The following is a 111,827-nucleotide window of genomic DNA, read 5'->3' on the forward strand; positions in this document are numbered from 1 at the left end:
CCGCAAGGTTCTGGTTGAACTCGATGCCCTTTTGCAGTTCCTCCGCCGTCCAGGCGACGGTGTTGGTCGCGGGATCGACCAGGTCCTTGCCCGTCATCTGCGTTGTCACCAGCGAGACGTTCAGGATGGCGCCCAGACCGTCATTCCCGCCTTGCGCGTCGAAGGGATAGTAGTCCGGCCCCAGCTTCTCCTTGAAGACGGCGGCGGCCTCTATCAGTTCATCCCACGTGGCGGGCAGCGGAAGACCCGCCTCTTCAAAGGTGGCTTTGTTAAAGAAGAACACGCGGCCCGTCGTGGAGACCGGCAGGCCGTTCAGCTTTCCGTTCACGGTGGCGCTATCAAGCTGAGCCTGCGACCACTGGCTGAGGTCGATGGTGTCGGAATACTCGTTCAGGTCCGCGAAGCCGTCGCCTTCGAGCGAGAAGAGCGGCAGCCAGGGCCAGTTGATCTGCATGATGTCGGCTTCGGTGCCGCCGGCAAGCTGCGTTGCCACCTTCTCCTGATGGCCGGTCCAGCCGGTGAATTCGGGCTTGATCGTGTGGCCGTGCTTCTCGCCGCAGGCTTTCAGGGCCTCCTGCGTCGCCACATGGCGGCTATCGCCGCCCCACCAGGACATGCGCAGGTCCGCCGCCGAAGCGGAACCGGCGCCGACGGCCATGATCACGGCCAATGCTGTCGTTGTCTTTCTCATTTCATCCTCCCAGGTTTCTTGCGGGTTCAGGCATTCGCCGAGAGACTGACGTTCCTCCCCGTCTCTCGGTCGAAGATGTGGACAGCCGTCTTGCGAGGGATAAGCCGGATACGGTCGTCGCGGATATCTTCGGGGTGGTACTGCTCGGAGGGCACAACGACGACGAGACGGATGTCGGCGATGTCGACGTAGAGATAGACCTCGTGGCCCATGAACTCGACATGCGAGACGTGGCCCTCCAAAGCATTCTCCTCGTCGCTTGCCGCAATGCGCAGATGCTGCGGCCTGACGCCGAGAAGCACTTCGCCTCCGGTCACATCAAGGCGGCCGCCGACATCTTCGCCGAAGGTGAGCACCTGATCGGCCAGACGCACCCTAATGCCGCCGTTCACGGCGAGCGTACCCTCCATCAGGTTCATTTCCGGGCTGCCGATGAAGCCGGCCACGAAGGCGTTCTCAGGCCGGTTGTAGAGCGTGACGGGGTCCGCCACCTGCATGATGCAGCCGTCCTTCATCACGCAGATACGGTCACCCATGGTCATGGCCTCGGTCTGGTCGTGGGTGACGTAGACGACCGTCGAGGACTGCCCCTCGCGCTTCAGGCGCTTGTGCAGATCGGTGATGCGCACGCGCATGGAGGCGCGCAGCTTGGCGTCGAGGTTGGACAGAGGCTCGTCGAACAGGAAGACGTCGGGCTTCTTGATAAGCGCCCTTCCCACGGCCACCCGCTGCGCCTGGCCGCCCGAAAGCTGCTTCGGCAACCGGTCGAGCAGCGGATCGATCTCGAGGGTGTTCGCCACCGCCTTGGTGGCATCCTCGATCTCCGGCTTCGGCCGGCGCTTTAATTTCAGGCCGAAGGCCAGATTGCTGCGCACCTTCATGTGCGGGTAGAGCGCGTAGTTCTGGAACACCATTGACACGCCGCGCTGGCCCGGCGCCAGATTGTTGACGATCCTGTCGCCGATGCGGATCTCGCCGCCGGTGATGGTCTCCAGCCCGGCGATCATCCTGAGCGTCGTCGACTTGGCGCAACCGGACGGACCGACCAGCACCATGAACTCGCCGTCATCGACGTCGAGGCTGATGCCGTGTACGGCCTTGAAGGAATTGGCGTAGACCTTTTCGAGGTTCCTGATCTGCAGGCGGGCCATGACTTAACCTTTCACTCCACCGGTGGAGATCCCTTCGATGAAGTACTTCTGGGCCAGGAAGAACACGGTCAGCGCGGGCACCAGCGCCAGCACGGACATCGCCAGGATGCGGTTCCACTGGAACGCTTCGGTGGTGTCGATCGACAGCTTCAGAGCCAGCGAGACGGGATATTTGTCGACCGAGGAGAGATAGATGAGCGGCCCCAGGAAATCGTTCATCGTCCACATGAACTGGAACAGGCACACCGAGATCAGCGCCGGCGCCAGCATGGGCACAACGATATAGATCAGCGTCTGCAGCGTGTTGGCGCCGTCGACGCGGGCCGCCTCCTCCATGTCGCGCGGGATGGCGCGCAGGAACTGGATCAGCATAAAGACGAAGAAGGCATCGCCCGCAAAAGCCGAAGGCACCCACAGCGGCAGGAACGTGTCGAGCCAGCCGAGGTCGCGGAAGAGCAGATATTGCGGAATGCGGGTGACCACGTTGGGCAGGAGCAGCGTGGCGATCAGCGTGGCGAAGAGGATGCGCTTACCCGGAAACTCGAAGCGCGCGAAACCGTAGGCCACCGCCGCGCAGGAGATGGCGGTGCCGATGGTCTTCGGCAGGATGATGAGGAAAGTGTTCCAGAAGAAGGTGGCGAAGGTGTAGGGCGTGGAGGTCTTCCAGCCCTGGATATAGCCGTTCAGCGTCGGCTCCGACGGGATGAAGCCGGGATTGGCGAATATCTCCGTGTTGGTCTTGAAGGAAGCGCCGATCAGCCAGACGAGCGGATAGAGCATGAGGAAGCCCACCCCCGCCAGCAGCGCATAGCGGACAGCCGACGAGATGGCGTGCATGCGGCGGCCTTCGGCCAATGTACGCGCGGATTCGAGCTCGGGGGTGGTGCGGACGGTGATCTGCTCTGCCATCGTCAGCTCCGCTTGTCGCCGGCGTAATAGACCCAGTGCCGCGACGACCAGAAGGCGATCAGCGTCAGCACCATGATGATGGCGAACAGCACCCAGGCAATCGCCGAGGCATAGCCCATGTCGAACTTCTTGAAGGCTTCTTCATAGATGTAGAGGGGCAGAAGGTAGGTCGATTTCAGCGGCCCGCCCTCGGTGATGACATAGGGGCCGTTGAACTCCTGGAAGGCCTGGACCATCTGCATGATGAGGTTGAAGAAGATGACCGGCGTGATCAGCGGCAGGGTGATGTAGACGAAGGTGTGCCACTTGCCGGCGCCGTCGATCGCGGCGGCCTCGTAGAGCGTCTTATCGATGCTCTGGAGGGCCGCCAGGAAGATCACCATCGCCGAACCGAACTGCCACAGGCGCAAAAGCGTGATGGTGAAGAGGGCATTGCTCGGATCGCCGAACCAGTTCACCGGCTCGCCGCCGAAGGCGGTGATCGCCATGTTCACCAGCCCGGAATCGGCGAAGATGTAGCGCCACAGCACCGCCACCGCGATCGATCCGCCGAGGATCGACGGCACATAATAGGCGGTACGGAAGAAGTTGATGAATTTCAGACGGTAGTTCAGGATGTAGGCGATGAAGAGCGCGAAGACGAGCTTCAGCGGCACCGTCATGAACACGTAGAGAAGTGTCACCGAGAGCGACTTGCGGAAGGTCCTGTCGCGGGTGAAGAGCTGGGTATAGTTATCCAGCCCCGACCACTGCGGCGACCGCATCAGGTTATAGTCGGTGAAGCTCAGATAGAAGGACGCGACGAAGGGGATTGCCGTGAAGATCAGGAGCCCGGCGACATAAGGAGCGACGTAGGCCAGGCCGAGATACCTGCTGTCGCCGCCCATCAGCGCATCCCGCCAATCGGGGTCCGACCGGAATGGGTCGCGGCGACGCTTCTTCTATCTGCGAAATCATGCATGTCGATAGCACGCGACGATGCCGTCATCCGGGGTCGGTAGGCCGAACCCCGTCCTCGACGCCGTCGATTCCTCCCAGAATGACGTATTTTTCGCGCTTGCCGCGATGATTGAAGCCAGTATCCTGCTGTGGAAGCCGGTTTGAAATTGACAAATCTGGAAAAAAGGATGGACAAAATCGAAGGCGGTGTGCTGGCGGGCATCCCGGAGAACGCTCTTAAGCTCACCCTGACCCGCTCGGCCATCAAGATGCAGCACTCGCGCACCTGGCGCGTGGACAAGTCGAACAGCGTCCACGACCTTGTCATCTGCCTCACCGGCAGCGGCAGCTACATGGTCGACGACAGCGCCTATACGCTGACGCCCGGCGATGCGATGCTGATCCCGGCAGGCAGCCGCTTCGTCGGCTGGCACGCTTCAGGCGAAGCCTATACGGGCGTCGCCCAGCACTTCACGCTCGACCTCTTCGGCAAGCACGACCTCATCGCACAGATGCGCATCGACCGGGCAGTGCGTTTCTCGCGCTGGCCGCTGCTCGAACCGGTGGTGCGCTACTACCACGACATCGCGCCGGCATCCTCGACGACGCTTCTCCAGCATCACCTCTTCATGTTCATCCTCATCGAGTTCCTGGAGGATGCCTTCATCGCCTGGAACGCGCAGCCCGTCAGCGCCGTGGGAAACGCCGATGGCATCTCGCTCGGCATCATGCTGGCGGCAACGCGCATCACAGCCGATCCGCTGGACGAGGACATCGCCGAGCGGGTGGTTGCCGAGGCCCCCTACAATCCGGACTATTTCAAGCGCGAGTTCCGCCGGCAGATCGGCTGGACACCGCGGAAATTCCAGGAGTTCAAGCGCATGGAGCGGGCAATGAACCTGCTTGCCAGCGGCAACACGGTGAGTGAGACGGCCGCCCTCGTCGGCTATTCCGACGTCTACTACTTCTCACGTATGTTCAAACGCCACATCGGCACCAGCCCCGCCGGTTACAAGCTCGCCGTGAAGGAGGGCCAGGACGGCAAGTTCCCTCGCGGGGAGGAGGACGGACAGGTCATCTATCCGCTGGTGGAGAGGGTGGAGGCGTAGAGCGCGCTACCTATAGCGAAGCGTATTCATGACCGCCCGTCACCTCGGACAGCTTCCGCTACCGCTCCGGCTTCCGGAATGACGCGGGTGCCGCTCTTCATCTCACCGCGCCAGCCACCCTCCATCCACCGGCAGCACAGCGCCATGCACATAGGCCGCCGCGTCCGATGCCAAGAACACCGCCGCGCCGCCGATGTCTGAGGGCTCGCCCCAGCGCCCGGCCGGTATGCGTTCCACGATCGCCTCGTATCGTTCCTTGTCTTCGCGCAGGGCCTTGGTGTTGGAGGTTGCGATGTAGCCTGGCGCGATGGCGTTGACGTTGATCCCCTTGGCCGCCCATTCACAGGCGAGAAGCCGCGTGAGGCCGACGATGCCGTGCTTGGAGGCGGTGTAGGAGGCGACGCGGATGCCGCCCTGGAAAGAGAGCACCGAGGCAACGTTGACGATGCGCCCGCCCGTCCCGTGCGCGAGGGCGGCCCGCCCGAAGGCCTGCGACAGGAGGAAGGCGGACTTGAGGTTGACGTCGATCACCTCGTCCCAGTCGGCTTCCGCGAAATCCACCGCATCGGCACGGCGGATGATGCCGGCATTGTTGACGAGGATGTCGAGCCCCTGCCCTGCCACCTCCTCGACGGTCCGTGCGGCCGCCTTCGGATCGGCAAGATCGAGCGCCAACGGTTCGGCGCTGCCGCCGGCCGAATGAATGCGCTCTACGGTTTCGTCCATGGCGGACCGGCCGGCGCAGACCACGTGTGCGCCCGCCCAGGCGAGCGCCTCGGCGATCCCCTGGCCGATGCCCGTATTGGCGCCTGTCACCAGGGCGCGGCGGCCCGAAAGGTCGAACGGCTTCATCGCATGCCTCCGATCTCCACGTCCTTGTAGTCGACATTATCGCCGGCCATGCCCCGTATGAAGGTGTAGGAGGCCGTGCCGGCGCCGGAATGGACCCTCGGCGATCCGCTACTCTTCGCGGATTGGCTCCACCACGAAGAGGCCGCCTTGATAATAGGCCTCCGGCGCGTCCTTGGCCGGCGGCGGCGCCTTGGCGTAGACCTCGTCGCGGTAGACGGCCGAGTTGTCCTTCGGCCGCCAGCCGAGATAGCTGACATGGCTGTTGTCCCACCAGCAATCGTCATTGTCTGAGACGCCGTAGATGACCGGACACCCGAGCCGCGGCACGGCGAAGACCCGCTCGACCAGGGAGACGAAGTCGTCGGGGCTCAGCCACGTGGCCAGCATGCGCCGGTCGACAGGCTTCGGGAAGCACGAGCCGATGCGCACGAGCGCCGTCTCGATGCCGAAGCGATGGTGGTACATCTGCGCCAGCCCCTCGGCGAAGTGCTTGGAAACGCCGTAGAGCGTATCAGGCCGCGGCGGCGCCGTATGGTCGAGGTGCTGGTCCTGGGTGTAAAGCCCGATCACATGGTTGGAACTGGCAAAGAAGATGCGCTTGCAGCCCTTCTTGCGGGCGGCCTCGTAGAGGTGGAAGACGCCGTGGATGTTGGCGTTGGCGATGACCGAGAACTTGTCCTCAACCGACTGGCCGCCCAGATGCACAATGCCGTCGCATCCCTCCACCAGGAGTTCCACGGCCCTGGCATCGCCAAGGTCGCACTGGACGCATTCCTCGTTCGGCCCGGCGGGGCCGATGTCGGCGATGTCGGAAACGCGCAGCGTCTCGGCGAGATGGCCAAGCCTCTGGCGGGCCATCTTGCCCAGCCCGCCGCCGGCACCGGTGAGGAGAAGTCGTTTCAGCATGGGAACTCTCATTGGAACAGATTGGCCTATTGGAGAAGATTGGGCAGTGTCATCGATATGGCCGGAATATACGTCGTCAAAAGCAGCGCGACGAGGATGGCCAGATAGAACGGCCAAATCGTCTTCACCGCGTCCTGTATCTTCACCCCACCGACGACGCAGCCGACGAACAGGCACGCCCCGACCGGCGGGGTGCACAGCCCCAGCCCAAGGTTCATCAGCATGATGATGCCGAACTGCACCGGGTCAACCCCGATGGAGGCAGCCACCGGCAAGAAGATCGGCGTGCAAATGAGTATCAGCGCCGCCATGTCCATGATCATGCCCAGCGCCAAAAGGATGAGGTTGAGCATGAGCAGGATGACGAGCGGGTTATCGGAGACGACGGTAACCGCGCCGGCAAGCAGGTCCGGCACGCGGTAGAGCGCCAGGAGATAGGCGAAAGCGGAGGCACAGCCGACCAGGATCATCACCAGCGAGGTGGTGACAACCGACCTGAGCACCGCCACCTTGAAGTTCTCCCACGTCAGCTCGCGGTAGACCAGCGTCGTCACCGCAATCGCGTAGATGGCGCCGAAAGCGCCTGACTCCGTCACCGTCATGATGCCGGAGAGCACGCCGCCGACGATGATGACGGCGGTGAAGAGGCCGGGAAGCGCGACGACGAAGCTCGTCGCCAGCACCGCCCAGCCCGGGAACGCCTCCCCTCCGTAGCCACGTTTGACGGCCACCAGATAAGCGGCAAGGCCAAGGCACACACACATCAAGATGCCGGGAATGATACCGGCGATGAAGAGCTTGGAGACAGAGACACCGCCTGCCGCCACGGCGAACAGGATCATGTTGTGGCTGGGCGGAATGACGATACCTGCAATGGAGGAAGTGACCGTCACATTCACATTATAATCAGGATCATAGCCCTTTTCCTTCATAACCGGAATCAGGATAGAGCCAAGTGCCGAGGTGTCGGCCACAGCCGAGCCGGAAATGCCCCCGAAGAGCATCGAGGAGGCCACGTTGACGACGCCCAGCCCGCCGCGCACCGAGCCAACGGCCGCCGCGGCGAGACGCACGAGCCTTGTCGCGATGCCCCCCTGCATCATCAGCTCACCGGCAAAGATAAAGAAAGGGATCGCGAGAAGCGAGAAGACCGAGATACCGGAGAGAATGCGCTGGAAGGCCACGAAAAGCGGCAGGCCCTCATAGAGGAAGCCGGCGACGGTGGCGATGCCAAGTGCGAAGGCCACCGGCACGCCGGCGATCATCAGGCCGAAGAAGAGGCCGAAGAGTAGTGCCAGACCCATAGGGGCAGACCTTTTGCTAACGGCCCAATGCGCGAAGGCGGCGGTAGAGGCCAGTGGAGACGAAGAGAACCATCAGAACGCCGCAGACGACGAGCGGCGCGGCACGCCAGCTTTCCGAGAGGCCCAGAAGCGGTATCTTTCGGTTGAGATTCGTGGCGACGAGATGCCATCCCTGCCACGCCATGAAGGCGCCGAAGGCGATGAGCGCCACATCGGAAATTACCTCCATCACCCTGCGCGGCAGCTCCGGCATCGCTTCACGCACGAAGTCGATACTGAGATGCGTGTTGCGGCGGATACCGACCGCCGCCCCGAGAAAGGTCACATAGGCGACGATCACAAGCGCCGCCTGCTCAACCCAGGTGGGAGTATTGTTGAGGATGTAGCGGCCGTAGACCAGCCAGCCGAAGATCACGATGAGGATGACCAGAAGCACGCCGGCCACGCGGAGGCAGAGTTCGGAAGTCGCGTCCAGAAATCGCTCGACCGCATCCGCCTCGCCCGCCGCGTGGCCGGGCTGCCCCTGATCATCCTGCATCACCTGTCTCCGCTGGAGGCCGAAATGTCGGCGCCTGCGGCGCCGACAGCGCTTCTCGACCTATTCGGTTTCCTTGATCGCCTTGATCATCGGCTCAAGGTCGGGGTTCTCCTCGATGAACGCGGCATAGATCGGCTCCATCGCCTTCTGGAAAGCCGCCTTGTCCTCGACCTCGTTGATGGTCACGCCGGCTTCCTCGACCTCACTCCGGCTGGCCATGACCTGCTCGGTGAACAGCTTGCGCTGCGTTTCGGCCGACCTGATTGCCGCCTGGCGGACGATCTCTTGATCCTCCGGCGACAAGGCATCCCAGCTCGACTTGGCGATGCAGACGCATTCGGGAATGATCAAGTGATCGGTGATGGAGTAGTAACGCGCCACCTCGTAGTGACCCGTCGAATCGAACGAGGCGTAATTGTTCTCCGCGCCGTCGATCACCCCCGTCTTCAACGACTGGTAGACCTCACCGAAGGCCATGGGCGTGGCGTTACCGCCAAGCTCACCAACCATTCCGACGTAGAGATCGTTGTTCATGACCCGGATTTTGAGCCCTTTCACGTCCTCCGGATTCGCGATGGGACGCTTGGCATTGTAGAAGCTGCGCGAGCCTGAATCGTACCAGGCCAGCGACACCAAGCCATACTCTTCCATGCCCTCGGAAAACTGGGCTCCGATCTCGCCGTCCATCACGCGGTACATGTGCTGAACGTCCTTGAACAGGAAGGGCAGCGAGACGACGTTGGTGACGGGGATGATCGGCCCCATCGGGCCCAAGTTGAAGTTGCCGAAATCGAGCGCGCCGTTGCGCGTCTGCTCGATCGCATCTGGCTGGTCGCCCAGCACCGCGCTGTCATAGACGGTTGCGGTGACACGGCCGTCCGTCTTCTCCGTCACCTCATCGGCGAACTGCTTCATCGCGACGGTGTTGGGATAGCCTTCCGGATGGATGTTCCAGCCGCGCCAGTCCACCGCGGCGGCGGTGCCGGCGAAAGCTAGTAGAGCGGTGCCGGCCAACGCGGCGGCACGGATTGCAGTCTTGGCGTTCATTGTTTTTCCTCCCAAAAAGGATAGTTGTCATATATCCTTCGATTTTTATAATATGTCTTTCGCCGCCACGTCAACATGGATCAGACAAGCCTCGGCGGCGCGTTGACATGAGCGTGGCCGCATGTGCAATCATGCTGCGGTATGGAAGGGAGCTTGGGATGGCCGATGACGCCCTTAGACATCCGCGCGGGGCGCGGCCGGGGGAGAAGCGCGAGGGCCGCGTCAGCCTTGTCGGCATGGTCAGCGACGACCTGCGCCGCCGCATCGTCGAGGGCGAGCTTGCGATCGGCGACAAGCTGCCGAGCGAAGCGGAGTTGACACAGCAATACTCGGTGAGCCGCACGGTGGTGCGCGAGGCGATCGCCGCACTGCGCTATGACAATATGGTGGAGGCGCGGCAGGGTGCGGGCGTGTTCGTGCGCAACAACCGGCCGGCCGGTGGCTCGCCTTTCCCGCAGCCGGACATGGCGCGGATTTCCTCCATCATCGAGATCCTGGAACTGCGCGCGGCAGTGGAGATGGAAGCGGCCGCCCTTGCCGCCGCCCGTCGCTCGCCGGCACAGGAAGAGGCGATTATGGAGCGCTACGACGATATCGACGCGCTGATTGCCGAGGGCCAGCCGACGCGCAACGCCGACATGGCCTTCCACTTGGCAATTGCCGATGCCACCAACAATCCACGTTTCCGCGAGTTCCTGGAACTGCTGGGCATCAGCGCTATCCCCCGCGCAATGCTGCAGCCGGATGCCGACGCGGCAACGCCGAAGGACTATCTCCTGAAGATTCAGGAAGAGCACAAGCGCATCGCCGAGGCGATCTCCCTGCGCGACGAGGAGGCGGCGCGCCAGGCTGTGCGCGTCCACCTGATCGGGAGCCAGCAGCGCTACCGGGCGCGGCTCAGGCCGGAGGGGTGAAGGCGGCTGGAGGGTGCGCTCTTCGCGCCCGCGCGCCCGTGGAGAAAATTGGCAGCCTCTCCTCCTTCCTTTCCACAATACATCATACATGCATTGACAGATGTATGATAACTCCTATGATCCGGCACTATAGCCTGCAAGAATAGGAAGTCTCAGGATCATGGACCCCCTTCAACTGAAGTCGGCGCTCGGGGCCGGCCTTTTGTCATTTCCCGTCACCGCCTTCGACGCAAACGGCAATTTCAACAAACGGCCCTATCAGGAGCACATTTCGTGGCTCTCCGGCTTCAAGGCGAGCGTGCTGTTCGCCGCCGGCGGCACGGGCGAGTTCTTCTCGCTGGCGCCCGATGAGGTGCCGGCCATCGTCGAGGCGGCCAAGGCGGCTGCGGGCGACACGCCCATCGTTTCAGGCTGCGGCTACGGCACACGCGTGGCCGTTGAGATCGCCAAGGCCGCCGAGGCGGCGGGCGCCGACGGCATCCTGCTTCTGCCGCAGTATCTGACCGAGGCCAGCCAGGAAGGGCTTTACCACCACGTGAAGGCGGTTTGCGAGGCTGTCTCCATCGGCGTCATCGTCTATAACCGCAACAACGCCATCCTCAAGCCCGATGCGCTGGCGCGGCTTTGCGAGGAGTGCCCCAACCTCGTCGGCTTCAAGGACGGCTCGGGCGACATCGGCCTGGTGCGGCAGATCACAGCGAAGATGGGCAACCGGCTGATCTATCTCGGCGGCATGCCGACGGCCGAACTTTTTGCCGAAGCCTATCTCGGCGCCGGCTTCTCCACCTATTCGTCCGCCGTCTTCAACTTCGTGCCGGCGCTGGCGCAGGAGTTCTACGCGGCGTTGCGCGCCGGCAGGCAGGACGTGACGCTGCGCATCCTCAACGAATTCTTCTATCCCTTCATGAAGATCCGCGACCGTGCGCCGGGATATGCCGTCTCGGCCATCAAGGCCGGCGTGCGCATTGTCGGCTTCGACGCAGGCTCCGTACGCCCGCCGCTCACGGACCTGACGGAGGAGGAGGTTGCCATGCTCGAGAAGCTGGTGGCGCCGTATAAATCATGAAGATAACGCAGGTCCACACCCACGTCCTCGAGCATAAGCTCGACCGCGTCTTCGAAAGCGCCTCCATGCGCTTCGACCGGCGGCAGCACTGCCTCGTCGAGATCGTCTGCGACGACGGCACCGTGGGCTGGGGCGAGTGCCTTGGCCCAGCACTCCCCAACGCCTCGGTGGTGAACGCCTATACGGCAGCACTCATCGGCCGCGATCCTCTGGAGACGGAAAAGATCTGGCTGGAACTCTACAACCTCCTGCGCGATCAGGGGCAAAGAGGTCTCACCGTCACCGCGCTTTCGGGCATCGACATCGCGCTCTGGGACATCAAGGGCAAGCATTTCGGCGTGCCCGTTTCCACGCTCCTCGGCGGCCGCTTCCGCGAGAGCGTACGCGCTTACGCCACCGGCTCCTTCCGCACAGAGGGCATGGACCGCGTGGAAAGCGTTGCCGCGGAAGTAGCGGGCTACCGCAAGGAAGGCTTCCACGCCGTCAAGATCAAGATCGGTTTCGGCGTGGAGGAGGACCTTCGCGTCATCCGCGCCGTGCGTGAGGCCATCGGGCCGGACCTGCGGCTGATGATCGACGCCAACCACGGCTACGACGCCCTTGAGGCGGTTCAGCTTGGTAAGCGGGCCGACCAGTATGGCATCGACTGGTTCGAGGAACCGGTGCTGCCCGAACAGCTCAGCGCCTACCGCGCCGTCAGGGCCGGCCAGCCCATCCCCGTCGCCGGCGGCGAGACGTGGCATGGCCGCTATGGCATGCTGGAGCCCATCGAAAGCCGTTGCGTCGACATCATCCAGCCCGACATCTGCGGCACCGGCGGCTTCACGGAGGTGCGCCGCATCGCCGATCTCGCGGCAATCCATGGCGTGCGGCTGGTGCCTCATGTGTGGGGCACGGCGGTGCAGATCGCCGCCAGCCTGCAGTTCATGGCCGCCCTTCCGCCAAACCCGCCGCGGCCTGAACCCATCCAGCCGATCCTGGAGTTCGACCGCACGGAAAACCCGTTCCGCCAGGCGGTGGTGAAGACACCGCTGGAGCACGAAAACGGCGTCGTCCGCATACCCGATGGCCCCGGCCTCGGCATTGAGATCGAGCGCGCCACGCTCAAGGAATTCGCGTTGAAAGAGGGCTGAGGTGATCGAACGTAAGCTTTCGGGCGAAAAGCCCAGAACGCCGATGCCGGCAGGCGCCACCGACACGCAGATGCACATGTATCTGCCGGGCTTCCCCGCGCTTCCCGGCGGGCCGGACCTGCCCGAAGGCCTCCCCGGGCCTGATGACTACCGCAAGGTGATGGAATGGCTTGGCATCGAGCGCGTGGTCATCACCCAGGGCAACGCCCACCAAGCCGACAATTCATGCCTCGTCGCCTGCCTCAAGGAGATGGGCCCGGCCGCGCGTGGCGTTGCCGTCATCACCGGCGAGACGTCGGACGCGGAGATGCAGGCGCTGCATGCGGCCGGCGTGCGCGGGGCGCGCATCATGGATTTGCCGGGCGGCGCGGTCGGCCTGGAGGCGCTGGAAGCCGTCGACAGGCGGGCCAAGACCTTCGGCTGGTGCCTTGCCGTGCAGTTCGACGGCACCCACCTTCTCGAGCATCTGCCGAGGCTCGAACGCCTCGAAAGCCGCTACATCATCGACCATCATGGCAAGTTCTTCTCCGGCGTATCGCCACAGTCGCCCGAGATCGATGCCCTGAAACACCTCGTTGACCGCGGCAATTGCTGGTTCAAGTTCGCCGGCTGCTACGAATCCTCCCGCTCCGGCCCGCCGGACTTCGAGGATATCGCCGCCGTCGCCCGGGAAATGGCGGCATATGCGGTCGAGCGCATCGTCTGGGGCACCAACTGGCCGCACAACCTCGTCAAACGGACGGAGGACTATCCGGACGACGCCGCGCTGCTCGACACGGTGCTCGGCTGGGTGCCGGCAGAGCATCATCGGAAGGTGCTTGTCGACAGCCCGGCGGCGCTGTTTGGGTTCTAAGCGCCCTCCCTCCCCCTTGCGGGGAGGGTGGGCAGCCGCCGTTGGGCGGCTGGTCGGGTGGGGGTCGTGCGGCCGCGTGCCAGCGTCTCCCAGACAGTCATCCATCGCAATTCTTCAAACGCCGGCAGGCGTCACGACCACCCGCCTCGTTTCGCTCGGTACCCTCCCCGCAAGGGGAGGGAAAAGAGCTATGCCCGCGCCAACTCCCGAGCCTCGCCGCCCCTCAAAAATTCCAGCACCATCGCTGCCGTCCAGGTGAACCGGTCACCGCCACAGGGCTCGCCCGTCAACGGGTCGTAATATTCGGCGAAACCGCCTTTTTCGATCAGTTGCAGGCTGGAAGCGCGGATCGTTTCCGCCACCGCGTCCATGCCGGCAGCCGCCAGGCCGTCGGAGATCAGATAGTTGACGATCAGCCACGCAGGGCCCCGCCAGTAACGCTTGGCGTCGAAGCGTGGATCGGCGGGGTCGTGGCTCGGCACGACATAGCAGCAGCGCTCGGCCATCTCCGTGATACGCGCGCCTATGGCGCCGGCGCGTGCCTCGGAAACAGCGGCGAAGACGGCAATCAGCCCACCCACCGATGGGCTGTCGATAAGGCTTTCGGTCGTCCGGTCCAGGCACAGATACTGGCCATGCCTCTCGCTCCACAGCCTCTCCAGTGCCTTGAGCCCTTTCTTGGCGCGCGCACGGTTGGCGCTGGCGACCTTCTTTGCCCCCAGTTCTTCCGCAAGTGCGGCGAGATCGGCGCAGGAGCGGATGAGGATGGCATTGAAGCCCGGATCGACGACGCGGAACGGCGACAGGTCGTGCAGCACCTCGTTGTCCCATTCATGGCGGCGGAAGTGCTCAAGCAGCCAGAGGTAGCGGTCATACTGCTCCTTGGTCGGCCGGTGGGCGGGGTCGGCATGGTCGACGTCGCGCCGCCGGTAGGGGGCGATGCCTTCGCTCGGCACCCGCTGAAACGGCTCATCCCAGTCGATCGCATTGTCGCGGCCCGACTCCCAGGGGTGGATAATCGCCACCAGCCCCTCCCCTCGCGGGTCGCGCGCGGAATACAGGAATGCATGCCAGCGGTCGATCTTCTGCACCAGTGAGCGGACGCGCGCCGCGCTCGCCGCCTTGTCCTTCGACCGCTCGAAGATGCGCCGCGCGGCGAAGCCCGCCACCGCCGGTTGGGTGATGCCGGAGGTGGGCACCGAGCGGCCCGTCTGCCAGACATCGGGGCCGGGAAAATAGCCGTCATCGTCTTGGTGGAAGATGATATGCGGCACCATGCCGTCCGGCCATTGATGGGCAAACAGTGTCTCCATCTCGCGCCAGGCACGGTCCTCGTCAAATGCGGCGAAGCCGAGCGCGGTCAGGCAGGAGTCCCAGTTCCACTGGAAAGGATAAAGGCCCTTGGTGGGCACCGTATAGGCGCCGCGGTCGTTCTCACGCAGGATCTGTGATGCCCGCCGGGCGAGGCTGGCACGATCTTCTCGGTTCATGGAAATCTTCTACTGGTGGTGTTGCAGGGATTTTTCCGTTTCTGGGTCGAACCAGCGGATGCGGTCCGGCGTCGGCGCCAGCTTCACAGTGTCGCCGCGTGACAGCACGATATCGCTGTCGAGCACGGCACGGAAAAGATGGCCCTCCACGTCACAGGTCACCAGCACATGCGGTCCCAGCGGCTCGACCACGCGCACCTCGGCGGGCAAGCCGCCCTCCGATGGGGAAAGGTCCTCCGGCCGGATGGCGAAAGCGATTTCCTCGCGCTCGGCCCTTGGACCTTCGAAAGTGACCCCCGCCACGCGCCACGAGCCGTTGGCTCCCTTTTTTGCTGGGAGGAAATTCATCGGCGGGTTGCCGATGAAGGAGCCGACGAAGCGCGCGGCGGGGTTTCTGTAGACCTCGATGGGGCGCTCGGCCTGGACGATCCGGCCCTTGTCCATAACCGCGATGCGGTCGGCAAGGCTCATCGCCTCCACCTGGTCGTGGGTGACGTAGATGGTCGTCGTCTTGCTCTCGGCAAGCACGCCCTTGAGCTCGGCACGCATTTCCAGCCTCAGAAGCGCGTCGAGGTTGGAGAGAGGCTCATCCATCAGGATAACATCCGGCTCCATGGCGAGCGCGCGGGCGACCGCCACGCGCTGACGCTGGCCGCCCGACAGCTGGCCGGAATAGCGTTTGAGCAACTGCCCGATATGCATGAGTTCAGCCGTGCGGGTGACGCGGCGGTCGACCTCCGCCCGCGGCAGCTTCTGCATCCTCAAGCCGAAGGCGATGTTCTCGAACACGGTGAGATGCGGGAAGACAGCGTAGTTCTGGAACACCATGGCTATGCCGCGCTGGCGCGGCGGCAGGTGGTCGACCCGCTTTCCGCCGATCCACACTTCGCCTCGCGATGGTGTCTCCAGCCCTGCGATGATGCGTAGCAGCGTGGTCTTGCCGCAGCCGGACGCCCCCAGGAGCACCATGAATTCCTGATCAGCCACGGTGAGGTCCACCGAGTGAAGCGCGGTGAAGTCGCCAAACTGCTTGGCCACGTTTCTGATGGAGATTTCGGCCATGGTCTGTCTCCTTAACGATTGGCGATGCCCCACATCGCGAAGAGATATTTGCGCACCGCGAAGATGAAGATCAGCGCTGGCACGACGAGCACCGCTCCGCCGGCGAATTTGAGGTGCATCGGCGAAACGTTGATGTTCTGCAGGAGGAACGCCGTCAGCGTGCGGTTCTCGATAGTCAGCACCGCCGCGGCAAAGACCTCGTTCCAGGAAATCACGAAGGCGAAGACCGCCGAAGCGGCAATCCCCGGCAGGACAAGCGGCAAGACCACCTTGTAGAAGGCCTGGAGGCGCGTGCAGCCGAGCGTCCATGCCGCCTCCTCGAGTTCCACCGGAATGCCGGCAAAGAGCGAGAAGGTGATGAGCACCGCGAAGGGCAGCGCAAGCGTCGTGTGGACGAGCGCAAGCCCCAGTGCGGTATCATCGAGCCCCGTTCGGATGAACATCACCGCGAGCGGCAGGGCGAGCAGCGGTAGAGGGAAGGCACGCGTCATCAGCACCATGATCCGAAAGGCGTCCTTGCCGCGGAAGTCGAAGCGCGACAGTGCATAGCCCGCCGGCGCGCCGAGGCCGATGGAAAGCGCCATGGTGATGCCGGCCACGAGGACGGAATTGAAAAGCGCCCTCGCCACGCCGGCAAAGCCCATGAAGAAGGCGATGCTATCGGTCTCGAAGCCGGGCACGAAGCTCTTCGGGAAGGCATTCACCTGCTCGGGCGAGGAGAGCGCGTTAATGGCCAGCAGATAGATGGGGGCCAGCACCCACGCACACAGAATGATGATCGTCGCGACAAAGACCAGCCGCCCGCGCTTACGGATATCGGCCGAGGTCACGGCGGTCTCGCGTGCGGTCACGGCAGTCATGGCTGCGCCTCCCTCGGCACCCTGAGCGTGCGCAGGAAAACGAGCGTGAAGGCGATGGAGATAGCCAGGATCACCAGCGCATAGGCCGCCGCCACGTGCCTGTCCTGCAGGTTGAACTGCCAGTGATAGGTTTCACCCATGAGCACCGGGAAATTCGTTCCGGCGAGCGCGATCACCACGGCGAAGACTTCAAAGGCGAGGATCGTGCGCAGGATGAGCGCCGTTTGGATGCTGGGCCGCAGGAGCGGCAGGGTAATGCGCGTAAAGCGCTTCCAGGGGCTGGCGCCGAAAACCTCCGCCGCCTCGTAATATTCCTTCGGGATCAGCCCCATGCCGGCCACGAGGATGACGAGCACGATCGCCGTGGCGCGCCAGATCTCGGCCAGCACGACGGCGAGGAAGATCGTGCCCTTGTTCTGGTAGCCGAGCCAGGCGACGGGCTGCTCGACGACGCCGAGGCCCGAAAGCATGCTGTTCAGGAATCCCGTCTGCTCGAAGATGGCGAGCCAGATGATGCCGGCGGCGAGATCCGAAATACCGAGCGGGATGGTCCAGATGTAGAGGATGACGTCGCGCCCTTTGCCCATGCGCGTCACCAGCGTCGCCATGAACAGCGCCAGCGCGAGCTGCACCGGCACCACTGCCAGCGCCAGCAGCATGGTGTTCCAGAAGGCGGTGGGAAACTTCCAGTGCCCGGCCATCGTGCGGAAGTGATCGAGCGTCAGCGCGCCATCCTGCGAGACGGCCTGCCAAGCGACCAGCAGGAAGGGATAGATGAAGAAGACGCACAGGAAGAGCGTGGCCGGCAGAAGCAGCAGGTATGGGAGTGTGCGCTGTTGCATGGCTTGGTCCTTCCTCTGGGACGGAGTGAGTCAGGCAGGCTCAACCGGATTGGAGAGGTTATGCCCCGCCCGAACCAGGACGGGCGGAGCGTCTCTCACCTCACTCCACCGGACAGGCACCCTCGGACGGCTCGTCCGGCGCCCAGCAGGGTGCGCCTGAGTCCTGCATGACGGAGCGCAGCGTCTCGCCCTGCTCGTCGAGCACCTGCCGCACGTCCTGGCCGGCTAGCACGATGCGCTCGAAGGCATCGACGAAGACCTGGTTGAACTTGCCGTTGTATTCACCGAGGCCAACGGGAAGCAGGCTCGGATTGGCGTCGTCGGCGTTCGCCATGCGGGCAATCGCCTGGCCCGACAGGCGCACGGAGGCGGGCATGTCGTCTGGCAGGTCCACTTCCACGACGGGGAAGAAATTTGTGGCCCTGAGCGTAGCAACCTGCGTCTCGGGCTTCAGCATGTAGGCGGCGAGCGCCTTTGCTGCTTCCGTATCGGGCGCGGTCCTGGGAATGGCCACGCCGGCGATCACCGGCATGAAGCCGCGGCCGGTAGGCCCGGCGGGTGCGGGAAAGGCCACGAAGTCGTCCGGCCGCTGGTTGAACGCGTCGGCGAGCCTGGCCGTATGGTCCCAGGCGACCCACACCTCCTCCGTCAGAAGCGGCTCCTGCATGAAGCCATAGCTGGTGGAACTGGGGCTGGTGTACTGCCACAGCTCCTTGAACTTGTTCCAGGCTTCCTCGGCTTCCGGCGAACGGAACTCCGTCACCGCCGAATCCGTGTAGGAGGGATAGAGATAGCCCTGGAAGAAGCGGTGCTTGAGCCCCTGCGGGCCGGCGGGGAAGCCGAATTTCGGCCCTCCGGTCTCCTCGGCCAGCACCCGCGCCCACTCGATGAGCTCATCATAGGTCAGCGCGTTGATGTCGGCGCCCTCCGGCAGATAGTCGAGCGCCTGCCGGTTGGCGGCCATGATGTAGGTCGCTTGCATCCACGGAAGGTATTTCTGCTCCCCCGTGCCGAGCATGCCGAGCTGCTGGAAGGTGGCGTTCACCGTCACATCACCCAGCTCGATATCCGAGAGGTCGACGAGGTCGTCGGAAAGCGAGACGAACTCGCCATGCAGTGCACCGAGCAGGCCAATCGTGCCGGAACCGGCCTGAAGCTCCGCCTCGATGCGCGTCAGCCAAGGCCCGCGATCGTCCGTCGCCTGGTAATCGACGGCCTCCTCGAAGCCGGAAAGCACCTGCCCCCGCATGGCCTGGGTCTCCTCCACGGGAGCCGCCTGCGTGGACCAGAACAGAATATCGGCCTGGGCGCTTCCTCCCGTGGCGGCAAAGGCGCCGCCGGCGAGCAGCGCGGCTGCCAGCGTAGTCGTTGTGGTTTTCCTCATTTTCTCTCTCCCTTTCTAGATTTGCCGGATGCGCGGGCGACCGCTTTGCGGCGCCGGGCCATGGCTGCCGCGCTCGATGAAGCGCGGCACCTTGAGGCTGGAAAGCGGCCCGTCCTTCCCGTCCTCGATAAGGGCGGTCAGCATGCCGGCGATCTCGCGCCCGCTCTCGCGCGTCGCCTGGTCGAAGGTGGTGAGTCCCGGCGGGGAAAAGCCCGCCGCCGGGACATTGTCGAAGCCGGTCACCGACAGGTCCTGCGGCACCGCCAGACCCATGCTTTGAGCCTCGTGCAAGACCAACAGCGCCAGCTCGTCGAACAGACCGATAACCGCCGTGGGCCGGTCCTCGCCGGACAGCATCTCGCGGATGGCGGCGCGATGGCTGTCGTCGTCGAAGCGTGGGGAGCGGGCGACCCAGAGCTCCACCTGAGGATCCGCCGCCTCGGCGATGGCCGCTTCCAGCCCGGCCTCACGATGGCGGCGGAAGGTCATGCGGTCGCTGATGGTCACCAGCCCGAAATGCCGGTGGCCGAGCCCGTAAAGACATTCGAAGGCCTGGCGAAAGGCCGCCTCACCACTGGTGTCGAGCCAGCTATAAGGCGCCTCCTCGTCGGAAAGCCGCCCGTGCACGACGAAGGGAAAGCGGCGCTCCATCAGGAACCGCACGCGCTCGTCCTCTTCGGCGATACGCGTGAGCACCACGCCGTCGGCGCGGCCGGAGTGGACGAGATGCTTCAAGACGTCGAGCTCCGACTGGCCGGCCGAGGCGGTGGCGATCATGAGATCCACACCCTTGGCCACCAGCCCCTCGCCGAGACCCGTGACGAACTGGCCGAGGAAGGAATCGACGAAGTTCGGTCCGCGGATGGGCAGCACCAGCCCGACAAAGCCACTTCTGCCGGAAACCAGCATACGGCCGGCCATGTTCGGCACATAGCCAAGCTCACGCGCCTTCTCCGCCACGCGCCGGCGTGTCTCGACGGCAATGTCCTCATAGCCGCCCAGCGCACGCGACACCGTCGCGACCGACAAATCGAGCGCGGCCGCCACTTCCTTCAGGGTGCTCCTCCGGCGCAAATGCTTCCTCCCTGACGTGGCCTTGTTCCTGGCCAAAACGTTTTAGGCTTCGCGCAGAGGCTTCTAAAACGTTTTAGAATTGTGACGCAAAGGCGTGCCGGCGTCAATCCCCGCGGGCGAAGCGGGACTTGGCGCTCCCTGCCTTGAGGGCAAAGCGATGGCTTTCAGACGATTTGCCGGACTTCGCCGGTGCCCACTCACTAGAGTTGGCTACCGCATACAGAGATCGGGGCTCTTCGGCTTCTTCGGACCTCAATCCACAGGGAGCTACCCGCCAAACACCGCATCGTAAGCGGCCACCGCCGCACGCGCCTTCTCCGCCACCTCACCGGCGCTCGCGCCCGGGCGGTAAAGGCTGGAGCCAAGGCCGAAGGTGCGCACGCCGGCTGCCGCATAGGCAGCGAAATCGCCTTCCGACACGCCTCCCACCGCACCCACCGGCACGTCTTTGGGCAGCACGGCCATGACGGCCTTGATGCCAGCTGGGCCAAGCACGGAGGCGGGGAAAAACTTAAGCGCCGAGGCGCCGGCCGCGACCGCCGCGAGTGCCTCCGTGGGCGAAAAGACACCGGGCATCGTCGCCATGCCGTGCTGGCCAGCGCGGGCGATGACGGCAGGCTCGACATTGGGGCTGACGAGCAGGTTGCCGCCGGCCTCGTGCAGGCGGTCGACATCCTCCACAGTCAGCACCGTCCCGGCACCGATCAGCACGCTTTCCGGCGCCAAGCGGCGGGCCAGTTCGATGGAACGGAAGGGTTCCGGCGAGTTGAGCGGCACCTCGATGGCCTCGAACCCCGCCTCCAGAAGCGCCTCGACGACGGCCGACGCCTCCTCGGGCTTCAGTCCGCGCAGTATGGCCACGAGATCGCGACGAAGCTTCGGCCAGATGATGCGGTTCATATAGCTTTCCCTTCCGGCCATAGCGCCGTTGCGGTCCCGAAGAGGCCCTGGCGCACGAGGTCCGAGCCGTCCAGCGTGCGGTAAGCGATGTCGGCAGCGGCAAGTGCGGCCTCATAGGCCTGTCCCTGCGCGCCGCCGGCGATGAGCGTGACCGTCGCTCCATTGTCGAGCATCTGGCGCGCCGCAGCGATCTCCGCGCCGATCAGCAGGCCGGACAGGCGTGCCTTCGCATCGGGGGCTGCATCGTCGGCAAGAAGCCCGGCGGCGCGGATCGAGAAGAGCTTTCCCGTGAGCCCCGCGCCATCGGCCAACATTTCGTCCACCGCGTCGCGGAACGCCGGAGAGGCCGCATCTCCCGCCCCTTCGCCGAGCGTGTCGCGGAGGATGGAATGCTGATTGAGAAGCGCGAAGAGCTCGCCTGTCATGAAAGTGGTGAAGCTGACCAGTCGCCCCTCTTCCAGCTTCGCCCATTTGGAATGGGTGCCGGGCAGGCAGAAGAGCCCCGAGCGCAGCCCACCAGCCACGGCGCCAGCAAGCTGTGTCTCCTCGCCGCGCATCACGTCCTTGCGTCCCCTTTCGCGCTGGCAGACGCCGGGCAGGATGCGCACGTCGCGCGCCGCTCCGTCGACGCAGACGGCGTTGAGATGCAGCGCATCGAGCCTTGCCGGGGTTTCCAGATAGGCGGCTTCGCGCCAGCCGCCGCGAGCCCCGGCCATCCCGGCTACCACCACCGGCAGGTCCGGGGCGGCGCCGAGTCCGGCCAGATGCGCCTCCATCACGCTTTCGAAGCGGTCGGGCATGCAGGCGCGCATGCCCTCCCCGCTCGAACGCTCCGCCAGCACCCCGCCCTCGCCGTCCAACAGCCAGAGCCGCATATTGGTGGTGCCCCAGTCGATGGCGGCGGCGAAGGCTTGGGTGTCAGCCATGACGGCTTAGGCCTGGGCGAGGTCCACCGGCAGCAGCGCCGCCGGCATGTCCTGATAGGCCACCGGACGCAGGAAGCGGCGGATGGCGAGCGTGCCCACGGACGTGGTGGAGGCGTTGGTGCTGGCCGGATAGGGCCCGCCATGCATCATCGCGTCGCTCACCTCGACCCCGGTCGGGAAGCCGTTGGCGATCAGCCGCCCGGCCTTGCGCTGCAGGATCGGCATCAGCGAGGCGGCAAGTTCGGTGTCGGCGTCGTCCATCTGCAGTGTGCAGGTGAGTTGGCCTTCGACGCCGCGGGCGACCTCGCGCATCTGCTCCTCGTCCTTCACGCGCACGATCAGCCCGAACGGGCCGAACACCTCATGGTGAAGGTCGGGATTGGCGAGCCATTCGTCACCGGTGGTCTCAAGCAGGTCCGGACCGGCGTTGCGGCCCTCGGCCTTCGAGGCGAGCCGCGCCTTAGCGCAGCCGAGGCCGGAAAGCTGATCGCGTCCCCGCCGATAGGCGTCGGCGATTCCGGCCGTCAGCATGGGCTGCTCCAGTACCTTTTCGAGGGCGGCCTGGGCTGCACCGGCGAACGTGTCGACGTCGGCGCCATCGAGCGCGATCGCCACACCAGGATTGGTGCAGAACTGACCGACGCCCATGGTGAGCGACCCGGCCCAGCCTTCACCGATCTTGGCGCCGCGCGCCGAAAGGGCTGCCGGCAGAAGGAAGACCGGATTAACGGAGCCAAGCTCGCCATAGAAGGGGATGGGCTCCGGCCGGTTTGCCGCCAGGTTGAAGAGCGCGCGCCCGCCGCCCACTGAGCCGGTGAAGCCGACGGCCTTGATCAACGGATGGGTCACCAGCGCCTCGCCCGCCTCGCGGACATTGCTCTGGATGAGCGAGAAGACGCCGGGATGCTGGCCGGTCTTCTTGATCGCCGCATCGATCGCTCCCGCCACCACTTCGCCGGTGCCGGGGTGAGCCTGATGCCCCTTGACGATGACCGGACAGCCGGCCGCGAGAGCCGAGGCCGTGTCGCCGCCGGCTGTGGAAAAGGCGAGCGGGAAGTTCGAGGCGCCGAACACGCCCACCGGCCCCACTGGAAGCTGCATCAGTTTCAGATCCGGCTTGGGCATCGGCTGGCGCTCGGGGTTCGCCGTGTCATGGCGGCGGTCGAGATAGTCACCCTTCTCGATGTGCTTGGCGAAGAGACGAAGCTGGCCGGTGGTGCGGCCGCGCTCGGTGTTGATGCGCGCCTCGGGCAAGCCGGTCTCCTGGCTGGCGATGACAGCGATCGTCTCGGCCCGCGCCTCGATCTCGTCGGCGATGGCGTTCAGGAAGGCGGCGCGCTCAGTGCGGCTCGAATAGCCGTAGGTCCAGAAGGCCTCTTCCGCTGCCTTGGCCGCGCGGTCCACGTCCGCCGCCATGCCGACGGAGAATTGGTGGGACGGCCCGCTGACGGGATCGGAGGAAAAGGCTTTTTCGCCTCCAACCCACTCGCCGGCGATCAGATGTTTTCCGTGTGGCTCGAAGTTCTGCGACATGTCCCGTTCCTTGTTTTGAAAGAGTACTGGCGAGAGCCCCTATCTATTCGTGAAAGGGCTCCACGTCGACCTGCCGGCCGACAAGAAATGCATCCGCGACGAGTTTCAAGGGCGCGATGTCGACATCGCTCTTTCCCGCCTTCATGAGCGCAGCGAAACGCTCGTAGATGCCGTCATATTCGGCCTCCAGCCCATCCGGGCGGGCCTCTCCGTCGACCGACATCCGGCTGCCGCCATCGGCAAGCACCAGCGCGCCCGCGTCGGTGTCGATCCGGATCTCCCAGGTCTGCGGCCCCTCCTGGCGCCAGTCGAAGACTGCATCGACATCGAAGCCTGCCAGGCTCTTCATGGAGAGTTCGACGCCGATGGGCATCTTGCGGTTCTCCGGCACCTCGAGCGAAGCACCGGTGACGAAGACCGACGGCACGATCGCCGTCAGGATGGAAAGCGCATTGATGCCCGGATCGAAAACGCCGAAGCCGCCGGCCTCCCAGATCCACGCCTGGCCCGGATGCCAGCGCCGCACGTCCTCCTTCCAGACGATCTCGACGTGGCGGATCGTCTTGCCGAAAAGCCATTGCCGGGCCGGCTCGACGGCAGGCGCGAAGCGCGAGTGCCAGGTGGCGAAGAGGGATACGCCGTGCTCCCGCGCCAGCTCTGTCAGCGCCTCGACCTCACCCACCGTCGTACCGGGCGGCTTTTCCAGGAGCACGTGGCGTCCTGCCTTCAGGGCGGAGACCGCCATGTCATAGCGCGGCATGGGCGGTGCGCAGAGCGCAACGGCCGGCACGTCCCGACGCTCCTTGAGGAAGGTTTCGATATCCGTGAAGTTATCGACGCCGTCCACGCTGCCATGCCGGCTCACGGCCGCGGCAAGCTCGAAGGCGGAGGAGCGGGCGATCGAGGGCAGATGCTGGTCGCGCGCAATTTTGCCGACACCGACGACGGCGATCCTGGTGGGGGTCATATTCTATCTCCCTGTTCGTTCAGAACATGGCTTTGAATGAAACAGAGTACGGCATCCCGCCCTCGTGGTTCGACAGGCTCACCATGAGGGCTGGTGTCAGCGCCAAGCTCCCAGCTTCGCAGCTTGCGTATCGGCCGCCTTGCCTTCACCCTAATCTTGAACCTGTCGAAGGACGAGGGTGAAGGCATGCACATCCACTGCCGCGATCTTTAATGCGAATCCTTCGGCACCTGATGCCCCCGGCACCCCTTCAGGAAGTCGAAATCCGCCCCCGTATCGGCACCCTGCACGCGGTCGTGGAAGAGCTGTGCATAGCCGCTCTCCGGCCGCTCCACCGCCGGTTTCCAGTCGGCCAGCCGCCGCTCCAGCTCCTCCTCGGAGATGTCAAGATGGAGGCGGCGACCGGCCACGTCGAGCTCGATCATGTCGCCGTCCCGCACCACCGCGAGCGGTCCGCCGGCGGCGGCTTCGGGCGAAGTGTGGAGCACCACGGTGCCGTAGGCGGTTCCCGACATGCGGGCATCGGAGATGCGCACCATGTCGTTTATGCCCTTCCTCAAGACCTTGGGTGGCAGCCCCATATTGCCAACCTCGGCCATGCCGGGATAGCCCCTCGGGCCGCAGTTCTTCAGCACCAGGATGCAGGTCTCGTCGACGTCCAGCGCCTCGTCGTTGATCTTCGCCTTGTAGTCTTCGATGTCCTCGAAGACGACGGCACGGCCCCGATGCTGCATGAGATGCGGCGTGGCGGCGGAAGGCTTCAGAACGGCGCCCCTAGGGGCCAGGTTTCCGCGCAGGACGGCGATGCCACCTTGCGGCGTCAGGGCACGTTCGACTGGGCGGATGACGTCATCGTTCCAGTTCTGGACGTCCTTCACCTCGTCCCACATGGAGCCGCCGGAGACGGTGAGCGCATCACGGTTCAGCTTGCCGCCCTCCCCCAGCATCTTGATCACCACCGGCAGCCCACCGGCGTAGAAGAACTCTTCCATCAGATATTTGCCCGACGGCATCAGGTTGACGATGGTGGGGATATCGCGGCCGAGCCTGTCCCAGTCATCCAGCGTCAGGTTGACGCCGACACGGCCGGCAAGTGCCAGGAGGTGGATGACCGCATTGGTCGAGCCGCCGATGGCGCCGTTGACGCGGATGGCGTTCTCGAAAGCTTCGCGGGTGAGGATGTCCGACGGCTTCAGCTCGTCCTTGACCATCTCGACGATGCGCCGACCCGACAGATGCGCCATCACGCGGCGACGGCTGTCGACGGCAGGGATCGCGGCGTTGCCGGAAAGCGCCATGCCGAGCGCCTCGGCCATCGACGCCATGGTGGAGGCCGTGCCCATGGTGTTGCAGGAACCGGGCGAGCGGCTCATCGCCTGCTCGGCCTCCAGGAAATCCTCGTGGCTCATGGCGCCGGCCTTGATGGCCTCCGACATCTGCCAGAGCGCCGTGCCGGAGCCCACACGCTCGCCGCGGAACCAGCCGTTGAGCATCGGACCGCCGGAGACGACGATGGCCGGCAGGTCGGCGCTTGCGGCTCCCATGAGGACGGCCGGCGTGGTCTTGTCGCAGCCGGCTAGAAGCACCACGCCGTCGAGCGGGTTGCCGCGCAGCGCCTCCTCCACATCCATGGCCGCGAGGTTGCGGAACATCATGGCCGAGGGCCGCAGCGCGCTTTCGCCGGTGGAGAAGACCGGAAACTCCAGCGGTAGCCCACCCGCCTCATAAATGCCGTGCTTCACGCGTTCGGCGAGGTCGCGCAGATGCGCGTTGCAGGGGGTCAGCTGCGACCAGGTGTTGCAGATGCCGATCACCGGGCGGCCGTCGAAGAGGTCCGCCGGCAGGCCCTGGTTCTTCATCCAGGAGCGGTGGTAGATGTGGTCGCGCGAGGTGCCGCCGAACCACTCCCGGGAGCGCAGCTTGCGCGGCCAGGGCTTTGGGGTGAATGCGTTCATGTGCGTTCGCTTCCTTGAAGGCGGCCATGAGGGGGAAAGTTGGGTTGGAAGTGCCGGAGCTTACGGCCGGCGATTCCTCGCCCCCACAAAGTGGGGGAGAGGTGGCCCGCGGAGCGGCTCGGTGAGGGGGCGATGGCGCCGTCCCTTTGCCTGCTTCCCGCACCGATCCGATAAGGCATCAACCGTGGCCAGCACTGCGCAAGTGTCGCCGCCGAGCCGCCCCCCTCACCGACCCCGCTTCCGCGGGGCCACCTCTCCCCCACTTCGTGGGGGCGAGGAGTTGCCGGCCGCGAACACGGGCGCCCTTTCCGGCAAAGATGTGCAAGCGTCGCAGGGTTCAAAGCGCCGTCACCCTGGCATCGCGTTTCTTCTCCCGCGCATGCGGGTTTCTCAGCGGCAGGCCGAAATCCGGCGCAGAGATCTCCCACACATCCCCCTCGCCGCAGGAAATGCCATCGGCGAAGGAGAGCGTCGCCGTGCCGAACATGTGCACGTGCAGATCTCCTGGCTGGCAGAAGAGGCCATACTTGAAGTGATGATGCTCCAGATTGGCGATGGTGTGGGACATGTTGTCCTCGCCGGACAGGAACTCCTTCTCCCAGACCACCTTGCCGTCGCGATAAATGCGGGACATGCCGCGGATGTCGGCCGGCAGGTCGCCCACCAGAAGCTCCGGACCGAAGGAGGCGGGGCGGAGCTTGGAATGGGCAAGGTAGAGATAGTTGATGCGCTCGGTCACGTGGTCGGAGAACTCGTTGGCGAGCGAGAAACCGACGCGGAAGGGGCGGCAGTCCTTGCCAATCAGGTAGAAGCCGGCGATTTCCGGCTCCTCGCCGCCATCGAGAGCGCAGTCGGGCGAGGCGATCGGGTCGCCGGGCGCCACCGCCACGACACCCGTGCCCTTGTAGAACCATTCGGGCTGCACGCCCTCCTTACCCGCTTCTGGCTTGCCGTCCTCGATACCCATGCGGAACATCTTCATGGAATCGGTCATGCCCGCCGTGTCGGCCTCGGCGTGCATGGCATCACGCGCCGAGGCGGAGCCGAGATGGGTAAGGCCGGTGCCGGTGAGGAACATGTGCGCGGGATCAGGATGGCGGACAGGCACGTCGAGTGCGCCTTCAGCGGCGAGCTTCTCCAGGTCGACCGCCTCGCCGAACCCGTGCCGCTCGATGATTGCCGCAAGCTTCTGCCCGGCCTCGATTGCTTCCTGCGCAAGGCCGTAGGTGCTCGTCGCACCGTTGACCAGCCGCGCGTCCTCTCCCCGGCGGCAGACAACGCCGCCCTTCTTCAGTTGTGAAAGGTGCATGGTTTGCCTCGTCAGGTGGATTTGTTCTTGTTGTAGACATCGAAGATCACCGCCGCGAGCAGCACCAGGCCCTTGATGACCTGCTGGTAGTCGATGCCGATGCCGAGAATGGACATGCCGTTGTTCATCACGCCCATGATGAAGGCGCCGACCACCGCTCCGACGATCTTGCCGACGCCGCCGGACATGGATGCCCCGCCAATGAAGACGGCGGCAATCACGTCAAGCTCGAAGGCCACGCCCGCCTTGGGCGTCGCGGTGTTGAGCCGAGCTGCGAAGATGAGGCCGGCAAGGGCCGCCAGCATGCCCATATTGGCGAAGGTCAGGAAGGTGAGCCGCTCGGTCGGAATGCCCGAGAGCTTGGCCGCCTTCTCATTGCCGCCCAGCGCATAGATCCTACGACCGACCGTGGTCGAGTTGGTGAGGAACGTATAAGCCGCCGTCAGCACCGCCATGGTGATGAGCACGTTGGGGAATCCCCGATAAGTCGCCAGCATGTAGGACAGGAAGACGATCGCCGCGGCGATGAGGCCGTTTTTCGCCGCGAAGAAGACAAAGGGTTCGTCCTCGATGCCGTATTTCATGTGGCGCCGGCGATTGCGCACGGCCATGAAGACGAGGATGGCCGCCGTCGCCGCGCCTAAGAGGATGGCCGTCACGTTCGGGCGTCCGACGCCGAAGAGGTCGGGAACGAAGCCGGTGCTCAGCCCCTGGAAAGAGCGCGGGAACGGCCCAACCGACTGGCCCTGGAGCACCCAGAGGGTAAGCCCGCGGAAGACCAGCATGCCGGCCAGCGTGACGATGAAGGAAGGGATGCGCCAATAGGCGATCCAGTAGCCCTGGGCGGCGCCGATCAGCATGCCGAGGATGAGGCAGGCCGGGATGACGACCAGCGGCGGCAACTCGTATTGAACGAGCATCACCGCCGCCACCGCGCCGACAAAGCCGACGACCGAGCCAACGGAGAGATCGATATGGCCGGCGACGATGACGAGCAGCATGCCCAGCGCCATGATGACGATGTAGCTGTTCTGCAGGACCAGGTTGGTGAGGTTCACCGGCCGCATCAACGTGCCGTCCGTGACCACCTGGAAGAACGCCATGATGACCACCAGCGCCAGCAGCATGCCGTAGTCGCGCAAATGGTTCTTCAGATGGCTGCCGATGGAGACGACCGCGCCTTCCGCCGCCGTTTCTCTTTCGCGCGCTGAGACTTCAGTCATTTCCTAGGACCTCACGATCATCGACATGATCTTTTCCTGGTTCGCTTCACTACCCTTGAGCTCGCCGGCGATCGCACCCTCGTTCATGACGTAGATGCGGTCGCACATGCCGAGCAGTTCCGGCATTTCGGAAGAGATCATGACGACCCCCTTCCCCTGCCCCGCAAGCTCGTTGATGATGGTATAGATTTCGAACTTCGCGCCGACATCGATACCGCGTGTCGGCTCGTCGAGGACGAGCACGTCCGGCTCCGTGAACAGCCACTTGCTCAACACAACCTTCTGCTGGTTGCCGCCCGAAAGGTTCATCACCTTCTGGAACACGCTCGGCGTGCGCACGCCGAGGGCCTTGCGGTAGCGCTCGGCCACCTGGCGCTCCTCGGCATTGTTGATGACGCCGTTCTTCGACACCCGCGCCAGATTGGCGAGCGTGGTGTTGCGCATGACGTCCTCTTCCAGAACGAGGCCTAGCGCCTTGCGGTCCTCGGTGACGTAGGCGAGCCCGTTGGCGACGGCGCGGCCGACGGTGGAGACGTCGATCTCCTTGCCGCGCAGCTTCACCGTGCCGGAGATGTTGCGGCCGTAGCTCTTGCCGAACAGGCTCATGGCAAGCTCTGTGCGGCCGGAGCCCATCAGGCCGGCGATGCCCACCACCTCGCCCGCTGCCACCCGGAAGGAGGCGCCGCGGATCACCTGGCGCTCCGTATGCAGGGGGTGCCAGACGTTCCAGTCGCTCACTTCAAGCAGCGTCTCGCCGATCTCCGGCGTGCGCTCGGGATAGCGATGCGCCATGTCGCGGCCCACCATGTCGCGGATGATGCGCTCTTCGCTGATCTTTTCGGAATGGCAGTCGAGCGTGGAGACGGTCTTGCCGTCACGCAGCACGGTGATGGAATCGGCGACGCGGCTGACCTCGTTGAGCTTGTGCGAAATCAGGACGGAGGAGATGCCTTCCGCTTTCAGTTCGAGCAGCAGGTCGAGCAGCTTCTGGCTATCGTTCTCTTGCAAAGCCGCCGTCGGCTCGTCGAGGATCAGGAGCTTCACCTTCTTGGACAGCGCCTTGGCGATCTCCACGAGCTGCTGCTTGCCCACCCCCAGCGTGTCGACACGCGTGACGGGTTTTTCCCTGAGGCCCACCGTCTTCAGGAGCGTCTCGGTGCGTGCATTGGTCTCCGGCCAGTCGACGACACCGCCCCTGGCGATCTCGCTGCCGAGAAAGATGTTCTCCGCGATCGACAGGAGCGGCACGAGCGCCAGCTCCTGGTGGATGATGATGATGCCGTCGCGTTCGCTGTCCGAGATGCCGGAAAAGGCGACGGGCTTGCCTTCAAAGACAATGTCGCCGTCATAGGAGCCGTGCGGATAGACCCCGCTCAGCACCTTCATCAGCGTGGACTTGCCGGCGCCATTCTCGCCCACCAGCGCGTGGATTTCGCCGCGCGCCACCGTCAGGTTCACGTCGTCCAGAGCCTTCACACCGGGAAAGCTCTTGGTGATGCCGTGCATCTCCAAAATCGGTTGCATGTGAATGTTCTTCATCAAGGTGGCCCGCCCGCGCGAACGGGCGGGCCGTTCTTCTCGTCTTGTTCTTACTTTACCTGGTCTTCGGTGTAGTAACCGGAACCGAGCAGAGCCTTCTCCCAGTTGTCGGCGTCGACCAGAACCGGCTCGAGCAGGTAGGACGGCACGACCTTGACGCCGTTGTCATAGGTCTCCGTGTCGTTGATCTCCGGCTCGCCGCCCTGCAGCAGCGCATCCACCATGCCGACGGTCACGCGGGCAAGCTCGCGGGTGTCCTTGAAGATGGTGGAGTATTGCTCACCAGCGAGGATAGACTTGACGGAGGGGATTTCGGCGTCCTGGCCCGTTACGATGGGCATCTTGAGATCGCCGGAGCCGTAGCCCACGCCCTTCAGCGAGGACAGGATGCCGATCGACAGGCCGTCATAAGGGGAAAGCACGCCGTGCACCTGCTTGTCCGTGTAGTGGGCGGACAGAAGGTTGTCCATGCGCGACTGCGCCACCGCGCCGTCCCAGCGCAGCGTGCCGACGGTATCCATGCCTTCCTGGCCGGAGGCAACGACAATGTCACCGGAATCGATCAACGGCTGCAGCACGGACATGCCGCCATTGTAGAAGAAGTAGGCATTGTTGTCGTCGGGCGAGCCGCCGAACAATTCGACATTCCAGGGCTTCTCGTCGGGGAAGCGCTCCTTCAGACCTTCCACCAGCGAGGTTGCCTGCTGCACGCCGACCTTGAAGTTGTCGAAGGTGGCGTAGTAGTCGACATGCTCGCTGTCGCGGATCAGGCGATCATAGGCGATGACCTTGATGTCGGCGGCGGCGGCGTTTTCCAACGCATTGGAAAGCGTGGTGCCGTCGATGGCGGCAATCACCAGCACATTCACGCCCTTGGTGATCATGTTCTCGATCTGGGCGAGCTGGTTCGGGATGTCGTCCTCGGCGTATTGCAGGTCGGTGGTGTAGCCGGCCGCCTCGAACTGCTCGACCATCGAGCCGCCGTCGGAGATCCAGCGCGCCGAAGACTTGGTCGGCATGGCGATACCGACATACCCCTTGTCCTGCGCCTCTGCGGCGCCCGCGAAGAGGGTCGCCCCGAGCGCAAGCGAGGCGAAGACGGATGTAATTTTTCTCATTGAATTCCTCCCATGACCAAAGGGCCCGGCCCAATGCACCCGCATCTGACCGCACCCGATGGCGTTGTTCAAGAACGAGCGGATCCCCTGATCCGGGCGCCAAACTATGAGAGGAGGATTATACCAATCAAATGCATTTTTTGTTCATCTTCATAGCGCAGATGGTATATCTTTTCCCATGGTCTCCGATTCCCCTTTTCGGCTGAAGCTCAGCCATTTCCGTCTGATTGCGGCAATCGCCGAGCATGGGCAACTCAGCCCTGCCGCGGCCTCCCTTTCCATGACCCAGCCGGCCGCCTCGCGCATGCTGACACAGATCGAGACGATCGTCGGTGCGCCGCTGTTCGAGCGGCATGCCCGGGGCATGAGCGCGACTGAGGTCGGCCGCATGATCATCCGCCATGCCGACACGCTGTTGACGGAGCTGCGCGAGACCATGCTCGAGGTCGACGAGTACAAGGTCGGCAAGGGCGGGCGCGTGCGCGTCGGCGCCGTCACCGGCGCGGCGGTGGGCTACGTTATGCCGGCCATCCAGAAGCTGAAAGCCGTCTCACCCAACGCCGACGTGCATATCGACGTAGCGCCGAGCGAAGCGCTCATCCGTGATCTTCTGGCCGGCCATTTCGATTTCGTACTGGGCCGCGTGCCCCCGCCTTACGACCCGCGCGACTTCATCATCGCCCGCGGCCGTATCGAGACGGTCGACCTCGTCGTGCGCAAGGACCATCCGCTCGCCGGCACCAACACAGGCTCTATCGCCGATCTCGGCGGCTTCGAATGGGTCATGCAATCGGCAGGCGCGCCGGTGCGGGTGGCGGTGGAGAACGCTTTCCTGGAGACGGGCGCTGTCCTGCCCCGCAACATCATCAATACAACGTCGCTGCTCGCCATGATCGCGCTCCTGGTGACGTCCGACGCCATCGCCCCCCTGTCACGAGAGGTCTCGGAGCTGCTTCGCAGCAATGGGGGCGGGCTCGGGCTCGCGGTACTGCCGATCCACGAGCCGATCGTCGTGGCTCCCTACCACCTCTTGTCGCTCAGAAGCCGGCGACTGTCGCCGCTCGCCGGCCGGCTCAGGGAATTGGTGTCGCAGGAGTTGGCGCGGGGAGAGTAGGCACCCTTCCCTCCCCCCTTGCGGGGAGGGTGGGCCTGCCGGCTTGCCGCGGGGTCGGGTGGGGGGGGTCGCCAAGGCCGCGTGCCGACGCTTCATTCGCAAACGCCGACGCGCGGCCGCCTGCCCCCCACCCGCCTCGCTTCGCTCGGCACCCTCCCCGCAAGGGGGAGGGAAAGGCTCAAGCCGCCAGTGCCTCCGCCGGCGGCTCCTTGGCCCCCGTCATGAAGGCCACGGCATCCGACATCGTGTAGTCCTTCGGATCGATCACGCACAGGCGCCTGCCCAGCCGGTGCACGTGGATGCGGTCGGCCACCTCAAAAACGTGCGGCATGTTGTGCGAGATGAGCACGATGGGCATTCCGCGCGAGCGTACGTCCTGGATCAGGTCGAGCACGCGGCGCGATTCCTTGACACCCAGCGCAGCAGTCGGCTCGTCCATGATGATGACCTTGGAGCCGAAGGCGGCGGCGCGCGCCACCGCCACGCCCTGGCGCTGGCCGCCCGACAGCGTCTCCACCGCCTGGCCGATGTTCTGGATGGTCATCAGGCCGAGATCGGAGAGCTTCTCGCGGGCGATGCGCTCCATCGCCTCGCGGTCGAGCGAGCGGAACCAGCGCCCCATGAAGCCCGGTTTGCGCATCTCGCGGCCCAAGAACATGTTGTCGGCGATAGATAGAGCCGGCGACAGCGCCAGCGTCTGGTAGACGGTCTCGATGCCGGCCTCCCGCGCCTCCAGCGGCGAGCGGAAGTGGACGGGCTTGCCGTCCAGCCGGATCTCGCCCTCGTCGGGATGTATGGCACCGGAGATGGCCTTGATAAGGGTCGACTTGCCGGCGCCGTTGTCACCGATAACGGCGAGGATCTCGCCGGGGTAAAGATCGAAATCAGCCTGGTTGAGGGCCACCACGCGACCATAGTGCTTAACGAGGCCGCGCGCGGTGAGGACGGGTTCGGTGCTCATGCCGACACCTTTCTGATCCACTGGTCCAGCGCCACGGCGATGATCGTCAGCCAGCCGATGGCGAAGACCTGCCACAAGACATCGACGCCGGCGAGCCTGAGGCCGGAGTTGAAAACGCCAACGATGAGAGCGCCAACGAGAGGGCCGACGATGGAGCCGCGCCCGCCGAACAGCGAGATGCCACCGATCACCACGGCGGTGATGGATTGCAGGTTGGCCTCCTGGAAGCTCTGCGGCGAGACCGAGCCGACGCGGCCGATCGAGGCCCAGGCGCCGATGGCGCAGACGAGGCCGGCGACGGCGTAGACCTGCACCAGCGTGCGGTTTGTGCGGATGCCGGAAAGCTCCGCCGCTTCCTTGTCGTCACCCACCGCATAGACATGCCTGCCCCAGGCCGTGCGGTTCAGGACATACCAGAGCACCGCGAAGATGAGCACCATCAGGATGGAGCCATAGGTGAACTGGGCGCCGCCGATGCGGATGCTCTCGCCGAACCATTTCAGCAAGGGGGCCGTGGCGTCGATGTCCTGGCTGCGGATCGACTGGGCGCCGGATAGCCACAGATTGAGCGCGAAGAAGATGTTCCACGTGCCCAGCGTGACGATGAAGGGCGGCAGCTTCACCCGCGTGACGAGAAAGCCATTGAGCGTTCCCGCCAGCATGCCGCACAGGAAGCCCACGCCGATGGCCAGTGGCGCGGGGAGCCCCATCTTGACCGCCAGATTGCCCATGATGACGGAGACCAGAACCATGCTTGCGCCGACCGAAAGGTCGATGCCGGCGGTGAGGATCACCAGGCTCTGGGCGGCGGCAAGGATGCCGATGATGGAGACCTGCTGCATGACGAGCGACAGGTTGAAGGCGCTGAAGAAGTTGCCGCCGGCGACAAAGCCGAAGACGGCGATGCTCAGCAGGAGCACGATCACCGGCACCATCGTCGGATTGCCGTGCAGGAAATGCTGCAGCCGGTCGAGGATTGTCTTTTCGTGGCTTTCGAAGGCGGCGACGCTGGCGTCGCCCTTCTCCAGCCCGTCCTCGAACTCCTGTCCTCTGCGCGCGGCGCCGCCCGCCTCGCTCATCGTCGATCCTCCCATCGTTTTGCACTCATCGTGAGGAGAAAAAGCATTGCCGTCAAACAAGAACGTCGCGGAGCGGCCCAGCGGCCGCTCCGCATGCCCCCGTCCCTACAGGCGCATGGGAACGGCTAGCCCCAGCAGCGCTCGAGACCTTCGTCGGAGCCGATCGACTCCACGCCTTCCACCGGCTGGTCGGTGATCAGCGTCACGCCGGTGTCGAAGAAGTCGAGGCCTGGTGTCGGCTCCGGCTTTTCGCCGGTCTCGGCGAACTTGGCGATCGCCTCGATGCCCATCGAAGCCATGAGCAGCGGATATTGCTGCGATGTGGCGCCGATGATGCCTTCCTTGACGTTCTGCACGCCCGGGCAGCCGCCGTCGATGGAAACGACGAGCACGCCCTCGGTCTTGCCGAAGGACTGCAAGGCTTCGTAGGCGCCGGCGGCGGCGGGTTCGTTGATGGTGTAGACGACGTTGATGTCCGGGTCGCGCTGGAGAAGGTTTTCCATGGCCTTGCGGCCGCCCTCCTCGTTGCCGTTGGTCACGTCGTGGCCGACGATGCGCGGGTCGTCCTCATCGCCGATGCGGTCGGCGTCCTTGGTGTCGATGCCGAAGCCGGTCATGAAGCCCTGGTCGCGCAGCACGTCCACCGAGGGCTGGCTGGGCGTCAGGTCGAGCATGGCAATCTTGGCGTCCGCCGCCGCATCGCCCAACGTCGCCGCGGCCCACTGGCCGATCAGCTCGCCGGCCTTGAAATTATCCGTGGCGAACGTGGCGTCGGCCGCGTCGATGGGCTCCAGCGGCGTGTCGAGCGCGATCACCAGAACGCCGGCGTCACGCGCCTTCTTGACCACCGGCACCATGGCCTTGGTGTCGGAGGCCGTAATCAGGATGCCCTTGGCGCCCGAGGCGATGCAGGTCTCGACCGCCTGGACCTGGGTCTCATGGTCGCCGTCGACCTTACCGGCGAAGGTGGAAAGCGAAATGCCCAGTTCCTCCGCCTTGGCGGTGGCGCCCTCCTTCATCTTCACGAAGAAGGGGTTGATGTCGGTCTTGGTAATCAGGCATGCGCCCACATCCTGAGCGGCGGCGGGCTGTGCAAGGCCGAGAAAGCCGGCGCCGGCAAGGGCGAGCGCGGTGGACTTCAATAGCGCGTGTTTGGTCACGGTATCCTCCCGAGAAGCGAATTGGCGCCTGACGACGCCACGAACACGTGTCGATCCTATGGCGGCCGATCACGTGACGACCAGAAAACAGAAGGCGGGACTGCCTGTCAATAGATAAATCATGTTTATTTATTTATTGACTCAGCGCTTGCGGCGCCGCATTGTGCGCCCAAAAAGCGCACTGGGAGGAAGGGGACGGGCTTGGAAAGCGGTTTTGCGAGGGAGAACGACGGCACGCGAACATCGCGCCCGAACCTGGGAACAAACCAGAGCGGCATGCGCGACTATAACGAGCGCCTGGTGCTGTCGCTCCTGCGCCAGCACGGCAGCCTCGCCAAGACCGAAATCGCCCGCATGACGGGGCTTTCCGCGCAGACCGTCTCCGTCATCATGCGCGGGCTGGAGGCCGATGCGCTCCTGGTCCGCGGCAGTCCGCAGCGCGGCAAGGTCGGCCAACCCTCCATCCCCATGAGCCTCAATCCGGACGGCGCCTTCTTCCTGGGGCTGAAGATCGGCCGGCGCAGCTCGGAGCTTGCGCTGATTGACTTTCGCGGCACGATCCGCCGCATGCGCCAGCATTCCTACCCCTATCCAACGCCGGAGGAGACGATCCGCTTCGTCACCGAGGATCTCGCGGAGGTCGCCGCGAGCGCCGACCAGCGCACCTGGGAGCGCGTCGCCGGCCTCGGCATCGCCATGCCTTTTGAATTGTGGAGTTGGGCCGACGCCGCCGGCGCGCCACCAGGTGCCATGGATGGCTGGCGACACACGGATATCCGTGCTGCTTTCTCCGAGCGCTGCCCCTTCCCCGTCTATCTGCAGAACGATGCCACGTCGGCCTGTGGGGCGGAGCTCGTCTTCGGCAATCCACCGACCCGCGACGACTTCATCTATTTCTATGTCGGCGCCTTCGTCGGCGGCGGCATCGCCCTCGACGGGCGGCTTTTCACCGGGCGTACGGGAAACGCCGGGGCATTGGGCTCCATGCCCGTGCCCGGTCCCGACGGTAGGACGCGGCAGCTCATCGACGTCGCCTCCATCAGCGTGCTTGAAAAGGCGATTGTAGCGCGCGGAGAGGACGCCACGCATCTGTGGACCTCGCCGGATGATTGGGGCGATCTGGGCGATGACCTGGAACGCTGGGTGGACGGCACCGCGGAGGGCCTCGCGCACGCCATCCTTGCCGCCTCCGCCATCATCGACTTCCAGGCCGCCGTGATCGACGGCTGGCTGCCGCTTTCCGTACGCGCCAAGATCGTGACGCGCACGGCGCGTCATCTCTCCACGCTCGATTCGGAAGGCCTGACGCTGCCCACCGTGCGCGAGGGAACGGTGGGACGCCATGCCCGGGCGCTTGGCGGCGCCAGCCTGCCGCTCGCCGAGCGCTTCCTCGTCGGCGCGCAATCTGCCATATGACCCACATTCCTTTTCGCATTCCATGGGAGGAACGACGATGATCCTTTGCTGCGGCGAAGCGCTGATCGACATGCTGCCGCGTCAGACGACTGACGGCGAAAGCGCCTTCGCTCCCCATGCCGGCGGCTCGGTCTTCAACAGCGCCCTGGCGCTCGGACGGCTCGGCGCGCCGGTGTCGTTCTTCTCGGGCCTCTCCAACGATCTGTTCGGCGCCCGGCTGCAGGAGGCACTGCGCGAGAGCCGCGTCGATCTCGCCTATGCAAAAATCTCCAGCCTTCCCACCACGCTTGCCTTCGTCAGCCTCAGCGAGGGCCAGGCGAGCTACTTCTTCTACGATGAGAACTCGGCCGGCCGCATGCTCACCGAAGCGGACCTACCGCGACTGAAAGACGATGTGGAGGCGCTTCTTTTCGGCGGTATCAGCCTCGCGACCGAGCCTTGCGGCGCCACCTACGAGACCCTGATGGCGCGCGAGAGGCCCGCCCGCGTCACCATGCTGGACCCCAACATAAGGCCAGTCTTCATCAAGGACGCCGAGGTCCACAAGGCGCGCATGCGGCGCATGATGGAGATGGCGGATATCGTGAAGATTTCGGAAGAGGACCTCGCCTGGTTCGGCGAGGCCTCTTCGCACGAACAGGCGGCGCACGGCCTGCTTCAGGCGGGCACGAAGCTCGTCATCGTGACAAGCGGCGCCAAAGGGGCGGTCGCCTTTTGGGACGGCGGGACTGTGGCGATGGAGGCGGTGCGCGTTTCGGTGGTCGACACTGTGGGTGCGGGCGATGCCTTCAACGCCGGCGTCCTCGCCGCCTTGCGCGAAGCGGGCTGTCTGAACAAGGAAAGCGTTGCGAAGCTGCGCGAGGATGTGGTGCGCGAGGCGCTTACCTTCGCCGCCCGCGTCGCGGCGGTAACGGTTTCGCGTGCGGGCGCCAACCCGCCGTGGCGGGAGGAGCTTTGAAGGGCATAGCAGGCGCCCGTCCTGAGGCGGCAGCCCAGAGGGGGGCGTGGACGCCTTACTCGGCCGCCCGCCCCTCGGCGATAAAGAACGGATTGGCAAACGCCTCCAGCCCCTCCCCGCCTTTCGGGCCATATGTGAACAGCGTGCCGTCCAGCGTCAGCGTGCGCCCGCCCGCCGCCCGCAGCACGGCATCACCGGCCGCCGTGTCCCACTGCATCGTACGGCCGAAGCGCGGGTAGAGATCCGCATCGCCGCGGGCCAGCATGCAGAATTTCAGCGACGAGCCGACCGAAACCGTCTCCGCCCCCGGATAGCGCGCGATGAAGGCTTCCGTCTCCGGCGTCGAATGGGAGCGGCTGGCGACAATCGCCGGCGGTGTGTGCGCCGGACGCGCGCTGATCTCGCGGCGGCCGGCGATGGACTTGCCGTCGCGGGTCTCAACCTCGAAGGCGGCTCCGGGGCGCCCGGAATAAAGGACGCCGCGCGCCGGCGCATAGACGACGCCCGCCACCGGCGTTCCCTCTCTCACCAGGGCAATGTTGACCGTGAAGTCGGGCCGGCGGCCGATGAACTCGCGCGTGCCGTCTAGGGGGTCCACCAGCAAAAAGCCGTCGTCGCCGCAAACCGGCAGGACACCGCCGGAGGCTTCCTCCTCCGACACGCAAGGCGCGCCGGCAAGCGTGGCACGCAGGCCTGTAAGGATAATGCGCTCTGCGGCACGGTCGGCTTCGGTCACCGGAGAGGCATCAGCCTTCTCCTCGACACTGACGCCGGTCTCGTAGTGCTCCATGATCGCCCGCCCGGCGGCGAGCGCGAGATCCTCGAACAGCGTCAGAAGGGCTGCTTCGTCGTCCAGCAGCTGCGTTGCCTCTCCGCTCAGCAATAGCCGCGCTCCTTAAGCCAGGTTTCCAATTCGTCCACGAGGTCTTCCGGCGAGCGGCCCATCGTGGGCAGGTGAACGTCCGCCAGTTCCGGCACCTCGTAGGGTGAATCGACGCCGGTGAAGTTCTTGATCTCGCCCTTGAGCGCGCGAGCATAGAGCCCCTTCGGGTCGCGCTTGGCGCACTCCTCGAAAGGTGTGTCGACGAAGACCTCGATGAACTCGCCTTCCTCCATCATGTCGCGTGCCATGCGGCGCTCGGCCCGGAAGGGCGAGATGAAGGAAACGAGCACGATCAACCCCGCCTCGGTCATCAGGCGCGCCACTTCGCCCACGCGGCGGATGTTCTCTACCCGGTCCTCTTCGGTGAAGCCAAGATCGCGGTTGAGCCCGTGGCGCACATTGTCGCCGTCAAGGATATAGGTGTGGCGGCCAGCCGCGTGCAGCTTCTTCTCCAGAAGATTGGCGATGGTCGACTTGCCGGAGCCCGAAAGGCCGGTGAACCACAGGATCGCGGGCTTCTGGTGCTTCAGTTCAGCCCGCGAGGTCTTGGTCACGTCCAGTGCCTGCCAGTGGATGTTGGCCGCGCGGCGCAAGGGATGCAGGATCATGCCGGCGCCGACGGTGGCGTTGGTCAGACGGTCGATCAGCACGAAGGCGCCGGTGGTGCGGTTTTCCTCGAAAGAATCGAAGGCAATCGGCGCCTGGAGCGAGAAATTGCAGACGCCGACCTCGTTCAGTTCAAGGCTCTTCGCCGCCTCGTGGGCGAAATTGTTGACATTGGTGCGGTGCTTCAGGTGGCTGACGGTGGCGTTCACCTGGTCCGTCTCCGTCCGTAAGAGGTACATGCGGCCGGGAAGCAGCGGATGCTCGTCGAACCACACGACGTTGGCCGCGAGCTGGTCGGCCACGTGCGGGCGGGCATCGGGCGCCACCAGCATGTTGCCGCGCGAGACCTCGATCTCGTCGTCGAGCAGCAGCGTCACCGCCTCGCCCTCGAAGGCACTCTCCCGGTCGCCGTCATAGGTAGCGATGCGCTTGACGCGCGAACGCTTGTCCGACTTGGCCACCACCACGTCGTCGCCGACGGCGATGGAGCCGGAAGCCACCGTTCCCGCAAAGCCGCGGAACTCGTGGTTCGGCCGGTTCACATACTGCACCGGAAAGCGAAACGGGCGCTCGGCCGCATCGCCCTCGACATCCACCGTCTCCAGATGATCGATGAGAGAGGGACCGGTGTACCAGGGCGTATTGTCGGACGCCCGTGTGACGTTGTCGCCGTAGCGCGCCGACATCGGAATGGGCACGATGGAGGCAAAGCCAAGATCCTTGGCGAAGGCCGTGTACTCCATCACGATCCGCTTGAAGACCTCCTCGTCGAAGCCGACGAGATCGATCTTGTTCACTGCCAACACGATGTGGCGGATGCCGAGAAGCGAGGCGATGATGGAGTGGCGGCGCGTCTGCGCCAGCACGCCTTGGCGGGCGTCTACCAGCACCACCGCCAGATCGGCGCTGGAGGCGCCGGTGGCCATGTTGCGCGTGTACTGCTCGTGGCCCGGCGTGTCGGCGACGATGAACTTGCGCTTCGGCGTGGAGAAGAAGCGGTAGGCGACATCGATGGTGATGCCCTGCTGGCGCTCTTCCTCCAGACCATCGACCAGAAGGGCGAAGTCGATATCGTCGCCTGTGGTGCCGTGCTTTCTCGAGTCTTGTTCGAGGGTTGCGAGCTGATCTTCGAAAATCAGTTTAGTATCATAAAGCAACCGGCCGATCAGCGTCGACTTGCCGTCGTCGACGGAGCCGCAGGTGAGGAAGCGCAGGAGCGTCTTGTTCTCCTGGCTCGCCAGATAGCTGCGGATGTCGGTGACCTCGGTCTCGGGAAGCGCGGAATCGTCCACCTTCAGCATCAGAAATATCCTTCCCGCTTCTTCTTCTCCATCGACCCCGTTTCGTCGCGGTCGATAAGCCGGCCCTGGCGTTCGGAGGTGCGCGCTGTCAGCATCTCAGCGACAATCTCTTCTAGGGTATCGGCGTCGGAGTCGATCGCTCCGGTCAACGGATAGCAGCCGAGCGTGCGGAAACGTACCTTGCGTTCTTCAATTTTTTCGTCAGGCTGCAACTTCAGCCGATCGTCATCCACCAGGATCGTCATACCGCCACGGTCGACCACCGGCCGCTTTTTGGCAAAATAGAGCGGCACGATGGGGATGTTCTCCTGCAGGATGTATTGCCAGATGTCGAGCTCGGTCCAGTTGGAAAGCGGAAAGACGCGGATCGACTCGCCCTGGGAGATGCGCGTGTTGTAGATCTTCCACATCTCCGGGCGCTGGTTTTTCGGGTCCCAGCTGTGGGAAGCCGTGCGGAAGGAGAAGATGCGTTCCTTGGCGCGGCTCTTCTCCTCGTCTCGGCGGGCACCGCCGAAGGCGGCGTCGAAGCCGTATGTGTCGAGCGCCTGGCGCAGCGCCACGGTCTTCATCACATGGGTATGCACGTTCGAACCGTGGTCAAACGGGTTGATGCCGTCGCGCACGCCCTCTTCATTGATATGCACAAGGAGATCGAAGCCGAGTTCGGCCGCCATGCGGTCGCGGAAGGCGATCATCTCGCGGAACTTCCAGGTGGTATCCACATGGAGGAAGGGGAATGGCGGTTTGGCCGGATAGAACGCCTTCATCGCCAGATGAAGGAGAACCGAGGAGTCCTTGCCGATCGAATAAAGCATCACCGGTTTGGAAAAACTCGCCGCGACCTCACGCATTATGTGGATCGACTCGGCCTCCAGGCGCTGAAGATGCGTAAGCGGTGCCGGCATATGTTCCTAGCCCTTGTCTAAGTTGTCCGCTGACTATGTTGCAGTGCAGTACCAAAACTGTGTGGGCATAACATGGCGCTTTCATGCCCCTCAAGGCGAGGCGACCCAATAGATCTCACCTGCCGATGTGCTTTTTGCGCCGTTCGCACCGAATGCGGAATGTTCTTCCGAAGCACACGTAAGCCGGTCCGATTGCATGTCCAGGCCTGCATTCACGCTCCCTTTACCACCTGGCTGACGACGGCGGCGACACGCTCCTGATCGGTCTTGGAAAGATAAGGATGCATGGGCAGGCATAGGATACGCGCTGGCAGGCTTTCCGAGACGGGCAGCCCCTTCGGTGCGCGCGGGTAGGCGGCATAGGCCTCCTGCAGGTGCAGGGGCTTCTCGTAATAGACGACGGACGGGATGCCCTCTTCCTTGAGACCGGCCCGCACGGCGTCGCGCGCCGGCGTCTCGATCGCATATTGCGCCCAGGCAGAACGGCTTCCGTCCGGCACAGTAGGCACCTTCACCACGTCGCCCAGCATCTCATGATAGCGCGCCGCCACTTCCTGGCGCAGGTCCATCTCCTCCGGCAGGATGGCAAGCTTCTCGAGGAGGATCGCCGCCTGCAGCGTGTCGAGCCGCGAATTGAGGCCGACGCGGACGTTGTCATATTGGCTCTCGCCCTTGCCGTGGAAGGCAACCGAGCGCAGCACCTCGGCGAGTTCGGCATCGTTGGTAAACATGGCGCCGCCGTCGCCGTAGCAGCCGAGCGGCTTTGCGGGATAGAAGCTGGTGCCGGCGACGTCGCCGAAGGCGCCGCACATGGTGTTGCCGTAGGAACCGCCGGTCGCCTGCGCCGCATCCTCGACAACGCGCAGACCTTCGCGCTCGGCGATCCTGGCGATGTCGTTATAATTGGCGGCAAGACCGAAGAGGTCGACGGGGATGATCGCCTTCGGCGTCAGACGGCCTTCATCGCGCACATAGGTAATCGCCGCCTCCAGGCTATCAAGGTCGATGTTGTAGCTGTCGGGATCGATATCCACGAAGACCGGCGAAGCACCCGCCAGCGCCACCACCTCCGCCGTCGCGGCGAAGGTGAAACTCGGGCAGAAGACGGCATCACCCGGACCGATGCCGAAGGCCATCAGAGGCATGAGAAGCGCGTCGGTGCCGTTGGCGCAGGCGATCGCGTGCTCGACGCCGATATAGTCGGCGATCTTCTCCTCGAACTCGGCAACCTCCGGGCCCAGAATATAGCGGCCCTCGGCCAGCACTTTGGCCAGCCTCTTCTCCAACCGCGTCTGTATGCGTTCGCGCTGTGCGCCAAGATCGATGAACTGCATGCGTGCCTGCCTCGCCCCGTGAAATCCTGGTCATTGAACCCGCACGGTGAATAGGGGCGGCGGGGGCGTTTCGCAACACAAAGGAACATTCACTCTGTAGCAGGCATTGTTACACGCAGTGACCGCCGCCGCCCAATCGCGCATTTGCATCGCAGCCCCTCCCCCTCTAACAAGCAAATAGGTGGTAGATCAGGAGAGAATGACGCATGAGTGCTCCCTTCAAGGCCTATGACGTTCGCGGCCAGATCCCCGGTGAGATCAATGTTCCTTTCGCATACGGTTTTGCCCAGGCGGCGAAAAAGGCCTTGTCGCTGGGGACGGTGGTGGTCGGGCACGACATGCGCATCGACAGCCCGGCGCTGGCCGGCGCGCTCGCCCAGGGGCTTCTGGATAGTGGCGTCGACGTCCTGCCGGTCGGGCAGTGCGGCACCGAGGAGGTCTATTTTCACACCGCCCGCTCGGGCACCGATGCCGGGCTCATGGTCACCGCCAGCCATAACCCGCCGGACTACAACGGCATCAAGATGGTTCTCAAGGGCGCGGCGGCGGCCACACCCGACAACGCCTTCAACGCCATCGAGGAACTGATGCGCTCCGGCGGCGCACTGTCGGGCGTGGAAACCTACGGCGAGCGCGGCACCCTGCTGCCCGTCTGCGACCGCAGTGCCTATATCGAACGGCTCCTAGAAGAGGTTGCCGGGCAGGCGCTGAAACCGCTCAAGATCGTCTGCCACGCCGGCAACGGCTGCGCCGGCCCCATCATTGACCTCCTCGAAGAGCACCTGCCCTTCACCTTCATCAAGATCGACCACGAGCCCGACCCGCGGTTGCCCAATGGCGTGCCCAACCCACTTCTGAAAGAAAAGCGGCAGAAGGCGAGCCAGGCGGTGGTCGAGCATGGCGCCGACCTCGCCATCGCCTGGGACGGCGACTTCGACCGCTGTTTCCTCTATGACCACAAGGGCCGCTTCGTAGAAGGCTACTACCTCGTCGGCATGATCGCCAAGCGCATGCTTGAAAAGGCGCCCGGCAGCACCATCCTCTATGACCCGCGACTGACCTGGAACACCATCGACATCGTCGAGGGCATGGGCGGCGTCGCGAAACCTTGCCGCACGGGCCACGCCTACTTTAAACGCATGATGCGCGAGGAGAACGCGATCTACGGCGGCGAGATGAGCGCACACCACTATTTCCGCGACTTCAGCTATTGCGATTCGGGCATGCTCACCTGGCTCGACGTGGTGTGCGAGCTGTCTGTCACCGGCTTGAGTCTCGCCGAGACGCTGGAGGAGCGCATCGCCAAATTCCCCTGCTCGGGCGAGATCAATTTCACCGTCGCTGACGCCAAGGCCGTGCAGGAACGGGTCGCCGACCATTTCGGGCGCGCCAACCCGAGCCTCGAAACGGTCGACGGGCTCGGTATGGTCTTCAACGATTGGCGCTTCAACCTGCGCGCCTCCAACACCGAACCGCTCCTGCGCCTCAACGTGGAGACGCGGGCGAACCAAAAACTCCTGGAAGACAAGGTGGCGGAGTTGAGTGGCCTGATCGAAGGGTGACGGCTCCGCCTGCGCTGCGCACCGCAAGGAGAAACAGTGCTGTGGCGGGCGTTATCCGCCTATTCTGAAACTCCGGAGCCAGCCGACGCCCCCGCCATCGTGTCGTCAGCGTTCGCCGCGCCTGTACGCTTGCATCAGGGCTTGGGGGACGCGGGCGCGGCGCGCCATTACGGCAAGGGCGGCGATCGACAGGATGTACGGAATCATCAGGAAGACCTGATAAGGCACCGCCTTGCCGACCACGGTTTGCAGACGCAACTGATAGGCGTCGAACAGAGCGAACAACAAAGCACCGAAAAGCGCGCGGCCCGGACGCCAGGAGGCAAAGACGACCAGCGCGATGCAGACCCATCCGCGCCCCTGCACCATCGTAGGGAAGAAGCTGTTGAAGGCCGAGAGCGTCAGGAACGAGCCGCCAACGCCCATCAACGCACTGCCGGTGATGATCGCGCCGAAGCGAATGGCAACCGGGTTCACCCCTTGCGCCTCGGCGCCATGCGGATTTTCGCCCGTCATGCGCACGGCGAGCCCCAGCGGTGTGCGAAACAGGATATAAGATAGGATGAGCGCCGCAGCGATGGCGAGATAGGTGGGGGCTGTCTGGTTGAACAGGGCGGGGCCAAGAAGCGGAAGATCGGACAGAAGCGGGATACGGAGCGGCTGGAACGGCTCGATGGTCGGCGGAGAGGAGGCCACCGGCACGGCGAGACGAAACACGTAGTAGCTGAGGCTCGAGGCGAACAGAGTGATGCCAAGCCCGGTTACGTGCTGCGACAGGCCAAAGGGCACCGTCAGCACCGCGTGCAGCAGCCCGAACAGCCCACCGAACAAGGCAGCCGCCAAAAGGCCCGCCCACAGATCACCGCCCTGATACACCGTGAGCCAGCCGATCATGGCGCCGAAGGTCATGATGCCTTCGATGCCGAGATTGAGCACACCTGCCCGCTCGCACAGAAGCGCGCCGAGCGTTCCGAAGATCAGTGGCGTGGCGATCCGCAGCACTGCCGCCCAGAGGCCGGCCGAGGCGAAAATGTCAAAGAGCTCCATCATCGGCGGATCCTGTACTGGGTGAAGAACAGGGCCAGAAGCATGGTGAGAAGCGACAGCGCGACCGTTACATCGGCGATGTAGGTGGGGATCGCCATGCCTCGGCTCATACTGTCAGCTCCGACAAACATGACGGCGGCGAAAAGCGCGGCTGCCACGACGCCGACGGGATGAAGACCGGCGAGCATTGCGACAATGATGCCCGCATAGCCATATCCCGGCGAGAGGTCGGTCGTTACATAGCCCTTCACCCCCATCACCTCGATGGCACCGGCAAGCCCCGCTAGCCCGCCCGACAAGCAGGCCACCTTGACCAGTGTCACGCCAAGCGGCACGCCGGCAAATCTGGCGGCCGCGGCATTGAGACCCGCGGCGCGCGACTGCATTCCGAACCGCGTACGCGCCTGCACGAACTGTACGAGCAAAGCCGCGACCACTGCGATCAGGAGCCCGGCATGGAGCCGCGTGCGCGCCATGAGTTCGGGCAGTTCCGCCGCCTCGGGGATCGGCACCGATTGCGGCCAGCCGAAGGCGAGCGGGTCCTTCAACGTGCCCTCGATCAGCATGGAGACGAACAGCAGCACGACGAAGTTGAGCAACAGGCTGGTCACCACCTCGTCAACGCCAAAGCGCAACCGCAGGCCAAGCGGAACGAGCAGCGTGACCATGCCGGCAATCGCGCCGGCAAGCATGGCAACGGGAATGGCGGCCACCGGCGGCCAGCCGGCCATGATCCCGGAGGCGAGCGCGGCGACCCCGATGGCGCCCATGTAGAATTGCCCCTCGCCGCCGATGTTCCAGAGCCTGGCACGGAAGGCGACGGCAGCGGCAAGCCCTGTGAAAATCAACGGCGTCGTGCGCGTCAGCGTCTCGCTGATGCCGAGCCGTGAGCCGAAAGCGCCTTTCAGGATCTGCCAGAACGCGTCAAGCACCGGCGCGCCGGCCAGCGCAATCAGGAAGCCGGCAATGGCCAGCGCAGCGCCAATTGCGAAAAGCGGCGCCAGAACGACGAGGATCAATGGGCGATGCGCGCGCCGTTCAAACCGCATCGAACCCCCTCCCCGTGTCGCGCGCCGTCTGCTGCCAGTCGCCCGCCATCATCAGGCCCAGCATGCGCGCATCGGCCTCCTCGGCGGCGACCGGCGGCGAAAGCCGGCCCTTGACGATGGCCTGGATGCGGTCGGCGAGCTGCAGCACCTCGTCCAGGTCCTCGGAGATCAGAAGCACGCCGGCGCCGCTCTTTCGTGCCTCGAGAAGCCGCGTATGAACGGCGGCGATGGCGCCCTCATCCAGACCGCGGGTTGGCTGTGCGGCAATCAGTATCTTCGGCTGCTCATGCAGGTTCCGCCCGAGGATCAGCTTTTGCATATTGCCGCCCGACAGCAAGCGGATCCGCTTGTCGGGCGTGCCGCCGCGCACATCGAACGCTTCGATGACCTCGGCTGCGAACTGGCGGGCCGCACCTCGGTCTATCATCCCATGACGTGAAAATGCCGGGGACCAGATGCGCTCCAGGACCGCGTTTTCCCAGATCGTCATGTCGCCGATCGCGCCTTCGGTGTTGCGGTCCTCAGGCACGCGCCCGACACCGGCCTCGATGAAGGCGCGCACGCTCGGATCGCGAACCGGCTCACCGAATAGGATCAGATCGCCTTCCTCGTGGCGCACCAGGCCGGAGACGAGATGGGCCAAGGCCGTCTGCCCGTTGCCGGAAACGCCGATGATGCCCAGCATCTCACCCGCGCGCAGGCTGAAATCCACCTGCGAAAGCCCCTTGCCGCCTGCACTGCTCACCCTCACATTGCGGGCTTCCAGAACCGTCTCGCCCGGCGTCGCTGTTTCCCGCCGCGGCCGCGCCACGCGCCGGCCGACCATGAGCTCGGCCAGCTCTTCCTTGCTGGTCTCGGCAGCGCGGCGCTCGGCGACCACCTTGCCGCCGCGCAGCACGACAATACGGTCGGCTGCTGCCAGCACCTCGTGCAGCTTGTGCGAGATGAAGATCAGCGAAAGGCCCTGCCGCGCCATGTCGCGCAGGGTGCGAAACAGCATCTCCGCCTCGATATTGGTGAGAACGGCCGTCGGTTCGTCGAGAATGAGGATGCGGGCGTCGTTGTAGAGCGCCTTCAGGATTTCGACGCGCTGCTGCTCGCCCACGGAAAGATCGCCGACACGCGCGTCGGGATCGACGATGAGCCCGAAGCGCTCAGAGACCTCGGCCAACCGGGCACGGGCGGCGCGCGTATCGGACTTCACCCGCAGCAGGCTTTCCGTGCCCGTCATCACATTTTCCAGAACCGTCAGATTGGCGGCCAGCGAAAAGTGCTGATGCACCATGCCTACACCTGCGCGAATGGCGGCACGCGGCTTGCCGTGCGGCAGTTCCCTGCCTTCCACATGCACCGTACCGCTGTCCGGCGTGTAGTGCCCGAACAGAATACTCATCAGCGTCGTCTTGCCGGCGCCGTTCTCTCCCAGAAGAGCGAGAACCTCGCCCCTGGCGAGTGCGACCGATACGCTTTCATTGGCCAGCGTATCACCGAAGCTTTTGGTGATATTTCGCAGCTCTAGAACGGGAGAAGCGGTCATGTCGTCAACCCGGCAACGGGAAAGGGCTGACGCCAGCGCTCTTCCCGTTCCAGGCGCGCAGCCAATGTCAGAAGCAACCTGTCGCCGCCCATTGCCGCCATCAACTGCACGGGCAGCGGCAAGCCTTCGGCATCGGCGCCAAAGGGGAGCGTGAGCGCCGGCGCGCCCGACACGTTGGCGAGCGTGGCAAGCGGCGCGAATGCGGCCATGCGCTCAAGATGCGCGTCAACGTCCCCATGGTCGGTGGGAAAGCTACCGAGCAAAGGCGGTGGCGATGTCAGCATCGGCGTCAGCAAGACGTCGATTTCCTCGAATAAAGTCCAAAGCGCGTAGCTGACTTTCACCCCCTTCTGGAGAGCATCCCAAAGCGCGGTTGCCGGACAGCCTCGCCCGCGCTCCAGGAAAGCACGCGTCAACGGTTCCGTCTTATCCGGATCGAGTCGCAGCGTTTCGAATAACTGCGCCAGATTGACCGAGACGATCTGCGCAAAGACTTCGTTGCTGTCGCGCACCATGGTGGAAAACGCGTTCCAGCCGAGCCGGACGATCCGGTGCCCGTCCGCTTCGAGCGTGGCCGCGGCCTCGATAACGGCTTGCCGGCGATCGCCATCCAGGGGAAGATCGCCGGTGTCGGTCAGCACGCCGACACACAACGCATCCGACGCCGCAATTTTCCCCATGCCAGGATCGGCAAACGGTCCTTTCGCCTCTCCCGTAAGATGCAGCAGGGCAAGCTCTGCATCACGCGTCGAGCGGCAGACGGCGAACTCGCTGGCGATGCCGCCCAGGTGATTGCCGAAATCGGGGCCGCCGGGCAGCATCCCGCGCGTCGGCTTCAGGCCGACAAGGCCGCAGCATGCGGCAGGTACGCGGATCGAGCCACCGGCGTCGGTCGCGTGCGCGATGGCGACGATACCGGCAGCAACGGCAGCGGCGGCGCCGCTGGAAGAGCCGCCGGCGCTGCGGTCCGGCGCCAGCGGGTTGCGGCAGACGGGGCCCATGGCTGGCTCGCCGCTCAAGGAGAGGCCAAACTCTGGCACTGTGGTGCTGCCGAAAAAGCAGAATCCGGCCTTTCGGAAACGCCGCGCAAGATCGGAATCGGCGGCGGCGTCCGTATGGTCGGCGAGCGCGCGGGACCCCGCATGTACCGGAATTCCCGCAAATGGACCGCCAAGGTCCTTGGCCAGGCAAGGCACACCGGCAAAGGGCGGCGACGAAACCGCCTCGGGCGTGGTCTCGCGCAGGCCATCAACTGCGTCGGCTTCTTCAAGCCCGAGCGATGGCAAGAATATAGCCAGAGCGCCGAGCGCCTTATCCCGTTCGGCGGCAGCGAGCGCAGCCTCCATCGCTGCTTTCGCGGTCAGGCCGGAACGTGCGATGGCGCTGGCAAGCGCCGTCGCATCGCCGTGAAGGCCGACCTGAGGCTTATCAGCTGAAAGCACGTCTCGTTCTGCGTCAGGCGGGCTCTTCCATGTCGATCGGTACTTCGAACTCGCCGGCCTTGATGGCCGCACGGCGCTCTTCCATGGTCGCGACCGCTTCAGCAGGTGCAGCGTCAGCCAGGTAAACGATGTCGCTGCCGCCATCCTTCATCAGACTGAGCGGCGTATAGTTTTTGCCGGTCGGGTTGCCGGCCACGACATCCGCCGTGGCCGCATCGAGCAGCGGGCGGAAATACCACATGGCATTGGCGAACACCGTGTCGGGATAGCGCGGCGTGTAGTCGATCAGCGAGCCGATGGACTTGATGCCGCGTTCTTTCGCGGCGTCGGCTGTGCCGATGCGCTCGCCAAACAGGATGTCTGCACCCGCATCGATCTGGGCGAGGCCCGCTTCGCGCGCCTTCGGCGGATCGAAGAACGTGCCGATGAAGGCAACCAGGTGCTTCACATCGGGGTTCACATCTTTCACCCCGGCGGCGAATGCATTGATCAGCATGTTGACTTCCGGGATCGGTACTGCACCGACGGAGCCGACAATTCCGGATTTGGTCATGGCGCCGGCCAGCATGCCGCAGAGATAGGCGCCCTCATGATTCCAGGTGCCGAAGGTACCGAAATTTTCGCCGAAGGCCTCACCGCTTGATCCCATGAGGAAGGCGGTATCGGGATAGTCCGCGGCCACCTCGCGCGCTTCGCGCTCTACGGCATAGGACTCGCCGACGATCAGTGCATGGCCCTGCTCTGCGTACTCGCGCATGGCGCGCGGGTAGTCCGTGCCGGAAACGCCTTCGGAAAAGACATATTCTATGACGCCTTCCTCGGCCGCCTGTTTCATGGCGTCGTGGAGGCAGGAATTCCAAGCATTTTCGACCGGCGAAGCGTGAATGCCCGCCACCTTTATCGGCGTTTGCGCGCGCGCCGAGGGAAACAGTGCTCCCGTGCCGAGCGCCAGCCCGCCAGCCAGAACGGTGCGACGCGAAACAGCTGTATTGCGTACCATATCCCTGCTCCCCCTTTTTTTTGACCATTTGGTCCAATCACTATGATGATCTGCACAAGTTTAAGTCAAGCTTCATCTATGCCCATTTATGCATCATCCCCCTTCCGCGGCGGTTGTGGGCGCGTAGTCCGCCGCGTCCACCATACCGGGCCGCCCGTCGAGCATCAGCTGCGTGCTTCGCGGCTCACTGCGCGCGATGATGCGGCCGCGGCGAATGACCGCCAGCCGGTTCGCCTTCAACCGCAGAGCCTCTAGCGGGTCGCGTGCTTGCAGAATGACGAGATCGCCGTTGCAGCCCTTTTCCAGGCCATAGCCTTCCAGCCCCAACGCCTTTGCCGAATTGACTGTAATGGCTTCGAATATCCGTTGCTTGTCGGCAATGGAGGCCATTTGCGCCACGTGGATTGCCATATGGCCGACCTCCAGCATGTCGCCGGAGCCCATCGAGTACCAGGGATCCATCACGCAATCATGGCCGAGCGCGACGTTGACGCCCGCGGCCATCAACTCCGGTATCCGCGTCATGCCACGCCGTTTCGGGTAGGTATCGTGCCGGCCCTGCAGCATGATGTTGATTAACGGGTTCGGGATGGCATGGATGCCGGCCTCGGCAATCAGCGGGATCAGCTTGGAGACATAGTAGTTGTCCATGGAGTGCATGGAGGTGAGATGGGAGCCGGCGACGCGCCCCTGCAGCCCGAATCGCACGGTTGCGGCGGCAAGCGTCTCGATGTGGCGCGACATGGGATCGTCGGTCTCATCGCAATGCATGTCGACAGGTAATCCGCGCTCGGCAGCGACGCGGCACAGTGCCTCCACCGAGGCCGCGCCTTCCTGCATGGTGCGCTCGAAGTGCGGAATGCCGCCGACCACGTCGACGCCCATATCGAGCGCCCTCTTAAGCGCGTCCTCAGCGCCCAGCGAGCGGAAATAACCGTCCTGGGGGAAAGCGACCAATTGCAGATCGAGATAAGGCGCGACGCGCTCACGTACTTCGATCATGGCCTCGACTGTGACCAGACGCGGGTCGCTGGTGTCCACGTGGCTGCGGATCGCCAGGAGCCCCTGCGAGACGGCAAGATCGCAATAGCGCAGCGCGCGCTCGATCAACGCCTCACGCGTCAACATAGGACGCAACTCGCCCCACAGCGCGATGCCTTCAAGCAGTGTGCCGGAGCGGTTCATACGCGGCAAGCCGAGCGACAAGGTGGCGTCGAGATGAAAGTGAGGATCGACGAAGGGCGGTGAGACAAGCCGTCCCGTAGCATCGATCTCCTCGCGCGCCTTCGCATCGATGCGCGGCTGAAGCGCGGCGATCCTGCCGTCCGCTATGGCAATGTCGATGTTCCTGCGGCCATCGGGAAGATTGGCGTTGCGGATCAACAAGTCGAACATGAAAGGCTCCGGTGAGGCGGGACGACGCTCGACCATACGCAGCGTCCGCCCTATTCTCAATCGAATCGATTCGCTTCGGCGCTCCGTGGACGGCGGCTTCGACTGGTGCCGTCGGACTGCAAATGGCGCTTGGAGAAATGCCCGCGTGTTCAGACAACAGTTGATCTGCTTGCCGACGGCGGCTGGTGTAGTGAAAGAAGGCTTTGGAGCCAATTTGCCCGCTGAGGATCCAGTTTGGCTGGGGCGGCAGGATTCGAACCTGCGCATGGCGGTACCAAAAACCGCTGCCTTACCACTTGGCTACGCCCCATCACCGGACAACCCTTCCCGGTTGTCCGCGGACGCAGCCCATATAGAGATACCCGCGCTCCAAGGCAACGGCGAATAAGGCCGTACCACAGAGCTTATCACGAAACCGAAACATTTTATTGCGCTTGGTGATGGCAGCGGGTTCGACCTTTGCCACATTTGCTGCTAGGGATGGCGGCATAACTTTTATTCGATACGGTACTATACAGGCCATGATGCTGACCCGAATCCGCGATTGGATTCATTCGCGCTCCCGCAGCATGAAAAGAGCAGTGCTCCTGGTCGTGGACGTGATCGGGCTGATGCTCATCATCTGGCTCGCCTTCTGCTATCGCTTCGAGCGGATTTTCATTCCCAACCGCGAGCAGATGATGTTCATCGCCGCGGGGCCGATCATCGCCATTCCGATCTTCATCCGCATGGGGCTCTACCGCGCGGTTCTGCGCTATCTGCGGGAGCGGGCGATCTGGACCATCATTCAGGCGGTGACGATCTCCGCCCTGATCTGGGTGAGCATGGCCTTCCTCACCCTTTCCTACGGCTCGGAGGGCATCCCGCGCACCATCGCCGTTCTCTATTGGGCTGGCGGCATCATCGCCGTTGCCGGCAGCCGCTTCGGCGCCAAATGGCTGCTCGGTCTCGGCGTGCCGAAGGCGAAGGACAAGAAGCGCGTGCTGATCTACGGCGCAAGCGATGCAGCGGCACAGCTTACCGAGGCGCTGCATTCGACAGGCGATTGCCGGGTGATGGCTTTCGTCAGCGACGACGAAGGCCTGCACAACATGGATATCCTTGGTATCCGCGTCCATTCGTCGGCCCGGCTGGAAGAACTCATCACCACCATCGGCATCCAGGAGGTCATCATCGCCACCTCCTCCGCCAGCCCGCGTGAGCGGCGCGATCTGGTTGCCAGTATCGGCCGTTTCCCGGTCAAGATCCGCGTGCTGCCGCCAATCGCCGACCTCGCCACCGGCAAGTACATCGTCAGCTATGTGCGCGATATCGACATCGACGACCTCCTGGGGCGCCCGCCCGTGCCAGCCGATCCGGCACTGCTCAAGACGCCGGTCGAGGGACGCGTCATCATGGTGACGGGCGCTGCCGGTTCCATCGGCTCGGCGCTCTGCCGCACCATCGCGCAGGCCAAGCCGGCGAAGATGGTGCTGCTGGAGTTCAACGAACTCGGGCTCTACCAGATGGAGCGCGAACTGCGCAGCTACGGTTGCTTTCCCGTTATCCCCGTCCTCGGCTCCATCACCGACCAGCACCTCGTGCGCCGCACGCTTGCCGCTCATAAGGTGGAGACTGTCTATCATTGCGCCGCCTACAAGCATGTGTCCCTGGTCGAGGAAAACCAGATCGAGGGCGTGCGCAACAACGTCCTTGGTACGCTGACGCTGGTCGAGGAGGCTTACGCGGGCGGCGTCGAGAACTTCATTCTGATTTCTTCCGATAAGGCGGTGCGGCCGAAGAGCGTGATGGGCGCCACCAAGCGCTGGGCGGAACTGATCGTGCGCCACTACGGCCACGAAGCGGCAAAGGCCGGAAAGAAACGCGTCTTTGCCTGCGTGCGCTTCGGCAATGTGATCGGCTCCAGCGGCTCTGTCGTGCCGCTCTTCAAGGAGCAGATTGCTGCCGGCGGCCCGGTAACGCTGACGCATGAAGATATGACGCGCTACTTCATGTCTGTGCGCGAGGCTGCGGAGCTGATCGTGCAGGCCGGCGCCCTATCGCAATCGGGCGACATTTTGCTTCTCGACATGGGCGAGCCGGTGAAGATCCGCGATCTGGCCGAAGACATGATCATGCTTGCCGGCCTGACGGTGCGCAACAAGGAGAACCCCGACGGCGACATCGAGATCGTCACCATCGGCATGCGACCAGTGGAGAAGCTGAACGAAGAGCTCTTCTACGACCCCAACGGCGTTAACACCACGCGGCATCCCAAAATCCTGCGGGCCAAGGCGCAGACCAACAGAGCTGGCGAGGTCCCGGGCATGCTTGAGCAGCTCAAGCAGGCAATAGACCGCGCCGACGAGGCAGCGGTGCGCCGGATGCTCTTCAGTCTTCTGGAGGAGAAGGGCGGAAAGCCGACCCTGATGCTGCCGGTGGAGGCGAACGAAAACCTTCGGCACTCGGCTTGAGTGGAGAGGAAGACGTGGCGCAGTTCGCTTCCGGCGATGCCGCCTTGCAACAAGGATATCCCCTCCCGCGCGGCAAGCGCGCGTTCGACCTGGCGATTGCGCTTCCCGCCGCCGTCTTGGCCGCGCCCGTGGTGCTTCTGGCCGCCGTTCTCGTCCGCGCCACGACCGATGGTCCGGCAATCTATGCGCAGACACGCCTCGGCCGCGGCGCCGTCCCCTTCCGCTGCTACAAGCTCAGGACCATGCGCACCGACACGCCCTCCGTGCCCACCCATGAGGCACGGCCGGACGCGGTGACGCCGGTCGGCCGCTTCCTGCGCGGGACGAAGCTCGACGAGTTGCCGCAGCTTTGGAACGTGCTCAAGGGGGAGATGTCGCTTGTCGGCCCCCGCCCCTGCCTGCCGGAGCAGGAAGAGCTCATCCGCCACCGCAAAAGGCTCGGCGTCTTTGCGGCCGCCCCAGGTATCACGGGTCTTGCGCAAGTGCGCGGCATCGATATGTCGAAGCCGGCATTATGCGCCGAAACCGACGCCGAATATCTCAGCAGATGGTCGATCCGACGGGATCTTGCGCTTCTGATACGGACGCTCCGGCCCTTATAGCCGGTTGCGCCTGGCCAGCAGGTTTTCCCAGTTGAGGGCGTGGGTGACGATTTCCTCGAGATCGTCATGGGCGGGCTTCCACCCGAGTTCGGCGAAGCAGCGCTCGGCGCTCGCCACGATGGCCACCGCGTCGCCCGGACGCCGGCCGCTCTTCGCCACGGCAAAATTCTTGCCCGACACGCGCTTGACCGTGTCAATCACCTCGAGAACCGAATAGCCGCGCCCATAGCCGCAGTTGGCGACGAGGCTACCCCGCCCCTTGCGCAGCCGCTCCAGCGCCAGATAGTGGGCGTTCACCAGGTCGGAGACGTGGATGTAGTCGCGCACACAGGTGCCGTCGCGGGTCGGGTAATCCTCTCCAAAGACCTCCATATGCGGGCGCTTGCCGGTGGCCGTCTCGCAGGCAACCTTGATGAGATGTGTGGCGCCCTTGGTGGACTGGCCGGTGCGCTTCTTCGGGTCGGCGCCCGAGACGTTGAAATAGCGCAGCGCTGTGTAAGCGAAATCATGCGCTGCGGCCGTGTCGCGCAGCATCAGCTCAGTCATCAGTTTGGAGGTGCCGTAGGGCGATTCGGGCACAAGCGGGTTTTCCTCCGTCACCGGGATTTTCTCCGGACTGCCGTAGACGGCTGCAGTGGAGGAGAAGATGAAGTGCTTAACGCCGCAGCGCACCGCGCTTTCGATCAGCGCGCGCGATTTCACGGTGTTGTTGAGATAGTAGCCGAGCGGATCGGAGACCGATTCGGGCACGATTATCGAGCCGGCGAAGTGAATGACGGCATCGACGCCGCGGCGCTTCATGGTCTGCTCCACCAGCTTCTGGTCGCCGATGTCGCCCACCACCAACTCGGCCGCTTCAGGCACCGCCCAGTCGAAGCCGGTGGAGAGCCGATCGAGCACTACCACCTCTTCGCCATGGTCGAGCAATTCCCAGACCATATGGCTGCCGATATAGCCGGCACCGCCTGTCACCAAGACCGTCAAATCGCCTTCCCTTCCGCTAATGAAAAAGGCCACGGACGCCTGCGCCCATGGCCCTTTGTCACATTGTCGATGAATGGGCTCAAGCCCGGCCCATGCCCAGCCCTCTTAGAGCTGCCCAGCCCGCCGGCACAAGGCAAGCCGCAAGCCCCGCCTTCACCAGATCGGGAAGGATGAAGGGAGCGACGCCGAACTGCCAGGCGCCCTCGGCGCCGATCAGCGTGGCAAGCCATGCGAAGCCAAGGAACAGGAGCACCGCCTGGGCAACGGCCATCGTAGCACCGAGCTTCAGGACATTGCGGTCCCAGCCGCGGTCGGCGGCATAGCCGACGATCGCCGCCATGACGACGAAGCCGACGAGATAACCGCCCGTCGGCCCCACCATATAGGCGAGACCGATGCCCTTCTCCGGCGTGCTCTGGAATACGGGGAAGCCCATGGCGCCCTCGGCGAGGTAAAGCAGCAGCGTTGCAACGCCGAGCCGCATGCCGAAGGAGGCGGCAATCAGCAGGATCGCCAAGTTTTGCAGCGACAGGTCTACCGGACCGAGCACCACCTTCGTCTTGGCTGCGAGCGTCAGTACCAGCGTGCCGGTGACGGCGAGCAGAATTTGCGCCACTAGGCGCGCGGTGCCGGATGTCGGCAATGCGAGGGAGATGAGTGGTCGAGAAGCAATCGCCTGCGACATGGGGCCTCCTTGGATACGGCTTTATGTGAACTCGCGCGTTCCTCTATATTCCCTTCCATGATAAGCGGCAACACGCTCAGCACCGCAACTTCGTCAACAAAGCAATTGCAGAAATGGCCGTGCAATTCGACACGCAATTCGAACCGCGCTACGGCGAGCCCATCGAGGTGGCGCCTGCGGTGCGACGCCTCACGGCCATGAACCCGAGTCCCTTCACCTTTCACGGCACCAATTCCTATCTCGTCGGAAAAGAGGCGCTCGCCGTCATCGACCCTGGCCCGGATGACGAGGCGCACCTTGGCGCCCTTCTCGAAGCCATCGACGGGCGGCCGGTGAGCCATATCTTCGTCAGCCACACGCACCGGGACCACTCGCCGCTGGCAAGGCGGCTTGCCGAGGTGACAGGTGCGAAAGTCGCGGCGGAGGGCCCGCACCGCGCGGCGCGGCCGCTGAGGATCGGCGAAGTAAACCCTTTGGACGCCAGCGCTGACATGGACTTCCGTGCCGACATCCTGCTACCGGACAACGCACTTATCGAGGGTGACGGCTGGGCGATCCGCGCCGTCCACACGCCCGGCCATACCGCCAATCACTGCGTCTTCGCGCTTGAAGGCACCGGCATCACCTTCTCGGCCGACCACGTGATGGCCTGGGCGACCACAATCGTCGCCCCACCAGACGGAGCGATGGCCGACTTCATGGCCTCTCTGAACAAGCTCCTGGAGCGCCCGGACCGGCTGTTTCTGCCCGGCCATGGCGGCCCGGTGGTGAAGCCGCAGCATTTTCTGCGCGGGCTGAAGACGCACCGGAAGATGCGCGAGCGGGCGATCCTGCAGCGGCTTTCCTCCGGCGACCGGACAATCCCCGAGATCGTGCGCGCCATCTACCGCGACACGGACCCGCGCCTTCACGGAGCGGCGGCGCTGTCGGTCCTGGCGCATCTGGAGGATCTTGTTTCCCGCGGCCGCGCTTTAGCCGAGGGCGAACCGTCCATCGACGCGGTCTTCCGTCCGGCCTGAGGATTTTTCGGCTACGTTCCCCCTGACAAGTCGCTCAGCGCCTCCATGCGCCTGTCCAGATCGTTCAGGAAGCGCGTTATCCGCTGGGCGTTATCGCCCATGTCGTGACGGCCATAGCGGGAGGCGGAGCGCATGTCGACATAAGTGGCATTGCCCCGGTCCTCGATGCGGATGGCGACATCGGAGGGGAAGCCGAGCAAGAAGGAGTGGGCGACCACCTCCACCGTGACGCTGCTTGACCCCATGGCGGATGGCACGGGTTCAAGCAGCCGCCACCGGCGGGCGGCGATAAGCGCGCTCACCGCCTCCATCACGCTCTCCCGGGCGTGCTCATAGCGACGCCCGCTGATTTGAGGATAGGCTTCGTGTTGCAAGAGCGAATTTTCCTGACGCCCGGACTGCAGGGTATTCATGGGCGGAGCGCGCAAGGTAGTGGCATGTAGAAACTGCGGGGGCCGTGAAATATCCGTCGAGATGTCGACCAGCGGCGGATGAACCGCGAAACGGTAGGCTGAGACGGCATAGAGCAAAAGCACCAGCACCGAGAACAACGCCCCGAGCCCCGCCGCCTTAAGGCCCGACAACCCATGCTCCCACATCTGTACGAAGCCGGCAGCGGCGAGAAGCAGGCCGGAAAGTGCCAGAATTCCCGACAGGCCGAGGAGCCACAGAAACGGCACCGTCTCCAGCACGCCGAAGCGATGCGACAGGCCGGAGACGACGAAGAGCATCGCCGAAAAGGCACCGAGCCGGCGCGACCACAGTGCAGCCGGCGAAAACCGCCGTTCCAATATTGCCGTCATCCGAACCCGTGCCCAGATCTGCCCGCCTGCTGTCTTATCGGTTCGCCAGCGGGCGGTCAAAAGAACCGACAAGGGCCGAAATCGGCCATCAAACGCGTGAATGTGGAAGCCGCACCACCCGTAGTGCGAGGTGGACCGAATCGTTGTCTAACTATAACCATCGCGTAGGAACTATTTCAGGTTTCCGTGCGTTTCGTATCTTCTAGGGGTAGGGGGAAGCAGTGATAGACAATGGACAGGTTGGCTGGACGAGATTCCGACACCCCCGCACTTCCCCTTGAGATCGTCGAGTTGGAGTTGGCGCTCCAGCATCAAGATTTTTTGCAAACAGGCTTCGAGGGAGCCGTTCTGCTGGCGCTGGAACGCATCGGCGGAAGGATGCTCTTTCGCATGCGCATGAACGGCATGGCCGGCTGCGACTGGATTGCCGCCGTGGCGCTTGAAGGCGGCGGCGAAGAAACGGTCGCCCTCGTCGCGCAGCCGGCGGAAGGTGGGCCGCTCCGGGTGGAAGACGCAGCGACAAGCGACCTGCCCGTGGCGCGCATCGCCAAGGCTTATGCGGAGATCATGGGGCGGCTCGACACCCCTCCCGCTCAGGCTAGCGACGCGCAGGAAGACCCGGAATCCGAAACCTGATAAGATGGCTTCACCGGCGGCAGGCTGCCTGAGCCGCCGCCAGCCTGGCGATCGGCACGCGGAAGGGCGAGCAGGAGATGTAGTCCAGCCCCACGTCTTCGCAGAATGAGATCGACGCCGGATCGCCGCCGTGCTCGCCGCAGATGCCGAGCTTCATCGCCCCACGCCTTGCCCTGCCCTTCTCCGCCGCCAGCCGCACCAGTGCTCCGACACCCTCGACATCGATCGAGACGAAGGGGTCCTGTTCGATGATGCCCTTCTTGCGGTAGACCTCGAGAAAGCTCGCCGCGTCGTCGCGTGAGATGCCGAAGGTGGTCTGTGTCAGATCGTTGGTGCCGAAGGAGAAGAACTCGGCTTCGCGGGCGATCTCCCCGGCGTTCAAGGCTGCGCGCGGCAGTTCGATCATGGTGCCGACGAGATAGTCGATCTTCACGCCCGCCTCGTCCAGCACCGTCTTCGCCACACCCTCGATCAGCCCCTTCACGAAGGAGAGTTCCGAGGCCATGCCGACGAGCGGCACCATGATCTCCGGCACCACCGGCTCACCCGTGCTTGCGGCGGCCTCGATGGCCGCCTCGAAGACGGCGCGCGCCTGCATCTCGGCGATCTCCGGATAGCACACGGCAAGCCGGCAGCCGCGATGGCCGAGCATGGGGTTGAACTCGTGCAGAGCTTCGGTGCGCTGGCGCAGCCGCTCCGCATCGACGCCCATGGCGGCCGCCACCTCTCCGATCTCTTCCTCCGTCTTCGGCAGGAACTCGTGCAGCGGCGGGTCGAGCAGGCGGATGGTGACCGGCAGGCCGGCCATGATCTCGAACAACTCGACGAAATCCGCCCGCTGCATGGGAAGAAGCTTGGCAAGCGCCGCCCGGCGCTCTTCTTCCGTATCGGACAGGATCATCTCGCGCATGGCAAGAATGCGTTCGTCGTCGAAGAACATGTGCTCGGTGCGGCACAGCCCGATGCCTTCCGCTCCGAACGAGCGTGCCGTGCGTGCATCGACCGGCGTTTCGGCATTGGCGCGCACCTTCATGCGGCGCGCGGCATCGGCCCACTCCATGATGGCGGAGAAATCACCCGAAAGTGCCGGCTGCTGCATCGGCACGGCGCCGGCGAGCACCTGCCCCGTCGAGCCGTCGATGGTCACGACATCGCCCTTCCGGAATGTGCGGCCGAGCGCGGTCATGGTGCCGGCGCGGTAGTCGACGCGTAGCGTACCGGCGCCGGAAACGCAGGGCTTGCCCATGCCGCGGGCAACCACGGCCGCGTGGCTGGTCATGCCGCCGCGCGTGGTCAGGATCCCCTCGGCCGCATGCATGCCGTGGATATCCTCCGGGCTCGTCTCGACGCGCACGAGGATCACCTTCTCTCCGCGCCCCTTCATCTCCTCCGCCTCGTCCGACGAAAAGACGATGCCGCCAGTCGCCGCCCCCGGTGAAGCGGGCAGTCCGGAGGCGATCATGTCGCGCGCGGCATCCGGGTCAATGGTCGGGTGAAGCAGTTGGTCGAGCGATGCGGGATCGATGCGGCAAACCGCCTCCTCGCGCGAGATCAGCCCTTCATTGGCCATGTCGACGGCGATCTTCAGCGCCGCCTTGGTGGTGCGCTTGCCGGCGCGCGTCTGCAGCATCCACAACTTGCCGCGCTCGATCGTGAACTCCAGGTCCTGCATGTCGCGGTAATGTGCCTCGAGCTTCCCGGCGATCTCCACGAAGGTGGCGAATGCCTCCGGCATCACCTTTTCCAGCGACGGCTTGTGGGAGCCCGCCTCCAGCCTTGCGGCCTCCGTCAGGCTCTGCGGCGTCCTGATGCCGGCCACCACATCCTCGCCCTGAGCGTTGACGAGAAACTCGCCGTAAAGCGCCTTTTCGCCGGTCGAAGGGTTGCGCGTGAAGGCCACACCCGTCGCCGAGGTCTCCCCCATATTGCCGAACACCATGGCCTGCACATTGACCGCTGTGCCCCACTCCTCAGGAATATTGTGCAGACGCCGATAGGTGACGGCGCGCGGATTCATCCAGCTTGAAAACACCGCCCCGATGGCGCCCCAAAGCTGCTGGCGCGGGTCCTGCGGGAACGGCTCACCCAGTTCACTTTCCACCCGCTCCTTGTAAAGCGCGATGACGTGCAGCCAGTCGGCGGCGGAAAATTCCGTGTCGACGTCGTAGCCGAGCCGAGCCTTCTCGTCGGCCAGGATTTCCTCGAACACCTCATGATCGAGGCCGAGCACCACGTCGGAATACATCTGGATGAAGCGGCGGTAGCTGTCATAGGCGAAGCGCGCGTCGCCGGAATCGGCTGCCAGCGCCTCCACCGTCTCGTCGTTGAGGCCGAGATTGAGCACGGTGTCCATCATGCCCGGCATGGAGGCCCGCGCCCCGGAGCGCACGGAAACGAGCAGCAACCGCTGCGGATCGCCGAAACGCCGGCCTGCGATCCTTCCCACCTCCTCGAGCGCCTCCTCCACCTGCGTCACGAGCTCCGGCGGATAGGCGCGGCCGTTGGCATAGTAGTGGGCGCACAGCTCGGTGGTGATGGTGAAGCCGGGCGGCACGGGCAGGCCGAGATTGCACATCTCGGCAAGGTTCGCCCCCTTACCGCCCAGAAGGTTCCTGTCGGATGCCCTGCCCTCGGCACGGCCGTCCCCGAAGCTGTAAACCCACTTGGTCATGCTGTCCCCGCTGGAGAAATAGCAACGGCGCCGTGTAGCGCCTCGACATCTGGAGCGATAAGGGGCGCGTGCGGCGAAGGCAAGGTGCCGCCGCACCTGCATCCTCATCTCAATCGATTTGGGTGACAACATGCCGCTTGACGCGGTATGCGGAATGCGGCAGGTTTAGAACATATAGAGAACATGGAGGACGTCATGCGCGAGACGGGAAAGCTCGACTATATTGAGATGCCAGCCACCGGCGGCGCGCTCGACAGCGTCAAAGCGTTTTACGCGAATGCCTTTTCCTGGACATTCACCGACTACGGCCCCAGCTACTCCGCTTTCAGCGAAGGACTCGACGGCGGCTTCTTCGGCAGTCCGCTGGAAGGCGCGGAAAAGCCCCTGCCCGTTCTTTACTCGCACGAACTGGAAGAGACGCTCAAACGCGTGGAGGAAGCAGGCGGGCGCATCGTCAAGCCGATCTTCCCGTTTCCAGGCGGAAGACGCTTCCACTTCACCGACCCCGCCGGAAACGAACTGGCGGTGTGGAGCGAAGAGTAGCAGGGATAATCCAGGTGGTTCGGCCAGACGGGAATGCCGGGCGCCCTCTCGCGCCCCCTCTGTCCTGCCGGACATCTCCCCCCCAAGGGGGAGATCAGCCGTCGCGATCGCTTTCGACAATCACCGACGTTGCAGGAAAGGTGCCGGAGCTAGCAGCGAGCGCAATCTCCCCCCTCGTGGGGGAGATGTTCGGCAGGGCAGAGGGGGGCGCGGAAGGGGAGCAGGCCTCTCCTGAACGCTACCCTCCGCACCCCAAGCACGCTATCCCTCTTTGGTCGCCGGAAGCTTCTTCAGGACCCGGCGCAGGCTGCCGGTCGCCAGGGCGACATCCGGAGCCTTCTGAAGAGCCGTCAGATAGCGCAGGCGGAATTCGGCGTTCTCTCCCTCCTTCTCGCCCAGCATGCGCGCCACCTCGTCGCGGAAGGGGATAAGGTCGCCGGCGGTGGAAAATTCGCCTTCCTGCAGCATCTCGTCCAGACGCACGATGAGTTGAGACAGCCGGCTCGTCCAGGCGAAGCGCGGGTCGTCGATCAGGGCGAAAAGCAGCGTATAGGGGTTTTGCAGGGCCTCATTGTTGCCGGCTTCGGCCAGGATGAGCGCGCGGTGGAAGGCCTTCAGCGCCGCGGAGAGTTCGCCGGCAAGGGCGGATATGGAATTGGCTCCATCTTCCACATCATTCTCCCTGCCTTGCTCCCTCAACTCGCCTCGCGCAGCTGCTCCGCCGTCTGCAGGTCGACCGAGACAAGCTGGCTCACCCCCTGCTCGGCCATGGTGACGCCGAACAGCCGGTTCATGCGCGCCATGGTGATCGGGTTATGGGTGATGATGACGAAGCGCGTGTCGGTGGAGGCCGCCATCTCGTCCATCAGATTACAGAAGCGCTCGACATTGTGGTCATCGAGCGGCGCGTCCACCTCATCGAGCACGCAGATGGGCGCGGGATTGGTCAGGAACACAGCAAAGATGAGGGCGGTCGCCGTCAGCGCCTGCTCGCCGCCGGACAGAAGCGTCATCGTCTGCGGGCGCTTGCCCGGGGGGCGGGCGAGAATTTCCAGCCCCGCCTCCAGCGGATCGTCGGATTCGATGAGCTGTAGTTCGGCCGTGCCGCCGCCGAAAAGATGGGTGAACAGCCGCTGGAAATGACTATTCACCACGTCGAAGGCAACTAGCAGGCGCTCGCGGCCCTCGCGGTTCAGGTTCTGGATGGCGTGGCGCAGCTTGTGGATAGCCTCGATGACATCCCCCCGCTCGGAGACCAGCGTGTCGAGCCGCTCGGTAAGCTCGCTCTTTTCTTCCTCGGCGCGCAGGTTTACAGCGCCCAGCCGCTCGCGCTCGATCTTCAGCCGCTCAAGGCGCCGCTCCACCTCGTCGACGTCCGGCAGCGGATCGTCGGGCGCCAGCCCGGCCTGCTGGACGACCAGATGCGGCGCCACGTTGAGCGCCTGCTGGATGCGCGCCTCAGTGTCCTGGCGCCGCTCCTCGGCTGCTGCCTGGCGCTCCTCCGCCCGGGCGCGGGCCTCGCGCGCGGCAGCCAAAGCCTGGATCGCCTCCGTCGCCCGCTTATCGAGCTCGGCCTGCTCGTTCTCGGCCTCCTGCAGCCGGTCGGCGGCGGCCTTGCGCTGCGCTTCCGCCTCGGAGATACGCGACAGCAGTTCACGCCCGCGCGCCTCGATCTCGTCCGGCGCCTCGGCCAGCTTCGCCATCTCACCCGCCGCCTCGACGCGCCGCTCGGTCAGCGAAGCGATCTGCCGGTCGGCGTTCTCCGCGCGCCCGATCCAGCTCTTGCGCTCCTCGCCGATGGCGACAAGCCGGCGCTGGCGTGCTTCCGTTTCGCGCTTCAGGCCCTCGTGCGCAGCCCGCGCCTCCGCGGCCCTGCCCCGCGCTGTCGAGACCTCCGCCGTCACGCGCTCCAGCCGGCCCTGCAGCTCCGAAATATCGGGGGCAGCGGCAAAGGCGGCCTCCGCGTCTGTCACCGCCTTCAGCGCCTCTTCGTGGTCCTCGACCAGCCGGCTGCGCGAATCCTCCAGCGCCGAACGGCGGCTCGCCAGTTCGCCGGATGCCTTCTCCGCGCCTGCCAGCGCATCGCGGGCGCTGCTGACGGCGCGGCTTGCCTCGCGCAGGCGCTCGCGCGCCTGCCGCTCACCCTCGACCGCCTGCTTCACGGCATTTTCAGCACGGGCAAGGGCCTCTTCGGCGGCGCGCGATATCTCCCGGGCGGCGACGGCTTCGCTGTCGAGCTCGGCCAGACGATTCTTCTGCGCCAGGCGCTGGGCGGCTGGCGTCGGCGCGTCGGCGCTGGCCGTATAACCGTCCCAACGCCATAGCGCGCCGTCCGCGCTCACCAGCCGCTGGCCGGTCTTCAAATGCTCCTGCAGCCGCGCTCCATCGGCCGCTTCGACAATACCGATCTGCGCAAGCCGCCGGGCTAGCTGGGCCGGCGCGGTCACCACCTCCGCCAAGGGCCGCACGCCCGCCGGCAGCGCTGGGTCGTCGCCAGCAGGCGCTACCTCGCTCCAATGGGCGGGGGCGGCCGAATCCAGCGGCACGTCCAGGTCCTCGCCAAGGGCGGCACCCAGCGCCGTCTCAAAACCGCGTTCCACCCGCACCCGCTCGAGCACGGCGGGGAAGAGATCGTTGCCACCTGCATTCAGCACCTTGGCTAGCGTGGCCGCCTCCGTCTCGATGCGCTGTAATTCGGCGCGCGCCTCGCTCACCGGCTGGCGCGCCGCATTCTCCGCAGCGCGGGCGGCGGCGACGTTTTCTTCCGCCTCGACCGCATGCTTTTCCGCCTCTTTCTGGACGGCAAGCGCACCGTCCAGTTCCAGCCGCTTCTGCGCCGGGTCCGGCAGGGTGCTGATCTCGGCGGCAATCTCTGAAAGCTGCCGGTCGGCGGTCTCCAGCTGGCGGGTCAGCCGGTCGCGGCGCTCGGCGCTGTCGCGCATGGCGCGCTCGGCCTGGCTGCGCGTTGCCGTCGCCTCGGCCTTCTCCGCCGTCAGCGCCGTCAGCTCGGCCTCGCGTTCGGCAAGCTCCGCGCTCGCCTTGTCGAGCCCCCCCCGCGTCGCGGCCTCGCGCCCCTCGGCGCCGGCCTCGGCTTCCTTCAGCCCGGCCTCTTCCGTCTCCAGCCGTTTCAGGATGTCCGCATTGTCGCGGACCATCTGCTCCTCGCGTGCGATGTCGGCGTCGAGCTGTCGCACGCGCTTCTGGAGTTCCTCCGCGCGGTCGCGTACGCGGCGGGCCTCTTCCTCGATCTGTGTGCGGGCGATGGTCAGCCGCTGCAGGGCCGCGGCGGCGGAAGCTTCCGCCTCGCGCAACTCCGGCAGGCGTTTGGCGGAGATTGCCTGCGCCTTCGCGGCCTCCATCTGCTGGTTGGCGCGCTCGGCGACCAGCGCCATCGCCTGCGAAAGCGCCGACTTCGCCTCCGCTTCCTGCGTCTTGGCCTGCGTCCAGCGCAGATGCAGGAGGATGGCCTCGGCCTTGCGCACCTCCGCAGACAGGTTCTTGAAGCGGGCAGCCTGGCGGGCCTGGCGCTTCAAGCTCTCGATCTGGATTTCCAGCTCGGTCACCACATCGTCGAGCCGCTCAAGGTTCTGTTCGGCGGCGCGCAGGCGCAACTCCGCCTCGTGACGGCGAGAATGGAGCCCGGAGATGCCGGCTGCTTCTTCCAGCAGCGCCCGGCGGGCCTGTGGCTTCGCCTGGATCAGCTCGCCGATTCGCCCCTGCCCCACCATGGATGGCGAGCGCGCGCCGGTAGACTGGTCGGCGAAGAGAAGCTGCACATCGCGGGCGCGCGCTTCCTTGCCGTTGATGCGGTAGACGGAGCCCGCCTCGCGCTCGATGCGGCGGGAGACCTGCAGTTCGTCGGCATCGTTGAAGGCTGCGGGCGCCGTGCGATCGCTGTTTTCCAGAAACAGCGTCACCTCGGCCGTGTTGCGGGCCGGTCGCGTAGCGGAGCCGGAGAAGATGACATCGTCCATCCCCGAGGCGCGCATGTTCTTGTACGAGCTTTCGCCCATCACCCAGCGCAACGCCTCGACGAGGTTCGACTTGCCGCAGCCGTTCGGGCCGACGACCCCCGTCAGCCCACGCTCGATGACGAACTCGCTGGGCTCGACGAAGGATTTGAAGCCTAGGAGGCGAAGCTTGGAGAACTTCATGCGCGCGCACCCCGGCGCGCAAGGCAGGTGCGCCCGGCAGTCCCCTTAAAGCAGGGGATCGATGATCGCCGCCATCTGCTCAATCGACATCGCTCCCGAATACTTCTTCCCGTTGATGAAGAAGGTGGGCGTCGAATCGACGCCGAATTCCTCGGCGCCGCGCGCGCGCACGGCTCTCACATCGTCCAGAAGTTTCTGGTCCGTCAAGCAAGCCTCGAAGGACTCCTGTGAAAAACCGGCAAGTTTTGCGATATTAAGCAGCGCGCTGCGCGCATCCTGCACCGGCGCCCAGTTGTTCTGCTGCTTGAACAGGACATCGATCATGGCGAAGTACTTGTTGTCTGCGCAGCGCGCCAGCATGAAGCCGGCCTCGGCACGCGGATCAAACGGGAACTCGCGCATGATAAGGCGCGCCTTCCCGGTGTCGATGTACTGCTCCTTCAGCGCCGGATAGGTGTTGACGTGGAAATTGGCGCAGTGGCCGCACGTCATCGAGGCATATTCGACGATCGTCACCGGCGCATCCTCCGCGCCCTGCGCCTTCTCCGGCAGGGCGCCGGGCTCGAGCAGCTTGTCCATGTCGACGCTGCCCGTGGATTGCGGCGCGTCCACCGCGCCGGTGGTCATGGGCGAGACGCCCTGCGCATTCGCCTCGCCCTCGCCGCTGTCGCTGCAGCCGGCCAGAAGGGCGGCAGCCGGCAGGGCAGCCAGGGAAATGAGGAAGCGCCTGCGCGCGATCGGTCCAGTCATACGAATCACCCGAGTTTGTCCAGAATCCTACCGATGGCAGAGTAAATAGCGATAGTTGGCGTGGAAATAAGGCATCTGCGGCAAAGCGCCAAACGCTAATTGCCGCAGGCTCCTCACGAATCCGCGAGCGGCTTCTTCCGCGCGGCCATCACGTTCGCCCCCAGCCGCTCCAGGCTGGCGCGCAGCCCGTCATCCTCGATGTGGACGGTCAGGCTGGCGAGCCTGCGGCGCTCCGGCTCGGAAAGCGGGCGCGGGGCCGGCCTTTTCTCGTTGCGCGGCATGGAAATCATCTTCTGCACGATCTTGATGCGGCCGATGGCGCCGAAGCCGAGAAAAGCGTTGGTGCGGCCGATGATCTCCGACGTTTCGTGCTGCACGTGAAGAGCGGCCGGTCCGCTGCAGGCGATGATCAGCGTCGCCGGCTCGAACGGGTCGTCCTCATGCGCCCGGCGCGGCCAGGCGATCTTCTCCGGCCGCGTGCGCGAGGCCAGGCGCTCGCCGACGATCTCCGGCCACGACTGCACGAGATCGATGGAAAGGCCGGCGCGGCGCCGCAACACTGGGTCGAGCAGCGCCGTCGCCAGGTCGCTGACCGGGACGGGATTGCCGCCGTTCCATTTCCCTGCCATGTGCTCATCCCTTGTTCCACGCTTCACTCTAGCGCATAACCCCGGCCGATGACACGCCCCATGACGGCAGAACGCACGAGCGCATCAGCAGGCGGCACCCCCGCCGCCCGGCTCATCACCTGGTACGACCGGCACCACCGCCGCCTCCCCTGGCGCCTTGCGCCGGAGGCGATCCGGCAGGGCCAGCGGCCGGACCCTTACGCCGTGTGGCTGTCGGAGATCATGCTGCAGCAGACGACGGTGGGCGCGGTAAAGCCCTATTTCGACGCCTTCATGGCGCGCTGGCCGACGGTCGAGGCGCTCGCCGCGGCCGAAACAGAAGACGTGATGAAGGCCTGGGCCGGGCTCGGCTACTATTCGCGTGCGCGCAACCTGAAGAAGTGCGCCGACGAGGTGGCGGCCCGTTACGGCGGCGTCTTTCCCGACACGGAAGCGGGCCTCAAGGCGCTGCCCGGCATCGGCGATTACACGGCCGCCGCCATCGCGGCCATCGCCTTCGGCCGGCCGGCGGCGGTGGTCGACGGCAATGTCGAGCGCGTGGTCTCCCGCCTCGATGCCATCGAAACGCCCCTTCCCGCGGCGAAGCCGGAAATCAGGAAGGCCGTCGCCGCCATGGTCCCCACCGACCGCCCCGGCGACTTCGCCCAGGCGATGATGGACCTCGGCGCCACCATCTGCACCCCGCGCCGGCCGTCCTGCATCCTGTGCCCGCTGATCGAGGATTGCACCGCACAGCGGCTCGGCGCGCCGGAGCGCTTCCCCTTGAAGGCCCCGAAGGCGGAAAAGCCCGTGCGGAAGGGCGCAGCCTTCGTCGCCATTCGCGAAGACGGCGCCGTACTCCTGCGCCGGCGTCCGGAGAAGGGCCTGCTCGGCGGCATGAGCGAAGTGCCGACCAGCCATTGGACGGCGCGCCTGGACGGGGCGAACGAGGCAACGGCCGCCCCCTTCCCCGCGCACTGGTCGGACAGCGGCGTGGTGACCCACGTCTTCACCCATTTCAAGCTTCGGCTCTCGGTGTTCCGCACCACCGTCGCAGACATGGCCGCCCCCTCCGGCCATTGGTGGTCGGCGCCGACGGCACTTGACGGCGAGGCCTTGCCGACGGTGATGAAAAAAGCGATCGAAGCGGCTATACCCGGCGCCACCAAGGCAAAGCGAGGAATGGCAGGAAAATGAGCGAAGTCCGCCACATCGTGTTCGATATCGGCAAGGTCCTCATCCACTACGACCCGGAAATCCCCTTCTCGCGCCTCATCCCGGATGAGGAAGAGCGGCGCTGGTTCTTCGCCAATGTCTGCACCAACGACTGGAACCTGGAGCAGGATCGCGGGCGCGGCTGGGAAGAAGCCGAAGCGGAGCTGATCGCCCTTCATCCTGACCGCGAAGAGCATATCCGCGCCTTCCGCCGCCACTGGCACGAGATGGTCTCGCATGCCTACGAAAGCTCGGTGGCGATCCTCGAAGTCCTCATCGACGACGGCCACGACGTCACCATGCTCACCAACTTCGCCGCCGACACCTTCGCCGAGGCGAAGGAGCGTTATACCTTCCTCAAGCGGCCGCGCGGGGTGACGGTGTCCGGCGAGATCAGGCTCGTAAAACCGGACCCCGCGATCTATGCGCACCACGCGGAGAGCTTCGGCCTGGAACCTTCGGCCACGCTCTTCATCGATGACAGCGAGAAGAATATCGCCGGCGCCAAGGCCGCTGGCTGGCAGGCAGTGCAGTTCGTGGATGCCGAGACCCTGCGGGAAGACCTGCGGCGTGTTGGCTTAGCGGTGTAGAGGGAACCCGCCTACGCGTGCACCCGGCCAAGAAACTCCCGGCACAATGCCACCACCTCGTCCAGATTGGTCTCCAGAAGCCAATGTCCGCCGTCGAGCAGATGTAGTTCCGTATCCGGCAAATCCCGGAGGTAGGCGCGGGCGGAAGCCTCCGGCATATAGCCGTCCTGCGGGCCCCAGACGATCAGCGTCGGCGGCCGGTGGTCGCGCAGATAGTCCTGGTAGCGCGGGAACCAGACGAGGTTTCCGTTCAACCCCTCCATCAGCCGCACCGCCACCTCCCGCCGCTTCGGCGTCATCAGCGACCAGTGCAGCTTCCAGAGATCCGGCGGGATGCGCTCGGCAAGCTCCTCGCGCACGTCGTTCAAAAACTCCTCGCGAAACCCCTCCTCGCTCACCGCCGCCTCCAGCGTCTTGCGCGCCTGCGGCGTCGGATTGGCGAAATAGGCCCTGAGCCCATCGTATTTCGGCCCCAGCACATCTTCGTAGATATCGCCGTTCTGGATGATGAGGGCAGCGATGCGCTGCGGCTCTGCGATGGCGAGCCTGAGGCCGATCTGCGAGCCGTAGTCGTGGAGATAGAGCGCGAAACGGTCGATCCCCATGACATTAACGAAACGATTCAGGAAACGCTCGTAACCATCGAAGCTGTAGTCGAAAGCCTCCGGCGTGTCGCTATAGCCATGCCCTGGGAAATCAGGCGCAATGAGCCGCCACCGGTCGGCCAGCGCCGGCATGAAGTTGCGATAGGCATGGGAGGATGAGGGGTAGCCATGCGGCAGGAGGATCGTCGGCGCATCCGCCGCCCCCGCCTCGCGGTAGAAAACATCGATCCCGTCGATATCGATGGTGTGGTGCCTGACGGCGCGCGAGGCCGCGGCACCATGTTCCGCCTTTTCCTTCGTCATCTCGTGCCTCGTCTCGGGGTGATATCCCAAGAACGATACAGCCGCCCTCCCGTTCCATGTGTTGAACGCCATGCGGGCGCTAGGCGCCCACCGCGGCAAGGCTCTGCCGCGCCACCTGGCGCAGCTCATCGATGGGCTTCAGCGCCCCTGCCTCCTCAAAGTGCCAGAAGGTCCACCCATTGCAGGCATCCAGCCCCTGCACGCGCGCGCCGAGGCGGTGGATGGAGCCGGCCTCGTGGCCGATGGCAATGGTACCGTCGGCGCGCACGCTCGCCGTCCAGCGCTTCTTGCGGTCGAAGAGCTGAGTGCCGGGCTTCACCAGTCCCGATTCGATCAGACTGACGAAGGCAACGCGCGGCTCGGCGCGCTTGCCGGTCATGAGGGTGAGGTTCTCGTCGTCCAGCGGCTCGATGGCGGCGATACGCTCCTTGGCGGCCTCTATGTAGTCCGGATCTCGCTCTATGCCGATGAAGCGGCGGCCGAGGCGTTTGGCCACCGCCCCCGTGGTGCCGGAGCCGAAGAACGGGTCGAGCACCACGTCACCGGGCTTCGAGGAGGCCAGCAGAACGCGGGCGAGCAGTGCTTCCGGCTTCTGTGTCGGGTGCATCTTGGCGCCCTCGGTATTCTTCAGCCGCTCCTTGCCCGTGCAAATGGGAAACAGCCAGTCCGAGCGCATCTGCACGTCGTCATTGGCCGCCTTCATGGACTCGTAGTTGAACGTGTAGCTCTTGGCGTCGCGGTCGCGCGAGGCCCAGATCATGGTCTCGTGTGCGTTCTGGAAGCGGCGGCCGCGGAAATTCGGCATCGGGTTGGTCTTGCGCCAGACGATGTCGTTGAGGACCCAGAAGCCCAGGTCCTGCATGATGGCGCCGACGCGGAAGATGTTGTGGTAAGAGCCGATCACCCAGATGGTGCCGTTCGGCTTCAGGACACGCCGCGCCGCCAGAAGCCAGGCGCGGGTGAAGGCGTCGTAGGCGGCGAAGCTGTCGAAATGGTCCCAGGCGTCGTCGACCGCGTCGACCAGCGACTGGTCGGGCCGATGCAGCGCCCCTTCGAGCTGCAGGTTATAGGGCGGGTCTGCGAAGACCACGTCGGCCGATTTCTCCGGCAGCCTCTCGAGCGCGGCGATGCAATCGCCCTTCAGGATCGTATCCAGCCATTCGGCCTTCAGGGGAGCCGAGGAGAGATCCTCGAGACGACGCACCGCGGACATACGCAACACCTCAACACAGACTGTTAACCTGCGGTTATGGTTACCGAAGAGGGTAAAGAATCCGTAAGGAGCAGCGAACTCTCTCGGGATGCGCGGCATCTTTTCCTGCCGTCATCTAGGAAAAACCGGTTCGTCCGGGAGCCATTCCGGAATGCAGGAGAGCCATCGAACGGATACCGACTCTCGCGCCACTCCGCTGGGATGGCGGTCACATCTTCATTAGCGGCTTTCAACATTCCCCGCCGGCGGTTGCAGGCACAGCGTGGAAGGGCTATCTGCCTGCCGTCTCGCTTAGAAAATTCCCAGCCACGAATGGATGTGCCATGCCCGCTCCTGACCTCATCATCTTCGATTGCGACGGCGTGCTGGTGGATTCGGAGATCGTGGCGGCGCGCGTCGAGGCGGAGATGCTGCGAGAGGCGGGTTATGAGATCTCCGCCGAGGAGATCGCCCAGCGTTATTCCGGCCTCACCTTCCGAGACATCCTGATGTCGATCGAAAAGGAGGCGGAGATGCTGTTTCAGGCCTCGCTCATCGACCATGCGGAAGCGCGCACGGACGAGCGCCTGCGCAGGGAGGTGAAGGCCATCAGCGGCGTCGCTCAAGCCGTGGCCGCGCTCACCGTGAAAAAGTGCATCTGCTCCAACTCCACCGGCGAGCGCATCGATGCGATGCTCAAGAAGACCGGGCTCAGTCCCCTCTTCCACGGCGTCATCTTCTCCTCGCTGGAGACACCGAGCAAGCGGCCGAAGCCGGCGCCGGACGTTTTCCTCTTTGCAGCGGAGAAGATGGAGGCGGATCCCTCCCACACCTTCGTCATCGAGGATTCCGTCCACGGTATCGCCGGCGCGAGGGCAGCCGGCATGCGCGTCATAGGCTTCACCGGCGCCTCGCACAGCCATCCCAACCATGCCGACATGCTGATGGAAGCCGGTGCGGAGACCACGATCAACCGCATGGCGGACCTGAACGGCGTCATCGCCGCGCTGTCGGAGTGGTCGGCGGACGTGTGAGGTGGCCGGTTTCACCCCCTAATTATAAGGCCCCTCGTCATAGCCGACGATGAGTTGGACCCCACGAGCCACCTGGCCGGGAACGGCGACATTGGGATCGGTGAAAAGGAACTGGGTGGCGCCCGACGTGTCCTCGACCGAGACCGCGTGCCTGAAAAGCTGGGAATAGAGCACCTCGTCCCCGCGCAGGGCGGCAACGCGGATGGGCATGGTGATCGTGCCGGTCCGGCCTTTCGGCCCCGGGACCACCTTTCCGGCAACGGCCACCGTCATGGTCACCGAGCCCTCGCTATACCGGCAGGTGCGGGTGACGTCGGCGATCGAGGCCTGGTAGATGATGCTGTCGGGATTGCCTTCCGCCCCCCGCTCATAGGTCCTGAAAGAGGCCGTGCCGTCGCGCAGGGTGACGGGTGGGCAATAGGCCCTAAGCTCGCTTGCGCGGATCGGTTCGCTCTGCGCGGCACCCCCGGCGCCGAGACCATCGGCCTCCGGTGTCGCCCCTTGCTGGCAGCTTGCGAGAAAAACCGAACCGAGGAGGATGAAAGCTGCAGCACTATGTCTTATGAACAATGGTCGCCCCATGAACTCACACTTTCCTATGACAAGGTCGCTGTTCTATACCAACCGCGCGAGAGAATATCGACCAGCAGTTTGGTGCATTTCTCCCCAACCTTTGTGGCGGCTTATAGACCGGAGCAATACAGATGAATTATGTGAGTACGCGCGGCGAGGCGCCGGTGCTGGGCTTCTCGGACGCGCTGCTTCAGGGCCTCGCCAGCGACGGCGGTCTCTACCTGCCGCGCGAGTGGCCGCGTCTTTCTCCTGAAGATATCCGCTCGCTGCGTGGCCTGCCCTACTCCGAGGCTGCCTTCGTTCTGATAAAGCCGTTCGTCAACGGCGAAATCGCCGATGCGGCGCTGAAGCGCATCATCGAGGAGAGCTACGCGACCTTCCGCCACGAGGCGGTCTGCCCGCTGGTGCAGACGGGGCCGGCGGAATTCGTGCTGGAGCTCTTCCACGGCCCGACGCTGGCCTTCAAGGACGTGGCGATGCAGCTTCTGGCGCGGCTGATGGACCATGTGCTGGCGGAACGTGGCGAGCGTGTCACCATCGCCGGCGCCACCTCGGGCGACACCGGCGGGGCGGCGATCGAAGCCTTTGCCGGGGCCGAGCGCGCCGACGTCTTCATCCTGTTCCCGCACGGCAGGGTCTCGCCCGTGCAGCAGCGGCAGATGACCACCTCGGGGGCGGCGAACGTCGAGGCGGTCGCCATCGAAGGCAATTTCGACGACTGCCAGGCCCTCGTCAAAGCCATGTTCAACGACCACGCCTTCCGCGACCGTGTGTCGCTGTCGGGCGTCAATTCCATCAACTGGGCCCGCATCATGGCCCAGATCGTCTACTACTTCACCGCCGCCGTATCGCTGGGTGCGCCAGATCGGCCAGTTTCCTTCACAGTGCCGACGGGGAATTTCGGCGACATTCTCGCAGGTTACGCGGCCAAGCTCATGGGCCTGCCCACCGGTCGGCTTATCATCGCCACCAACGAGAACGACATACTGGCACGTGCATTGGCGGGCGGCGATTACGCCACACGCTCTGTCATCCCGACGACATCGCCGTCGATGGACATCCAGATATCGTCCAATTTTGAGCGGCTTCTGTTCGAGGCCTCGGGCAGGAACGCGGCAGAGGTGCGGGGCTATATGGAAAGCCTCCGGCAGTCCGGAAGCTTCCTCATCAACGGAGGCACGTTGTCGCGCATCTGCTCCGAGTTCGCCGCCGGCCGTGCAAGCGTGGACGAGACGGCGGCGACCATCCGCGCTACACTTGAGCAGAGCGGCTATCTCGCTGATCCGCATACGGCGACGGCGCTCAAGGTGGCGCGGACCCATGCCCTTCCCGGCGAGACGGTGGTGGTCCTTTCCACCGCCCATCCGGCCAAATTTCCCGAGGCCGTCAATGAGGCATGCGGCGTCACTCCCTCTTTGCCCGCATGGCTGAAAGGGCTTATGGAGAAAGAAGAGGTCTACACGGTCCTTCCATCGGACCTGAAAATGGTGGAAGATCATATAAACCGTCACACAAGGGCGGAAGGTTAGGGAGTGAGTTCCATATGAATGTAGAGGTAAGCCGTCTGTCGAACGGCTTGACGGTGGCGACCGAGACCCTTCCGCATCTTGAATCGGTTGCGCTGGGCGTGTGGGTGAAATCCGGTTCGCGCAACGAAAGCGAGAACGAACACGGCATAGCCCACCTGCTCGAGCACATGGCCTTCAAAGGCACCGGCAAGCGCAGCGCCCTGCAGATCGCCACGGATATCGAGGACGTCGGCGGTGAGATCAACGCCGCGACAAGCGTGGAGACCACTGCCTTCTATGCCCGCGTGCTCAACGACGACCTGCCGCTGGCCATCGACATCCTCGCTGACATCCTGACGGACTCCAAGTTCGACCCGGCGGAACTGGAGCGCGAGCAGCACGTGATCCTGCAGGAGATCGGTGCCGCCCACGACACGCCCGACGATGCCGTTTTCGACCGCTTTACCGAGACCGCCTTCCGCCACCAGGCGGTTGGCCGCTCTATCCTCGGCACGCCGGACACGGTGGAATCCTTCACCTCTCCGCAGCTGCACGGTTTTCTGGAGCGCCAGTACGGGGCGGAGCGCATGGTGGTGGTGGCCGCCGGCGGTGTAAAGCACGACGACTTCGTGCGCCAGGTGGAAGAGCGGCTGGGTGCCTACCGCGAGAAGACCGAAGCCGTGGCCCCGCAATACGCCCACTATGTCGGCGGCGACTATCGCGAGCACCGCGAGTTGATGGATGCGCAGATCATCCTCGGCTTCGAGGGCCGCGCATATCACGTGCGCGACTTCTACGCCTCGCAGGTGCTTTCCATGATCCTCGGCGGCGGCATGTCCTCACGGCTGTTCCAGGAGGTTCGGGAGCAGCGGGGGCTGTGCTACTCCGTCTACGCCTTCCACTGGGGCTTCTCCGACACCGGCATCTTCGGCGTGCACGCAGCGACCGGGCGCAGCGACATCGAGGAACTTATTCCGGTGATCCTGGGCGAACTGCAGAAGGCGGGCGAACGCATCGATCAGGCAGAGCTCGACCGGGCGCGGGCGCAGTACCGTGCCGGCCTGATGATGTCGCGCGAAAGTCCCGCCAGCCGCGCCTCGCAGATCGCGCGGCAGCTTCTGCTCTATGGCCGGCCGATCAGCATGGAGGAGTTGATGGACCGCCTCTCCGGCCTCACCGTCGAGCGCCTGGCCGACCTTTCGGCGCGTCTGTTCTCCTCCAAGCCGACTGTCACGGCCATCGGTCCTGTCGGCGCACTGGCGCCGTTCGGATCGATCCAAGATACGCTCAACGCGCCGCGTCCGATGCTGCGGAAGCTGGCTGTCTAAGCGCTTGAAGGGCCATGTTCCAGACGCCCTTCTTCCGCCGCGACCTTCCGGCGCTCGAGGGCGAGAACGTGCGTCTACGCATGCCCGTCTCGCAAGACTACGCCGAATGGGCGGCGCTGCGCGAGGAAAGCCGCGCTTTTCTGGAGCCCTGGGAGCCGCAATGGGCGCTTGACGAACTGTCGCGTCGTGCCTTCCGCCAGCGGCTGAGGCGCTATCACGACGAATACGACCAAGGCACCGGTATCTCCTTCTTTCTCTTCGAGCGTGCCGGTGGCCGCCTAGCGGGCGGCATCTCGCTTAGCAACATCCGCCGCGGCGTCGCCCAGTCGGCGCATGTCGGCTACTGGATGGGCGAGCGCTTCGCCGGCCGCGGCATGATGCTCGAGGCGCTTAACCTGGTAATCCCCTTCACATTCGGGACACTGAGCTTGCACCGCCTGGAGGCCGCCTGTATTCCCAAAAACACGCGTTCCATACGGTTACTTGAAAAAGCCGGATTTCAGCGCGAAGGGCTTCTCAGATCCTACCTGCGGATCAACGGTACCTGGCAGGACCATTATCTCTATGCCCTCATCGCGGGCGAACATCGGGGCAAATCGAGGCGAGGCTGATACTTGTTGCGTTCCTTACCAGCCGCAAAACATGTCGTTGCCCTTCTTGCGGCGCTGTTCCTTGCCTTGGCCACCGCACCGGCTTCGGCCATCGAGCCGATCAAGATCTCGCCCGATGACGTGGCGCTCGATTTATCGCGTGCCGTCGAGATCTACCGCGACCAGGGTGAGAACTTCCAGGTCTCCACCGCGCCGGGGGCCGACGGCATCGTGCGGCGCATCGAGGTGGAGGCGCAGGACGAGCGCTCGACCGGCGACTGGGCCGTCTTCGCGCTCGCCAACACCACCGACGAGCAGCTCGACCGGTTGATCGTGGCACCGCATTTCCGCCTCGTCGATTCGGGCCTCATCTGGCCCGACCTCGGCTCTCGGCGCATCGCGGCGATCACCCCCAGCGAGGGCTTCGCGCTCGACCGGCAGGACAGCGGCGATGCCGACGAGTTCCTGGTTACGCTCAACCCCGGCACCGTCGTCACCTTCGTCGCCGAACTGTCCTCGCGCAACCTGCCGCAGGTCTATCTGTGGGACCCGGCCGCCTATAAGGAGACGGTCAACTCCTACACCCTCTTCCGCGGCATCGTCATCGGCATCGCCGGCCTCCTGGCGCTGTTCCTGACCATCCTGTTCGTCGTCAAGGGCACCTCCATGTTTCCGGCCACGGCAGCGCTGGCATGGGCGACGCTCGCCTATATCTCCATCGATTTCGGCTTTCTGACGCGCCTCGTCGATATCTCGCCCGGCAGCGAGCAGCTGTGGCGCGCCGGCAGTGAGATCGCCCTTGCCGCCACGCTCGTCGTCTTCCTGTTCGCCTATCTCAACCTCAACCGCTGGCACGAGCGTTTCAGCTACGGCATGCTGGCCTGGATCCTGGGCCTCGTCATCATCGCCGGTGTCGCCTGGATCGACCCGGCCATGGCCGCCGGCATCGCCCGCATCTCCTTTGCCGCGACCGCTGTCGTTGGGCTCGGCCTCATCGTCTATCTCGGGTTCCAGGGCTACGACCGCGCCATCATGCTGGTGCCGAGCTGGCTGATGGTACTGGTGTGGCTCGCCGGGGCCTGGATGGCGGTGACGGGCAAGCTCGACAACGACATCGCCCAGCCGGCGATCGGCGGCGGGCTCATCCTCATCGTGCTCCTGATCGGCTTTACCGTGATGCAGCACGCCTTTGCCGGCGGCGCCCTGTTCCAGGGCCTGTTCTCCGACATGGAGCGTCAGGCGCTCGCCATCACCGGCTCCGGCGACATCGTCTGGGACTGGGACGTCCTGCGCGACCGCGTGGTGACCAAGCCCGACATCAGCCGCCAGCTCGGCCTGCCTGAGGCGAGCCTCAACGGCCCGGCGCGCAGCTGGCTGCCGCTTCTCCATGCGGACGACCGCGACACCTTCCGCACGACGATGGATGTGGTGCTCGAAAACCGTCGCGGCCGCATCGCCCAGAGCTTCCGTCTGCGCGGAGCGGACGGGCACTATCACTGGTTCACCCTGCGCGCACGGCCCGTCATCGGCTCGGACGGCGAGGTCATCCGCTGCGTCGGCACCATGGTCGACGTGACGGAGCAGAAGAAGGCCGAGGAGCGGCTCCTGCACGACGCCGTGCACGACAACCTGACCGGCCTGCCCAACCGCGAGCTCTTCCTCAACCGGCTGGACGCGACCATCGCCATGGCCGGCGCCGAGCACAACATCCGCCCGACCGTCTTCGTCATCGACATCGACCGCTTCAAGCAGGTCAACGACGAGCTCGGCATCTCCGCCGGCGACACCATCCTCCTGACCATCGCCCGGCGCCTGCACCGGCTCCTGAAGCCGGGCGACGCGCTCTCGAGGGTCGCCGGCGACCAGTTCGCCATGATGCTCCTGTCCGAGCAGGAGCCGGCGCGCATCGCCTCGGTCGCCGATGCGGTGCGCCAGGCGATCCGCGCCCCCGTCACCTTCGCCCGGCGCGAGATCGTGCTCACCCCCTCCATCGGCCTCGTCTCCTGGACCTCGGCGCAAAACGCGGCGGAGGAGATGCTGAAGGACGCGGAACTCGCCATGTACCAGGCCAAGCGCTTCGGCGGCGACCGCATCGAACCGTTCCGCCCCGCCTTCCGCTCCATCGGCACAGACCGGCTGCAGATGGAATCGGACCTGCGCCGCGCCGTCGAACGCAAGGAACTGAGCCTCGTCTACCAGCCCATCGTACGGCTGGAGGACGGCAGCATCGCCGGCTTCGAGGCGCTTCTGCGCTGGGAGCACCCTCGCCGCGGCGCCATCCCCCCGGCCGACTTCATCCCCATCGCCGAAAGCTCAGAGCTCATCGTGCCGCTCGGCCTGTTCGCCATGCAACAAGCGGCCGAGGATCTCTACGCTTGGCAGAAGCAGCTCGGCGATCTGCCGCTGTTCATGTCCGTCAACCTGTCGAGCCGCCAGCTCATCCGCCGCGACCTAGTCGGCGACGTGCGCTCCGTCATCGCCCGTTCAAACATCAAGCCGCGCTGCTTTCGCCTGGAGCTGACGGAATCGCTCGTCATGGACAATCCCGAGCAGTCCGCCCACGTTCTCGGCAAACTGAAGAAACTCGGCATTGGTCTGTCGCTCGACGACTTCGGCACTGGCTACTCCTCCCTCGCCTACCTCACGCGCTTCCCCTTCGACACGATCAAGATCGACAAGAGCTTCGTCGATGATACGAGCTCCAAGGGCAACGTTCTCCTCAAATCCATGGTCACCATGGCGCACGAGCTCGGCCTCTCCGTCGTCGCCGAGGGCGTTTCGGAAAAGCGCGACCTGAAGGCGCTGCGCCAGGTCGGCTGCGAATACGCCCAAAGCTTCCACTTCGGCGCCCCCGCGGACGCGGAGACGAGCCTCAGACTGTTGACGGAACAGTATCCGGGGCCGGTGGCGAGCTGAGGTGGCTGGTGGGTAAGCCGGGATTGCCGGTTTCGACCCGAAGCAGTCGGCGGCGGCAAACGCGGGGAAGGACGCGATTGGGCCCAGGTCGGCCCTTCCAGCCATAATTCAGCAGCGGCAACTTTGGCCGCACATACCTACCGGGTACAGTCTGGTCGCCATTACATATGCAGGTAAATACCTGCACTTGACATGCAGGTAAATGCTTGCATATTGTGTTCCCACATTCGAGCGAAACCGATGGACGACGACAAAGTATTCAGGGCGCTGGGCGACCCGACCCGCAGAAAACTGCTGGACCTTCTTTGTGAGAAGAACGGACAGACGCTTGGCCAGCTTTGCGAGAACCTCGACATGGCTCGGCAATCCGCCACGCAGCACCTCGGGATATTGGAAGAGGCCAATCTGGTGAGCACCGTCAGACGGGGCCGAGAAAAGCTGCATTTCATCAACCCCGTGCCGCTCCATGAGGTCTATGAACGGTGGGTGCGGAAGTTCGAACGTCAGCGGCTCAACCTGCTGCACGATCTGAAGAAGGAACTCGAAGGAGAGTAATAATGACCAGAGAGACAGCCAGCTTCGTATATGTGACCTATATCGCCTCGACGCCCGAGAAGGTGTTCGCAGCCATCAGCAAGCCAGAGATCACACGGCGTTACTGGGGCCATGAGAATGTTTCCGACTGGAAGCCCGGATCGAAATGGGAGCATATCCGCGCCAATGATGAACGGACCGTCAATATTGTCGGCAAGGTTATCGAGGTCTCGCCGCCGAGCCGTCTGGTCATATCCTGGGCGAGTCCGTCGCAGGCTGACAATCAGGAAAGCTATAGCCGGGTGACATTCGAGATCGAGGAATACGAAGATATGGTCCGGCTGACGGTTGCGCATGACGAGCTCGAAGCGGGCAGCGATATGGCGACGGGTATCAGCAAAGGCTGGCCCGTCGTCCTCTCCAGCCTGAAATCCTTCCTGGAAACCGGCCGCGGGCTCGACGTCTTCGCCAAGCCGAAAACCGCCTGATCAAGTACGGCGTCAAATCCAGAATATTCAGAGGAATCACAATTATGGCCAAGTCCTATACAGGCGGATGCGCGTGTGGCGCGATCCGTTATGAAACGAGCAGTGAACCCATTTTCGAGAACCACTGCCAGTGCAGAGATTGCCAGCAGCGAAGCGGTACCGGGCACGGGTCTTATCTGACCTTCCCGCAGCGGGCCGACGTAAGAATTACCGGCGAAGCGTCACAATGGAGCGTGACCGCGGATAGCGGGAACGAAAAGGTCCATGCCTTCTGCCCGACTTGCGGAACGCCGGTCTACCTGACGTTCGTCGCAATGCCGGACCTGATAGCGATCCACGCGGCCAGTCTTGATGACCCAGGCCAATTCGAGCCGCAAGCGCTTACATACAGCATCCGCGGCCATGCCTGGGACCCGATTGATCCTTCGTTGCAGAAATTCGAGCGGATGGTGCCCGGCTGAATTCCGCCGGACGCATGCGAAACTGCCGACAATGTCAGTGGGTCCGCCCGAGACAAATATCTTGTCACAAATGCTTACGAGAGTAGACTTCCTGAATTGTCGCCTTCCCGGTGGGGATCATGGCACGGCAGCAGGTTCGGTTCTGCAAGAGCTTCGATGGCGCGAAGATCGCTTATGCGATCTCCGGAAGCGGGCCACCTGTCGTGATGATGCTGAGTTGGCTGACACATCTGGAATATCAATGGCGCAGCGTCGCCTGGCAGCCCTGGCTCGAGGCGCTGTCCGCCCGTTACGCGCTAATTCGCTATGATCCGCGCGGATGCGGCCTGTCCGACAGGAACGTCGACGATCTCTCCTTCGAATCCTGGGTTCTGGATTTCGGCGCGCTTGTCGACGCGCTCAGCCTTGATCGCTTCTCCCTGGTAGGCATCTGCCAGGGCGGCGCGGTGGCAATCGCCTATGCGGGAAGGGAGCCTGACCGCATCAGCCACCTCGTCCTGTACGGCACATATGCCCGGGGCAGGAACCGGCGTTCCACCATCCCGCTAGAACCGGAGAAGGCGAAGGTGATGCTGGAGATGTTGAGGCTCGGCTGGGGTCAGGAAGACCACGCTTTCATGCGCTCCTTCGCAACCCAGTTCCAGCCCGAAGGCTCTATGGAGCATCTTCGCTCGTGGTGCGAGTTGCAGAACGCCGCCGCCTCCGCAGACAACGCGGTGGAATTGACGCGCGTCATGTTCGACGTCGACGTCCAACAGGAGGCAGCACGTATCACCTGCCCCACGCTGGTAGCGCATCCCGACCTCGATGCCGTCGCTCCATTCGAGGAGGGTCGGCTGCTGGCGCAAATTATCCCCAACGCCCGGTTCCTGCAGCTCAGCAGCCCGAACCACTTCATGCTGCGCGATGAGCCGGCATGGAAGACCTTCGTCGAGGAGCTCCATGCCTTCCTCCCCAGGCCCTCGGCCAAAGCCGGTCCCTTCGCAGAGCTGACGGCGCGCGAGGAGGAAGTGCTCCATTACCTCGCGCGCGGCCTGGACAACCACCAGATCGCGGCGCAACTCGATATCAGCGAAAAGACGGTGCGTAATCACGTGTCCGGCATATTCGCCAAGCTGGGCGTCGAGACCCGAGCCCGGGCCGTCGCGGCCGCAAGGGATGCCGGCTACGGCAGTTGATAGGGCCTCGCCGTGGTGGGACCTGGGTCCCGGCAAAAGCGACATCATTCGCATGAGACGCCGGCTTGCCGGGACAGCCGGCTCATGCGTGCATCCACAGCATCGCTAAACTTCCCTGAGTCAAGCCGCAGATCGCCTGCGCCGCTCCAAGGAGGCATCGATGAGCCAAGCCACCCTGCATGCCCGCCTGAGGGTCTGTATCGCCCTGATCGTACTCATTCCAGCGACAGCGGTCCGCTCCCAATCATCCGAAGCTCCGCTTGAGGAGATTCCAGTAGGTGATCTGAAGCAGATCTATCTCTACTGCGAAGACGCAGCCATAGAGGGCGATCTCGATACCAGCGAAATCATGAAGTGCTCGACCGTGTACGAAGACCTGAAGCGGCGTGCCTTCGGTGGCGACTTTAAGCTGTTGAAGGCCTGGGCGGATACTCAGGCAGTAGTAGAAGGATATTGAGGCTGTCCCAGCGGCGTACGATTGCTTCGCTCCCTGACGCGCGGTTGGAAGAGCTGGGCAGCCTTTCCGACTAAGGGCGCAACTACCGGACAAGCCGGCGCCGTTCCCCCCCACTCCGCCTCGCTTCGCGCGCCTTAAAATGAATAGAGTGACTCGGACAACGCGCCCCGCTTCCCAACCAATCAAAAGCCATACGGCGACAGCCGGGCGTGGCGGCGATGGCATGCGTCCTTGTTCACAACTCGAGAGGCGAGAAAGATAGTCGATCCGCTTCCACCCGAACTGACGCAAACGTCCGATCAACCGGACCGCGCCCCCTCAGGCATGCCCCGCGGTCTGGCTCAGATGCGCGAGATCGACGCCGATGGAGGCGAGGATGCGATCGTAGAGGGAATCGATGTCGCCCTCGAACAGGAGATCCGGCGAGGCCGGGCAGGCGAGCCAGCCGTTTTCGGCAATCTCCATCTCCAGCTGTCCGGCGCCCCAGCCCGAATAGCCGAGCGCCATCAGCGCGTGGCGCGGGCCCTTGCCGGTGGAGATGGCGCGCAGGATGTCCATGGTCGCCGTCAGGCACACCTGCTCGGAGACGGGCATCGAGGAATCCACCATATAGTCGCCCGTGTGCAGCACGAAGCCGCGGCTGCGGTCGACGGGGCCGCCGCTGCGCACCGGCATCTCGCGGGCGCGGGCGGGAAGGCGGATCGACTGACTGCGGTCGAGGATGCCGAGCTCGACCAGAACGTCGGTAAAGCCGAGCTGCTGGGTGCGGTTGATGATGAGGCCCATGGCCCCATCCTCGCTGTGCGCGCACAGATAGATGACGGAGCGCGTAAACCTCTCGTCGCGCATGCCCGGCATGGCGATCAGGAAGTGGTTCTGCAGCGTGCCCTCGGGGCTCGCCCTATTGGCGCCTATCTCCCATTCCATGGCATAAGCCTACTGCTTTTTGACCCAGCTTGAAAGACGCCATCCGTGCCTGCCTCACGCGAAAATGAAGATCGGCGTTGCAGCGAACGCATTGCGCGGAGATGGTGTTCCCGGCAATGTCCGCCGATGCTTTACACGCTCACGATCCCGGCGTTCGCCCTCGCGCTTGCCGTGCCCGCGGCAGCAAGCTCCAGCCAATGGTTTGAAAGCGACGGCGGTGCCGTCCGTCTCGTCACCTCCGGTCTGGCGGACGAGGAGGGTCGCCTGCGCGGGGCGCTGGAAATCAGGCTGGAGCCCGGCTGGAAGACCTATTGGCGCGACCCCGGCGAGGCTGGCGTGCCGCCGCAGATCGAGCTTTCGACATCTTCCGACCTCAGGCACGCGGAAATTCTCTTCCCGCCGCCCAAGCGCATCACCGACGCTTACGCCACTTGGGCGGGTTACCCGCAAAGCGTTGCGCTGCCGGTCGTCTTTCAACCCGCCACGCCAGGCACCGCCGGCATAATCGAGGGCAGCGTATTCCTCGGCATTTGCGAGACGATCTGCATTCCCTTCCAGGCTTCCTTCTCCTTCGACGCCGGCGCTGACCCGGACAACGCCGCCGACGGATTGGTGGTGACAGCCGCCTTCGCCGCCCTGCCCGATGATGCCGGTCCCGGTTTCCAGATCACCGGCATCGCGCGCCAGGAAGGCCGCTTGCTCATTGACGCCGACCTGCCGGAGAATGCGGGCGAGCCGGTACTCTTCCTCGCCGCACCGGAAGGAGTGCGTCTGGGAACACCGGCACTCGAAGAGCGCCAGAACGGCTCCGCCACTTTCTCTGCAGAGATTCTCGATGCCCCCGATGAGGCGGTGGAACTTCCCTATACGCTAGTGCTCGGCGGGAAAGCCGTCAGCGGCACGGTCCTGATCCCATAGCGGGCGGTTCGCGCAATACTCATTCCCTACTGGCCGCGCTGCCGCTTGCGCCTTAGATTTCAGGCACGCCACCATCCTCCCTCGGCGGCAGACCCAATCCAACACCACTCAGGAGACCTTTAAATGACGATTTCCATCGGCGACCGGCTACCCGAGGTGATGCTCAAGAAAGCCTCCCCGGAGGGCGCGGAGGATATCCGCACCGTCGATTTCTTCGCCGGCCGCAAGGTGGTGATGATCGGCGTGCCCGGCGCCTTCACGCCCACCTGCAGCAACGATCACGTGCCGGGTTTCGCGGAAAACTACGACGCCATCCGCGCCCGCGGCGTTGACGCCATTGCCGTTCTGGCAGTCAACGACCACCACGTCATGGGCGCCTGGGCACGATTTACCGGCGCCGAGAATAAGCTCGTCTTCCTAGCCGACGGAAACGGCGTCTTCACCCGTGCGCTGGGCCTCGAAACCGATATGTCGGAGAGAGGTCTCGGCGCGCGCTGCCGGCGCTTTTCCATGGTGGTGGAGGACGGCATCGTCAAGGAACTCAACATAGAAGAGGCACGAGGTCAGGCGATCACCAGCGGTGCGGCGCGTATTCTGGAACAGCTTTAGGCGTTGGAACAATTCCAGGAAAAGTGGAAACCGGTTTTCCGTCCGGAATTGCGGCCGATCAAGACGGCGTAGCCCGCGCGCCGGGCCTGGCGGAGCGCCTTTTCTTGAAGGGCGCCATGCCGGCGCGGGCGAGCGCATCGGCGCGCTCGTTTTCCGGATGCCCGGCATGGCCCTTGACCCAGTGCCAGCGCACCTTATGGCGATGGCGTGCTTCATCGAGGGCCTGCCACAGCTCGGCATTCTTCACCGGCTTCTTTGCCGCCGTCTTCCAGCCGTTCCGCTTCCAGCCCTCGATCCAGCCGGAGATGCCGTCGCGCACGTAATTGCTGTCGGTATAGAGCTCCACCTCGCATGGCTCTTTGAGGGCATTGAGCGCCTCCGTCGCTGCCTTGAGCTCCATGCGGTTGTTTGTGGTCTGCGCCTCCCCCCCGGAAAGCTCCTTCTCCACATCGTTGTAGCGCAGCACCGCACCCCAGCCGCCTGGGCCCGGATTGCCCGAGCAAGCGCCGTCGGTGAAAATCTCGATCTTCTTCACGCGATGTCGATTCCATATTCGGTAGGCGCAGCAACCTGCCTGTGGAAGCGCAGGCGGCGGACGTATTCCATGGGATCGCGCTTGTTGACCAAGGCACCGTCTGGGATGGTCAGCCAGTCGTGCAGGCGCGTCAGCATGAAGCGAAGTGCGGAGCCGCGCGCCAGAAGCGGCAGCGCCTCCGCCTCGGAAGGCTCCAGCGGCCGCACACTCTGATACCCGGCGAGAAGCGCCGCGCCCTTGGTGAGATTGTAGGAGGTGTCCTTCTCGAAGCACCAGGCGTTGAGGCAGGTGGCAATGTCGTAGGCCAGAAGGTCGTTACAGGCGAAGTAGAAGTCGATGATGCCGGAGACCTTGCCGCCGAGAAAGAATACGTTGTCGGGAAAGAGGTCGGCATGGATGATGCCTGACGGCAAGTCCGTTGGCCAGTAGCGGGTGATCTCGGCGAACTCCGCCTCCACCTCGCGCTCAAGCCCCGGCTCCACCTCGTCGGCGCGTCCCTTGGCGCCTTCCCACAGGTGCATCCAGCCCCCAGGCGACAATGCATTCTTGCGTGTCAGGGGGAAATCGGCCGCCGCCTGATGCAGGCCTGCCAGCGCTTTGCCCACCTCACGGCAATGCTGCGGCGTGGGCCGGCGCATCCACATGCCTTCCAGGAAGGTGATGAGAGCGGCAGGTCGGCCGGCAAGCTCCCCGATCGTCTGCCCGTCGCGCCGATGGACAGGCAAAGGACAGGTGACGCCCTTGCGTGCCAGATGCTCCATCAAGCCCAGGAAGAAGGGCAGATCCGCTTTGTCGACCCGGCGTTCGTAGAGGGTGAGGATAAAGGCCCCTCCGAAGGTGTGCAGGAGGTAGTTCGAGTTCTCCGTGCCCTCGGCGATGCCCTTGTAGGAAAGCAACTCCCCCACCGGGTATTCGCCCAGGAACGCTCCAAGCTCTTCCTCCGAGATGTCGGTGTAGACGGCCATGTCAGCTCACGCCGTTGACGAAGGCCATGTCTGACTTCGTCAACTCGACATCGCGCAAGGGGCGCATCACGGGGAAATTCTCGCGTTCCTCAGCGGTGATGGCGAGATCGACGGTGACATCGTAGCGTTCGGCGAAGGCATCGATGATTTCGTCGACGATGATTTCCGGTGCCGAGGCGCCGGCCGACAGGCCGAGCACCGCGATCTCGCCGATCTCGGCCCACGGGATTTCCGAGGCGCGCTGCACCAGGAGGGCGCGGCGGGCTCCTGCCCTTTCGGCGACCTCAACCAGGCGGCGCGAGTTGGACGAATTGGGGGCACCGACGACGAGGAAAAGGTCGGCGCCGGGTGCGGCTTCCTTCACCGCCTCCTGGCGATTGGTCGTGGCATAGCAGATGGATTCGGCCGACGGTGCCCGCAGGGTGGGAAGACGCTTCTCCAGCGCGCGGATGATGTCGGCCGTATCCTCCACCGAAAGCGTGGTCTGGGTCACGTAGCCGAGTTCCATGCCCTCCGGCGGAGAGAAGCGCTCCGCGTCCTCCACCGTCTCGATGAGAGAGACGGTTCCCTCCGGCAACTGCCCCATGGTGCCGATCACCTCCGGATGCCCGGCATGACCGACGAGAAGCACGTGGCGGCCAAGCCGCTGGTGGCGCATGGCCTGCTTGTGCACCTTGGAGACGAGCGGGCACGTAGCGTCGAGATAAAAGAGGTTGCGGTTTTCCGCGTCTGCCGGAACGGATTTCGGCACGCCGTGGGCGGAGAAGACGACGGGGCGGTCTCGGTGCGTGTCTGGGATCTCGTTCAATTCTTCGATGAAGATGGCACCGCGCTCCTGCAGGCCCTCCACGACGTAGCGGTTGTGCACGATCTCGTGGCGCACATAGACAGGCGCCCCGTATTTCTTGAGCGCCAGGACGACGATCTGGATGGCCCGGTCGACGCCGGCGCAAAAGCCGCGCGGTCCGCACAGCCGCACGGTCAGCTTCCGCTTATGCCCGTTCGTCGCCATCGTCTCAAGAAACTCCTGTCGTGCCGCCCGGAAAGTGGTTGCGGCCGGCGGCCGGTGTCAAGTGTCGCCCACGCCGCGACGGCGCAGGAACCAGTAGCCCAGGACACAGACGAGCGCAAAGGCCAGACCGTACCAGGTGACGGCATATTGCAGATGATTGTTCGGCAGGTTGATGCGGGTGACGCCGCCAACCGGTAGCCCGCCGCGGTTGGGCGCATTGTCGGCATCGACATAGAAGGGGTAGACCTTCTCCCCGTCAAGCCCGGCTGAGCGGGCCATTGAGCCCAGATCCTTCCAATAGAAAATATTTTCCGTCGGGTCGTTGTCGGGCACGATGAAGGAGGGTTTCGTCGCCGGTGCCGTGCGCGCGAGACCGCCCACTTCCACGCTACCGGGCACCTGCCCTTCGGAACGGGTGGCCGGGTCCTTGCGATCATAGGGCACGAAGCCGCGGTTGACGAAGATGTAGCGGCCGTCGGCGAGCCGCAACGGCGTATGCACAAAGAAGCCGGACTGCCCCTGCCAGGTGGCAAGGTAGTGCCGTTCGGCCTCGTGCAGGAACCAGCCGATGACCGCCACCGGGCGATAGTCGACATCGTCGCCTTCGGCGTTCAGGCGGGCAACCTCCTCGAGCGGCTTTGGCGCGGCGGCAATCCGCTCCTCGATGCGCTGGACGAGCCCTTCCTTCCATTGCAGCCGCTCGACCTGCCAGGTGCCGAGCACCAGGAGAAGCACCAGCACGGGGATGCTGATGGCGAGAAGCATGAAGCTCCCGCGGGGGCCGATGTTGTGCTCCGCTATACTCATTCCGCCTTTTCCAACCGCCCCTCGGCGGCCTTGTTCCGGTATTGCAGGGCGATGAGAAGCCCCTTTATCAGCCGAAGTGCCACCAGCGAAAGAACCAATGTGAGCGGTACCCACAGCAGGAAATGCAACCAAAGCGGCGCGCTCGTCGTCACTTCCAGCCACAGGGCAAGGCCGACGACGATGAAGCCGATGATGAGGATGACAAAGGCTGCCGGGCCGTCGCCGGAATCGGCAAAGCCGTAGTCGAGCCCGCAATTGGCGCAGCGTTTGCCGATGCTCAGGAAGCCGGAGAAGAGCCTGCCCTCGCCGCAGCGCGGACAGCGGCCGAAGAGCCCGGCGCGAACCGGATCGACCGGCGGCCAGATGGCCTTGTCGTCACTCATCGCACATTTCCTGTTTCACCAAAAAGGACAGGGGCAGCCGCTCTTCGCGGCCGCCCCCTCCACGAATTACGATCTTCGCCGATCAATGCGCGATCGTCGCGCCAGCCGAGGCCCATACATAGATGAAGGCGAAGAGGAACAGCCAGACGACGTCAACGAAATGCCAGTACCAGGCGGCCGCCTCGAAACCGAAATGCTGCTGCGGCGTGAAATGGCCGGCCATGGCGCGCAACAGACAGACGGCGAGGAAGATCGTGCCGACGATAACGTGGAAGCCATGGAAGCCCGTCGCCATGAAGAAGGTCGCACCGTAGATGGAATCGCGGAAAGCGAAGGGCGCGTGCAGGTATTCATACGCCTGGACAGCCGAGAAGAGCAGGCCGAGCGCTACGGTCAGCGCCAGGCCGGCGACCAGCCCCTTGCGGTCGTTCTCCAGCAGCGCGTGGTGCGCCCAGGTGACGGTGGTGCCCGACAGAAGCAGGATGATGGTGTTGTAGAGCGGCAGGTGGAAGGGATCGAGAACCTCAACGCCCTCCGGCGGCCAAACGCCGCCGGTGAACTCGGCACGGGCTACCTGGGCTACTTCGCCCGGGAACAAGCTGGCGTCGAAGAAAGCCCAGAACCACGCCACGAAGAACATCAGCTCGGAGGCGATGAACATGATCATGCCGTAGCGCAGATGCAGCGAGACCACCTTGGTGTGATGGCCTTCCTGAGCTTCCTTAATCGTGTCGCTCCACCAGGCGAACATGGTGTAGAGCACGATCAGCATGCCGATCAGGAAGAGCCAGAAATTGGTCGCCGCCAGGTCCACGCCGAAGAGCGGGAAGGTCGCGCCCTGCGCAGCCTTCATCCAGGCGATCGCGCCGATGGCCGTCACAAGCGCGCCGACCGAGCCGATGAAGGGCCAGGGGCTCGGATCGATGATGTGGTAGTCGTGGTGCTTTGCGTGGGCGCCAGCCATGTTATCCCTCGGTCTTCTGGTTCTTTACTTCCTCGGGGCGCGGCGCTTCGACCGATTCCTGAGGCAGCGGGTAGAATGTATAGGAAAGCGTGATCACCTTCAGGTCTTTCAATTCCGGCACGTTCACGATCTCCGGGTCGACGAAGAACTGCACCGGCATCTCATATGACTGACCGGGCTGCAGCTCCTGCTCGGTAAAGCAGAAGCACTCGACCTTGTTGAAATAGGCGCCTGCAAGGCCCGGCGCGACGTTGAAGGTTGCGGTACCGGTGGTGGACTTGGAAGACAGGTTGCGCGCCATATAGGCGATCTCCACCGTCTCGCCGATCTTCAACGTCACCTGGCGCTGTTTGGGCTTGAACTCCCAGGGCAATGCGCCGTTCGTATTGGCGTCGAAACGGACGGTGATCTCGCGGTCCAGGATAGTGTCGGAATACTGCTCCGCCCGCTGCGTCGTGCCGCCATAGCCGGTGACCTGGCAGAAAAGCTGGTAAAGCGGCACGGCCGCATAGGACAGGCCCACCATGCCGGCAAACACGCCGACACACAGCACGGCCACGCCGCGGTTGCGGCGGTTGCGAGCGCTGTCGGAAGCCGTCGTGCTCATCACGCTCCTCACATGGCCCGGTCGAACAGGGACGAGCCCAGCTTCATGAGGCTGCCCAGATAGACGATGATGACAAAGGCAGCGAGCGCCAGTGCGATCGCGATGGAGCGGTTGCGCCGCGCCTTCAACTGCTTCTCCGTCGGCTTGATGCGATCGTCGTCGTCAGGCATCGCATCAGGCTCCAATGCGCGAGATCATGCCGTCGAGGAGCAGAACGGCGAAGATAGCGAAGAGATAGACGAGCGAATAGGCGAACAACGCCTTGGCCGGGCCCATCGTTCGGTCGCCTTGGTCCATCTTCAGCACCCGCCAGGAATACCAGACGAAGCCACAGCCGAGCACTGCCGCTATGGCGCCGTAGGCAATGCTGGCGAAGCCGAGAACGCTGGGCAGCAAGCCACTGACCGCGACCAGAACGGCATAGGCGAAGATCTGCCGCTTCGTGTGTTCCTCGCCGGCCACGTTTGGCATCATGGGAATGCCGGCACGGGCGTAGTCGCCGGTCTTGAACAGCGCCAGCGCCCAGAAATGCGGCGGTGTCCACAGGAAGATGATGAGGAAGAGCACGAGGCTTTCCAGTGTCACCGTGCCAGTGATCGCGGCCCAGCCGATAACCGGCGGTAGCGCACCGGCGGCACCGCCGATGACGATGTTCTGCGGTGTCGAGCGCTTCAGCCACATGGTATAGATGACGACGTAGAAGAAGATGGTGAAGGCCAGAAGGCTGGCTGCGAGCCAGTTGGCCATCAGGCCCAGCGTCATCACCGAGAAGGCCGATAGAAAGAGGCCGAAGCCGAGTGCTTCGCCCGGCGCCACCCGCCCTCTCGGCAAAGGCCTGCCCACCGTACGCGTCATCTTGGCGTCGATATCGGCGTCATACCACATGTTCAACGCGCCCGCCGCGCCCGCGCCGACGGCGATCGCCAGAATGGCGATGACGGCCAGGAGCGGATTGGGTGTGGCCGGCGCCAAGACCATGCCGACGAAGGCGGTGAAGACGACGAGCGACATGACGCGTGGCTTCAGAAGCGCGATGAAATCGCCCGCCGTCGCCTCGGAGAGGCGGCCGTCGCGTCCATCCACATACTTTCGTTCGACCAGCGCCATGTTGCTACATTTCATTCTAAGCTGACGTGCCCGGACCTTCGTTCCGGGCCACACCGTTTTTCCAGTTTACCTGATCCTCGGCAGCTCTTCCCACTGGTGGAAAGGCGGGGGCGAGGAAAGCTGCCACTCCAGCGTCGTCGCGCCTTCGCCCCAGGGGTTGGCGCCGGCAATGCGCTTCTTCGCGAAGGCCTCGACCACACCGTAGAGGAAGACGAGCACGCCTATGGCCGCGAGGTAGGAACCGTAGGACGACACCATGTTCCAGCCGGCGAAGGCGTCCGGATAGTCGATGTAGCGGCGCGGCATGCCGGCCAAGCCCAGGAAGTGCTGCGGGAAGAAGATCAGGTTCACACCGATGAAGGTGATCCAGAAGTGCAGCCGCGCGACGAAGGAATTGTACATGTAGCCCGTCATCTTCGGGAACCAGTAGTACCAAGCCGCGAAAATGGCGAAGACGGCGCCCATCGACAGCACGTAATGGAAGTGGGCCACCACGTAATAGGTGTCGTGCATCGCCCGGTCGAGGCCGGCGTTTGCAAGCTGCACGCCCGTCACACCGCCGACGGTGAACAGGAAGATGAAGGCGATCGCCCAAAGCATCGGTACGCGGAAGGAGATCGAGCCGCCCCACATGGTGGCGATCCACGAGAAGATCTTCACGCCCGTCGGCACCGCGATCACCATGGTGGCGAAGACAAAGTAGCGCTGTGCGTCGAGAGACAGGCCCGTGGTGTACATATGGTGCGCCCACACGATGAAGCCGACGGCGCCGATTGCCACCATTGCATAGGCCATGCCGAGATAGCCGAAGATCGGCTTGCGCGAGAAGGTCGACACGATGTGGCTGACGATGCCGAACCCGGGCAGGATGAGGATATACACCTCCGGATGCCCGAAGAACCAGAACAGATGCTGGAAGAGCACCGGATCGCCGCCGCCGTCGGGGGCGAAGAAAGCCGTGCCGAAATTGCGGTCCGTCAGAAGCATCGTGATGCCGCCGGCCAGAACCGGGAGCGCCAGCAACAGCAGGAAGGCCGTGATCAGCACCGACCATGCAAAGAGCGGCATCTTGTGCAGCGTCATGCCGGGCGCGCGCATGTTGAAGATCGTGGTGATGAAGTTGATCGCACCGAGGATCGAGGAGGCGCCGGCGATATGCAGCGACAGGATGGCGAGGTCCACGGCTGGGCCGGGCTGACCAACCGTCGACAGCGGCGGATAGATCGTCCAGCCGGTGCCGGCACCGTAGCTGCCTGCGGCGCCCGGAACGAACATGGTGAGGAGCATCAGAATGAAGGCCGGCGGCAGGAGCCAGAAGGAGATGTTGTTCATGCGCGGGAAGGCCATGTCCGGCGCGCCGATCATGATCGGCACCATCCAGTTGGCGAAGCCGCCGATCAGCGCCGGCATCACCATGAAGAAGATCATGATGAGACCGTGGGCGGTGGTAAAGACGTTGTACATCTCCTTACCGGCATCGATAGCCGCCGCGCCCTCATAGCCATAGACCATGGAGGCAAGGCCATGGAATATCTGGATGCCCGGCTCGGCGAGCTCCCAGCGCATCATCACCGACAGAAAGCCACCGATGACACCGGCGACGATCGCGAAGATCAAATAAAGGGTGCCGATATCCTTGTGGTTCGTGGAATACACCCAGCGCACCCAGCCCTTCGGCTTGTGATCATCGTGGTGGGTCTCAGTCGCAGCGCCTGCCATGTTTCCTACCGCTCCAATTGTCCTTAGCGTCGCCCGGCTTATTCAGCGGTAGCGACCTTGTCCTCGCCGTTGCCGTTCTCGATCGCCGCCATCAGTGCGCTGTTGGCACCCTCCAGGTCTTCCTGTGCCGTTGCGTACCAGCTCTGGAACTGGTCCTGCGAGACGACGCGGATGGCAATCGGCATGAAGGCATGGTCCTTGCCGCACAACTCCGAGCACTGACCGTAGTAGAGACCTTCGCGCTCCGCCTTGAACCAGGTCTCGTTGATGCGACCAGGCACGGCGTCGACCTTGATGCCGAAGGCCGGCATGGCGAAGGCGTGGATCACGTCGCTGGAGGTGACCAGCATGCGCACGGTCTGACCGACCGGCACCACGACCTCGTTGTCGACGGTGAGCAGACGGGGGTACTGGGTCCTGTCCTCCTTGCCGGCTTCGGCCCGGTCGCTGTCCTGAAGCAACAGCGAGGTGAAGGAGAGCGGGGTCTCGCCGTCCTGGTACTCGTAGTCCCAGTACCACTGAACGCCAGTCGCCTTGATTGTCACGGAGGGCTCTTCCTCCGGGGTGTATTGGGCCGTCAGAAGCTGGAAGGAGGGTACCGCGAGAAGCAACAGAATGACCACCGGTCCGACAGTCCACAGGACCTCGATGAGGGTGTGGTGGCTGGTGCGGGAAGGTACCGGATTGGCACTGGCGCGATAGCGGACGATGCACCAGGCCAGAAGCGCCATCACCAGAAGGGTGATCGGCACGATGAACCACAGCGTGTAGGCCTCAAACCACCGAATCTGCTCCATAATGCCCGTCGCAGCGGGCTGGAACCGTACCTGCCAGGGCTCGGGCTGTGCCGCAAAGGCACCGGTGGCGGCCAGCGACAGCGCGACGACCCAAAGGCTCGCAACAAACTTCTTCATAACCCTCGTCATCTCCCGATCAATGCGCTTTCTGCCGGCGATGCGCCGGATACGCCAAAAGCCTGCAGCCCGGCGAGAAGCCGCATCGAAACCCGTTCAATACAGGCGCGTTCAAATCATACTCTCATGCGAACCGCAAGAAAGGCGTAGAGCCGTGCATGCGGCATTTTTGCGCTGCCCGGCGGGGCCGGCGGCAAGCAGTGCCGACTTGTCCGCAATTCTGACCGATTCGACAACGAGTGTGGCGGCGCTTTGGGTAAGGGTTGCCTGGAATGGCTATTTCCTTTTCGGGCGCGCATCGTCAGGATAGGTGGCCGTGATTCGTCGGGGAAAGAGGTTCATTATGCCGTTGGTCGTACGTGTGGTGGCGGTGCTCGCCGCAACATTGGCCGTCATCCTGCCCGCCACCGCGCAGCAGCAACAACAGCAGGAAGGATCCGTGCGCTCAACCCACGGCGCCTGGTCGATCCTCTGCGACACGCCAGCCGGCGCCGCCAGCGAGCAATGCATCATGATGCAGAACGTGGTGGCTGAGGACAGGCCGGAGGTGGGCTTGTCCGTAGCGGTGCTGCGAACCGCCGACAACAAGCGGGAAATCATGCGTGTTCTAGCGCCGCTCGGCGTGCTGCTGCCCAACGGGCTCGGCCTCTACGTGGACGGCGAGGATATCGGCCGCGCCTATTTCGCGCGCTGCTTCCAGGACGGTTGCTATGCCGAAGTGATCCTGAGCGGTGAGCTTCTCGAAACGCTGAAGAACGGCGAATCGGCCACCTTCATCGTCTTCCAGACTCCCGAGGAGGGCATCGGCATCCCGGTGGACCTCAAGGGCTTCGGCGAAGGCTTCGAAGCACTGCCGTAAGGGCGCGTGCCTTCAGCCTCAACCTTGTCAGGCAGGCGCAGACACCAGTCCCCATCCTGAGCATGTCGGAGGACGTGGCGCGATTCCATGCTCCCATCACGCCCTCCATAGTCACCAAACTCTCCCCGGCACTGGATCGATCCGTCCATCGCCCTTAAATGGGATGGGACAAAACACAGGATATCCGCTCATGCCACGCTCGCTCATCGATTCCTTTGACTGTTCCGCAGACAAGCTCAAATCCCTCGTTTCTGATTCCGTTTCGGGCGCCGATGACGGAGAGCTGTTCCTCGAATATCGCGAAGGCGAGGCGCTCGTCTTTGACAACGGCAGGCTGAAAACGGCGAGTTTCAACACCGACCAGGGCTTCGGCCTGCGCGCCGTTGCCGGGGAGGCGACGGGCTATGCGCATTCGAGCGAGCTCTCCGAGGCGGCGCTGCGGAGGGCGGCGGATGCGGTGTCGGCGGTGAAGCAGGGTTATTCGGGCACGCTTGCCGCTGCGCCTACCGGCACCAACCAGCGGCTCTACGGTGAGGACAATCCGATCGCCGCGCCCAGTTTCGAGGAGAAGGCGAAGCTCCTGCAGGAGATCGACGGCTGGCTCAGGGCCAACGACCCGCGCGTGCGCCAAGTCACGGCGTCGCTCGCCGCCTCCTGGCAGCATGTGGAGATTCTGCGCGCCGACGGGCAGCTCGCCCGCGACATCCGCCCGCTGGTGCGCATGAACGTATCCGTCGTGGTCGGCGACGGCGATCGGCAGGAGACGGGCTCCTACGGCATGGGCGGGCGCAAGAGTTTCGGCGAGTTTCTCGCCGAAGATTCCTGGCGTTTCGCAGCAGGAGAGGCGTTGCGCCAGGCGCTGGTCAACCTGGAGGCGGTCCCCGCGCCTGCGGGAACCTTCGATATCGTGCTCGCAAATGGCTGGCCGGGCGTGATGCTGCACGAGGCGGTGGGTCACGGGCTCGAGGGAGACTTCAACCGTAGGAAGACTTCGGCCTTCGCCGGCCTGATGGGCCAACAGGTCGCAGCCAAGGGCGTCACCGTCGTCGACGACGGCACGATGGCCGAGCGTCGCGGCTCGCTTACGATCGACGACGAGGGCACGCCGTCCGGCCATAATGTGCTGATCGAGGATGGCAAGCTGGTCGGCTACATGCAGGACCGGCAGAACGCCCGCCTCATGGGCATGAAGCCTACCGGCAACGGCAGGCGCGAATCCTATGCGCATGAGCCCATGCCGCGCATGACCAACACCTACATGACGGCCGGCGACAAGACGCCGGAGGAGATCATCGCGTCGGTGAAGAAGGGGGTCTACGCCGTCTCCTTCGGGGGCGGACAGGTGGACATCACCTCCGGCAAGTTCGTCTTCGGCTGCACCGAGGCCTACATGATCGAGGACGGCAAGGTGACCCAGCCGATCAAGGGCGCCATGCTGATCGGCAACGGGCCGGACGCCATGCACCGCGTCTCGATGGTCGGCAACGACATGAAGCTCGACACCGGCATCGGCATGTGCGGCAAGAACGGCCAAGGCGTGCCCGTGGGCGTCGGCCAGCCGCATCTGAGGATGGACAAGGTGACGGTGGGCGGCACGCAGGCGTGATGCCACAGCGTATTGTCATTCTTACCGGCGCCGGCATCTCGGCCGAATCGGGCGTCGATACTTTCCGCGACAAGGGCGGCATCTGGTCGAGATACGACTACCGGCAGGTGGCCACGCCGGAAGGTTTTGTCGCCGATCCGGCGCTGGTGCACGATTTCTACAACCAACGCCGCAGCGCACTGGCCGGCATTGCACCGAATCCAGCACATTACGCGCTGGCCCGGCTGGAGGCGGAGCATTCAGGTCCGGTAACCCTTGTCACGCAGAATATCGACGAGCTGCACGAGCGGGCTGGCTCTAAGAACCTGATCCATATGCACGGCGAGCTCGCAAAGGCGCTCTGCTCGCGCTGCGGCTCCCGGCACGAGTGGCGCGGGGCGCTTTCGACGGAAGTGCCCTGCCCCGCTTGCGCTGAGGCAGGCTGTCTGCGGCCGGATGTGGTGTGGTTCGGGGAGATGCCCTATCACATGGAGCGCATTTACGAAGCGCTGGGCGACTGCGATCTTTTCCTGGCCGTCGGCACCAGCGGCAGCGTCTATCCGGCGGCGCAGTTTGTGCAGGAAGCCAGTCGCGCCGGGGCGCATACGGTGGAGCTCAATCTGGAGCCTTCGGAGACCTTCAGTGACTTCGATGAGGCGATCCATGGGCCGGCGAGCCGGGTGGTGCCGGACTATGTCGAACAGCTTCTGAAAGGCCGATAGAACCCGCCCATTGCAACCCGGCGCGAAGGCTACAGTATACCGATCACCGCGCCGCCCGCCGCCGCGACCAGCACGACGCCCCAGGGCGGCGTCTTCCATGCCATCAGCAACACGAAACAGGTGAGCGCCAGCGCGAATGCCTGCGGCCCGACGATTGCACTGGTGAAGACGGGATCGTAGAGGGCCGCGCCGAGAATGCCGACGACGGCTGCATTGGTGCCGCGCATCGCCGCCTGTGCAGTCGGGCGCTTGCGAAAAGCGTCCCAGAACGGGATGACCCCGAGCAGGAGCAGGAAGCCCGGCAGGAAAATGGCGATCAGGGCAATGGTGGCGCCGGCAAGCCCGTTGGGCGCCGGCTGCAGGACCGTGCCGAGATAGGCGGCAAAGGTGAAGAGCGGGCCAGGTACCGCCTGTGCGGCGCCGTAACCGGCCAGAAACGCATCACGCGTCACCCAGCCGCCGCGTACCACTTCCGCCTCCAGCAGCGGCAGCACAACGTGCCCGCCGCCAAAGACGAGGGCACCGGCGCGGTAGAAAGCATCGAAGACCGAGGCCCCTTGCGAGAAGGCCGCCAGGACGGGAAGACCGAATAGCAGGGCGAAGAACAGGGAGAGCGAAACCGCGCCGAAAGCGCGCGAAACCGGAAAGCTCACATGCCCGGAGACCTCCTCACCGGCCGTTCGACATAAAAGCAGGCCCGCCACCCCACCGAGCACGATGGCTGCGATCTGGCCGAGGGAGCCGGCAACGAAGACAACGACAAGCACCGCACCGAGTGCAATGCTGGCGCGCTCGCGATCGGGGCAAAGGTTTCGCGCCATACCCCAGACGGCCTGGGCGACGATGGCGACGGCGACGATCTTGAGGCCAGTGACGATGCCGCTGCCGACAGGCCCGCCGAAGGCGGCGGCACCGAGGGCAAAGAGGACCAGGAGGATTGCCGAAGGCAGCGTGAAGGCGGTCCATGCGGCCAGCGCACCGAGCGGTCCGCCACGCAACAGCCCCAGTGCCAATCCCACTTGGCTCGACGCCGGGCCCGGCAGAAACTGGCAGAGCGCCACGAGATCGGCATAGCCCTTCTCATCGATCCACTTGCGCCGCAGCACCAACTCGTCGCGGAAATAGCCGAGATGGGCGATCGGCCCGCCGAAGGAGGTTACGCCGAGCTTGAGGAAGGCCGAAAACACCTCGCCGGCCGAGCCCCTTGCGCCCCGTTTCTCGCGCTGGGCCGTCCGTGCGTCGTTCATCGTTCATCGCCTCGCAGGTGGATGCGGCCCGCGCGGAGCGGGCTCTCGCGTCCCTATAATCGAATGAGGCGAACGCTGCTACCGCACAGCGCGCAAGACGGTGCGACGAGCCAGAGAACGACGGCGGCCGCCGCTAGCAGCTAGAGGAGAGTTCAGCCACGTTTCCCCGGCCCTTCCAGAAGCGCCACCACCTCGACATGCGGTGACCACAGGAACTGGTCGATGGGAACAACACGGGTGAGGCGGTAGCCGCCTTCAATGAGAATCGCCAGATCGCGGGCGAGCGTACCGGGGTTGCAGGAGACGGCAGCCACGCGGCGGACCGTGGAACGGGCGATCCGCCGGCACTGGTCCTCGGCACCGGCGCGCGGCGGATCGAAAACGATGCCGTCGAAGGTGTTGAGTTCCTTCGCCGTCAGCGGGCGATGGAACAGGTCGCGCCTTTCGGTGGTCACCGGCTTCAGGCCGGGCGTTGTCCTCGCCGCCTCCAGCGCAGCCAATGCGGCCGCATCGCCCTCAACGGCATGGACACGCATGCCGCCGGCAAGCCACAGCGCAAAGGTGCCGCTGCCGGCGAATAGATCGGCCACATGCCTCGCGCCGTTTAGATGCGCTGCCACGAGGCCTACCATCGCCTCCTCCGCGGCGGCGACCGCCTGCAGGAAGCCGCCGGGCGGCAGGTTCACCGGCACTTCGCCATGGAGCACCGTCGGCTTTTCGCGCTCTACAAGCACCTCCCCATCGAGCGAAAGCCGCGCATACCCCTTGGCCAGCGCGAAGGCCACCGCCTGCTGCCGGCGCTTTTCGTGCAGCCGGCCCGCCCCTTCCGCCGCGATGTCCAGTCCGGGGCGGGTGGCGGTGACCATGAGGCGGAACGACTTTGGCGTGGCCGCCAGCAACCCGGCGAGCCGGCGCAGGTCCGGGAGGGCAGCGACGACATGCGGATCGGAAACCGGGCATTCCTCGACATCGACAATGCGGTGCGACTGCATAGCGTTGAAGCCCAGCAGAACGCGCTGCCCCATTGCCCGCGCGGTGAAGGCGAGGCGCCGGCGCGAGGCAGGTGGACAGGTGACGAGCGGCGCCACCTCGGCTTCGAGACCACGGCTTTGCAGGGCGCGGTCTACTTTTCCACGCTTCCACTCAGCGTAGGCTTGCAAATCGAGATGCTGTACTGCACAGCCGCCGCAGGCGCCGAAATGTCGGCAGGGAGGCTCCGCCCGCTGCTCGGAAGCTTCCTCAACCTCCACAAGCGTGCCCCGCTGGCCCGACACCTGGGCCTTCACCGTCTCGCCCGGTAGAGCAAATGGGATATAGACGGGGCCGGCCACCGTTTTGGCCACGCCGTCGCCCTGAGCACCCAGCGCTTCGATCCGCAGCGTCTCGGTCATTATGCCTTCCGCCCGGCTAGCAGGAATTCGCGGTTGCCATCGCCGCCCTCGATGGACGAAGGGGCGAGACCGATGGCGCGCCAGCCGTGGTTTGTTCCCAGCCAGTCCCTCATCGCCTCCGCAATCTCCTCCGCCCTTGCTGGCGCGCGCAAGAGGCCGCCCTTGCCGATGGCCTCGCGACCCGCTTCGAATTGAGGCTTGACGAGGAAAAGGCCTCGCGCGCCGGGCCCAGCCATTTCGAGTGCGGGCGGCAGCGCCAGCTTCAGCGAGATGAAGCTGACGTCGGAGACGAGGAAATCGGGCCTCCGGCCGCCGATCGCCTCGAGCGTGAGATGGCGAGCGTTCATCCCTTCGAGGCATGTCACGCACGGATCGGCTTTCAGCCGCTCGTCCATCTGTCCGCTGCCAACGTCGACAGCCGTCACATGCGCCGCGCCCCGCTCCAGCAGCACCTGCGTGAAGCCACCGGTGGAGGCGCCGATGTCGAGCGCGTGAGCGCCTTGCGGGTCAAGGCCGAAGGCATCGAGCCCATGGATGAGCTTGAGTGCGGCGCGCGAGACGTAGCGCTGCGCCGGGTCGTCCACGGCGATCTCTGCGTCAGGCGCCACCACCTGCCCCGGCTTCGCCGCCACCGCACCCGCCAGCCTCACCGTGCCGCGCAGAATCGCATCGCGAGCCCGCGCGCGGCTCTCGAACAGGCCGCGCTCAACAAGGAGATGGTCGAGGCGGAGGCGGGGTGGTGTGGCGGCCTTCATGAGATTTCAGTGAAGGATGCGGAAGCGAATGGCAAGCACGGCGGTCGACTTTTGAAGGCGGCGCCCCCCTTCCATCGTCATCCCGGCCGAGCGAAGCGAGAGCCGGGACCATTCCGGAATGCCGAAAAGTAACGAATGGGTTCCGGACAGCCTCCGCTACGCTCCGGCTTCCGGAATGATGCACAGAGGATGTCTAAGCCCGCGCCACCTGCTCCTCCTGGCCCAGGGCAGCAAACACTGCGCGCACGATGCCGGCGGCGTCCAGACCGGCGTCGGCATACATCTTCTCCGGCTTCGCCTGGTCCAGGAAGACGTCAGGCATTACCAGCGGACGCACCTTGACGCCGCTTTCCAAAAGGCCCTGGTGGGCGAGGAAATGCAGCACATGGGCGCCGAAACCGCCGATGGAGCCTTCCTCGATGGTGACGAGCACCTTGTGCCCGCGCGCCAATTGGGTCACGAGATCGGCATCGAGCGGCTTGGCGAAGCGCGCATCGGCGACCGTTGTCGAAAGGCCGGCGGCCTCCAGTTCGTCGGCCGCCTTCAGGCATTCCGCCAGACGCCCGCCGAGCGACAGCAACGCCACCTTCGTGCCCTCGCGCATGATGCGGCCTCTGCCGATGTCCAGAGCCTGCCCGCGCTCCGGCATTTCGACGCCGACGCCGTTGCCGCGCGGATAGCGAAAGGCGATGGGGCCGCTGTCATGGAGGACCGCCGTGCGCACCATGTGTTTCAGCTCCGCCTCGTCGGCGGCGGCCATGACGGTGAAATTCGGCAGCGTGGCGAGATAAGTGATGTCGAAGGCGCCGCAATGGGTGGCGCCGTCCGCACCCACGAAGCCGGCGCGGTCGATGGCAAAGCGCACCGGCAGGTTCTGGATCGCCACGTCGTGCACCACCTGGTCGTAGGCACGCTGCAGGAAGGTGGAGTAGATGGCGGCAAAGGGGCGGTAGCCTTCCGTGGCAAGCCCTGCCGCGAAAGTCACGCCGTGCTGCTCGGCGATGCCGACGTCGAAGGTGCGCTCGGGAAACTCCTTGCCGAAAAGGTCGAGCCCTGTACCTGACGGCATGGCAGCGGTGACGGCGACGATGCGCTCGTCCTCGCGTGCTTCCTGGATGAGGCTTTGCGCGAAGAGTTTCGTATAACTCGGTGCGTTTGCTGGCGTCTTTGCTTGTGCGCCTGTGATGACATTGAACTTGGCGACGCCGTGATATTTGTCGTCCGCGGCTTCCGCCGGGGCGTAACCCTTGCCCTTCTGGGTAACGACATGAATGAGCACCGGCCCGCTGCCATGGTCGCGCACATTCTTCAGGACGGGCACGAGATGCTCGAGATTGTGCCCGTCGATGGGGCCGATGTGGAGGAAGCCCATCTCCTCGAACAGTGTGCCACCGGTCACGTAACCCCGGGCGTGCTCAACGGCGCGGGTGATCGCGCGGTCGACGCTCTTGCCGAGATAGGAGGTCAGTTTCTTGCCGAAGTCGCGAATGCCCTGGTAAGCGCGGCCGGAGGCCAGACGCGCCAGATAGGCGCTCATGGCGCCGGTGGGCGGAGCAATCGACATGTCGTTGTCGTTGAGGATGACGATAAGCCGCGCATCGAGCGCGCCGGCGTTGTTCATCGCCTCATAGGCCATGCCGGCCGACATGGCGCCGTCGCCGATGACGGCAATCACGTTGCGCCGCCCGCGCGATAGATCGCGCGCTACGGCCATGCCGAGACCTGCGGAGATCGAGGTGGAGGAGTGAGCGGCACCGAAGGGGTCGTACTCGCTCTCGGCGCGCTTGGTGAAACCCGACAGCCCGCCCTCCTGACGCAGCGTGCGGATGCGGTCGCGCCGGCCGGTGAGGATTTTGTGCGGATAAGCCTGGTGACCGACGTCCCAGATCACCCGGTCGTCCGGCGTATCGAAGACGTAATGCAGAGCCACGGTCAGCTCGACCACGCCGAGCCCGGCGCCGAGGTGCCCACCCGTCTGCGAGACGGCGTCGATCAGTTCCGCGCGCAGCTCGTCAGCGAACAGCGGCAGTTCCTTCTCGTCAAGCCGTTTCAAGTCCGCCGGGATGCGGACGCGATCAAGGAGGGGCGTTTCAGGAGGCGATTTCACGCTTTGCTCGCTCGTTGTCGATTTGCAGGGACATAAGCGCTCGCGGGCGCAAAGTAAACGCGGCAAGGCCGCGCTCCTTCTACTGCGGGTCGAGCGGCTCTGTACCGTTGGGCACGCTTTCGCGGGAAAGGCGGATCTTCTCCACCTTGTCCTCGGCCGCCTTCAAGAGTCGATCGCAATGGGCCTTCAGTGCCTCGCCGCGCTCATAGATGCGGATCGACTGCTCCAGGGGCACATCGCCCTGCTCCAGGTCGTTGACGATCTTCTCCAGCGCTTCCAACGCCTGCTCGAAGGTCATGATCGTGATGTCGTCGTTGGCTACGGCATTGTTGGCGTCAGCGTTCATTCCTTACCCTTTCATCAAGCGCCCGACATGGGCGGCCACCGAGAGAGCCAGTCCTTCAAGGTCGTAACCGCCCTCCAGCAGGCTGACAAGGCGGTTCTCCGACAAACGCCCCGCCCGCTCCATCAGTCTGGCCGTGGCCCAGCTGAAATCGTCTTCGGTGAAATTGAGCTCGGCAAGCGGATCGCGATAATGGGCATCGAAACCGGCCGAAATGATGATCAGGTCCGGGCGGAAATCGTCAAGCCGCGGCAGGATCGTGTCCTTGAGAGCCTCGCGAAAGACCTCGCCGTCGGTCCCCGGCAAGAGCGGCATATTGACGATGTTGCCGGCGCCGGTCTCATCGGCCGCACCAGTGCCGGGGTAGAGCGGCATCTGGTGGGTCGAGCAGTAGAGCACCGAAGGATCGTCCCAGAAGATGTCCTGGGTGCCGTTGCCGTGGTGCACGTCCCAGTCGACGATGGCCACACGTTCGATGCCATGCGCCCTTTGCGCGTGGCGGGCGGCAATTGCCGCGTTGTTGAACAGACAGAAGCCCATCGCCTGGTCCTTTTCGGCGTGATGGCCGGGCGGGCGAGTAGCGACGAAAGCGTTGTCGGCGCGAGCCGCGAACACGTCGTCGACGGCCGCCATCGCGCCGCCGACCGCCCTTAGCGCTGCCTCCCAGCTTTTCGGGCTGACGGAGGTGTCGGCATCGATGCGCGCCAGGCCCTCGGGTGGGATCGTCTCCTTGACGCGACGGGTATAGGATTCTGGATGGGCAAGAAGAATCGCCATCTCGTCCGCTGCCGGCGCCTCTACCCGCTCGAGCGGCGCGAAGACGTCGTGCTCCAGCACCTTTTCGATAGCGCGCAGCCTGTCTGGCCGCTCCGGATGGCCGAGCGGGGTCAGGTGCTCCAGGCACAAGGGATGAGTGTAAAGACGTGTGGCCATGCCCCGATATAGGCGCTGAGGCCAGCTTTGGCCACGCCGCAATCGGCAGCGCCCGAAACCGTCAACAGGGTTTGTTTCTCGACATTGGCGCAGCCGGCCGATCACGAAAATGTCAGCACAGCCCAGTTGCCGCCGGCGAGACAATGGGCACATTCCCAATGTGTTCACCAGCCTATCGGGAGCTTGCCAGAGAACGGAGGAGGAAAATGTACATCAGTCGACGCAAGACCTTGCAACTCGGAGCGGCCGGCCTTGCCGGCCTGGGAGCGACGATCGTCATGCCGTTCAGAACGCATGCCCAGGAGGGCGATACCTATGGGACCGACAGTGGCGAGATCACGGTCTATCCGATCGAGCACGCCTCCTTAGTGATGACCGTGCCGTCAATGGTGATCTATGTCGATCCCGTTGGCGGGGCGTCCGCCTACGAGGGACATCCGGCGCCGGATCTCATCCTGATCACGCATGAGCACGGCGACCACTACGACGCCGATACGCTTTCGGCGCTTGTCGGGGAGAATACGCAGCTCGTCACCAACCCCGCCGTCTTCGACATGCTGCCGGAGGCGTTGAAGGCGAGGGCAACGGCGATTGCAAACGGCGAAAGCCTGACTGTCGGCGAGATCGGCATCGAGGCCATTCCTGCCTACAACACCACGGAAGAGCGCCTGCAATACCACCCGCAAGGCCGCGACAACGGCTATGTGCTGACCATAGACGGCCGCCGCGTCTATATCGCCGGCGACACTGAGGACATTCCGGAGATGCGGGCGCTCGAAGACATCTATGTCGCCTTCGTGCCGATGAACCTGCCCTATACGATGAACATCGAACAGGCGAGTTCGGCCGTCGCCGAATTCGCACCCCAATATGTCTACCCGTATCACTATCGCGGCAGCGACGTTGAGGCCTTCGCCCGCCAGGTCGCGGAAGCGGAGGTGGAAACGCAGGTCGTGATGGGGCCGTGGTACAGCTGAGGGTCTATTTTCGCCGGCCGGCGGAGGAACCGTGGTTTCCGCCGGCCTAGCCGGTCACGGTTCGCGAGCTAAAGGCCAGGCGGGATAAGCCCCAGAGGAATATCGCGAAAAGGAGGTGGGAGATCGCTGCCGCCACGATCAGCCTCGGGCTTTCGCTCAAGCCGAAGAAGCCCCAGCCGACGAAGGGGAAGAAAAACACGAGAACGAGCAGCCACAGCACGACGGCGAGCCCCAAGGCGCGCATGAAGGTGAGTGCGTCGCGGAAGAGAACCACGTAGACCACGCTCATCAGCGTCACCCAGGCGACATGGAAGAGCATTCCGACAGGCATCGGCACGGGCCCAAGGAGGGTTTGTGCGAAGGCGAGCGCGAGGGGGCGGGGCAACGGCGAGACACCGGCCTGCAGGCCGGCGAACATGATAGCGCCCGTCAGCACGGCCACGACAACGCCGATCGCGACCACCTTGCCCCATTCGCCAGCAGGCAGTTGGTGGATGCGCATGTCGTCCTCCCTTCATCGGCAGGAACGACGGCGCCCCCCGCTCCTGCACATATCCGGAGCAATTCAAGGTCCAAGACTCTCCCACAAAGGACAGGGTAGCATTCGATCGCGACAATCGGAGGATTGGAGACACTCCGCGAGCGCAGTGCCTCTGCCGCAGCCTTCGAATACTTCCGCCGAAGGGCGAGAACAAGCGCGTCGCGGCCGCGTGCTCCGCCGCCTCAGCGGGAGCCGCGATTTTCTGTCAGCAAGCCATCAAGAAAAGTCCTGAGCGCCTGCACGGCCTTCTTCGAGGTCGCCTCGGGATCCGGAACGTTGGCGATCCAGAGCGAAGCGTGCAGCATGGCGCCGTTGAGGAGCCGCGCCAGCGCCTCCGGGTCTGCGGCGACAATAGTGCCTTCGTCGGCAAAGCGCCGCAGGCTTTCCGTCAGCGAGCCGATGCAGGCGTTCTGGGTGGGCCATGTGGAAGGATCGCCCAGCACCGCCGGCCCGTCGCGCAGCACGATGCGCTGAATCTCCGGCTCCAGCGCCATCTCGACATAGGCAAGGCACTCGTCGACGAAGCCCTGCCAGCGGTTGCCCGCCTTTGCGGAGATGGCGCACAGCCGCGTGTTCATTTCCGCGTCGATCTCGGCGATCACCGCTTCCAGAAGGCCCCTCTTGTCGCCGAAATGATGATAGAGCGCACCGCGCGTAAGACCGGCCTCGGCCGTGAAGTCGTCCATCGACGCATCGGCGTAGCCGACGGTCCCGAACGCCCGGCGGGCCGCCGTCACCAGCTTGCGCCGGGTCTCGGCAATCATTTCGCTGCGCGGTTTGTGCGCCATCCTCTTCCTTTCACATACGACACGTATCTATTTAGTTGACATACGCTGCGTATGCAAATATCTCATTCACATACGCCGCGTATGTGAATGGCTCACTTCATCATTGCGAAGGATCGCGTCATGCCCAATCCGTATCGTGAAATCTTTGAGGCGCCGGGGGCCAAAGGGTTCGCCGCCGCCGGCTTTCTGGCGCGCCTGCCCGTCGCCATGACCACCATGGGCATCGTCGCCATGCTTTCCCAGAGCCATGGCGAGTACTGGCTCGCCGGTGCGGTTTCAGCCACGTTCGCGCTCACCAACGCCTTCGTAGCGCCGCAAGTCTCGCGGCTGGTCGATCGCTACGGGCAGAGCCGCGTGCTGACGCCGGCCACGGTCGTGGCGGTCGCGGCCTTCTCTGCGCTTCTCCTTGCCACCCACTTCAAGTGGCCGTACTGGACGTTGTTCGTCTCTGCGTTCATCGCAGGCGTCATGCCCAGCATGCCGGCCATGGTGCGGGCGCGGTGGACGGGACTCTATCACGGCACGCCGAAACTGCACACGGCCTTCGCCTTCGAGTCCGTGCTCGACGAGGTGGTCTACATGGCAGGCTCGGTGCTTGCGATCGGCCTCAGCGTCAGCCTGTTTCCGGAGGCGGGGCCGCTGGCGTCGACGCTTTTCCTGGCCGTGGGCACGGCGCTGTTCGTCGGGCAGAGATCAACCGAGCCGCCGGTCCGCCCCGTCGAGGCAGCGACGAGCCGGTCCGCGCTCCGCGTGCCGGCCGTTCAGATCATTACCTTCACGCTGATCGCCGTCGGCGCGATCTTCGGCACGGCGGAGGTGACGGTGATCGCCTTCTCTGAGGAGCTCGGCCAGAAGGGCGCAGCGAGCCTCATCCTTGCCGGCTATGCGGGAGGCTCGCTGGTGGTCGGCCTCGTCTTCGGCACACTCAAGCTGAAGACCTCGCTCGGACGGCAGTTCCTCATCGCCAACGCGGTGGCCATGCTGACCACCCTGCCCCTTCTGTGGGTGAACAGCATTCCGCTGCTGGCGCTGATGCTGTTTTTGGCCGGCGCGTCGATCTCACCCACCTTCATCACCGCCTTCGGTTTGATCGAGCGGCTCGTACCCTCCTCCCACCTTACCGAGGGAATCACCTGGGCGATGACCGGCATCTTCATCGGCATGGCCCTGGGGTCGTTCATTTCCGGCTATGTGATCGATGCCTTCGGCGCGCAGAGCGGGTTCTGGGTATCGGTCGCGGGCGGCGGCGTTGCTTTTGCGGCGGCCCTCGTAGGGCAACGCGTTCTCCAACGCCCCTCACCGAAGATCATTCCCGAGGCGGCGGCGGCATAGACCGAAGGACCGCTCCACAACAGGCAAGGCCACCCGCAATTGGGTGGCCTTACGATATCTCCGTCGAGGCGATCTCGATGCCGAAGCCTTCGAGGCCGACATAGTGGCGCTCGCGAGAGGCGAGCAGCTTGATGGAGGTGATGCCGAGATCCTTGAGGATCTGTGCCCCGAGGCCAACCTCGCGCCACTCGCTTTCGCGCTTCACGGCCTCTTCGTGTGCTTCGGCCTCTCCAGCCCGGGGGCGGTGGTGGTGATGGGCAACGCCGACGGAACCCTCGCGCAGATAGACCAGCACGCCACGGCCCATGGTGCCCATGGATTTCATGATGTCCTGCAGACGGTATTCCGTACCGAACACGTCGGCGACAACATCCTCGGTGTGCAGCCGCACCGGCACGTCCGTACCGTCACGGATGTCGCCAAAGACGATGGCCAGATGCTGCATGGCCTCCCAGGGCAATGTGTAGGTGTGTACGGTGGCGGGGCCGCCGGGGGTTTCGATCTTGAAGCAGGCGATACGCTCGACCAGCGTTTCCTGGCGCTGGCGGTAGGCGATGAGGTCGGCGACGGAGACTTGGCTGAGGCCGTGCTCTTCAGCAAATGCCATCACCTGTGGCCCGCGCATCACGGTGCCGTCGTCATTGACCAGTTCGCAGATGACGCCGATTGGCGGCAGGCCGGCAAGCTTGCAGAGATCGACGGCTGCCTCCGTATGGCCGGAACGCATGAGCACACCGCCCTCTCGGGCGACCAGCGGAAAGATATGACCGGGACGCACGAAGTCGCCGCTGCCGGCATTGGGATTGGCGAGGTTGCGCACGGTCAGCGTGCGGTCCTCGGCCGAGATGCCGGTGGTAGTGCCGTGCTTGAAGTCAACGCTGACGGTAAAGGCCGTCTGATGGGGAGCATCGTTGTCGGCCACCATGGGCGCAAGGTTCAGCCGCCGCGCCTCCTCCCGCGGCATGGGCGCGCAGACGATGCCGGAAGTATGGCGCACGATGAAGGCCATTTTCTCCGGTGTGGCATGGACCGCGGCGACGATCAGGTCACCCTCGTTCTCGCGCCCATCGTCGTCCATGACGATGACGATCTCGCCGCGCTCGAAGGCGCGCAGGGCGTCGACGACTTTCCGCTGGTCATAGGGCATGTGCGTTATCCAGTTGCTGAGCAGATAGTGATTGGTGAAGGAAGAAACCGTTCAGCTTCAGACGATTTGTCCACCATTCACCGCTCACTCAAATCCGTCCCGTTTGTCCTCGGTGACGCAGGTAATGATCGGCAATGGTGCAGGCAAGCATGGCCTCACCGATGGGTACGGCGCGGATGCCCACGCAGGGGTCGTGGCGGCCTTTGGTCGTCACGTCGACCTCCGCACCCGTCTTATCGACCGATTTTCGCGGGGTAAGGATGGACGAGGTGGGCTTGACCGCGAAGCGGGCGACCACCGGCTCGCCCGTGGAGATGCCGCCCAACACGCCGCCGGCCTTGTTCGACAGGAACACGGGCTTGCCGTCGGGGCCGGCGCGCATTTCATCGGCGTTCTCCTCGCCTGTGATGCGGCCAGCCTCGAAGCCGTTGCCGATCTCGACGCCCTTGACCGCGTTGATCGACATAAGGTTGGCGCAGATGTCCTGGTCGAGCTTGGCATAGACTGGCGCGCCGAGACCTATTGGCACGCCCTCGGCAACCACCTCAATCACCGCGCCGACAGAGGAGCCTCTCTTGCGGATGCGGTCGAGATAGTCGGCGAAGACGGCGACGGACTTCGGATCGGGGGTGAAGAAGGGGTTGTCGGGATGGTCGATGAAATCCCAATCCCAGTTGGCGCGGTCGATCACCTTCTCTCCCATCGAGACAAGCGCGCCGCGTATCTTGAGACCGGGCACCACCTTACGGGCGAGCGCACCGGCGGCCACCCGCACTGCCGTCTCACGCGCCGAAGAACGGCCGCCGCCGCGATAATCGCGCAGGCCGTACTTCATTTCGTAGGTGTAATCGGCGTGGCCGGGGCGGTAGCGTTGGGCGATGTCGCCATAGTCCTTCGAGCGCTGGTCGACGTTCTCGATCAGCATGGAGATCGGCGTACCGGTGGTGACCAGCATGTCGCCGTCCTCCTCCTCGGGCAGCACGCCGGAGAGAATCTTGACCTGGTCGGGCTCGCGGCGTTGGGTGACGAAGCGCGACTGGCCGGGCCGCCTGCGGTCCAGCTCGGCCTGGATATCGGCGCGGGTAAAGCGGATGCCGGGCGGGCAGCCGTCGACGACGCAGCCGATCGCCGCCCCGTGGCTTTCACCCCAGGTGGTGACGCGAAACAGATGACCGAAAGTGTTGTGCGACATTGTGAGCGTTTCCTTGCGCGCCGGCGCCGGAACCGCTTCTATTTGCCTTTGCAGGCGCGGTCAAACAGGGCGGGGAGACACTTTTGACACATTTTATCATTTCTATTCGGACAATCGCCGCCCGCTCGTATTATGGTTCTTGCAACGCGACATTATGAGGCCTGCCCCATGCGAATCCCAGCCGCTATCTTGTCCCTTGCCCTTCTCGCCACGCCGGCTATTGCCGCCGATACCGAGGGCACGATTACCACGGTCGACCAAGAGCGGATGACGATTACGCTCCAGGACGGCGAAACCTATAAGCTGCCTCCCGAGATCGACATGTCCGCCATCTCCGACGGCATGGAAGTCGTGATTGCCTATCGCGTCGCCGACAACGGTGAAAAGCAGATCATGGATATGCTGTTGCCGGAGTAGCCTACAGCCATTCCAGCCCGCCGTCCTTCACCCGCAGGATCAGGTCTTGCGGGATGTGCATCTCCGCCGCCTCCTCGGCCGACAATCCACCCACCCAATGGAATACGGTGCGAACGACGCCACCATGGGTGACGCATATGGTCGGCCTTTCCAGCGCATCCAGCCAAACCCGCACACGCAACGCCAGCAACTCGTAGCTTTCCGCCTCCGCCCCCGGCGGCAGGAAATGCCATTTGCGCTGCGCCCGTGCCTTGGTGCAGCCCGGCTCGCGCGCTTCCAGCTCCATATATGTGAGGCCCTGCCAGTCTCCGAAATGCACCTCCTTGAGGCATGGCTCGGTGCTGTAGCCGTGTGGGGAAAGGCCCATCTGGACACGCACCCGCTCCATGGTCTCGCAGGTGCGGCGCAGCGGGCTTGCGACGAAATCGAAGGCAGCGGGATCGCCAATGAGGCCCGCCAGGCGGCGGCCGTTGCGGTCCGCCTGGGCACGGCCCATGGCGTTGATGTCGGTGTCCGCCTGCCCCTGCAACCGTTCCTCGACGTTCCAGTCGGTCTGGCCGTGCCGGACGATGTAGAGAAGCGGAAGCACGGATTATCCTCTTGGCCGGGGCGCCCGCCCCGTCGTCTTCTAGTCGTTCACCACAGAGATATCCGGCGCATCGACGGCCTTCATTCCGACGACATGGTAGCCCGAATCGACGTGCAGTACCTCACCGGTCACGCCGCGCGCCAGATGCGAGAGCAGGTAAAGGGCCGTATCGCCAACCTCCTCGATCGTCACCACACGCTTCAGCGGCGAGT

106 protein-coding genes and 1 tRNA gene (2 of these 107 running past the window's edge) are annotated in these 111,827 nt (G+C 64.4%); 34 read left to right on the plus strand and 73 right to left on the minus strand.

The window, feature by feature from the left end; translation table 11 throughout:
- The 4 genes from N5A92_RS00295 to N5A92_RS00310 all read right to left on the minus strand — a co-directional run.
- Positions 1 to 691, minus strand: partial view of an ABC transporter substrate-binding protein gene (locus N5A92_RS00295; RefSeq protein ID WP_260899809.1) — the 5' portion only. It extends 575 nt beyond the left edge of the window; only the first 691 of its 1,266 coding nucleotides appear in the window; it begins with the start codon at positions 689 to 691; the stop codon falls past the left edge of the window.
- Between the two features lie 26 nt (positions 692 to 717).
- Complete coding sequence (locus N5A92_RS00300) at positions 718 to 1,842, minus strand: ABC transporter ATP-binding protein (RefSeq protein ID WP_260899810.1); 1,125 nt, start codon at positions 1,840 to 1,842, stop codon at positions 718 to 720.
- 3 nt (positions 1,843 to 1,845) lie between these two features.
- Positions 1,846 to 2,679, minus strand: a complete 834-nt coding sequence (locus tag N5A92_RS00305; RefSeq protein ID WP_425248531.1) for a carbohydrate ABC transporter permease — start codon at positions 2,677 to 2,679, stop codon at positions 1,846 to 1,848.
- 74 nt (positions 2,680 to 2,753) lie between these two features.
- Positions 2,754 to 3,638, minus strand: a complete 885-nt coding sequence (locus N5A92_RS00310) for a carbohydrate ABC transporter permease (RefSeq protein ID WP_260899812.1) — start codon at positions 3,636 to 3,638, stop codon at positions 2,754 to 2,756.
- Between the two features lie 240 nt (positions 3,639 to 3,878).
- On the opposite strand from N5A92_RS00310, the gene N5A92_RS00315 reads away from it, so the two are divergent.
- Positions 3,879 to 4,799 (plus strand): AraC family transcriptional regulator, encoded by a 921-nt coding sequence (locus tag N5A92_RS00315; RefSeq protein ID WP_260899813.1) that lies wholly within the window; start codon positions 3,879 to 3,881, stop codon positions 4,797 to 4,799.
- 102 nt (positions 4,800 to 4,901) lie between these two features.
- On the opposite strand, the gene kduD is transcribed toward N5A92_RS00315, so the two are convergent.
- The 5 genes from kduD to N5A92_RS00345 form a co-directional block, all read right to left on the minus strand.
- Positions 4,902 to 5,651: a 2-dehydro-3-deoxy-D-gluconate 5-dehydrogenase KduD gene (gene kduD / locus N5A92_RS00320; protein ID WP_260899814.1), complete on the minus strand. Its 750-nt coding sequence runs from the start codon at positions 5,649 to 5,651 to the stop codon at positions 4,902 to 4,904.
- A 108-nt stretch (positions 5,652 to 5,759) separates the two neighbouring features.
- Positions 5,760 to 6,557: an NAD-dependent epimerase/dehydratase family protein gene (locus N5A92_RS00330; protein WP_260899815.1), complete on the minus strand. Its 798-nt coding sequence runs from the start codon at positions 6,555 to 6,557 to the stop codon at positions 5,760 to 5,762.
- Between the two features lie 26 nt (positions 6,558 to 6,583).
- Positions 6,584 to 7,861: a TRAP transporter large permease gene (locus N5A92_RS00335; RefSeq protein ID WP_260899816.1), complete on the minus strand. Its 1,278-nt coding sequence runs from the start codon at positions 7,859 to 7,861 to the stop codon at positions 6,584 to 6,586.
- A gap of 16 nt (positions 7,862 to 7,877) precedes the next feature.
- Positions 7,878 to 8,399 (minus strand): TRAP transporter small permease, encoded by a 522-nt coding sequence (locus N5A92_RS00340; protein WP_260899817.1) that lies wholly within the window; start codon positions 8,397 to 8,399, stop codon positions 7,878 to 7,880.
- Positions 8,400 to 8,459: 60 nt separating this feature from the next.
- Entirely contained in the window at positions 8,460 to 9,446 is a 987-nt protein-coding gene (locus tag N5A92_RS00345) for a TRAP transporter substrate-binding protein (RefSeq protein ID WP_260899818.1), read from the minus strand.
- Positions 9,447 to 9,604: 158 nt separating this feature from the next.
- Here N5A92_RS00345 and N5A92_RS00350 point away from each other — a divergent pair, with 158 nt between their 5' ends.
- The 4 genes from N5A92_RS00350 to N5A92_RS00365 all read left to right on the plus strand — a co-directional run bounded on the left by N5A92_RS00350 (position 9,605) and on the right by N5A92_RS00365 (position 13,412).
- The gene (locus tag N5A92_RS00350) at positions 9,605 to 10,360 is read left to right on the plus strand and encodes a FadR/GntR family transcriptional regulator (RefSeq protein ID WP_260899819.1); all 756 of its coding nucleotides are present in this window, start codon (positions 9,605 to 9,607) and stop codon (positions 10,358 to 10,360) included.
- 160 nt (positions 10,361 to 10,520) lie between these two features.
- A complete protein-coding gene (gene kdgD / locus N5A92_RS00355) occupies positions 10,521 to 11,426 on the plus strand; it encodes a 5-dehydro-4-deoxyglucarate dehydratase (RefSeq protein ID WP_260899820.1) in 906 nt (301 codons plus the stop codon).
- Entirely contained in the window at positions 11,423 to 12,559 is a 1,137-nt protein-coding gene (locus N5A92_RS00360; RefSeq protein WP_260899821.1) for a mandelate racemase/muconate lactonizing enzyme family protein, read from the plus strand. The genes kdgD and N5A92_RS00360 overlap by 4 nt, the downstream gene beginning before the upstream one ends.
- A 1-nt stretch (position 12,560) precedes the next feature.
- The gene (locus N5A92_RS00365; protein WP_313958370.1) at positions 12,561 to 13,412 is read left to right on the plus strand and encodes an amidohydrolase family protein; all 852 of its coding nucleotides are present in this window, start codon (positions 12,561 to 12,563) and stop codon (positions 13,410 to 13,412) included.
- A 188-nt stretch (positions 13,413 to 13,600) separates the two neighbouring features.
- On the opposite strand, the gene N5A92_RS00370 is transcribed toward N5A92_RS00365, so the two are convergent.
- The 15 genes from N5A92_RS00370 to chvE all read right to left on the minus strand — a co-directional run bounded on the left by N5A92_RS00370 (position 13,601) and on the right by chvE (position 31,594).
- On the minus strand, positions 13,601 to 14,902 hold the full coding sequence (locus tag N5A92_RS00370; protein WP_260899822.1) for an amylo-alpha-1,6-glucosidase: 1,302 nt from the start codon (positions 14,900 to 14,902) through the stop codon (positions 13,601 to 13,603).
- Positions 14,903 to 14,911: 9 nt separating this feature from the next.
- Positions 14,912 to 15,964 carry an ABC transporter ATP-binding protein gene (locus N5A92_RS00375; RefSeq protein ID WP_260899823.1) on the minus strand — a complete coding sequence of 351 codons (1,053 nt, stop codon included), beginning with the start codon at positions 15,962 to 15,964 and terminating at the stop codon, positions 14,912 to 14,914.
- Between the two features lie 11 nt (positions 15,965 to 15,975).
- Entirely contained in the window at positions 15,976 to 16,824 is an 849-nt protein-coding gene (locus N5A92_RS00380; RefSeq protein WP_260899824.1) for a carbohydrate ABC transporter permease, read from the minus strand.
- The gene (locus N5A92_RS00385) at positions 16,821 to 17,666 is read right to left on the minus strand and encodes a carbohydrate ABC transporter permease (RefSeq protein WP_260899825.1); all 846 of its coding nucleotides are present in this window, start codon (positions 17,664 to 17,666) and stop codon (positions 16,821 to 16,823) included. Before N5A92_RS00385 ends, N5A92_RS00380 begins: the two co-directional genes overlap by 4 nt.
- A gap of 100 nt (positions 17,667 to 17,766) precedes the next feature.
- Complete coding sequence (locus N5A92_RS00390) at positions 17,767 to 19,050, minus strand: ABC transporter substrate-binding protein (RefSeq protein WP_260899826.1); 1,284 nt, start codon at positions 19,048 to 19,050, stop codon at positions 17,767 to 17,769.
- Positions 19,051 to 19,065: 15 nt separating this feature from the next.
- Positions 19,066 to 20,124, minus strand: a complete 1,059-nt coding sequence (locus N5A92_RS00395; RefSeq protein ID WP_260899827.1) for a LacI family DNA-binding transcriptional regulator — start codon at positions 20,122 to 20,124, stop codon at positions 19,066 to 19,068.
- 267 nt (positions 20,125 to 20,391) lie between these two features.
- Positions 20,392 to 21,024 carry a 2-dehydro-3-deoxy-6-phosphogalactonate aldolase gene (locus N5A92_RS00400; protein WP_260899828.1) on the minus strand — a complete coding sequence of 211 codons (633 nt, stop codon included), beginning with the start codon at positions 21,022 to 21,024 and terminating at the stop codon, positions 20,392 to 20,394.
- The gene (locus N5A92_RS00405; RefSeq protein ID WP_260899829.1) at positions 21,021 to 21,950 is read right to left on the minus strand and encodes a 2-dehydro-3-deoxygalactonokinase; all 930 of its coding nucleotides are present in this window, start codon (positions 21,948 to 21,950) and stop codon (positions 21,021 to 21,023) included. Before N5A92_RS00405 ends, N5A92_RS00400 begins: the two co-directional genes overlap by 4 nt.
- 6 nt (positions 21,951 to 21,956) lie before the next feature.
- Entirely contained in the window at positions 21,957 to 23,483 is a 1,527-nt protein-coding gene (locus N5A92_RS00410) for an aldehyde dehydrogenase (NADP(+)) (protein WP_260899830.1), read from the minus strand.
- 43 nt (positions 23,484 to 23,526) lie between these two features.
- Entirely contained in the window at positions 23,527 to 24,450 is a 924-nt protein-coding gene (locus tag N5A92_RS00415) for a Gfo/Idh/MocA family protein (protein ID WP_260899831.1), read from the minus strand.
- 209 nt (positions 24,451 to 24,659) lie between these two features.
- Positions 24,660 to 26,405, minus strand: a complete 1,746-nt coding sequence (gene araD / locus N5A92_RS00420) for an L-arabinonate dehydratase (RefSeq protein ID WP_260899832.1) — start codon at positions 26,403 to 26,405, stop codon at positions 24,660 to 24,662.
- Positions 26,406 to 26,742: 337 nt separating this feature from the next.
- The gene (araD1, locus tag N5A92_RS00425; protein ID WP_260899833.1) at positions 26,743 to 27,714 is read right to left on the minus strand and encodes an AraD1 family protein; all 972 of its coding nucleotides are present in this window, start codon (positions 27,712 to 27,714) and stop codon (positions 26,743 to 26,745) included.
- An 11-nt stretch (positions 27,715 to 27,725) separates the two neighbouring features.
- Positions 27,726 to 28,937, minus strand: coding sequence for a multiple monosaccharide ABC transporter permease (gene mmsB, locus N5A92_RS00430; protein WP_260899834.1), 1,212 nt, complete (start codon positions 28,935 to 28,937; stop codon positions 27,726 to 27,728).
- A 3-nt stretch (positions 28,938 to 28,940) separates the two neighbouring features.
- A complete protein-coding gene (mmsA, locus tag N5A92_RS00435) occupies positions 28,941 to 30,461 on the minus strand; it encodes a multiple monosaccharide ABC transporter ATP-binding protein (RefSeq protein ID WP_260899835.1) in 1,521 nt (506 codons plus the stop codon).
- 65 nt (positions 30,462 to 30,526) lie between these two features.
- On the minus strand, positions 30,527 to 31,594 hold the full coding sequence (gene chvE, locus N5A92_RS00440) for a multiple monosaccharide ABC transporter substrate-binding protein (protein ID WP_260899836.1): 1,068 nt from the start codon (positions 31,592 to 31,594) through the stop codon (positions 30,527 to 30,529).
- A 178-nt stretch (positions 31,595 to 31,772) separates the two neighbouring features.
- Here chvE and N5A92_RS00445 point away from each other — a divergent pair, with 178 nt between their 5' ends.
- The gene (locus N5A92_RS00445; RefSeq protein ID WP_260899837.1) at positions 31,773 to 32,708 is read left to right on the plus strand and encodes a LysR family transcriptional regulator; all 936 of its coding nucleotides are present in this window, start codon (positions 31,773 to 31,775) and stop codon (positions 32,706 to 32,708) included.
- A 178-nt stretch (positions 32,709 to 32,886) separates the two neighbouring features.
- On the opposite strand, the gene N5A92_RS00450 is transcribed toward N5A92_RS00445, so the two are convergent.
- The 3 genes from N5A92_RS00450 to N5A92_RS00460 form a co-directional block, all read right to left on the minus strand.
- Positions 32,887 to 33,669 carry an ATP-binding cassette domain-containing protein gene (locus N5A92_RS00450; protein WP_260899838.1) on the minus strand — a complete coding sequence of 261 codons (783 nt, stop codon included), beginning with the start codon at positions 33,667 to 33,669 and terminating at the stop codon, positions 32,887 to 32,889.
- The gene (locus tag N5A92_RS00455) at positions 33,666 to 34,748 is read right to left on the minus strand and encodes an ABC transporter permease (RefSeq protein WP_260899839.1); all 1,083 of its coding nucleotides are present in this window, start codon (positions 34,746 to 34,748) and stop codon (positions 33,666 to 33,668) included. The genes N5A92_RS00450 and N5A92_RS00455 overlap by 4 nt, the downstream gene beginning before the upstream one ends.
- A gap of 125 nt (positions 34,749 to 34,873) precedes the next feature.
- A complete protein-coding gene (locus N5A92_RS00460; RefSeq protein ID WP_260900955.1) occupies positions 34,874 to 35,890 on the minus strand; it encodes a sugar ABC transporter substrate-binding protein in 1,017 nt (338 codons plus the stop codon).
- A 219-nt stretch (positions 35,891 to 36,109) separates the two neighbouring features.
- Here N5A92_RS00460 and N5A92_RS00465 point away from each other — a divergent pair, with 219 nt between their 5' ends.
- Positions 36,110 to 37,324 carry an ROK family transcriptional regulator gene (locus N5A92_RS00465; RefSeq protein ID WP_425248512.1) on the plus strand — a complete coding sequence of 405 codons (1,215 nt, stop codon included), beginning with the start codon at positions 36,110 to 36,112 and terminating at the stop codon, positions 37,322 to 37,324.
- A 37-nt stretch (positions 37,325 to 37,361) separates the two neighbouring features.
- Positions 37,362 to 38,282: a carbohydrate kinase family protein gene (locus N5A92_RS00470; protein WP_260899840.1), complete on the plus strand. Its 921-nt coding sequence runs from the start codon at positions 37,362 to 37,364 to the stop codon at positions 38,280 to 38,282.
- Between the two features lie 55 nt (positions 38,283 to 38,337).
- On the opposite strand, the gene cysQ is transcribed toward N5A92_RS00470, so the two are convergent.
- The 4 genes from cysQ to N5A92_RS00490 form a co-directional block, all read right to left on the minus strand.
- Complete coding sequence (gene cysQ / locus N5A92_RS00475; RefSeq protein ID WP_260899841.1) at positions 38,338 to 39,165, minus strand: 3'(2'),5'-bisphosphate nucleotidase CysQ; 828 nt, start codon at positions 39,163 to 39,165, stop codon at positions 38,338 to 38,340.
- On the minus strand, positions 39,159 to 41,072 hold the full coding sequence (cysN, locus tag N5A92_RS00480; protein ID WP_260899842.1) for a sulfate adenylyltransferase subunit CysN: 1,914 nt from the start codon (positions 41,070 to 41,072) through the stop codon (positions 39,159 to 39,161). The genes cysQ and cysN overlap by 7 nt, the downstream gene beginning before the upstream one ends.
- Positions 41,072 to 41,977, minus strand: a complete 906-nt coding sequence (cysD, locus tag N5A92_RS00485; protein WP_260899843.1) for a sulfate adenylyltransferase subunit CysD — start codon at positions 41,975 to 41,977, stop codon at positions 41,072 to 41,074. Before cysD ends, cysN begins: the two co-directional genes overlap by 1 nt.
- A 212-nt stretch (positions 41,978 to 42,189) precedes the next feature.
- Positions 42,190 to 43,311: a DegT/DnrJ/EryC1/StrS family aminotransferase gene (locus N5A92_RS00490; protein WP_260899844.1), complete on the minus strand. Its 1,122-nt coding sequence runs from the start codon at positions 43,309 to 43,311 to the stop codon at positions 42,190 to 42,192.
- 206 nt (positions 43,312 to 43,517) lie between these two features.
- Between N5A92_RS00490 and N5A92_RS00495 the strand changes: the two genes are divergently transcribed.
- Positions 43,518 to 44,873, plus strand: a complete 1,356-nt coding sequence (locus N5A92_RS00495; RefSeq protein WP_260899845.1) for a phosphomannomutase/phosphoglucomutase — start codon at positions 43,518 to 43,520, stop codon at positions 44,871 to 44,873.
- Between the two features lie 105 nt (positions 44,874 to 44,978).
- Here the strand turns inward: N5A92_RS00495 and N5A92_RS00500 are convergent, their stop codons facing one another.
- The 7 genes from N5A92_RS00500 to N5A92_RS00530 all read right to left on the minus strand — a co-directional run bounded on the left by N5A92_RS00500 (position 44,979) and on the right by N5A92_RS00530 (position 52,653).
- A complete protein-coding gene (locus tag N5A92_RS00500; RefSeq protein WP_260899847.1) occupies positions 44,979 to 45,923 on the minus strand; it encodes an ABC transporter permease in 945 nt (314 codons plus the stop codon).
- Positions 45,920 to 46,969, minus strand: coding sequence for an ABC transporter permease (locus N5A92_RS00505; RefSeq protein ID WP_260899848.1), 1,050 nt, complete (start codon positions 46,967 to 46,969; stop codon positions 45,920 to 45,922). Before N5A92_RS00505 ends, N5A92_RS00500 begins: the two co-directional genes overlap by 4 nt.
- On the minus strand, positions 46,959 to 48,506 hold the full coding sequence (locus tag N5A92_RS00510; RefSeq protein ID WP_260899849.1) for an ABC transporter ATP-binding protein: 1,548 nt from the start codon (positions 48,504 to 48,506) through the stop codon (positions 46,959 to 46,961). The genes N5A92_RS00505 and N5A92_RS00510 overlap by 11 nt, the downstream gene beginning before the upstream one ends.
- A complete protein-coding gene (locus N5A92_RS00515; RefSeq protein ID WP_260899850.1) occupies positions 48,503 to 49,948 on the minus strand; it encodes an amidase in 1,446 nt (481 codons plus the stop codon). Before N5A92_RS00515 ends, N5A92_RS00510 begins: the two co-directional genes overlap by 4 nt.
- A gap of 13 nt (positions 49,949 to 49,961) precedes the next feature.
- Positions 49,962 to 50,948, minus strand: a complete 987-nt coding sequence (locus tag N5A92_RS00520) for a BMP family protein (protein ID WP_260899851.1) — start codon at positions 50,946 to 50,948, stop codon at positions 49,962 to 49,964.
- A 93-nt stretch (positions 50,949 to 51,041) separates the two neighbouring features.
- Positions 51,042 to 52,343: an amidohydrolase family protein gene (locus tag N5A92_RS00525; protein ID WP_260899852.1), complete on the minus strand. Its 1,302-nt coding sequence runs from the start codon at positions 52,341 to 52,343 to the stop codon at positions 51,042 to 51,044.
- 235 nt (positions 52,344 to 52,578) lie between these two features.
- Positions 52,579 to 52,653: transfer RNA gene (locus N5A92_RS00530), tRNA-Gln, on the minus strand.
- Between the two features lie 211 nt (positions 52,654 to 52,864).
- Between N5A92_RS00530 and N5A92_RS00535 the strand changes: the two genes are divergently transcribed.
- Both N5A92_RS00535 and N5A92_RS00540 read left to right on the plus strand, forming a co-directional pair.
- Positions 52,865 to 54,796 (plus strand): polysaccharide biosynthesis protein, encoded by a 1,932-nt coding sequence (locus N5A92_RS00535; RefSeq protein WP_260899853.1) that lies wholly within the window; start codon positions 52,865 to 52,867, stop codon positions 54,794 to 54,796.
- 14 nt (positions 54,797 to 54,810) lie between these two features.
- Positions 54,811 to 55,398: a sugar transferase gene (locus N5A92_RS00540; protein WP_260899854.1), complete on the plus strand. Its 588-nt coding sequence runs from the start codon at positions 54,811 to 54,813 to the stop codon at positions 55,396 to 55,398.
- On the opposite strand, the gene galE is transcribed toward N5A92_RS00540, so the two are convergent.
- The gene (galE, locus tag N5A92_RS00545; protein WP_260899855.1) at positions 55,393 to 56,382 is read right to left on the minus strand and encodes a UDP-glucose 4-epimerase GalE; all 990 of its coding nucleotides are present in this window, start codon (positions 56,380 to 56,382) and stop codon (positions 55,393 to 55,395) included. The genes N5A92_RS00540 and galE overlap by 6 nt on opposite strands.
- Positions 56,383 to 56,461: 79 nt before the next feature.
- Positions 56,462 to 57,067 (minus strand): biotin transporter BioY, encoded by a 606-nt coding sequence (locus N5A92_RS00550; RefSeq protein WP_260899856.1) that lies wholly within the window; start codon positions 57,065 to 57,067, stop codon positions 56,462 to 56,464.
- 113 nt (positions 57,068 to 57,180) lie between these two features.
- Here N5A92_RS00550 and N5A92_RS00555 point away from each other — a divergent pair, with 113 nt between their 5' ends.
- Positions 57,181 to 58,086: an MBL fold metallo-hydrolase gene (locus tag N5A92_RS00555; RefSeq protein WP_260899857.1), complete on the plus strand. Its 906-nt coding sequence runs from the start codon at positions 57,181 to 57,183 to the stop codon at positions 58,084 to 58,086.
- Between the two features lie 11 nt (positions 58,087 to 58,097).
- Here the strand turns inward: N5A92_RS00555 and N5A92_RS00560 are convergent, their stop codons facing one another.
- Positions 58,098 to 58,889 (minus strand): DUF1499 domain-containing protein, encoded by a 792-nt coding sequence (locus N5A92_RS00560; protein WP_260899858.1) that lies wholly within the window; start codon positions 58,887 to 58,889, stop codon positions 58,098 to 58,100.
- Positions 58,890 to 59,120: 231 nt separating this feature from the next.
- Here N5A92_RS00560 and N5A92_RS00565 point away from each other — a divergent pair, with 231 nt between their 5' ends.
- Positions 59,121 to 59,525, plus strand: coding sequence for a hypothetical protein (locus tag N5A92_RS00565; protein ID WP_260899859.1), 405 nt, complete (start codon positions 59,121 to 59,123; stop codon positions 59,523 to 59,525).
- Between the two features lie 10 nt (positions 59,526 to 59,535).
- On the opposite strand, the gene ppdK is transcribed toward N5A92_RS00565, so the two are convergent.
- Positions 59,536 to 62,196: a pyruvate, phosphate dikinase gene (gene ppdK / locus N5A92_RS00570; protein ID WP_260899860.1), complete on the minus strand. Its 2,661-nt coding sequence runs from the start codon at positions 62,194 to 62,196 to the stop codon at positions 59,536 to 59,538.
- Between the two features lie 195 nt (positions 62,197 to 62,391).
- Here ppdK and N5A92_RS00575 point away from each other — a divergent pair, with 195 nt between their 5' ends.
- Positions 62,392 to 62,739, plus strand: a complete 348-nt coding sequence (locus N5A92_RS00575) for a VOC family protein (protein WP_260899861.1) — start codon at positions 62,392 to 62,394, stop codon at positions 62,737 to 62,739.
- A 261-nt stretch (positions 62,740 to 63,000) separates the two neighbouring features.
- Here the strand turns inward: N5A92_RS00575 and N5A92_RS00580 are convergent, their stop codons facing one another.
- The 4 genes from N5A92_RS00580 to N5A92_RS00595 form a co-directional block, all read right to left on the minus strand.
- Positions 63,001 to 63,411: a hypothetical protein gene (locus N5A92_RS00580; RefSeq protein ID WP_260899862.1), complete on the minus strand. Its 411-nt coding sequence runs from the start codon at positions 63,409 to 63,411 to the stop codon at positions 63,001 to 63,003.
- Between the two features lie 23 nt (positions 63,412 to 63,434).
- Positions 63,435 to 66,893, minus strand: a complete 3,459-nt coding sequence (gene smc, locus N5A92_RS00585) for a chromosome segregation protein SMC (protein ID WP_260899863.1) — start codon at positions 66,891 to 66,893, stop codon at positions 63,435 to 63,437.
- Between the two features lie 45 nt (positions 66,894 to 66,938).
- Positions 66,939 to 67,643: a DsbA family protein gene (locus tag N5A92_RS00590; protein ID WP_260899864.1), complete on the minus strand. Its 705-nt coding sequence runs from the start codon at positions 67,641 to 67,643 to the stop codon at positions 66,939 to 66,941.
- A gap of 113 nt (positions 67,644 to 67,756) precedes the next feature.
- Positions 67,757 to 68,272 carry a DUF721 domain-containing protein gene (locus tag N5A92_RS00595; protein WP_260899865.1) on the minus strand — a complete coding sequence of 172 codons (516 nt, stop codon included), beginning with the start codon at positions 68,270 to 68,272 and terminating at the stop codon, positions 67,757 to 67,759.
- 60 nt (positions 68,273 to 68,332) lie between these two features.
- Here N5A92_RS00595 and mutY point away from each other — a divergent pair, with 60 nt between their 5' ends.
- Together mutY and N5A92_RS00605 are read left to right on the plus strand one after the other, a co-directional pair.
- Positions 68,333 to 69,448: an A/G-specific adenine glycosylase gene (mutY, locus tag N5A92_RS00600; RefSeq protein ID WP_313958371.1), complete on the plus strand. Its 1,116-nt coding sequence runs from the start codon at positions 68,333 to 68,335 to the stop codon at positions 69,446 to 69,448.
- Positions 69,445 to 70,056, plus strand: coding sequence for an HAD family hydrolase (locus N5A92_RS00605; RefSeq protein WP_260899867.1), 612 nt, complete (start codon positions 69,445 to 69,447; stop codon positions 70,054 to 70,056). Before mutY ends, N5A92_RS00605 begins: the two co-directional genes overlap by 4 nt.
- Before the next feature lie 11 nt (positions 70,057 to 70,067).
- Here N5A92_RS00605 and N5A92_RS00610 read toward each other — a convergent pair whose 3' ends face one another.
- Positions 70,068 to 70,964 carry an alpha/beta fold hydrolase gene (locus tag N5A92_RS00610; protein ID WP_260899868.1) on the minus strand — a complete coding sequence of 299 codons (897 nt, stop codon included), beginning with the start codon at positions 70,962 to 70,964 and terminating at the stop codon, positions 70,068 to 70,070.
- A 79-nt stretch (positions 70,965 to 71,043) separates the two neighbouring features.
- Positions 71,044 to 72,177, minus strand: coding sequence for a site-specific DNA-methyltransferase (locus N5A92_RS00615; protein WP_260899869.1), 1,134 nt, complete (start codon positions 72,175 to 72,177; stop codon positions 71,044 to 71,046).
- Between the two features lie 323 nt (positions 72,178 to 72,500).
- On the opposite strand from N5A92_RS00615, the gene N5A92_RS00620 reads away from it, so the two are divergent.
- Positions 72,501 to 73,190 carry an HAD family hydrolase gene (locus tag N5A92_RS00620; protein ID WP_260899870.1) on the plus strand — a complete coding sequence of 230 codons (690 nt, stop codon included), beginning with the start codon at positions 72,501 to 72,503 and terminating at the stop codon, positions 73,188 to 73,190.
- 18 nt (positions 73,191 to 73,208) lie between these two features.
- Here the strand turns inward: N5A92_RS00620 and N5A92_RS00625 are convergent, their stop codons facing one another.
- The gene (locus N5A92_RS00625) at positions 73,209 to 73,772 is read right to left on the minus strand and encodes a hypothetical protein (protein WP_260899871.1); all 564 of its coding nucleotides are present in this window, start codon (positions 73,770 to 73,772) and stop codon (positions 73,209 to 73,211) included.
- Positions 73,773 to 73,894: 122 nt separating this feature from the next.
- Between N5A92_RS00625 and thrC the strand changes: the two genes are divergently transcribed.
- The 9 genes from thrC to N5A92_RS00675 all read left to right on the plus strand — a co-directional run bounded on the left by thrC (position 73,895) and on the right by N5A92_RS00675 (position 83,223).
- Positions 73,895 to 75,292, plus strand: a complete 1,398-nt coding sequence (thrC, locus tag N5A92_RS00630) for a threonine synthase (protein ID WP_260899872.1) — start codon at positions 73,895 to 73,897, stop codon at positions 75,290 to 75,292.
- A gap of 14 nt (positions 75,293 to 75,306) precedes the next feature.
- Positions 75,307 to 76,599 carry a M16 family metallopeptidase gene (locus N5A92_RS00635; protein ID WP_260899873.1) on the plus strand — a complete coding sequence of 431 codons (1,293 nt, stop codon included), beginning with the start codon at positions 75,307 to 75,309 and terminating at the stop codon, positions 76,597 to 76,599.
- A gap of 14 nt (positions 76,600 to 76,613) precedes the next feature.
- A complete protein-coding gene (locus N5A92_RS00640; RefSeq protein ID WP_260899874.1) occupies positions 76,614 to 77,210 on the plus strand; it encodes a GNAT family N-acetyltransferase in 597 nt (198 codons plus the stop codon).
- Between the two features lie 54 nt (positions 77,211 to 77,264).
- Positions 77,265 to 80,105 (plus strand): EAL domain-containing protein, encoded by a 2,841-nt coding sequence (locus tag N5A92_RS00645; protein ID WP_425248532.1) that lies wholly within the window; start codon positions 77,265 to 77,267, stop codon positions 80,103 to 80,105.
- Positions 80,106 to 80,345: 240 nt separating this feature from the next.
- Entirely contained in the window at positions 80,346 to 80,660 is a 315-nt protein-coding gene (locus tag N5A92_RS00650) for an ArsR/SmtB family transcription factor (RefSeq protein WP_260899876.1), read from the plus strand.
- 2 nt (positions 80,661 to 80,662) lie between these two features.
- Complete coding sequence (locus tag N5A92_RS00655; RefSeq protein ID WP_260899877.1) at positions 80,663 to 81,127, plus strand: SRPBCC family protein; 465 nt, start codon at positions 80,663 to 80,665, stop codon at positions 81,125 to 81,127.
- Between the two features lie 44 nt (positions 81,128 to 81,171).
- A complete protein-coding gene (locus N5A92_RS00660) occupies positions 81,172 to 81,588 on the plus strand; it encodes a GFA family protein (protein WP_260899878.1) in 417 nt (138 codons plus the stop codon).
- Positions 81,589 to 81,707: 119 nt separating this feature from the next.
- The gene (locus N5A92_RS00665) at positions 81,708 to 82,766 is read left to right on the plus strand and encodes an alpha/beta fold hydrolase (RefSeq protein WP_313958372.1); all 1,059 of its coding nucleotides are present in this window, start codon (positions 81,708 to 81,710) and stop codon (positions 82,764 to 82,766) included.
- 160 nt (positions 82,767 to 82,926) lie between these two features.
- The gene (locus N5A92_RS00675) at positions 82,927 to 83,223 is read left to right on the plus strand and encodes a hypothetical protein (RefSeq protein ID WP_260899879.1); all 297 of its coding nucleotides are present in this window, start codon (positions 82,927 to 82,929) and stop codon (positions 83,221 to 83,223) included.
- 318 nt (positions 83,224 to 83,541) lie between these two features.
- Here the strand turns inward: N5A92_RS00675 and N5A92_RS00680 are convergent, their stop codons facing one another.
- Positions 83,542 to 84,150: a YqgE/AlgH family protein gene (locus N5A92_RS00680; protein ID WP_260899880.1), complete on the minus strand. Its 609-nt coding sequence runs from the start codon at positions 84,148 to 84,150 to the stop codon at positions 83,542 to 83,544.
- A gap of 126 nt (positions 84,151 to 84,276) precedes the next feature.
- On the opposite strand from N5A92_RS00680, the gene N5A92_RS00685 reads away from it, so the two are divergent.
- Both N5A92_RS00685 and N5A92_RS00690 read left to right on the plus strand, forming a co-directional pair.
- Positions 84,277 to 85,068 carry a protein-disulfide reductase DsbD domain-containing protein gene (locus tag N5A92_RS00685; protein WP_260899881.1) on the plus strand — a complete coding sequence of 264 codons (792 nt, stop codon included), beginning with the start codon at positions 84,277 to 84,279 and terminating at the stop codon, positions 85,066 to 85,068.
- 123 nt (positions 85,069 to 85,191) lie between these two features.
- Positions 85,192 to 85,677 (plus strand): peroxiredoxin, encoded by a 486-nt coding sequence (locus tag N5A92_RS00690; protein WP_260899882.1) that lies wholly within the window; start codon positions 85,192 to 85,194, stop codon positions 85,675 to 85,677.
- A gap of 58 nt (positions 85,678 to 85,735) precedes the next feature.
- Here the strand turns inward: N5A92_RS00690 and rnhA are convergent, their stop codons facing one another.
- The 11 genes from rnhA to coxB form a co-directional block, all read right to left on the minus strand.
- A complete protein-coding gene (gene rnhA / locus N5A92_RS00695; RefSeq protein ID WP_260899883.1) occupies positions 85,736 to 86,212 on the minus strand; it encodes a ribonuclease HI in 477 nt (158 codons plus the stop codon).
- Positions 86,209 to 87,177, minus strand: a complete 969-nt coding sequence (locus N5A92_RS00700; protein WP_260899884.1) for a homoserine kinase — start codon at positions 87,175 to 87,177, stop codon at positions 86,209 to 86,211. Before N5A92_RS00700 ends, rnhA begins: the two co-directional genes overlap by 4 nt.
- Before the next feature lies 1 nt (position 87,178).
- On the minus strand, positions 87,179 to 88,189 hold the full coding sequence (gene ispH, locus N5A92_RS00705) for a 4-hydroxy-3-methylbut-2-enyl diphosphate reductase (protein ID WP_260899885.1): 1,011 nt from the start codon (positions 88,187 to 88,189) through the stop codon (positions 87,179 to 87,181).
- 57 nt (positions 88,190 to 88,246) lie between these two features.
- A complete protein-coding gene (locus N5A92_RS00710; RefSeq protein ID WP_260899886.1) occupies positions 88,247 to 88,996 on the minus strand; it encodes an SURF1 family protein in 750 nt (249 codons plus the stop codon).
- A complete protein-coding gene (locus N5A92_RS00715) occupies positions 88,993 to 89,379 on the minus strand; it encodes a DUF983 domain-containing protein (RefSeq protein ID WP_260899887.1) in 387 nt (128 codons plus the stop codon). Before N5A92_RS00715 ends, N5A92_RS00710 begins: the two co-directional genes overlap by 4 nt.
- Positions 89,380 to 89,461: 82 nt before the next feature.
- Positions 89,462 to 90,343 (minus strand): cytochrome c oxidase subunit 3, encoded by an 882-nt coding sequence (locus N5A92_RS00720; protein WP_260899889.1) that lies wholly within the window; start codon positions 90,341 to 90,343, stop codon positions 89,462 to 89,464.
- A 1-nt stretch (position 90,344) separates the two neighbouring features.
- Positions 90,345 to 90,950 carry a cytochrome c oxidase assembly protein gene (locus tag N5A92_RS00725; RefSeq protein ID WP_260899891.1) on the minus strand — a complete coding sequence of 202 codons (606 nt, stop codon included), beginning with the start codon at positions 90,948 to 90,950 and terminating at the stop codon, positions 90,345 to 90,347.
- An 8-nt stretch (positions 90,951 to 90,958) separates the two neighbouring features.
- Positions 90,959 to 91,120, minus strand: coding sequence for a hypothetical protein (locus N5A92_RS00730; RefSeq protein ID WP_260899892.1), 162 nt, complete (start codon positions 91,118 to 91,120; stop codon positions 90,959 to 90,961).
- 4 nt (positions 91,121 to 91,124) lie between these two features.
- Positions 91,125 to 92,057: a heme o synthase gene (locus tag N5A92_RS00735; RefSeq protein ID WP_260899893.1), complete on the minus strand. Its 933-nt coding sequence runs from the start codon at positions 92,055 to 92,057 to the stop codon at positions 91,125 to 91,127.
- A 66-nt stretch (positions 92,058 to 92,123) separates the two neighbouring features.
- A complete protein-coding gene (ctaD, locus tag N5A92_RS00740) occupies positions 92,124 to 93,776 on the minus strand; it encodes a cytochrome c oxidase subunit I (protein ID WP_260899894.1) in 1,653 nt (550 codons plus the stop codon).
- A gap of 38 nt (positions 93,777 to 93,814) precedes the next feature.
- A complete protein-coding gene (coxB, locus tag N5A92_RS00745; protein WP_260899895.1) occupies positions 93,815 to 94,690 on the minus strand; it encodes a cytochrome c oxidase subunit II in 876 nt (291 codons plus the stop codon).
- Positions 94,691 to 95,033: 343 nt separating this feature from the next.
- Between coxB and N5A92_RS00750 the strand changes: the two genes are divergently transcribed.
- From N5A92_RS00750 to N5A92_RS00760, 3 genes are all read left to right on the plus strand, one after another.
- Positions 95,034 to 95,549, plus strand: a complete 516-nt coding sequence (locus N5A92_RS00750; protein WP_260899896.1) for an invasion associated locus B family protein — start codon at positions 95,034 to 95,036, stop codon at positions 95,547 to 95,549.
- A gap of 190 nt (positions 95,550 to 95,739) precedes the next feature.
- Positions 95,740 to 97,155 (plus strand): metalloprotease TldD, encoded by a 1,416-nt coding sequence (gene tldD / locus N5A92_RS00755; protein WP_260899897.1) that lies wholly within the window; start codon positions 95,740 to 95,742, stop codon positions 97,153 to 97,155.
- Complete coding sequence (locus N5A92_RS00760; protein ID WP_260899899.1) at positions 97,155 to 97,856, plus strand: NAD-dependent deacylase; 702 nt, start codon at positions 97,155 to 97,157, stop codon at positions 97,854 to 97,856. Before tldD ends, N5A92_RS00760 begins: the two co-directional genes overlap by 1 nt.
- Positions 97,857 to 97,885: 29 nt before the next feature.
- On the opposite strand, the gene chrA is transcribed toward N5A92_RS00760, so the two are convergent.
- The 6 genes from chrA to N5A92_RS00790 all read right to left on the minus strand — a co-directional run bounded on the left by chrA (position 97,886) and on the right by N5A92_RS00790 (position 104,632).
- Positions 97,886 to 99,103 carry a chromate efflux transporter gene (gene chrA / locus N5A92_RS00765; protein WP_260899901.1) on the minus strand — a complete coding sequence of 406 codons (1,218 nt, stop codon included), beginning with the start codon at positions 99,101 to 99,103 and terminating at the stop codon, positions 97,886 to 97,888.
- 152 nt (positions 99,104 to 99,255) lie between these two features.
- A complete protein-coding gene (locus N5A92_RS00770; RefSeq protein ID WP_260899902.1) occupies positions 99,256 to 100,494 on the minus strand; it encodes a class I SAM-dependent RNA methyltransferase in 1,239 nt (412 codons plus the stop codon).
- Positions 100,494 to 101,249 carry a TlyA family RNA methyltransferase gene (locus tag N5A92_RS00775; protein ID WP_260899903.1) on the minus strand — a complete coding sequence of 252 codons (756 nt, stop codon included), beginning with the start codon at positions 101,247 to 101,249 and terminating at the stop codon, positions 100,494 to 100,496. Before N5A92_RS00775 ends, N5A92_RS00770 begins: the two co-directional genes overlap by 1 nt.
- A gap of 193 nt (positions 101,250 to 101,442) precedes the next feature.
- Positions 101,443 to 103,356, minus strand: coding sequence for a 1-deoxy-D-xylulose-5-phosphate synthase (gene dxs, locus N5A92_RS00780; protein ID WP_260899904.1), 1,914 nt, complete (start codon positions 103,354 to 103,356; stop codon positions 101,443 to 101,445).
- Positions 103,357 to 103,435: 79 nt separating this feature from the next.
- Positions 103,436 to 103,702, minus strand: coding sequence for an exodeoxyribonuclease VII small subunit (locus N5A92_RS00785; RefSeq protein ID WP_260899905.1), 267 nt, complete (start codon positions 103,700 to 103,702; stop codon positions 103,436 to 103,438).
- A 3-nt stretch (positions 103,703 to 103,705) separates the two neighbouring features.
- A complete protein-coding gene (locus tag N5A92_RS00790; protein ID WP_260899906.1) occupies positions 103,706 to 104,632 on the minus strand; it encodes a histone deacetylase family protein in 927 nt (308 codons plus the stop codon).
- 206 nt (positions 104,633 to 104,838) lie between these two features.
- On the opposite strand from N5A92_RS00790, the gene N5A92_RS00795 reads away from it, so the two are divergent.
- The gene (locus tag N5A92_RS00795) at positions 104,839 to 105,609 is read left to right on the plus strand and encodes an MBL fold metallo-hydrolase (protein WP_260899907.1); all 771 of its coding nucleotides are present in this window, start codon (positions 104,839 to 104,841) and stop codon (positions 105,607 to 105,609) included.
- A 46-nt stretch (positions 105,610 to 105,655) separates the two neighbouring features.
- Here N5A92_RS00795 and N5A92_RS00800 read toward each other — a convergent pair whose 3' ends face one another.
- Positions 105,656 to 106,111, minus strand: coding sequence for a hypothetical protein (locus N5A92_RS00800; protein WP_260899909.1), 456 nt, complete (start codon positions 106,109 to 106,111; stop codon positions 105,656 to 105,658).
- A gap of 221 nt (positions 106,112 to 106,332) precedes the next feature.
- Positions 106,333 to 106,938: a TetR/AcrR family transcriptional regulator gene (locus tag N5A92_RS00805; RefSeq protein ID WP_260899910.1), complete on the minus strand. Its 606-nt coding sequence runs from the start codon at positions 106,936 to 106,938 to the stop codon at positions 106,333 to 106,335.
- 120 nt (positions 106,939 to 107,058) lie between these two features.
- Here N5A92_RS00805 and N5A92_RS00810 point away from each other — a divergent pair, with 120 nt between their 5' ends.
- Positions 107,059 to 108,270: an MFS transporter gene (locus N5A92_RS00810; RefSeq protein ID WP_260899911.1), complete on the plus strand. Its 1,212-nt coding sequence runs from the start codon at positions 107,059 to 107,061 to the stop codon at positions 108,268 to 108,270.
- 49 nt (positions 108,271 to 108,319) lie between these two features.
- On the opposite strand, the gene ribB is transcribed toward N5A92_RS00810, so the two are convergent.
- Together ribB and aroC are read right to left on the minus strand one after the other, a co-directional pair.
- On the minus strand, positions 108,320 to 109,417 hold the full coding sequence (gene ribB, locus N5A92_RS00815; protein ID WP_260899912.1) for a 3,4-dihydroxy-2-butanone-4-phosphate synthase: 1,098 nt from the start codon (positions 109,415 to 109,417) through the stop codon (positions 108,320 to 108,322).
- An 88-nt stretch (positions 109,418 to 109,505) separates the two neighbouring features.
- Complete coding sequence (gene aroC, locus N5A92_RS00820) at positions 109,506 to 110,609, minus strand: chorismate synthase (RefSeq protein WP_260899913.1); 1,104 nt, start codon at positions 110,607 to 110,609, stop codon at positions 109,506 to 109,508.
- Between the two features lie 168 nt (positions 110,610 to 110,777).
- Here aroC and N5A92_RS00825 point away from each other — a divergent pair, with 168 nt between their 5' ends.
- A complete protein-coding gene (locus tag N5A92_RS00825) occupies positions 110,778 to 111,026 on the plus strand; it encodes a DUF1344 domain-containing protein (RefSeq protein ID WP_260899914.1) in 249 nt (82 codons plus the stop codon).
- A gap of 1 nt (position 111,027) precedes the next feature.
- Here N5A92_RS00825 and N5A92_RS00830 read toward each other — a convergent pair whose 3' ends face one another.
- Positions 111,028 to 111,615 carry a histidine phosphatase family protein gene (locus N5A92_RS00830; RefSeq protein ID WP_260899915.1) on the minus strand — a complete coding sequence of 196 codons (588 nt, stop codon included), beginning with the start codon at positions 111,613 to 111,615 and terminating at the stop codon, positions 111,028 to 111,030.
- 39 nt (positions 111,616 to 111,654) lie between these two features.
- Positions 111,655 to 111,827, minus strand: the end of a protein-coding gene (gene fabI / locus N5A92_RS00835; protein WP_260899916.1) for an enoyl-ACP reductase FabI. The gene runs 646 nt beyond the window's last position; the window shows 173 of its 819 coding nt (coding positions 647-819); its start codon lies off the right edge, out of view — the gene reads right to left on this strand; it ends in the stop codon at positions 111,655 to 111,657.

Source organism: Chelativorans salis (assembly GCF_025336525.1).
GTDB lineage: Bacteria > Pseudomonadota > Alphaproteobacteria > Rhizobiales > Rhizobiaceae > Chelativorans > Chelativorans salis.

What these genes read in the sequence shown, in the direction of transcription:
- N5A92_RS00300 (WP_260899810.1), bottom strand. Translation starts at nt 1,842, where the DNA reads ATGGCCCGCCTGCAGATCAGGAACCTCGAAAAGGTCTACGCCAATTCC.
- N5A92_RS00305 (WP_425248531.1), bottom strand. Translation starts at nt 2,679, where the DNA reads ATGCACGCCATCTCGTCGGCTGTCCGCTATGCGCTGCTGGCGGGGGTG.
- N5A92_RS00310 (WP_260899812.1), bottom strand. Translation starts at nt 3,638, where the DNA reads ATGGGCGGCGACAGCAGGTATCTCGGCCTGGCCTACGTCGCTCCTTAT.
- N5A92_RS00315 (WP_260899813.1), top strand. Translation starts at nt 3,879, where the DNA reads ATGGACAAAATCGAAGGCGGTGTGCTGGCGGGCATCCCGGAGAACGCT.
- kduD (WP_260899814.1), bottom strand. Translation starts at nt 5,651, where the DNA reads ATGAAGCCGTTCGACCTTTCGGGCCGCCGCGCCCTGGTGACAGGCGCC.
- N5A92_RS00330 (WP_260899815.1), bottom strand. Translation starts at nt 6,557, where the DNA reads ATGCTGAAACGACTTCTCCTCACCGGTGCCGGCGGCGGGCTGGGCAAG.
- N5A92_RS00335 (WP_260899816.1), bottom strand. Translation starts at nt 7,861, where the DNA reads ATGGGTCTGGCACTACTCTTCGGCCTCTTCTTCGGCCTGATGATCGCC.
- N5A92_RS00340 (WP_260899817.1), bottom strand. Translation starts at nt 8,399, where the DNA reads ATGCAGGATGATCAGGGGCAGCCCGGCCACGCGGCGGGCGAGGCGGAT.
- N5A92_RS00345 (WP_260899818.1), bottom strand. Translation starts at nt 9,446, where the DNA reads ATGAACGCCAAGACTGCAATCCGTGCCGCCGCGTTGGCCGGCACCGCT.
- N5A92_RS00350 (WP_260899819.1), top strand. Translation starts at nt 9,605, where the DNA reads ATGGCCGATGACGCCCTTAGACATCCGCGCGGGGCGCGGCCGGGGGAG.
- kdgD (WP_260899820.1), top strand. Translation starts at nt 10,521, where the DNA reads ATGGACCCCCTTCAACTGAAGTCGGCGCTCGGGGCCGGCCTTTTGTCA.
- N5A92_RS00360 (WP_260899821.1), top strand. Translation starts at nt 11,423, where the DNA reads ATGAAGATAACGCAGGTCCACACCCACGTCCTCGAGCATAAGCTCGAC.
- N5A92_RS00370 (WP_260899822.1), bottom strand. Translation starts at nt 14,902, where the DNA reads ATGAACCGAGAAGATCGTGCCAGCCTCGCCCGGCGGGCATCACAGATC.
- N5A92_RS00375 (WP_260899823.1), bottom strand. Translation starts at nt 15,964, where the DNA reads ATGGCCGAAATCTCCATCAGAAACGTGGCCAAGCAGTTTGGCGACTTC.
- N5A92_RS00380 (WP_260899824.1), bottom strand. Translation starts at nt 16,824, where the DNA reads ATGACTGCCGTGACCGCACGCGAGACCGCCGTGACCTCGGCCGATATC.
- N5A92_RS00385 (WP_260899825.1), bottom strand. Translation starts at nt 17,666, where the DNA reads ATGCAACAGCGCACACTCCCATACCTGCTGCTTCTGCCGGCCACGCTC.
- N5A92_RS00390 (WP_260899826.1), bottom strand. Translation starts at nt 19,050, where the DNA reads ATGAGGAAAACCACAACGACTACGCTGGCAGCCGCGCTGCTCGCCGGC.
- N5A92_RS00400 (WP_260899828.1), bottom strand. Translation starts at nt 21,024, where the DNA reads ATGAACCGCATCATCTGGCCGAAGCTTCGTCGCGATCTCGTGGCCATA.
- N5A92_RS00405 (WP_260899829.1), bottom strand. Translation starts at nt 21,950, where the DNA reads ATGGCTGACACCCAAGCCTTCGCCGCCGCCATCGACTGGGGCACCACC.
- N5A92_RS00410 (WP_260899830.1), bottom strand. Translation starts at nt 23,483, where the DNA reads ATGTCGCAGAACTTCGAGCCACACGGAAAACATCTGATCGCCGGCGAG.
- N5A92_RS00415 (WP_260899831.1), bottom strand. Translation starts at nt 24,450, where the DNA reads ATGACCCCCACCAGGATCGCCGTCGTCGGTGTCGGCAAAATTGCGCGC.
- araD (WP_260899832.1), bottom strand. Translation starts at nt 26,405, where the DNA reads ATGAACGCATTCACCCCAAAGCCCTGGCCGCGCAAGCTGCGCTCCCGG.
- araD1 (WP_260899833.1), bottom strand. Translation starts at nt 27,714, where the DNA reads ATGCACCTTTCACAACTGAAGAAGGGCGGCGTTGTCTGCCGCCGGGGA.
- mmsB (WP_260899834.1), bottom strand. Translation starts at nt 28,937, where the DNA reads ATGACTGAAGTCTCAGCGCGCGAAAGAGAAACGGCGGCGGAAGGCGCG.
- mmsA (WP_260899835.1), bottom strand. Translation starts at nt 30,461, where the DNA reads ATGCAACCGATTTTGGAGATGCACGGCATCACCAAGAGCTTTCCCGGT.
- chvE (WP_260899836.1), bottom strand. Translation starts at nt 31,594, where the DNA reads ATGAGAAAAATTACATCCGTCTTCGCCTCGCTTGCGCTCGGGGCGACC.
- N5A92_RS00445 (WP_260899837.1), top strand. Translation starts at nt 31,773, where the DNA reads ATGGTCTCCGATTCCCCTTTTCGGCTGAAGCTCAGCCATTTCCGTCTG.
- N5A92_RS00450 (WP_260899838.1), bottom strand. Translation starts at nt 33,669, where the DNA reads ATGAGCACCGAACCCGTCCTCACCGCGCGCGGCCTCGTTAAGCACTAT.
- N5A92_RS00455 (WP_260899839.1), bottom strand. Translation starts at nt 34,748, where the DNA reads ATGAGCGAGGCGGGCGGCGCCGCGCGCAGAGGACAGGAGTTCGAGGAC.
- N5A92_RS00470 (WP_260899840.1), top strand. Translation starts at nt 37,362, where the DNA reads ATGATCCTTTGCTGCGGCGAAGCGCTGATCGACATGCTGCCGCGTCAG.
- cysN (WP_260899842.1), bottom strand. Translation starts at nt 41,072, where the DNA reads ATGCTGAAGGTGGACGATTCCGCGCTTCCCGAGACCGAGGTCACCGAC.
- cysD (WP_260899843.1), bottom strand. Translation starts at nt 41,977, where the DNA reads ATGCCGGCACCGCTTACGCATCTTCAGCGCCTGGAGGCCGAGTCGATC.
- N5A92_RS00490 (WP_260899844.1), bottom strand. Translation starts at nt 43,311, where the DNA reads ATGCAGTTCATCGATCTTGGCGCACAGCGCGAACGCATACAGACGCGG.
- N5A92_RS00495 (WP_260899845.1), top strand. Translation starts at nt 43,518, where the DNA reads ATGAGTGCTCCCTTCAAGGCCTATGACGTTCGCGGCCAGATCCCCGGT.
- N5A92_RS00500 (WP_260899847.1), bottom strand. Translation starts at nt 45,923, where the DNA reads ATGATGGAGCTCTTTGACATTTTCGCCTCGGCCGGCCTCTGGGCGGCA.
- N5A92_RS00505 (WP_260899848.1), bottom strand. Translation starts at nt 46,969, where the DNA reads ATGCGGTTTGAACGGCGCGCGCATCGCCCATTGATCCTCGTCGTTCTG.
- N5A92_RS00510 (WP_260899849.1), bottom strand. Translation starts at nt 48,506, where the DNA reads ATGACCGCTTCTCCCGTTCTAGAGCTGCGAAATATCACCAAAAGCTTC.
- N5A92_RS00520 (WP_260899851.1), bottom strand. Translation starts at nt 50,948, where the DNA reads ATGGTACGCAATACAGCTGTTTCGCGTCGCACCGTTCTGGCTGGCGGG.
- N5A92_RS00525 (WP_260899852.1), bottom strand. Translation starts at nt 52,343, where the DNA reads ATGTTCGACTTGTTGATCCGCAACGCCAATCTTCCCGATGGCCGCAGG.
- N5A92_RS00535 (WP_260899853.1), top strand. Translation starts at nt 52,865, where the DNA reads ATGATGCTGACCCGAATCCGCGATTGGATTCATTCGCGCTCCCGCAGC.
- N5A92_RS00550 (WP_260899856.1), bottom strand. Translation starts at nt 57,067, where the DNA reads ATGTCGCAGGCGATTGCTTCTCGACCACTCATCTCCCTCGCATTGCCG.
- N5A92_RS00555 (WP_260899857.1), top strand. Translation starts at nt 57,181, where the DNA reads ATGGCCGTGCAATTCGACACGCAATTCGAACCGCGCTACGGCGAGCCC.
- N5A92_RS00560 (WP_260899858.1), bottom strand. Translation starts at nt 58,889, where the DNA reads ATGACGGCAATATTGGAACGGCGGTTTTCGCCGGCTGCACTGTGGTCG.
- N5A92_RS00565 (WP_260899859.1), top strand. Translation starts at nt 59,121, where the DNA reads ATGGACAGGTTGGCTGGACGAGATTCCGACACCCCCGCACTTCCCCTT.
- ppdK (WP_260899860.1), bottom strand. Translation starts at nt 62,196, where the DNA reads ATGACCAAGTGGGTTTACAGCTTCGGGGACGGCCGTGCCGAGGGCAGG.
- N5A92_RS00575 (WP_260899861.1), top strand. Translation starts at nt 62,392, where the DNA reads ATGCGCGAGACGGGAAAGCTCGACTATATTGAGATGCCAGCCACCGGC.
- smc (WP_260899863.1), bottom strand. Translation starts at nt 66,893, where the DNA reads ATGAAGTTCTCCAAGCTTCGCCTCCTAGGCTTCAAATCCTTCGTCGAG.
- N5A92_RS00590 (WP_260899864.1), bottom strand. Translation starts at nt 67,643, where the DNA reads ATGACTGGACCGATCGCGCGCAGGCGCTTCCTCATTTCCCTGGCTGCC.
- N5A92_RS00595 (WP_260899865.1), bottom strand. Translation starts at nt 68,272, where the DNA reads ATGGCAGGGAAATGGAACGGCGGCAATCCCGTCCCGGTCAGCGACCTG.
- mutY (WP_313958371.1), top strand. Translation starts at nt 68,333, where the DNA reads ATGACGGCAGAACGCACGAGCGCATCAGCAGGCGGCACCCCCGCCGCC.
- N5A92_RS00605 (WP_260899867.1), top strand. Translation starts at nt 69,445, where the DNA reads ATGAGCGAAGTCCGCCACATCGTGTTCGATATCGGCAAGGTCCTCATC.
- N5A92_RS00610 (WP_260899868.1), bottom strand. Translation starts at nt 70,964, where the DNA reads ATGACGAAGGAAAAGGCGGAACATGGTGCCGCGGCCTCGCGCGCCGTC.
- N5A92_RS00615 (WP_260899869.1), bottom strand. Translation starts at nt 72,177, where the DNA reads ATGTCCGCGGTGCGTCGTCTCGAGGATCTCTCCTCGGCTCCCCTGAAG.
- N5A92_RS00620 (WP_260899870.1), top strand. Translation starts at nt 72,501, where the DNA reads ATGCCCGCTCCTGACCTCATCATCTTCGATTGCGACGGCGTGCTGGTG.
- N5A92_RS00625 (WP_260899871.1), bottom strand. Translation starts at nt 73,772, where the DNA reads ATGGGGCGACCATTGTTCATAAGACATAGTGCTGCAGCTTTCATCCTC.
- thrC (WP_260899872.1), top strand. Translation starts at nt 73,895, where the DNA reads ATGAATTATGTGAGTACGCGCGGCGAGGCGCCGGTGCTGGGCTTCTCG.
- N5A92_RS00635 (WP_260899873.1), top strand. Translation starts at nt 75,307, where the DNA reads ATGAATGTAGAGGTAAGCCGTCTGTCGAACGGCTTGACGGTGGCGACC.
- N5A92_RS00640 (WP_260899874.1), top strand. Translation starts at nt 76,614, where the DNA reads ATGTTCCAGACGCCCTTCTTCCGCCGCGACCTTCCGGCGCTCGAGGGC.
- N5A92_RS00650 (WP_260899876.1), top strand. Translation starts at nt 80,346, where the DNA reads ATGGACGACGACAAAGTATTCAGGGCGCTGGGCGACCCGACCCGCAGA.
- N5A92_RS00655 (WP_260899877.1), top strand. Translation starts at nt 80,663, where the DNA reads ATGACCAGAGAGACAGCCAGCTTCGTATATGTGACCTATATCGCCTCG.
- N5A92_RS00660 (WP_260899878.1), top strand. Translation starts at nt 81,172, where the DNA reads ATGGCCAAGTCCTATACAGGCGGATGCGCGTGTGGCGCGATCCGTTAT.
- N5A92_RS00665 (WP_313958372.1), top strand. Translation starts at nt 81,708, where the DNA reads ATGGCACGGCAGCAGGTTCGGTTCTGCAAGAGCTTCGATGGCGCGAAG.
- N5A92_RS00675 (WP_260899879.1), top strand. Translation starts at nt 82,927, where the DNA reads ATGAGCCAAGCCACCCTGCATGCCCGCCTGAGGGTCTGTATCGCCCTG.
- N5A92_RS00680 (WP_260899880.1), bottom strand. Translation starts at nt 84,150, where the DNA reads ATGGAATGGGAGATAGGCGCCAATAGGGCGAGCCCCGAGGGCACGCTG.
- N5A92_RS00685 (WP_260899881.1), top strand. Translation starts at nt 84,277, where the DNA reads ATGCTTTACACGCTCACGATCCCGGCGTTCGCCCTCGCGCTTGCCGTG.
- N5A92_RS00690 (WP_260899882.1), top strand. Translation starts at nt 85,192, where the DNA reads ATGACGATTTCCATCGGCGACCGGCTACCCGAGGTGATGCTCAAGAAA.
- N5A92_RS00700 (WP_260899884.1), bottom strand. Translation starts at nt 87,177, where the DNA reads ATGGCCGTCTACACCGACATCTCGGAGGAAGAGCTTGGAGCGTTCCTG.
- ispH (WP_260899885.1), bottom strand. Translation starts at nt 88,189, where the DNA reads ATGGCGACGAACGGGCATAAGCGGAAGCTGACCGTGCGGCTGTGCGGA.
- N5A92_RS00710 (WP_260899886.1), bottom strand. Translation starts at nt 88,996, where the DNA reads ATGAGTATAGCGGAGCACAACATCGGCCCCCGCGGGAGCTTCATGCTT.
- N5A92_RS00715 (WP_260899887.1), bottom strand. Translation starts at nt 89,379, where the DNA reads ATGAGTGACGACAAGGCCATCTGGCCGCCGGTCGATCCGGTTCGCGCC.
- N5A92_RS00720 (WP_260899889.1), bottom strand. Translation starts at nt 90,343, where the DNA reads ATGGCTGGCGCCCACGCAAAGCACCACGACTACCACATCATCGATCCG.
- N5A92_RS00725 (WP_260899891.1), bottom strand. Translation starts at nt 90,950, where the DNA reads ATGAGCACGACGGCTTCCGACAGCGCTCGCAACCGCCGCAACCGCGGC.
- N5A92_RS00730 (WP_260899892.1), bottom strand. Translation starts at nt 91,120, where the DNA reads ATGCCTGACGACGACGATCGCATCAAGCCGACGGAGAAGCAGTTGAAG.
- N5A92_RS00735 (WP_260899893.1), bottom strand. Translation starts at nt 92,057, where the DNA reads ATGGCGCTGGTCGAACGAAAGTATGTGGATGGACGCGACGGCCGCCTC.
- ctaD (WP_260899894.1), bottom strand. Translation starts at nt 93,776, where the DNA reads ATGGCAGGCGCTGCGACTGAGACCCACCACGATGATCACAAGCCGAAG.
- coxB (WP_260899895.1), bottom strand. Translation starts at nt 94,690, where the DNA reads ATGAAGAAGTTTGTTGCGAGCCTTTGGGTCGTCGCGCTGTCGCTGGCC.
- N5A92_RS00750 (WP_260899896.1), top strand. Translation starts at nt 95,034, where the DNA reads ATGCCGTTGGTCGTACGTGTGGTGGCGGTGCTCGCCGCAACATTGGCC.
- tldD (WP_260899897.1), top strand. Translation starts at nt 95,740, where the DNA reads ATGCCACGCTCGCTCATCGATTCCTTTGACTGTTCCGCAGACAAGCTC.
- N5A92_RS00760 (WP_260899899.1), top strand. Translation starts at nt 97,155, where the DNA reads ATGCCACAGCGTATTGTCATTCTTACCGGCGCCGGCATCTCGGCCGAA.
- chrA (WP_260899901.1), bottom strand. Translation starts at nt 99,103, where the DNA reads ATGAACGACGCACGGACGGCCCAGCGCGAGAAACGGGGCGCAAGGGGC.
- N5A92_RS00770 (WP_260899902.1), bottom strand. Translation starts at nt 100,494, where the DNA reads ATGACCGAGACGCTGCGGATCGAAGCGCTGGGTGCTCAGGGCGACGGC.
- N5A92_RS00775 (WP_260899903.1), bottom strand. Translation starts at nt 101,249, where the DNA reads ATGAAGGCCGCCACACCACCCCGCCTCCGCCTCGACCATCTCCTTGTT.
- N5A92_RS00785 (WP_260899905.1), bottom strand. Translation starts at nt 103,702, where the DNA reads ATGAACGCTGACGCCAACAATGCCGTAGCCAACGACGACATCACGATC.
- N5A92_RS00790 (WP_260899906.1), bottom strand. Translation starts at nt 104,632, where the DNA reads ATGGCCACACGTCTTTACACTCATCCCTTGTGCCTGGAGCACCTGACC.
- N5A92_RS00795 (WP_260899907.1), top strand. Translation starts at nt 104,839, where the DNA reads ATGTACATCAGTCGACGCAAGACCTTGCAACTCGGAGCGGCCGGCCTT.
- N5A92_RS00800 (WP_260899909.1), bottom strand. Translation starts at nt 106,111, where the DNA reads ATGCGCATCCACCAACTGCCTGCTGGCGAATGGGGCAAGGTGGTCGCG.
- N5A92_RS00805 (WP_260899910.1), bottom strand. Translation starts at nt 106,938, where the DNA reads ATGGCGCACAAACCGCGCAGCGAAATGATTGCCGAGACCCGGCGCAAG.
- N5A92_RS00810 (WP_260899911.1), top strand. Translation starts at nt 107,059, where the DNA reads ATGCCCAATCCGTATCGTGAAATCTTTGAGGCGCCGGGGGCCAAAGGG.
- ribB (WP_260899912.1), bottom strand. Translation starts at nt 109,417, where the DNA reads ATGCCCTATGACCAGCGGAAAGTCGTCGACGCCCTGCGCGCCTTCGAG.
- aroC (WP_260899913.1), bottom strand. Translation starts at nt 110,609, where the DNA reads ATGTCGCACAACACTTTCGGTCATCTGTTTCGCGTCACCACCTGGGGT.
- N5A92_RS00825 (WP_260899914.1), top strand. Translation starts at nt 110,778, where the DNA reads ATGCGAATCCCAGCCGCTATCTTGTCCCTTGCCCTTCTCGCCACGCCG.